Consider the following 106,201-nt stretch of genomic DNA (forward strand, 5'->3'; position numbering starts at 1 on the left):
TCCCAGCAGGGGATGGAACCCGCGCACCCTTTCGGGTGGGCGGGTTCCATCCCCTGACTGCATTCCCGGAACAATCCCCGGGCAGCCTGCAGGTCGCGGGGATTTCACAGTGGCCACGGGGGAATCGGGGCGAGCGAAGGCTGTGCGGAGACTAGACTGGGCGCCATGTCCACCATCTCCCGCGACGAGGTCGCGCGCGTGGCTGCGCTGGCACGGATCGATCTGCGACCGGACGAGGTCGCCCGCCTGGCAGGCGAGCTCGACGTGATCGTCGAGTCCGTCGCTCGCGTGAGCGAGGTCGCTACCGCAGACGTGCCGGCCACGAGCCACCCTCTCCCGCTGACGAACGTGTTCCGTGACGACGTGCCGGAACCCGCCCTGCCGATCCAGGACGTCCTGGACGGCGCCCCGCAGCAGGAGAACGGACGGTTCGCCGTCCCGCAGATCCTCGGCGAAGAGTGATGGGAAGCAGCGACATGACACAGGACATCACCCGGCTCAGCGCGTCCGACCTCGCGTCCGCGCTGGCCCGTAAGGACATCTCCAGCGTCGAGGCCACACAGGCCAACCTGGACCGCATCGCCGCCGTCGACGGAGACCTGCACGCGTTCCTGCACGTCTCGTCGGACGAGGCACTGGCGACCGCTGCCGACGTCGACGCGAAGCGTGCCGCGGGCGAGGAGCTGCACCCGCTCGCGGGCGTTCCCATCGCGGTCAAGGACGTCGTGGTGACGAAGGGCCTGCCCACCACCGCGGGATCGAAGATCCTCGAGGGCTGGATCCCGCCGTACGACGCGACGCTGGTGCAGCGCATCAAGGCCGCGGGCCTGCCGATCCTCGGCAAGACCAACATGGACGAGTTCGCCATGGGGTCCTCGACCGAGCACTCGGCGTTCGGCAACACCAAGAACCCGTGGGACCTGGACCGGATCCCGGGTGGCTCCGGCGGCGGCTCCGCCGCGGCCGTGGCCGGCTTCGAGGCGCCGCTCGCCATCGGCACCGACACGGGCGGCTCGATCCGCCAGCCGGGCGCCGTCACCGGCACGGTCGGTGTGAAGCCCACCTACGGTGGCGTCTCCCGGTACGGGCTGATCGCCATGGCCTCGTCGCTCGACCAGGCCGGCCCCGTGACCCGGTCGGTGCTCGACGCGGCGCTGCTGCACGAGCTGATCGGCGGCCACGACCCGCACGACTCGACGTCGATCAACGAGCCGGTTCCCGGCGTCGTCGCGGCGGCCCAGCAGGGTGCCAAGGGCGACCTGAAGGGCCTGCGCGTCGGTGTGGTCAAGGAGCTGTCGGGCGAGGGCTACCAGGCCGGAGTGTCCGCGCGGTTCGACGAGTCGCTCGAGCAGCTGCGCGCCCTCGGCGCGGAGATCGTCGAGGTCTCCTGCCCGAGCTTCGGCTACGCGCTCGACGCGTACTACCTGATCATGCCCGCCGAGGCCTCCAGCAACCTGGCCAAGTTCGACGGCATGCGGTTCGGCCTGCGCGTCGAGCCTGCCGAGGGGCCGGTCACCGCGGAGCGCGTCATGGGCGCCACCCGCGGCGCGGGCTTCGGCGACGAGGTCAAGCGCCGCGTCATCCTGGGCACGTACGCCCTGTCGGCCGGCTACTACGACGCCTACTACGGCAGCGCGCAGAAGGTGCGCACGCTGATCCAGCGCGACTTCGCCGCGGCGTTCGAGCAGGCCGACGTGCTGGTCTCGCCCACGGCGCCGACCACGGCGTTCAAGTTCGGCGAGAAGCTCGACGACCCGCTCGCGATGTACCTCAACGACATCGCGACGATCCCCGCGAACCTTGCCGGTGTGCCCGGCATGTCCCTGCCGAACGGCCTGTCCGACGACGGCCTGCCGGTCGGCTTCCAGATCCTGGCCCCCGCCAAGGCGGACGACCGGCTGTACCGCGTGGGCGCCGCCCTCGAGGCAGCCCTGGAGTCCCGCTGGGGCGGACCCATCCTGAACAAGGCACCCGAACTCAAGACCACGGAGCTCGCCCGATGACTGCCCAGACATCCGCGACGGCGACGAAGCTTGTCGCCTACGAGGACGCCGTCCGCCGTTACGACCCGGTGCTGGGCATCGAGGTGCACGTCGAGCTCGGCACGCTCACCAAGATGTTCTGCGCGGCCGAGGTCGCCTACGGCGGCGAGCCCAACACCCAGGTGACCCCCGTGAGCCTCGGGCTCCCCGGGGCGCTGCCGGTGGTCAACGGCAAGGCCGTCGAGTACGCGATCCGGATCGGCCTCGCGCTGAACTGCACGATCGCCGAGAGCTGCCGGTTCGCCCGGAAGAACTACTTCTACCCGGACGTGCCGAAGAACTTCCAGACGTCGCAGTACGACGAGCCGATCGCCTTCGACGGCTGGATCGACATCGAGCTCGACGACGGTGAGGTCTTCCGCGTCGAGATCGAGCGCGCGCACATGGAGGAGGACGCCGGCAAGAACACCCACGTGGGTGGCTCGACCGGCCGCATCCAGGGCGCCGAGTACTCGCTCGTCGACTACAACCGCGCGGGCATCCCGCTGGTGGAGATCGTGACGCGGCCCATCGAGGGGGCCGGCGAGCGTGCTCCCGAGGTCGCGCGTGCGTACGTGCAGACGCTGCGCGACATCTTCCGCTCGCTCGACGTCTCCGAGGCCAGGATGGAGCGCGGCAACGTCCGCGCCGACGTGAACCTGTCGCTCCGGCCCACGCCCGAGTCACCGCTGGGTACGCGTACTGAGACCAAGAACGTGAACTCGTTCCGGTCGATCGAGCGCGCCGTGCGCTACGAGGTGTCCCGCCAGGCGGGTGTGCTCGACGCGGGCGCGTCGGTCGTCCAGGAGACGCGACACTTCCACGAGGAGGACGGCACCACGTCGTCGGGCCGTGTGAAGTCGGACGCCGAGGACTACCGCTACTTCCCCGAGCCGGACCTGGTGCCGGTGGCCCCGAGCCGCGAGTGGGTCGAGGAGATCCGGGCGACGCTCCCGGAGATGCCGGTCGCCCGTCGCCGTCGGCTCCAGACGGAGTGGGGCTACGCCGACGCCGAAATGCGTGACGTCGTCAACGCGGGCGCGATCGAGCTCATCGAGGCGACCGTCGCCGCGGGCACGAGCGCCGCGGGCGCGCGCAAGTGGTGGATGGGCGAGCTGGCCCGCCGGGCCAACCAGGACGAGGTGACGCTCGAGGAGCTCGCCGTCACCCCGGCGCAGATCTCGCAGCTGCAGGGGCTCGTCGAGTCGGGCCGGATCAACGACAAGCTCGCCCGCCAGGTGCTCGACGGCGTGCTCGCCGGCGAGGGCGACCCGGAAGCCGTCGTCGTGGCGCGCGGCCTCGAGGTCGTGTCCGACGACGGTCCGCTGCTCGCCGCCATCGACGAGGCTCTGGCGGCCCAGCCCGACATCGTCGAGAAGGTCCGTGGTGGCAACCAGGGACCGGTCGGCGCGATCATCGGTGCGGTCATGAAGGCGACGCGGGGCCAGGCGGACGCCAAGCGGGTCAGGGAGCTGGTGCTGGATCGGATCGCCCAGTGAGGTCGCGTTCGGCGAGGCCGGTCACGTGACCCGCGGGCCGCTCCTGCACGGCGAGATGATGCGGTTGCGCCCCATCGAGGGGCGCGACGCGGCACGCCTGTGGGAGGCGGTGCAGGACCCGGAGGGCACCCGCCTGACCGGGACGACCGCCGTCTTCACCCGCGACCAGATCGACGAGTGGGCCAGCACGGTCAGCGACCGGCCCGGCCGCTACGACTGGGCCATCTGTCCGGCCGCGGAGCGGGACGGCAAACCGGTCAGCGACGAGATGATCGGCGAGATCGTGCTCAACGACCTCGACGAGGACGTCCGCTCGGCCAACCTGCGGCTCCAGCTGCTGCCGAACTACCGCGGCCGCGGGTACGGCAGGGAAGCCATCCAGGAGGTGCTCCGGTTCGCGTTCGACGGTGTCGAGGGCGAGCCGGGGCCCCGGCTCCACCGGGTGAGCCTGGACGTGCTCAGCATCAACCCACGTGCCCAGGCGCTGTACGAGTCGCTCGGCTTCCGCGAGGAGGGCCGGCTGCGGGACATCTACCGCGACGGCGACACGTGGGCGGACGCCGTCGTGATGAGCATTCTCGAGGACGAGTACCGGGCGCTGCAGGACTGAGCCGGCCCGGGCCGGCTAGGGACCGCCCGTGATGTAGGCGGTCAGCTGGTCGCGCTCGGCCTGGACCTCGGCGATCCGGTGCTTGACCACGTCGCCGATGCTCACGATGCCGGTCAGCCGGGCGTCCACGAGCACGGGGACGTGCCGCACCCGGTGCTCGGTCATCACGGGCATCAGCTCGTCGAGGGTGGCCTCCGGTCCGCAGGTGTGCACCGCGGCGGTCATGATCGCCTCCACCGTGCCGTCGAGCACCTCGTCCCCGTCCGAGTGCAGCCGCCGGACGACGTCACGCTCGCTGACGATCCCGTCGACGCTCACGCCGTCGTCCGACACCACGACGGCGCCTATGCCGTGCTGGGCGAGAAGGGCGAGCAGGTCCCGCACGCTCCGGTCCCTTGAGATGGTGACCACCGAGCTGCCCTTGCGCCGCAATGCCTCTGTCACCCGCATTCGAGCACCTCCGTCGCGTGCACGCCGGGGACCGCGTCCTTGCGTGCCCCTGCTACGACCGTACGGCACCAGGCGAGGATCAGGTAGGGGAGGGGGAACACCGGAGGGTCACCCTGTGGACGCCGGCCGTCGTGGAGCGCGTACCGGAGGTAGCGTGCTGCAGGCCGTTCGCCTTGCACACAGCGCGGCCACCCAGCATCGAAGGAGCTGAACTGTCATGAGTCGTCCCCTGCGCTCCCGGACGTCCACCCACGGTCGCAACATGGCCGGAGCCCGCGCGCTGTGGCGCGCCACGGGCATGGGTGCCGATGACTTCGGGAAGCCGATCATCGCGATCGCGAACTCGTACACGCAGTTCGTACCGGGGCACGTCCACCTCAAGGACATGGGCGACCTCGTGGCGTCGGCGGTCCGCGAGGCCGGCGGGGTGGCCAAGGAGTTCAACACGATCGCCGTCGACGACGGCATCGCGATGGGCCACGCGGGAATGCTCTACTCGCTGCCCAGCCGCGACCTCATCGCGGACTCGGTCGAGTACATGGTGCAGGCGCACACGGCGGACGCCCTGGTGTGCATCTCGAACTGCGACAAGATCACGCCCGGCATGCTCAACGCCGCGCTCCGGCTCAACATCCCGGTGATCTTCGTGTCCGGCGGCCCCATGGAGGCGGGCAAGGCGGTCGTGGCCGACGGCGTCGCGAAGACCCCGCTCAACCTGATCAACGCGATCAACTACTCGGCCGACGAGAACGTGGACGACGCCGCGCTCGGCCTGGTCGAGGAGAACGCCTGCCCCACCTGCGGCTCGTGCTCCGGCATGTTCACCGCGAACTCGATGAACTGCCTCACCGAGGCGCTGGGGCTGTCGCTGCCGGGCAACGGCTCGACGCTCGCGACGCACGCCGCCCGCAAGGAGCTGTTCCTCGAGGCCGGCCGCACCATCGTCGACCTGGCCCGCCGGTACTACGACGACGAGGACGACAGCGCGGCGCCGCGGGGGATCGCGACCAAGGCGGCTTTCGCCAACGCGATGACGCTCGACGTCGCCATGGGTGGCTCCACGAACACGGTGCTGCACATCCTCGCCGCGGCCCAGGAGGCGGAGGTCGACTTCACGCTCGCCGACATCGAGGGCATCAGCCGCCGGGTCCCGTGCCTGTCGAAGGTCGCGCCCAACCACCCGGACTACCACATGGAGGACGTCCACCGGGCCGGCGGTATCCCCGCGCTGCTGGGCGAGCTCGACCGGGGCGGCCTGCTCGACCACGACGTCACCTCCGTGCACACGCCGACGCTGCGCGCCTGGCTCGACGACTGGGACATCCGAGGCGGCAAGGCCACCGAGCGAGCCCTCGGCCTGTTCCACGCCGCGCCCGGCGGGGTGCGCACCACCAAGGCCTTCTCCACGAACAACCAGTGGGAGAGCCTGGACACCGACGGCGCGGGCGGCTGCATCCGCGACGTCGAGCACGCGTACACCGTCGAGGGCGGGCTCGCCGTCCTGCGCGGCAACCTCGCCGAGGACGGCGCCGTCTTCAAGACGGCGGGCGTGGACCCGGACGTGTTCCACTTCGTGGGCAAGGCGCTGGTCTGCGAGTCGCAGGACGAGGCGGTCGAGAAGATCCTGACCAAGCAGGTCGAGCCGGGCCACGTGGTCGTGGTGCGCTACGAGGGCCCCGCCGGCGGCCCGGGCATGCAGGAGATGCTGTACCCGACCTCCTACATCAAGGGCCGCGGCCTCGGGAAGGTGGTCGCGCTCATCACGGACGGCCGGTTCTCCGGCGGCTCCAGCGGCATCTCCGTGGGGCACGTCTCCCCGGAGGCGGCCGCGGGCGGCACGATCGGCCTGATCGAGGACGGCGACGAGATCGAGATCGACGTCGACACCCGCATGATCCGGGTCAACGTGGCCGACGATGTACTCGCCGAGCGCCGCGCCAAGATGGAGTCCTCGGAGCGCCCGTGGCAGCCCGTCGCCCGCGACCGGTACGTGTCGCCCGCGCTGCAGGCCTACGCGGCCCTGGCGACGTCGGCCGACCGGGGTGCCGTGCGGGACGTGGCGCGGCTGCGCCGGGGCTGATCGCGCGGCGGCGTTTCGAGTGTCGGAGTCTCGTGCCATGGTGGGGTGATCCGGACACCTGACCCAGGGAGAACGACTCATGAGCGACGCGATCACCGCTGCCGATTTCATGGCGGGCGCGGGCACCGGCGACTGGCGGGTGCAGGGCGGCTCGGCGGTCGTGCGATTCACCACAGGCTCGTTCGCCACGGGGCTGAGGTTGATCACGCGCATCGGCGCGCTCGCCGAGGCCGCCAACCACCATCCGGACGTCGACCTGCGCTATGAGACCGTGACGGTGCGGACCTCGTCACACGACATCAGCGGGCTGTCCCGCCGAGATCTCCTGCTCGCGCAGGAGATCTCGGCGGCGGCTCGTGAGCTCAGCATCGCGGCGGACCCGGGCGATCTCTGACCGCCGAAAAACATGGTGAGCCGCGTCCGGCGGGCGGGTAGAGTCCCGCGTTTGTGCGCCCGCTCCCGTCCCCTGCCCGGAACCCGTACTGGCGGTTCCTGGTAGCGGGCTTCCGCGGGCAGTCCGCCTACCCGCTGGCGATGCTCGCCGGCCTGGTGGCGAACGCGACGTTCGGCCTGCTCAAGGGCGGAATCATGGGCGCAGCGGTCGAGAGCTCGGGCGGCGAGCTGGCCGGCTACTCGGCGGCCACGATGGCAGCGTTCGTGTGGCTCGGGCAGGGGATGCTCGGCTCGGTGAACCTGTGGGGCGGCAACGACCTCCAGGTCCGGATCAAGTCGGGCGACGTCGCCGTCGACTTCCTCCGGCCGGTGAGCGTCCAGGCGGCACACGTGCTGACCGAGATCGGCAAAGGGCTGTTCGCCCTGCTGCCGCGCGGGCTGCCGAGCGTGCTCATCGGCGTGCTGCTCGCCGGCATGGCCCTGCCGCCCTCCGCCGGCGCGTACGCACTGGGCCTGCTCAGCCTCCTGATCGGCATCGCGGTCTCGCACGCGACCATGTACGCCGTGGCGACCTCGGGGTTCTGGCTCGTCGAGAGCCGCGGCATCAGCGTGTTCTACATGGCGATCTCCGGATTCTTCGCCGGCCTGTTCACGCCCATCTACCTTTTCCCGGACTGGCTGCTGACCGTCGCCCTCCTCACGCCGTTCCCGTCGATGATGCAGCTGCCGATCGACGTGCTCTCCGGGCAGGTCACCGGGGCCGGGGCATGGCAGCACGTCGGGGTGCAGACCCTGTGGCTCGCGCTGGTGCTCGGCGCCGGGCACCTCGCCACGCGGGCCGGACGCCGCAGGCTGGAGGTGCAGGGTGGCTGAGGCACGCGGCAGGCTACGGGCCTACCGGGCGGTCATCGCGAGCCGGGCTCGCTCGCAGGCCAGCTATCGCGCCAGCTTTCGCATGGACCTCGTCGGTGCGGTGCTGGTCGGGACCATCGAGTTCACCGAGATCTGGGTGCTGTACTCGGCGACGGACCAGATCGGCGGGTTCACGCTCGCGCAGATCATGCTCGTGTTCGGCCTGTCCGACCTCGCCTTCTCCCTGGCGGACCTGGTGGCGGGACACTGCGACAACCTGCCGGTCTACGTGCGCGCCGGGACGCTCGACGTGTTCTTCCTGCGGCCGCAGCCGCTGCTGGCACAGCTCGTGACGAGCGACCTCAGCCTGCGCCGCATCGGGCGCTGCCTGGTGGGCGCGGCGGCGCTGACCGTAGGGCTCGTGATCAACGACATCGACTGGAACGCCGGCACGGTCGGCCTGCTGGTACTCGCGCTGGTCTGCGGGTTCGTCATCTTCACCGCACAGTTCGTCACCGCCGCCGGGCTGCAGTTCTTCCTGGTCAACGGCGCCGAGATGACCAACGCGTTCGTGTACGGCGGACGGTACGCGGCGACGCAGCCCGCCACCGTGTGGCCCCGGGGCCTGCTGGTCGTCTTCGCCGGCGTCTTCCCCGTGGCCTTCGCGTCGTACCTGCCGGTGTCCACCCTGCTCGGCATGCCCGGCCTGGCCGGGCTGCCGACCTGGCTCGGCTGGTGCGCGCCGGTGGCCGCCCTCTGGGCGGTCGTCGTCGCGGGACTGTGCTGGCGCTGGGGCCTACGTCACTACCGAGGAGCTGGCGGATGAACGTCATCGAGGCAGAGGGCCTGACCCGGGTGTTCACCGGGCGGCCGGACCGCAAGAACCGGCTGCGGCGCAGTCGGCACGTCGCCGTCGACGGCCTGGACCTGACCGTCGAGGCAGGAGAGTCGGTCGGCTACATCGGCGCGAACGGCGCGGGCAAGTCGACCACCATCAAGATGCTCGTCGGCATCCTGGTGCCCACCAGCGGCGCGGTGACCACCGTCGGGCTGCACCCGCTGAAGCAGCGCCGCGCGCTCGCGCGCCGGATCGGCGTGGTCTTCGGGCAGCGCTCACAGCTCTGGTGGGACCTGCCCGTGCGGGAGTCGTTCTCGATCCTCGCCGCGATCCACTCGCTCTCCGCGGCCGACGAGCGCGCCCGCACCGCCGAGCTGGTGGACATGCTCGAGATGGGGGAGTTCCTGTCCACGCCGGTACGGCAGCTGTCCCTGGGGCAGCGCATGCGCGCGGAGGTCGCAGCGGCACTGCTGCACCGGCCGGAGCTGGTCATCCTCGACGAGCCGACGATCGGCCTCGACGTGCTGTCCAAGCAGCGCCTGCGCGAGTTCCTCGTGGCGCAGCGGCGCGAGCACGGCACCACGCTGCTGCTGACCACCCACGACATGGGCGACGTCGAGCGGCTCTGCGACCGCATCCTCGTCGTGGACCACGGACAGCTCGCGTTCGACGGCACGCTCGACGGGCTGAGCCGCACGGTCGGCGCCCGGCGCGAGCTCGTCGTGGACCTCGCCACGGAACGCCCCGACCTGGTGGACCTCGACGGCGCGGAGCACGTCCGCAGCGAGTCGGGCGGCCTGCGGCAACGCCTCGCCTTCGACCCGCAGCACACGACGGCGGCGCGGGTGCTCGCCGCCGTGTCCGAACGGGCCGAGGTCGTGGACCTGTCGATCGCCGAGCCCGACATCGAGGACGTGGTGCGCGAGATCTACCGCGCCACCCGCCGCTGAGCCCTCCGGCGGCGGATCAGCGGCGGGAGACCAGCAGCTCCGACCAGGCCGGGACCAGCACACCCCGGGCCGCACGGCGCCGGACGACGCGCAGCGGCTCACCGGTCGACCACAACGTCCGCAGCAGGGTGTTGATCTCCGCCCTGGCCAGCGCCGCACCCAGACAGAGGTGCCGGCCCGCACCGAACCAGAGCTGCCGCGACTCCCGCACGTACGGCCGATCAGCCCGGAACGGGCCCGCCGCGGCATTCGCCGACCAGACCAGCAGCATGATCCGCTCGCCGGCGCGCAGCCGGGCACCGCCCACCTCGACGTCGGCGGCCACCCCTCGGCCGATCACCGACGCCGGACTCGTCACCCGCAGACCCTCACGCACCACGTTCTCGACCGGGTCGGCCTCCCCGGGGTTCAGGAGGCGGGCCGTCCGCGGCCCACCGGCCTCGGCCGAGGGGACGGGTACACCCGCCGCCGTACCTGCCCGCATCGCCGCGAGCATCCGGTGCTGCTCGCCCGTGTCGATCAGCAGCGCCGTGGTCCGGCCCATGGCGCTCGCGGCGGTCTCCGTCCCCGCGACCATGAGCAGCGAGGCCAGTCCCGAGGTCTCGGTCAGCCCGAGGCCGAGCTCCCTGCACCGGCCGAGCAGGGTGTCCGGAGGGGCGTCGCGCCAGCCGTCGGGGATCCCCGCGGTCAGCTCGGCGACGATGGTTTGCGCGGTCGCCACCTGGTCCGGCGTCAGGATCGTCGACCCCGCGGTACCGAGCGCGACGGTGGCCAGGCGCTCCCCGGTCTCGAAGATCCGCAGCGCCCCCTCGTCGTCGGGCCAGGCGCCGCCGTGCCCCGCCGGGCGGGGGATGCCCAGCAGGTCGATGACCATGCGCCCCACGAGCACCCGGGCGAGGTGCGCGACGTCGAGCGTTCCGCCGGAGCCGAGCACCGCGTCCGCCTCGGCGATCCGCTCGCCCCAGGCGGTCTGGACGAGGTCCCGCGAGACGGCCTCGGTGAAGAGCTCGCGCGTGCGGGTGCGCAGGTCGTGGTGGCCGGGACCGTCGAACAGGTCGAGCACCCAGTCGCCGAGGATCTGGGCCCACAGGTTCCCCACGCCACCCTCGCCGAGGATCGTGAACGACCGGTGGTCCTGCAGCACCGCCCGCGCCACCACCGGATCTGCCGTGACCCACCCGATGCCTGGCACCTTGCGCACCGGGGAGCCCGCGCCGGGCCATCTCCGCGCGGCGGTGCCGGCGAGCAGCAGGCCGGCCATCGCGGGCCGGGCGCGGTACAGCAGCCCCAGCTCGTGCCGGGTGGTCGGAAGCATCTGGTTCACGGCCGTCACCCTATGGGCTCAGCCGTACAGTCCCTGGACGTCCAGCTCGATCGGGAACGGCAGGTCGACCTTGAGGGTGTCGCGGAAGATGCCGATGGGGACGTAGGTCCTGGTCAGGTCGTCGAGCTCGTAGACATGGATCGCGGTCGACGCGTTGCCGTCCTCGTCCTCCACCCGCCAGAAGTGACGGATCCCCGCCTCGGCGTACTTGTGCGGCTTGACCGACCGGTCGCGGTGCCTCGACTCAGGGGAGACCACCTCGACCGCCAGCACGATGTCCTTGGCCTCGTACCAGGTCGCGTCGCCGGCGATGGACGCCGTCGACGCGATCAGGTCGGGCTCGGGACGATTGTGCTTGTCCAGGAGGACGGTCATCTCGCTGTCGACGGAGACTCCTTCCGGAGCCTGGCGCGTCAGGTTGGTCCGCAGGGCAAAGATGACACTGCTGTGCCAGCGGCGTTGTGGGGACATCATGAAGACGAGGGCTCCGTCGATCAGCTCGGTGTGGCGTGGAGCGTTCGGCAGATTGTCCAGGTCCTCGGCGAGCCAGCCTTCCGGGCGCGGCGGGCGCATCCAGTCGGGCAGCTCGGTCATGGCACCACGGTAGCAACGCGCAACTGTCGTGTCAGGACTCGTCGCTGCCGCTGTCGATCGCACACCTAGACGTTAATACGTCTAGCGAAGACCCGCGCGGCATGCGCGTGCCCTACCCTGTGCCGAGTGCTCCCCGAACCGGCCGCTGTGCTGAACCCGGCACCGGCCCGACCTGCCGAACCGTCCGCGTCGCACCCGACGGCGCCGCACCAGCCGCGTCCCCGCCCCGTCGCCCGCATCGTCGACGTCGCCGTGCACCTGCCCGAGCGCACGCGCGACGTCGCCGAGGCGGAGCGTGACCTGCACCGCAGGAACCCGAAGGTCGCGCCGCGGCTCCCGATGGTGTCCCGCCTGACCGGTGTGCGCCGCGTCCACGTGGCCGACGACGACCTGCAGGCCTCCGACCTCGCCGTCGCCGCGTCCCGCACCGTGCTCGGCCGCGCCGGGCTGGGGCCCGCGGACGTCGACCTGCTGATCTTCGCGTCCGCCACCCAGGACATGATCGAGCCCGCCACCAGCCACATCACGGCGGCCAAGCTCGGTGTGCGCGCACCGGTGATGGACGTCAAGAACGCGTGCAACTCGGTGCTCAACGGCATCGAGGTGGCCGAGGCCCTCATCGGCACCGGCCGGTACCGCCGCGTGCTCGTCGCGTGCGGCGAGATGCCCACGCGAGGCGTGCGGTGGGACGTGCCGGACCGCCGTACCTACGCGATGTCCGCGGCCGGGTACACGATGTCCGACGCCGGCGCGGCGGTGCTCCTCGAGGCGACCGGCGAGGCGACCGGCGCCGTCGAGACCTTCGAGGACGACCTGGCCGCCGAGCTCGCCGGGCTGGTCCGCGACGAGGGGCCGGGAGCGCCCGGGCCGCCCGGGGGCCCGCCTTCCGGCATCCTCGCCTCGGCGTTCGCGGCCGAGTCGCAGCACTGGGACGTCGGGATGCTGCCGGGCGGTGGAACCGTCAACCCGCGCGACCCCGAGCGGAGCTACTTCGAGATCGACGGCTCGCGGCTGCGCGAGGCGTTCCTCGCGCTCGGGTCGGGCCCCGTGGGCCAGGCCATGGACCAGGCCGGCGTGACCATGGACGACGTCGCGCTCGTCGCCGTGCACCAGGTGGCCGTCGGCTATCTCGGGGACGTGCACCGGGCGCTCGGCGTGCCGGCCGACCGCACGATCGTCACCGTCGCCGATCACGGCAACATCGCGTCGGCGACCCTGCCGCTGCAGCTCGTCGAGGCGCAGGAGTCGGGACGGCTGCGGCGGGGCGACGTCGTGCTGCTGCTCGGGCTCGCCGGCGGCATCAGCATGGGCGCGATGGTGGTCCGGTGGTGACCCCCGCCGAACGCCCGCGTCTCGCCGTCGTCGTGCCCGCGCTGAACGAGGCGCACGAGCACGGGATCCTGCGTACGCTCGAGGCGCTGCACGAGCAGGAGGACGACGACTTCGACCTGGTGGTCGTGGACAACGGCTCCACGGACGGCACGCCCGACGTGGTGCGCAAGGCGATCGCCGAGTGGGGGCTGCTGCGCTGGCACGTGGTCACGGAGGACCAGAAGGGGACCGGCGCCGCCGCCGACACCGGGATGCGCGCCGCGATCCGGCTGGGCGCCGAGCTGCTGGCCCGGACGGACGCCGACTGCCTGCCCCCACCGGGCTGGACGCGCGCGGTGCGGGAGGCGTTCTCGTCGGGCGACGAGCTCGTCGCCGGGCGGCTGGTGCCGCGCGACGACGACCTGCCGGTGTCGCGGTTCCAGCAGGGCGTGCTGTCGTTCGCGCTGTGGGCCTCGAGCACGTTCGGCAAGGTCCGGCCCGGCAACCAGGACGAGGGGTACCTCGGGCCGTACGTGATGACGCCCGGCTGCAACATGGCGATCACCGCGTCCCTGTACGAGCGGGCCGGCGGGTTCCCGCGCACCCGCATCGAGGACGTGCACGAGGACCGCGCCCTCGTCAACGCGGTACGGCGGCTGACCACCCGGTACGGCGAGCACCGTGCCGTGTGGGTGCGCGCCTCGACCCGCCGCGTGCACGCCTGGGGCCTGGTGCGCACCCTCGGCTGGTACGCCGACCACCGGTACCGGCCCGAGGTCGTGGACATCCGATGAGCGCCGTGCCGGTGATGGCCGACGCCCGGGGCGTCGGCGCGCCGGGCGAGGGCGTCTGGGAGGAGCGCGTGCAGCGCGCGGCGCACCCGCTGGCCTACCCGGCGCTGCGGTCGGCGCGGAGCCGGCCGGTGGTGCGCGTGCCGCGGATCGGGGTGGTGGTGAGCGACGCCGCGCTCGCCCGCGAGGTGCTGCTCGACCTCGACCACTTCTCCAAGGTGGGCCCGGGGGCGCCGTCGGACCTGTGGACGCCGGTGCTCGGCCCGTCCGTGCTGCTCAACATGGAGGGCGCCGAGCACGCCGCGCTACGGCGCGCGCTCGGGCCCCTGTTCTCGCCCCGCGCGGTGCGCGAGCTGGTGCACGCGGACGACGCCGGCGGTCCCGGTACCCTCCCGGAGCTCACGCGCCGGCTCGCCGACGGGCAGACCGTCGACCTGGCGGCGGCGGTCACCACGCAGGCCGGAGCGGTGATCTGCGGGATGGTCGGGCTGCCCCCGACGGACGAGGCCGTGCGCTCGGCCATGACCGCCGCCCAGACGATCACCGGGATGGTGCGGCTGCACCGGCACGGCCTCACCCGCACCCAGGTGGCGCGGGCACGGAGCGTGCTGGACCGGCTGACGGCGCCCGCGCGGGCCGCCTACCGCGCCGGTGACCCGGCGACGGTGCCCGGCCGGATGCGCGACCTCGGGCTCTCGGAGCGTGAGGCGATGGGCGCCGTCGGCGCGTTCGTGCTCACCGGCACCGAGACCATCCAGTCGTTCGTGCCGCGGCTCGTGGCCGTCGCGCACGACACCGGCTGGACCCGGCGCCTGCTGACGGACGACGCGCCGCTGCGGCGGCGCGCCGTCGAGGAAGGCCTCCGGGTCACCGTGCCGACGCCGGCGATGCTCCGCTCCGTGCGCGCCGCCACGACGGTCGGCGGCGTGCCGGTCACCGCGGGGGACCGCGTGGTGATCGCCACCCTGAACTGCTGCCGGGCGCCGGGCGGGTTCGACCCGGACCGCCCCGTCGACCCGGCCGTGCGGCACCTCTGGTTCGGCGCCGGCCCGCACTTCTGCCTCGGCATGCCGCTGGCCATGGCGCAGGTCGACGCGGTGCTCGACGCGCTCGCCGCGGCGTCGGACGACGTCCGGACTCCGGTCGTGGGGCGCCGTCGCGCCGCCCGTGGCGTGCTCGTCCCCGCCTACCGCTCGCTCGAGCTACGCCTGCAGGAGACGGCTGGGGAGTACGCCGCATGACGCACTTCGTGGACGAGCTGCTGACCCGTGCGCAGCGCACACCCGACGTGGTCGCGCTCCGCTGGTTCGGCGGAGGCCCGCCCGGCGCTCGCGACGGCGCCCGCGCGCGGCAGGAGGTGACGTTCGGCGACCTGGCGGACCGGGTCGAGCGGACGGCGGCCGGGCTGCGGGCCGGCGGCATGCGGCCCGGTGACCGGGTCCTGTTCAGCATCCGGCCCCGGCCGGAGGGCGTGATCCTGTGCCTCGCCGTGCTGCGCGCGGGGGGCGCCGTCGTCTTCGTGGACCCCGGTTCGACGCCGGAGCTGTTCGCCGCCCGGATCGCGGCGGCCAGGCCGGCCTGGGCCGCGACCGAGGCGCTGCTGTACGCGGCGTCGTCCGGTCCGCTGCGGGGGATCGCCCGGTCGCGCGGGCTCCTGCTCCCGGACTACGGGCGCCTGCCGGTGCGGCACCTGTACACGGGCCCGTGGCTCCCCGGGGTGCCGCGCGGGGCGCTCCGGGTGGCGCGCCTGGGCAGGACCACGGAACAGACGCCGGAACCGCCCGCGCCGGACGAGGTCGACGCGGAACGGGAGGCGCTCGTCGTCTTCACGTCCGGGACGACGTCGGACCCGAAGGCCGTCGTGCACACCGCCCGCACGCTCGGCGGGATGCTGGGCCTGTTCGCGCAGGTCGGCGGCCTCCGGCCTGGGCAGCGTGCGCACACCGACCAGATGTTCCTCGGGCTGCCCGCGCTGCTGGCGGGCGGCACGTGGGAGATCCCCGCGAGGGCCCCGAAGGACGCGCCCGAGGCGTTCGCGCGTGGCGTGGCCGGCGCCGACTCGTCGTTCCTCGTCCCCGCCGACGTGACGGCGCTGCTCGACGTGCTGGAGGCCCGCGGTCCCGCCGGCCCGGGTGACGGGCCCGCCGTGCTCGCCGTCGGGGCCGCGCCGGTCACCGTCGCGCTGCTCGAACGCGGCCGCCGCGTGCTGCCGGGCACGCGCTGGCTCGCCGTCTACGGGGCGACCGAGATCCTGCCCGCCGCGGTGACGGACGCGGACGAGAAGATCGCCGCCGCCGCGGACGGCGACCTCGTGGGCCGTCCGCTCGACGGCATCGGCGTCCGCATCGACACGACGGCCATGGATCCTGACGAGGCCGAGGACGAGGCCCCGGTGACGTCCCAGGGCGCGCGCCAGGTCGGCGAGCTCGTACTCACCGGGCCGTCCCTCATGGCCGGGTACCTGTCCGACCTCGACGCCGGCGGGCCGCGTGCCACCGAGCACCGCACCGGGGACCTCGCCTACCAGGACGACGCCGGGCGGATCGTGCTGGTCGGCCGCAACCGGGACATGATCATCCGCGGGACGGTGAACATCTACCCGGGCCTGTTCGAGCCCCGGCTGCGGGACCTGCCGGGCGTGGCCGACGCCGTGCTGGTCGGCGTCCCCGTACCCGACGGGGACGAGCGGGTGGTGCTCGTGGTGACCGCCGCCGAGTCCCCGGCGGCCGGTGCGCCGCAGCTCCGGACCGGCACCGCGCTGACCCGGACGGTCGCGGAGCAGGTCACCCGGGTCCTGGACCACGGAGCACTGCCCGACCTGGTGGTCGAGGCGTCGCACCTGCCCGTGGCCGGGCGCTCCCGGAAGCCTGATCGTCGCGCGCTGGTCAACTTGGTGTCACCGCTGGCCGGTACAGTGCGCGCATGAGGGTGGCGGTGACCGGTTCGTCGGGTTTTGTCGGTGGGGCTGTGGTGCGCGATCTCGCGGCGCGCGGACACGAGGTGATCGCGTTCTCGCGGCGCGTGCCGCGGCTGCCGAGCGAGCTCCTGGCCCAGGTGTCCCATCAGTTCTGGGATCTTCGGGACGGGCCGCTGGCCAAGGAGGACCGCGCGGAGGACGTCGACGCCGTCGTGCACTGCGGCGCCGCCGTGGCGGACGGCGGGAGCCACGCCCACGCGTGGGTCGTCAACGTCGAGGGCACGCGCGCGGTCCGTGAGACGTTCCCGGAGGCACGGTTCGTGCACGTGTCCTCGGGCAGCGTGTACGACCCGCGCACGCCGAGCGTCGCCGTGTCCGAGTCGGAGGCGCCGTCGCGCGGCTACGTCAACCCGTACGGCTCCACCAAGGCGGCCGCCGAGCGGTACCTGACCGCCGACGCCGCGCGGGAGGGCCGCGGCCCCGTCATCGTGCTGCGGCCGCACGCGGTCTACGGCCCCGGGGACACGACCCTGCTGCCCCGCCTCGAGTCCGCGGCGGTCGGCGCCTGGCTGCCGATCCCCGGTGGCGGCAAGGTGCGCCAGCACCTCACGCACGTCGACACCCTCACGCAGGCGGTGCGGGCGGCTCTCGTCGCCGACGTCGAGCCGGAGGTCGCGGCCGGCCGGCCGCTCGTGGCCAACGTCGCCGACGCGCGGCCCGTCGACCTGGACGAGACGCTCGAGCTGCTGATGTTCGCCAGGTTCCGGCCGGTGCAGGTGGTCGGCATCCCGATCCGCCTCGCGAACGCCCTGGCCTGGGCGGGGGAGCGCGTGTCCCGGTGGACCGGCCGCGAGCCCCGGCTGTCGCGGTACGCCATCAGCCACCTCGCGATGGAGCGCACCTACGACCTCACGGTGCTGCGCGAGCGCCTGGGCGTGGACCCGGCGCCGACGTCGCTGCACGGCGCGATGAGCTGGTAGCCGGCTCGCCCGGAGGCGCGGAATCCCGGGGCTCGACCCCCTTGCTGTCTCGGATGGTGGGACCTTCGGCCCGCTGGGTGACACCGGCGCAGATTCGGCGTAACGTGCGTCACGTGCAGACGATCATTCTTGTAGTACTTCCTGAGCGCGCGGCCTAAGCCCCAGCACAGGCATCGTCCGCGCGCTCACCCTGGCAGTCCTTGCTCATCAAGGACCCGGGGTTTTTTTGTTGTCACGAACGCTCGCTTTCGCCCCGGACGGGGCGCGACGGCAGGAGATCCGCATGACCGGTACACCGACACCCGCACAGATCGCCGCGCGTGCAGAGGCGCGTGACCAGGTGCGCACCGAGCTTCGGTCCCGTGTGGTTTCGGGCAAGGGTGAGACGGAGGCGGCAGCGCCGCGCGTCGGGCCCGAAGAAGTCACGGGCGCCGAGTCGATCGTCCGGTCGCTCGAGGAGGTGGGCGCAGAGGTCGTCTTCGGCATTCCCGGTGGAACGATCCTGCCGACCTACGACCCCCTGATGGACTCGGCGAAGCTCCGGCACATCCTGGTGCGCCACGAGCAGGGCGGCGGCCACGCGGCGTCGGGCTACGCCCATGCGACCGGCAAGGTCGGCGTGACGATGGCGACGTCGGGCCCCGGTGCGACGAACCTGGTGACGCCGATCGCCGACGCGCACATGGACTCCATCCCGCTCGTCGCGATCACCGGCCAGGTGGGCGCCTCGTCGATCGGTACGGACGCGTTCCAGGAGGCCGACATCGTCGGCATCACGCTGCCGATCACCAAGCACAACTTCCTGGTCACCGACCCCGCCGAGATCCCGCGCACCATCGCGGAGGCGTTCCACATCGCCTCGACCGGCCGGCCAGGCCCGGTGCTGGTCGACATCGCGAAGTCGGCGCAGCAGGCGCGCACCACGTTCTCGTGGCCGCAGGACCTGAACCTGCCGGGCTACCACCCGGTGACCAAGCCGCACTCCAAGCAGATCCGTGAGGCCGCGAAGCTCCTGGCGACGGCCCGGCGGCCGGTGCTCTACGTCGGCGGCGGTGTGATCCGTTCGGGTGCCGCGGAGCTGCTGCGCCAGCTCGTCGACCTGTCCGGCGCGCCCGTCGTGACCACCCTGATGGCCCGGGGCGCCGTCCCGGACAGCCACCCGCAGCACCTCGGCATGCCGGGCATGCACGGCACGGTGCCCGCGGTGGCCGCGCTGCAGAAGGCGGACCTGGTCTTCGCGCTCGGCGCCCGGTTCGACGACCGCGTGACCGGCAAGCTCTCGAGCTTCGCGCCGCTGGCGACGGTCGTGCACGCGGACATCGACCCGGCCGAGATCGGCAAGAACCGCGAGGCGGACGTCCCGATCGTCGGCGACCTCCGCGAGGTCATCGGCGACCTGCTGCCCGAGCTGGCCAGGGAGCACGAGGCGCACGGCAAGCCGGACGTGGAGGGCTGGTGGCGTCAGCTCGACGAGTGGCGCCGCACCTACCCGCGCGGCTACACCGAGCCGGAGGACGGCCATCTCTCGCCGCAGCACGTGCTCCAGCGGATCGGTGACCTGACGGGACCCGAGGGGATCTACGTGGCGGGCGTGGGCCAGCACCAGATGTGGGCGGCGCAGTTCATCAGCTACGAGCGGCCCAACAGCTGGATCAACTCCGGTGGCCTCGGCACGATGGGCTACTCGGTCCCCGCCGCCATGGGCGCGAAGGTCGGCTCGCCCGACCGGACCGTGTGGGCGATCGACGGCGACGGCTGCTTCCAGATGACCAACCAGGAGCTCGCCACCTGCACCATCAACGACATCCCCATCAAGGTGGCGGTGATCAACAACAGCTCGCTGGGCATGGTGCGGCAGTGGCAGACGCTCTTCTACGAGTCGCGCTACTCCAACACCGACCTGCACACGGGTCACGGCACCATGCGCGTGCCCGACTTCGTGAAGCTCGCCGACGCCTACGGCTGCGAGGGCATCCGCGTGGAGCGGGCCTCCGACGTGGACGCCGCCATCAAGCGGGCCAACGAGATCGACGACCGTCCGGTGGTCGTGGACTTCACCGTCTCGCGCGACGCGATGGTGTGGCCCATGGTCGCCGCCGGTGTGAGCAACGATGACATCCAGTACGCACGCGGCATCTCGCCGGCGTGGGAGCGAGAGGACTGACCCCATGTCGAGGCACACCCTGTCGGTGCTCGTGGAAGACAAGCCCGGCGTGCTCACGCGCGTCGCCGGGCTGTTCGCCCGCCGAGCGTTCAACATCCACTCCCTGGCCGTCGGCCCCACGGAGCACGAGGAGATCTCGCGCATCACCGTGGTGGTCGACGTCGAGGAGAACCCTCTGGAACAGGTCACCAAGCAGCTCAACAAGCTGGTCCATGTGATCAAGATCGTCGAGCTCGAACCCGAGTCGTCGGTGCACCGCGAGCTGCTGCTCGTCAAGGTGCGGGCGGACGCCACCACCCGAACCGGGGTGCTGGAGGTCGTCGAGATGTTCCGGGCACGCGTCGTCGACGTCGTGCCGGACTCCGTGGTCATCGAGGCGACGGGTCCCGCGGCGAAGCTCGACTCGCTGCTCGCGGCGCTGGAACCGTACGGCGTCCGTGAGATCGTCAAGTCCGGGACCCTGGCCATCGGCCGGGGAGCCCGGTCCATCACCGACCGTGCCTTCGAGCGCGCGGTCCGGTCCGCGTGACCTACTGACTTACTTTCCCACCCGAGATATCAACTCAAGGAGCAAGAACCGTGGCTGAGCTGTTCTACGACGACGACGCCGATCTGTCGATCATCCAGCAGAAGAAGGTCGCTGTGATCGGATACGGCAGCCAGGGCCACGCGCACGCCCTGAACCTGCGTGACTCCGGTGTGCAGGTGACCGTCGGCCTGCGCGAGGGCTCGTCGTCCCGCACGAAGGCCGAGAACGAGGGCCTCACCATCGCGACCGTGCCGGACGCCGTCCGCGACGCCGACGTGGTCGTCATCCTCGCACCGGACCAGGTGCAGCGGCACCTGTACGCCGAGGACATCGCGCCGAACCTCAAGGAGGGCGCCGCGCTCGTCTTCGGGCACGGCTTCAACATCCGGTACGGCTACATCAAGCCCGAGGCCGGCCACGACGTGCTGATGGTCGCCCCCAAGGGCCCCGGCCACATCGTGCGCCGTGAGTTCGCGGACGGCCGCGGCGTGCCCGTGATCGTCGCCGTCGAGCAGGACGCCTCCGGCACGGCCTGGGACATCGCCCTCTCGTACGCCAAGGGGATCGGCGGCCTGCGCGCCGGCGGTATCAAGACGACGTTCACCGAGGAGACCGAGACCGACCTGTTCGGCGAGCAGGCCGTGCTGTGCGGTGGCGCCTCGCAGCTGGTCCAGTACGGGTTCGAGACGCTGACCGAGGCCGGCTACCAGCCGGAGGTCGCGTACTTCGAGGTGCTGCACGAGCTCAAGCTGATCGTCGACCTGATGGTCGAGGGCGGCATCGCCAAGCAGCGCTGGTCCGTCTCCGACACCGCCGAGTACGGCGACTACGTCTCCGGTCCGCGGGTCATCGACCCGAGCGTGAAGGAGAACATGAAGGCCGTGCTGGCCGACATCCAGAACGGCGCCTTCGCCGAGCGGTTCATCGCCGACCAGGACGCGGGTGCCCCGGAGTTCAAGGAGCTGCGCGCCAAGGGCGAGCAGCACCCGATCGAGTCCACCGGGCGCGAGCTGCGCAAGATGTTCTCGTGGATCAAGCCGTCCGACTCCGACTACGTCGAGGGTCAGGCCGGTCGCTGACCGTAGCGTCCGCAACGCACGGCGCCCCGCTCTCCCGGACGGAGAGCGGGGCGCCGTCGCGTGTCAGGCGGGGCGCCGCCGCTCCGCGAGGAGCGGGACGGCCACGCCGACGAGCGTGAGGGCAGCGCCCACGAAGGTGGCGACCCCTGGTGGCGTGGCGCCCGGCGTCAGCGCGTCGAGCACCAGCGCCGTGACGATCTGCCCGGCGATCATGCCGAGGCTGAGCAGCAGGACGCCGATCCGGTGCACGATGGCCGCCGACAACGCGATGAACGCGATGCCGATGAGCCCGCCCGTGTACAGCAGCGGGTCCGTCGGGAACGCGCCGTCGGGCAGGCCCTCGACCAGCACGGACACGCCCAGCGCGGTGGCCAGCACGACGGTGCCCACCACGAAGTTCACGAACGTGGCGGCGAGCACGTCGCCTGCGGCGGCGCGGACGTGCCCGTTGACCGCCTGCTGCCAGGCCGACCCGATGCCGGCCAGCAGCGGGAGCAGCGCCAGAGCCAGGGCGGACGGCGAACCGAGGCCCCCCGACATCGCGACGACGACGGCGGCGACGGTCAGCACCGGGCCGACGGCGCGTGGGAACGTGATCAGCCGTACGCCGCCCGGACCGAGGCCCCACCGGTCGATGACGACGGACCCGATGGACTGGCCGGTGACGAAGGCGACGATGAAGGTGGCGACCCCCAGCGCTCCGACAGTGAGGCCCTGGGTGGCGACGAAGAACCCGCCCGCGGCGCCGCCGAGGAGCTGCCACGGGCGCAGGCCGCCCGCGCGCACGGCGGCCGAGATCCGGCGCATCCCGGCCCGGCGGCGGCGCGAGACCAGCAGGGCCAGGGTCAGCAGGACCAGCCCGGACCCGAAGGAGACGACGGCCGCGAGGTAGCCGCTGCCGAGATGGTCGGCCAGCGAGCCGTTGATACGGCTCTGGACGGCGACCCCGGCTCCGCCGACGATCGCGAGGACGACGCCCGCCGCGGCGCGTCCGCCGGGACGGTCGGCGGGCAGGGTGGTGTCGGCAGCGGGGGCGGGATCGTCGAGCGAGAGGGTCGGGGGCACCAGACAAGTCTAGGAACGGCGCTTGCCCGGGGCACCGGTGCGGGGCTGTCTGCCGCGTCACACGAACGCGGCGCCCCACCCCCGAAGGGATGAGGCGCCGCGGCAAGCCGACCCGTCGGCCAGAACTGGCCGTCAGCCCTTCAGGGCGTCCACCCAGTCCTGGTTCTCCGCGATCCAGGCCTCGACACCGGCGGCCGGGTCGCCCTCGTTCTTGTTGACGACCTGGTCCTCCAGGGTGCCGTACTGCTCGTCGTCCAGCTTCGCGTTCGCCATCATCTCGGCGACCTCGGGGAACTCCTCGCTGAAGCCGGCGGTCGCGAGCTCGTGGAGGGCCTCGGGCTCACCGAGGGCGCCCTTCGGGTCCTCGAGGTCGCGGACGGGGAACTCGTTGTTCGCCCAGAAGGGACGCCACAGGGTGACGACGATGTCCTCCTCGGCTCCGACGGCCTCCTCGAGGGCGCTGAGCATCGCGGACGTCGAGGAGGTCTGGAGCTCCCAGCCGTCCTCGTCCAGGCCGTACTGCGGGATGACCTGCTCCTGCGTGGCCTTGGTGAGGCCGGCGCCCGCCTCGATGCCGACGATCTTGCCGTCGTAGTCGGCCGACTTGCCGACGAGGTCCTCGATCGACTCGAGCTCCGAGTACTCCGGCACCGCCATGGTCAGCTTGGCGTTGTCGTAGTACGCGCCGAGGTCCTCGATGTCGTCGCCGTACTCGTCCATGTAGGACTTGTGCGTGACCTCGGGCCACGCGGAGGGGTACACGTCGACGTCGCCCTCGGCGAGCCCGGTGTACAGCGGAGCGGCGTCGTTGATCTCCTCGATCTCTACCGTGTAGCCGTCCTCCTCGAGGATGTTCTTCCACAGGTAGGCGGTGCTCAGGCCATCGGTCCACGAGGGGATGATGCCCATCGTGATGGTCTTGTCGCCGCCGCCGTCACCGCCGCCGCTCTCGTCGCCGGAGCCGCAGGCCGTGAGGCCGAGGGTCAGGGTGAGAGCCGCCGTGGCGGCTCCGATCCGCTTGCCGGTCGTGCCGATCATCGGAGTCCTTCCGTTTCGTATACAGGAATCGTTATGTATGGGTACAGGTGGTCTGCGAGCGGTGGAGGTCAGGCCGCGCTGGTGGCCGGCGTGCGGGTGAGCCGGTCGCGCAGCTCGCGGATCCGGCCGCGCCCGGGACGGCGGGAGCCGATCGACGCGGTGAGCCGGTCCAGGAAGATCGCGAGGATCACCACGGAGATGCCGCCGTCGAACCCGAGCGCGAGGTCGAGGGTCGAGAGGCTGGCGATCACCTCGCTGCCGAGCCCGGGTGCTCCGACGAGGCCGCCGATCACGGCCATGGAGAGCGACAGCATGATCACCTGGTTGATGCCGGCCATCACGGTCGGCAGGGCGAGCGGAAGCTGGACGTCCTTGAGGATCTGCCCCGGGCTGGCGCCGAAGGCCTGCCCTGCCTCGACCACCTCGCGGTCGACCTGGCGGATGCCGAGCTCGGTGAGGCGCACCGCCGGCGCCAGCGCGAAGATCACCGTGGCCACCATGGCCCCGGCCACACCGATGCTGAACAGCTTGACCACGGGGACCAGCCAGACGAACCCGGGCATGGTCTGCAAGAAGTCCATGATCGGCTTGAGGATGTTGCTGACCGTCGCGGACCGTGCCGCCCAGATGCCCAGCGGGATACCGATGACCAGGGCGCACAGCGTGGCGACCACCACGATCGCCAGGGTGTCCATGGCGGGCTCCCACATGTCCATCCCGATGATCAGGACCATGCCGACCAGGGTGCCGAGGCCGAACTTCCAGCTCCGGACGAGCCATGCGAGGAGCGCGAAGACGATGGTGAGGACGAGGGGGTCGGGCGCCTGGAGCAGTCCTGCGAGCCCGTCGATCGCGCCGGTGATGAGGTCGCCGAGGACGTCGAAGCCGGCGTCGAAGGTCTCCTTGAACCACTCGAACCCGGTCTCGAACCAGTCGCCGATCGGGATGGGCGGCACGATCGTCAGGGGAACGGTGCTGTCAGCCACGGACGGCCTCCTTCGTCTCGTCGGTGCCTGACACCGGTTCGTCCACCGTCGGCGCAGCGGCCGCCAGCTCGGCGTCGGTCTGCGTGGACAGCGCCGAGAGCAGCGTGACGCGAGGGATGACGCCGCTGAGCCGCCCCGCGTCGTCCACCACCGCGATGGCCGGGGTCTCGGCCGCCGGGCCGAACAGGTCGGCGAGCGAGGTGTCGGGGGAGACGCTCGCGAAGTCCGGCAGGGGCTTCAGGAGGCCGTCGAGGTTCTTCTGGTCGAGGTGCATGCTCACGTCGTCCTCGCGGACGTAGCCCTTCAGCGTCCGGTCGCGCGCGGTGACGAACAGCGCCGAGACCTGGTGCTCGCGCATCAGCTTGTGCGCGGCACGGGGCCCCTGCTCCGCCCCGAGCACGGCGACCGGCGGCTCCATGACGGACGACGCCGTCAGCACGCGGGTGCGGTCGACGTCGGCGACGAACTGGGCGACGTAGTCGTTGGCCGGGTCGGTGAGGATCTCCTCCGCCGTGCCGACCTGGACGATCCGCCCGTTGCGCATCATCGCGATGCGGTCACCGATGCGCATGGCCTCGTTGAGGTCATGGGTGATGAACAGGATCGTCTTGCCGAGCTTCTGCTGCAGCTCGATGAGCTGGTCCTGCATGTCGCGCCGGATCAGCGGGTCGAGGGCGCTGAACGCCTCGTCCATCAGCAGGATGTCGGAGTCGGCGGCGAGCGCGCGGGCCAGGCCGACACGCTGCTGCATGCCGCCGGACAGCTCGCTCGGCAGGTGCTCGTCCCAGCCGGTCAGCCCGCAGAGCTCCAGGGCCTCGTGGGCACGCCTGCGCCGCTCCTCCTTGGCCACACCCTGGGTCTCGAGGCCGTAGGCGGCGTTGTCGATGACCGAGCGGTGCGGGAACAGCGCGAAGTGCTGGAACACCATGCTGATGCGCTCGCGGCGCAGCCGGCGCAGATCCTTGCCGGTGGCAGCGGTGATGTTCTCGCCGTAGAGCTCCACGTGACCGGACGTCGGTGGGTGGAGCCCGTTGATCATGCGGATGAGCGTCGACTTGCCGGACCCGGACAGGCCCATGACGACGAAGATCTCGCCCTCTTCCACGGTGAACGACGCGTCGATGACCGCGGGCGTCAGCCCGGATCTCTTCAGCTCGTCGGTGTCGGCACCGGCCTCGAGGCGCTTGACGCCCTCGCTTGCCTTGCGGCCGAACACCTTGTACAGATGATGTGCCTGGATGGCTGGCACAGAGCCTCCTTGCCTTGGCAGGAAATATGGGAAGGCACGTTTGTGCGACGTGGACCGTCGTTCACCAGACCATGTCTGGTCATGCACATGCAAACTCGGTAAGCGTTCGTTATCGGATCGTTCAGCGTTCGTAACGCTGGCCACGCTCTCGTCCGGCGTGGGCAGGTAGGGCAGGATGTCCTCGTGACCCACGACGTGAACCCGCAGGCCGCGGACGACAACGAGCCGACCGACGCCGAGTCCAGGGCCGAGTCCTTCGACCCCGCGACGTTCCAGCCCGAGGCGGTGTCGGTCGAGGAGGCCGAGCTCGCCGCGGAGGTCCTCGACTTCTGGGCGGCCACCCGCCAGTACGCGGGCATGGCGAGCGCGAGCATCGTGGTGGGCCCGACCGTCGGCGAGACCGTGCCGCCGCAGGCCTGGTCGTTCGGCGACGAGCCGGGGCTTGCCGAGCGGCTGCTCGACGCGGTCCTCGCGGGGGACAAGACGGCGACCTCCTCTGCCCTGTGGGACTACGAGGACGAGGAGGCCCCGCTGCCGGTCGTCGGCGAGCTGTCGATCCTGCTGGACGGCGCGAGCCACCCGCGGGCCCTGATCCGTACCACGAGCGTGGAGACCACGACGTTCGAGGAGGTCGACGAGGACTTCGCGGCGGCGGAGGGCGAGGACGACCGCACGCTCGAGTCGTGGCGCACCGGGCACGAGGCGTACTTCCGCCGCAACCTCCCGGAGGGCCGGGAGTTCGCGACGGACATGCCCGTCGTGTGCGAGCGGTTCGAGCTGCTGTACCCGAGGCGCTGACCCGCCGGGGCTACGCCCCGGTCACATCTCCGCCGCCAGGCGCCGGTCGACTCCCGTCCCGCGCTCCGGGTCGCTCCCGCGCACGTGGATCTCGACGCTCCGGGCGGTCGCCCGGTACAGCCGCAGCTCGGCGTCACCGCTGAGCTCCTCCACGCCGTACGCCCGCACTCCCTTGCGGACGGACGAGAAGGCGGCGGCGACGGCCTCGTGGAGCTCCGCGTCGGGCACCTGGGCCGCGTCGGCGCCGATGTAGACGGCGGCGATGTCCGGGCCGGGGTCGACCTGTGAGTTGAAGATGACCAGCTCGACGCGGGGTTGCGCGGCGACGTTGCGCGAGTGCCGCGCGCGGGGAGACGAGATCCAGTAGAAGTCGCGGTAGCCGGCGTGATTGTAGAAGACCGGCGAGACGCGCGGCGTGCCGTCCGGCTGGGCCGTGCCGAGCACCATGAAGTGGTTGTCGTCGATGACGCGTCGTGCGATGTCCCGAGGTTCCATACCGGGTGGACGGGCGGCGTGAGAGGAACTCATCGGGGACTGTCGGTGTCTCGTCCTACGGTGTGTGCAGCGGCCGTGGCCACGAGCCGCCGGTCAACGACACGAGGTGATGGCGATGACGCTGCGCTGGTACTCGACCGTGGTGGAGTCCACGGACCACAAGAAGCTGGCCCGCTGGTGGGCCGAGGCCCTGGGCTGGGAGGTCCGGTTCGAGCTCGACTCGGAATCCGTGCTGGTGCCGCCGTGGGCGGTCGAGCTCTCGGAGAAGCTGGACTTTCACCAGGTGCCGCCGGGCATGGTGTTCGTGCCGGTGGAGCACGAGAAGGCCGGCAAGAACCGACTGCACTGGGACTTCGCGCCGCACACGAGCGACGACCGGGACGCCGAGATCGCCCGGCTCGTCGGGCTGGGGGCGACGGTGATCGACGTCGGGCAGCCGGAGGACGCGACCTGGACCGTCCTGGCGGATCCGGACGGCAACGAGTTCTGCGTGCTCTCGGCCAGGGAGGTGTAGCCGGGCGGGGGAGCGCGTGGCGTGGCGATGAGTTCGCCGGGCCGTCGTCGTCCACGCTGCATGAAGACGAAGAACCTCGCACAGCTCTATGACCTCGCCCCGCTCGACTGGGCGCCGGTGGCGGCGAGCCTGGACGGGCTCACGCAGGCGCCGGGAACCGGCGGGCCCGACCGGCACTCGCACTGGCTCACCACGATCAACGCCGACGGAAGCCCGCACGTCACGGGGATCGGGGCGATCTGGTTCGACGGTGCGTACTGGGTGGTCTCCGGCCGCTCCGTGCGCAAGGGCCGCAACCTGGAACGGGACCCGCGCTGCTCCGTCGCGGTGGCGACCGGCGACTACGACACGGTGGTGGACGGCTTCGCGGAGCTGGTCACCGACCCGGCCACCGTCGCCAAGGTGGCCGAGGTGCTCCAGGACGGCGGCTGGCCGTGCGCGCCGGACGGCTCCGGCGTGGCGCTCACCGCTCCGTACAGCGCGCCGTCGGCGGGTCCTGCCCCGTGGCACGTGTACCGCGTGACGCCGACCAAGGCCACCGCGCTGCTCGTGAAGGACCCGGGCGGCGCGACGTCGTGGTCGTTCGACTGAATCCACGTCCATTCCGTGAGACCCGCGTCTCATACGGCTGGGCGCGCGCGTAGGCTCCGGACATGGCACAGGTGGGCAGGACAGAGGGTATCGACCTCGCAGTGGTCGCAGGTGACGGCATCGGCACCGAGGTCGTGGAACAGGGGCTCGCCGTGCTCGAGGCGGCACTGGCGCCGTCGGGCACCAAGCTCTCGACCACCGAGTTCGACCTGGGCGCGCGCCGCTGGCACGCCACGGGCGAGACCCTCACCGACGAGGACCTCGAGAAGATCAAGGGTCAGGACGCGATCCTGCTCGGCGCGATCGGCGACCCGTCGGTCCCGAGCGGGGTGCTGGAGCGCGGTCTGCTGCTCAAGCTGCGCTTCGCGCTCGACCACTACGTGAACCTGCGGCCGACCAAGCTCTTCGAGGGCGTGTCCAGCCCGCTCGCGAACCCGGGCGAGATCGACTTCGTCGTGGTCCGTGAGGGCACCGAGGGGCCGTACGTCGGCAACGGCGGTGCGCTCCGCGTCGGCACGCCGCACGAGATCGCCACCGAGGTCAGCGTCAACACCGCGTTCGGCGTCGAGCGCGTGGTCCGGGACGCGTTCGCCCGGGCCGCCGCCCGCCCCCGCAAGCACCTCACGCTGGTGCACAAGCACAACGTGCTGGTGCACGCCGGCCACCTGTGGCGCCGGACGGTCGAGGCCGTGAACGCCGAGTTCCCCGACGTCACGACCGACTACGCGCACGTGGACGCCGCGACCATCTATCTGACGACCGACCCGAGCCGGTTCGACGTGATCGTGACCGACAACCTCTTCGGTGACATCCTCACCGACCAGGCCGCCGCGATCAGCGGCGGTATCGGGCTGGCGGCGTCGGCCAACATCAACCCCGACCGCACCGCGCCGTCGATGTTCGAGCCGGTGCACGGCTCGGCCCCCGACATCGCGGGCCAGGGCAAGGCCGACCCGACGGCGACCATCCTGTCGGTCGCCCTCCTGCTGGACCACCTGGGCTTCACGGACGAGTCCGCGAAGGTCCAGGGCGCCGTCGCGGCGGACCTCGCGGAGCGCGGCGACGCGGTACGCACGACCGACCAGGTAGGCCGCGATATTGCGGCCCGCGTGACCGAGTAAGCCCGCTGTACGACGGCGGACGCCCGGGTCACGCAGACCGAACCCGGACGCCGCCGTCATACGTCGAAGGCCGTCCGGGCAGGCGCCCGGCACGGAATGCTCCTCCTGCCTTGCCGGGCGTGGAAGACTGACAACAGCATTCCGGTGAAAGGCATCGACATGACGACAACGACGGACCCCATCCTCCCCTCCCGGCTCGAAGACCTGGTGGCGCTCTTCGACGTGCGGCCCACCGACGTGCCGACGCCGGACGCCGAGCGCGCCGAGGCGCTCCGGGCGCCCAGGTTCGGGACGGTGTTCACGGACCACATGGCCCGGGTCTCCTGGACGAGCACGGACGGTTGGAAGGACCGGCGGATCGAGAAGTACGGTCCGCTGCAGCTCGACCCCGCGACGGCGGTGCTGCACTACGCGCAGGAGATCTTCGAGGGGCTCAAGGCCTACAAGCACGCCGACGGCTCGATCTGGACGTTCCGTCCCGACCAGAACGCGGCCCGGTTCGCCCGTTCGGCGCACCGCCTGGCGCTGCCCGCGCTCAGCGTGGACGACTTCATCGGGTCGCTGGCCGCCCTGGTCCGGACGGACATCGAGTGGGTGCCCGACGGCGAGGACTCGTCCCTGTACCTGCGGCCCTTCATGTATGCGTCGGAGGTGTTCCTCGGCGTGCGGCCCAGCCTCGAGGCCGAGTACCTGGTGATCGCCTCGCCGGTCGGCCCGTACTTCCCGGGCGGCGTGAAGCCCGTGTCCATCTACGTCTCCGAGCAGTACCACCGGGCGGGCCCGCCCGGGGGCACCGGCGACGCGAAGTTCGGGGGCAACTACGCCGCGAGCCTGCTGCCGCAGCTCGAGGCGCAGAAGCAGGGCTTCGACCAGGTCTGCTTCCTCGACGCGGCCACCAGCACCTACCTCGAGGAGCTCGGCGGCATGAACGTGTTCCTCGTGACGGACGACGGCAAGCTCCACACGCCCGAGCTCGGTTCGATCCTGGAGGGGATCACCCGCGCCTCGGTGCTGCAGCTCGCCGCCGACCGCGGGTACGAGGTGGTCGAGCGGCGCATCCCGCTCGCGGACATCGCGGCGGGGCTCGAGTCCGGCAAGGTCAAGGAGTTCTTCGCGTGCGGCACGGCTGCCGTCGTCACGCCGGTGGGGCGCCTCGCCGGGGCCACGTTCGACCACGAGATCAACGGCGGTGAGCCGGGCGAGCTCACGATGGCGATCCGCCAGGAGCTCACCGACATCCAGTACGGGCGCGCGGAGGACCGGCACGGCTGGATGCGTCGGCTGGCCTGATCAGCCCCAGAGCCGGCCGACCGCGTCGCGGGCGACGAGGAACCCCACGATCCCGACGACCCACGCCGTGGTGCTCGCGGCGTTCTTCGTGAGCCACCTGTCCAGCCGGCCGAGCGGGCGCTCCACGAGCCGTGCCGCGAACACCCGTGCGGCCAGGAGGACGAGCGCCGGCGCGATCATCACCACGCAGTAGCCCACGATCCAGAGTCCCGACATCGGCCAGTCGGGACCCTGGGTCCCGATCAGGCCCAGCGCCGCGAGGTACGGGAGCATGGAGGCCACCTCGACGAGGCCCGCCCCGACGGCCAGCGCCGCGAGCGCCGTCCCGCTGCCGGACTCGCTGCTCAGGACCCGCTCGCGCCACCTGCTCAGGCGTCCTGGGCGGACGGGCTCGCCGGCGGTGGCGGTGTCGCTGGTGCTGCTCATCGTGCCGGGCGTGGGGCTTCCCGGCGCCATGGCCGCGGCCGGCTCGGTGCGCTTGCTGCCCCCGACGGGCTCCAGCTTGAAGCTCCACGCGAACAGCCCCACACCGACCACGAGCTGGGCGATCAGGAACGGGCGGGTGCTGGACAAGGTGGTGAGCGTGTCGCCGAGGGCCCCTGCGCCGAGCAGGATCGCGAGCCCGACGAGCGCGTAGAACCCGGCGATCGACCCGAGGTAGAGAAGCATCCGCCCCACCCGGACGCGGCCGGGAGACATGAGCAGCCACACGGGGATGAGCAGGGTCCCGAAGCTTGTGGAGTCGATGAGCGCGAGCACGGCCAGGGCGCCGATCAGCGCGGCGCCCGTGAGCTCGGCGGAGAGGAAGTCCATGCGGACAGCCTGGTGCAGGCTCCGCACGTGCGCATCGACCGAAGCGCCGAGCCCGCGTACATCGTTCGGATGACCCGCGGTGTGCGCCTCCGTGCTGTGATGAGCACATGCTCCGCCTGACCGCCCTGATCGCTGCCGTCACCAAGGCCTACCTGGCCGAGGACCGGCGCGGCGACGTCCTCACGGCGGCCGTGCTGTTCGCTCTCGCTCTCGCGCTCGACGCGCTCGGCCTGATCCGCACGTCCTGGAGCGGGCTGCCGGACGTGCCGTCCTGGTGGTTCGTCGTGCCGGCGGCCGTCGGCTGTACCGCGCTCGTCTGGCGCAGGGCCTACCCGCTCGCCGTGCTCGGCGTCACCGCGGTCGCGTCCGGCGTGGACGTGGCGCTCGGCGGGAGCGTGGGCCTGATCGTGATCCTGTGGGAGGCCCTGTACGGGGTGCACCTCTACGGTGGCCGCAGGTCGCGTCGGATCAGCGCGGTCGGTGTGGGCGTCGTCTCCCTCGCCGGCATGATCGTGGTCGGCGAGGTCACGGGCGAGGCCAGGTACGTGATCCTCGCGGGGCTCCAGGCGGTCGCCCTCCTCGTCACGCCTATGTGGTGGGGTGCGAACGTGCGCCAGGGCCGAGAGCTCACCGAGGCCGCCCACGCGCGGGGGCGGCTGGAGGTGGAGCGCAGCACGGCGCTGCTCCACCTCGCCGAGGCCGCACGGCACGACGCCGTGCGTGCGGAGCGCACGGCCGTCGCCCGCGATCTGCACGACGTCGTCGCCTCACACCTGTCGGCGATCACCATCACCTCGGGTGCGGCGCTCGCAGGTCCTGCGGAGCCGGAGCGTGACCGGGCGGCGCTGCGCAGCGTCCGCGCCGAGAGTCTTGCCTCTCTGCAGGAGATGCAGGCCATGATCAGGGTGCTGTCCGCCGAGACCGATCCCGACGGGTCGAAGCCGAGTGGGCAGGCGGACCTGCTGGCCGCGCCGCGCGTCGCCCAGCTCGCGCCCGTGCTCGAGCAGGTGCGGCTCGCCGGGGTGGAGCTGACGTCGACCGATCCCGACGACGTGCTGACCGGTGGCACGGTGCTGCCCACCGCGGTGGACCACGCGGTGTACCGGGTGGTGCGGGAGTCGCTCACCAATGTGCTCAAGCACGGCGGCTCCCGCGCGGAGCTCCGTATCGCCGCGGGAGAGAGGCTGGAGCTCGAGGTGCACGACGACGGGGTGCGTCCCGGTGGCGCGCCTGACCCCGCCGACGTCGGGGGCGGCACGGGACTCGGGCTGCTCTCGATGCGGGAGCGCGTTGAGTCCCTCGGCGGCACGTTCTGGGCTGGTGCTGGGCCCGGCGTCGGCTGGCGCGTGCGCGCCGCGCTGCCGCTGCCGGACCACGCCGAAGCGGCGCTCGGGCTGGTGCCAGGCGCTGGGTCAGGGCTCAGCGCATGATCCGCGTGCTGCTCGCCGACGACCACGCGGCGATCCGTGCGGGCCTGCGCATGCTCCTCGCGACGGCCGACGACATCGAGGTGGTCGGCGAGGCCGGCGACGGCGCGGTGGCGGTCGCGAACGCGCGGGCACTGCGCCCCGACGTGGTGCTCATGGACGTCCGGATGCCCGGGACCGACGGCGTGACCGCCACCCGGCAGATCGTCGAGGAAGGGCTGTCGGAGGTCCTGGTCCTGACGACGTTCGACCTGGACGAGTACGTGTTCGGCGCCCTCAGGGCCGGCGCAGCCGGGTTCCTGCTGAAGACCGCGGAGACGACGGCTCTGGTCGATGCGGTGCGCCACGTCGCGGCCGGTGACGGCGTGGTGGCACCCGAGGTGACCCGCCGGCTCATCGCCGAGCTGTCGGCGCCACGGGAACGCAACGGGGGTGGGAGCAGGGACGGTGAGCGGCGTGAGCTGCCCGCCGACCTCACACCGCGGGAGCGCGACGTGCTCGCCGGCCTCGGCTGCGGACTGTCGAACGCGGAGCTGGCCACCGAGCTGACGATCAGCGAGGCCACGGCGAAGACCCACGTGTCGCGGGTGCTCGCCAAGCTGGGCGTGACGTCCCGCGTCCAGGCCGCGATCGCCGCACGCGATGCGGGGCTTGCCTAGAAGGGTGGTTCGTCGAGGTCGGGCTGGCCGGTCGGTGTGGTCGGTGTGGTGCCGGGCTCGGTGGTGGCGTACCGGCGTGGGAGTCGTCGACCGGTCAGAGCATGCAGGGACAGGTCGTGGCTGGTGTCGGGGTCGATCTGGTCGAGCTCGACGTGGGTGTCCAGGACGGTGGGCGGCCGGGTGTGGACGCGGCCGGTGGGAGTGGTCCAGGTCGTGACCGCGGTGACAGGGTCGCGGACGATGCCCCAGCCGGCGTGAGTCTTGAGCAGGTGGTGCTTGCGGCACAGGGCGTGCAGGTTGTCGGCGTTGGTCTGCCCGCGCCGGTCGTCTCCGTTCTCGCTCCTGTTCGTGGTGCCGTGGCTGTTCTTGTGGTTGTCCCCGCTGTCGTGGTCGAAAGGTTGGATGTGGTCGAGATCGCAGCGGCTCGCTGGCAGGTCGCAGCCCCACAGGAAGGTGCAGGCCCCGTCCCTGGCCTCGACCGCGGCCCGCAGCACCTTGCCCGGCTGGTAGGTCGTGGAGGAGTAGTCGGTCAGGATCCCCGTGACCGGGTCGGTCAGCAGGCGTTGCCAGGTGGCATCGGTCGCGATGATGCGGGCGGTCTCGGCAGGGATGGGGCCATAACCGTCCAGATGTCCAGGTGCCTGGTCCAGCCCGAGCAGCGCACTGGCGGGGATGGTGACTCGCACGACCGGACGGGTCGGCGTGATCCGCACCGGCCGCACGACCTGCTGCACCGGCGCGCGGCCACCACACGTGCACACGGGCGGGTTCACACCGTCCGTTCCCTCGCTGCTGCCATTGCTGCTCCCTCTGCTCGTCCCGCTCCCAGGGCCGTCGTTCGAGCCGCGGTCTGCGGGGTTCGCGCGAGTACCCGCGGCGAGCTCGGTCGGGTGGGTAGTCGCTGACTCAGGCGAGGGCACTGTAGACGGCTCTGCAGACGGCTCTGCAGACGGCTCTGCAGACGGCTCTGTGTCGGTCTCTCTGTCGGTCTCGTGGTCGGTGAAGCGGTCGGCGGGCAGGAGGCGGCCGGTGACGATCCCGGTCAGGGAGTCCGCGCGCAGCTGCCCGAGGGTGCGGTCCTCGCCGGTGGCACGTCGTAGCTGGTGGGCCACGTCGTCCACCACGCTCCAGACCGCTGCGGCGTCCGTGGCGGGCAGGTAGGCGGAGAGCCAGCCCATGTCGTTCTCCGCCCGGTCCACCTGCACGCACCGGCGCTGGGCGGCCGCCTTCGCGGTCTGTGCCGCGCCGTGGCGGGCCTTGGCGAACGCGAGCATGCGGGTCTGCAGCCACTTCCACGTGCGTCGCGGCGCCTGGGGAAGATACCGGTCGATCGCCTCAGCCCGCTCGCCCACGGTCAGCTGGGATGCCGAACGCAGCAGGACGTGCGCCTTGCGCACGTCGATCCGCCCCGCGACCAGCGCAGCGATCACGCTCGGGTGCCGGGCACCGGACTCGGCACGCACCACCACCTCGACCGCTTCCGGCTCGGTGACCACCAGCTCACCCGTGACCTGCCCGACGAGCGAGTTGTGCGCCAGGGCGTGCGTCTCCCTCGCGGAGCGTTCGGCCACGACGCGGGCCTGCACACCCGCCATCCAGGACTGCACCCGCCCACAGGCGACCATCAGGTCCCCCAGGGCATCATCGGACAGCTCGGCCAGCCGATCGGGATCCAGCTCAGTCGGCCGGTCCACGGTCTCGGCGACCACGCGAGCCAGCTGCGCGCCCGGCGCCTCGGCCAGCGCACGCCGCAGACTCTCGACCGGCCACAGTGCGATCGGCACCGCGTCCGGCGGCCAGTCCGGCCCGATGGCGGCAGGCAGATCGTCCGGCACCGCACCGTGCGGCGACCGCCATCCGTCGTCCCGGAACGGGTCGTCCAGGAGCGCGGCGGGCACGCCGTCATCGTGCAGTCCCTCAGCCATGCCGACCCACCCCCCCGCACGATCTGTGCATCAATAAGCCCTGCTGTGAGCGTCAATTCAGCGGACGCGTGTTCGATATTCAGCCTACTGCGTACCACTGACACTCGCCCTGCCTTCTGCCTCGCGCCCAGGGCAGGCGGGTGCGGTCGCCTGAGGTGCCCGGCCTGGGCTCTCACGACACCCTCGACCGTCGTGCCTGCTGGCCGACTCATCGCTGCCTCTGCCCCGTCCTCCGACCCGAACGCCGTGGGCGGGCGACGAGTGAGCAGGGCGGCGCCGCCCCTGCTCGGCAGCGACAAATCGGCGGAAAGCGACTGCCCGAATGTCTTGACTTCACCCGGTGCCGCCCCGAGCATGGGAGCGTTCCCACAGGTGCACACGAGAAGGGCCTCGTCATGCAGAGAACTGCGCGCACCCTGGCCGGCATCGTCGCCGGCCTCGCACTCACGCTCGCCTCGGTCGCTCCGGCGGCCGGGGCCGGAACGACCAGCGGTCCTGAACCCGGAGGCATCGCCGCGCTCCAGGACCAGGGCCAGGGCCAGGACCAGAGCCTGAACCAGAGCCACAGCACGGACCACCTCAGCACACACCACCACGGCACAGACCACCGCACCCACCACCACAAGGCGAAGCACCGCCCCACGAAGGTCGCCGACATCGCCGCCGACATGCAGCCGGGCTGGAACCTGGGCAACAGCTTCGACGCGACCGGTGACGACGAGACGTCGTGGGGCAACCCGCGGGTCACCGAGGAGCTCCTGGACCAGGTGCGGGCCCAGGGTTTCAACAGCATCCGCGTGCCCGTCACGTGGGGGCAGCACCAGGGCGGTGCGCCCGACCACACCATCGACCAGGCCTACCTCGACCGGGTCGAGGAGGTGGTGGGCTGGGCGCTCGACGACGGTTTCTACGTGCTGATCAACATCCACCACGACTCCTGGCAGTGGGTGAACACGCTGCCCACCGACCACGACGCGGTGCTCGACCGCTACACGGACACCTGGACGCAGATCGCCGACCGATTCAGGGGCGCCGACGGCAGGCTGCTGTTCGAGAGCGTCAACGAGCCCCAGTTCACGGGTAGCCCGGGCGAGGCGGCTGACCTGGAACACCTGGCCGAGCTCAACCAGGTGTTCCACGACGTCGTGCGCGCCTCCGGAGGCGGGAACGCGACCCGGCCGCTCGTGCTGCCCACGCTGAACACCGGTTCCGAGCCGGCCAAGATCGATGCGCTCGCGGCGCAGATCGCCGCCTTGGACGACCCGAACCTCATCGCGACGGTGCACTATTACGGGTTCTGGCCGTTCAGCGTAAACATCGCCGGGTACACCCGGTTCGACGCAGAGGTCCAGCAGGACGTCACCGACACGTTCGACCGGGTGCACGCCGCGTTCGTGGCGCAGGGAGTGCCGGTGCTCCTGGGGGAGTACGGGCTGCTCGGGTTCGACCGGCACACCGGCACCGTCGAGCAGGGTGAGAAGCTGAAGTTCTTCGAGTACCTCGGGTACACGGCCCGCGAGCGAGGCATCACCACGATGCTCTGGGACAACGGGCAGCACTTCGACCGCACCGCCCACGCCTGGCAGGACACCGCGCTGTTCGACCAGATCTCGTCGAGCTGGACCGAGCGGTCCGGGACGGCGTCGTCCGACCTGGTGTTCGTGCCTGCGTCGGGTGCCGTCGCCGCGCAGGGGCTGACGCTCCATCCGAACGGCACCACGTTCGAGGCCCTGCTGCACGACGGCACGGAGCTGGCCGCAGGGGCGGACTACACGCTCACCGGTGACGAGCTCACGCTGTCCGCCGCGCTGCTGGAGCGGCTGGCGGGCGACCGCACCCCAGGGCCGGCCGACGAGCTGGTGGTCCGGTTCTCCGGCGGTGTGCCGTGGACGCTGCGGGTCGTCAACCAGGAGACACCGGTGCTGCGTGACGCCTCCGGCACGACGGCGTCGTTCGCCGTACCGACGTCGTTCACGGGCGACCTGCTCGCGACCATGGAGGCGCGGTACGCGGACGGGTCCAACGCCGGGCCGCAGGGCTGGACGCCCTACAAGGAGTTCGACGTGGCGTTCGCGCCGGACTACGGCACCGGGACCATCACCCTCACCCCGGAGTTCTTCGCCGAGGTGAACGACGGGGTGGTCGAGCTGACGTTCCACTTCTGGAGCGGTGACACGGTCCGCTACACGCTGACCAAAACGGGAACGACGGTCACGGGCACGCCGTCCTGACCTACCCGGACTGCTGAGTGCTGGGTATTCGTCGGTTTCTGCGCGGCAGGGCGGCGAATATCCAGCACTCAGCGTCAGGGGGTGCGGCGCACCACCGTGCGGCTCAGGGTTCCCGTGAGCAGCGAGTAGACCGCCGAGCCGATGACGATCCAGACGATCGCCGCGAGGATGGCCGGGACCAGCTCGAACTGGCCCGCGAAGGGCACCGCGGCGAGGATCACCGTGGCGAGCGCGACGACCCAGCCGAAGAACGACCGGGGCCGGGGCGTGCTCATCACCAGCAGGTAGAGCACGGCCGCCGCCGCGAGGGCGAAGAGCGCGCCCGCCACGACCCAGGCCAGCAGGTCGGAGCCGGTGCCGAACAGGTCGGCCTGGGCCTGGATCTCGAGGTTCAGCACCTCCTCGAGGATGAAGTCGGCGGCCAGTCCGATCAGGGCGGCCACGAGTGTCGTCGCCAGCGCGCCGGCCCAGAACCGGCCAACCTCGAGGCCCAGGCGAGGGTTCTCGGTGCCGGAGGTGACGGGCTGCACGGTGGAGCCGTCGGGCACGGGCCGCGTCGGGGTGCCGGGGGTCTGGGCCGGTGGCGGGTACGCCGGTGGCGGCTGCTCCCCGTAGTCGGCGTCGTAGGGGCGGTTCGGGTCACTCATCGCGGTACCTCCCGGTTGTGAGCCCTATGTCCACTCCACCACGGATCAGCGAGAACCGCACGGCACATCAGGCCCCCGAGCAGCAGAGGGGCCCGCTTGACTTCCCATGCTTACTCGGTAACTATGGCGAAAGTTCCAATGCTTACCGAGTAACTATCGGAGGTTCGGCGTGTCCGTACGACAAGGCTTTCTCGCACTCCTCAGCGAGCAGTCCATGCACGGTTATCAGCTGCGGCAGGAGTTCGAGCGTCGCACGGGCGGCACCTGGCCGCTCAACATCGGCCAGGCATACTCCACCCTGACGCGACTCGAGCGCGACGGGCTGATCGAACCCGCCCAGGTGCTGCCCGACGACGGCGACGCGCCCCTCGCGTACCGGCTCACCGACCTGGGACGAACCCAGGCAGCAAAGTGGTGGGACACCCCGGTCGACCGTGGCGCGCCCGCCAGAGACGAGCTCGCGATCAAGCTGGCGCTCGCCGTCACCGTCCGGGTCGACGGGCACCCCGTCGATGTCGCCCGGATGGTGCAGCGGCAGCGCACGGCCACCATGTCGGTGCTGCAGGACTACACGCGGCTCAAGCGCGAGGCGAGCGACGACCTCGCCTGGTCCCTCGTGCTGGACAGCCTCGTCTTCGCCACCGAGGCCGAGCTCCGCTGGCTCGACCACGTCGAGGCGAGCGTGCTCAGGGCGGCCGGGCCGCGGACGGTCCGGCAGGAGACCCGTGCAGACGCGGAGAACGCTGGTGCGACCGAGCCGAAGGAGACCGTCCGATGAACCCGGTCCTGCAGTTCAGTGCGGTGTCCCGCGTGCACGGCAGCGGACCCACCGAGGTGCACGCCCTGCGAGCCGTCGACCTCGAGATCCAGGAGGGTGAGATGGTCGCCGTCATGGGCCCGTCCGGCTCGGGCAAGTCCACGCTGCTGCACCTCGCGGGCGGCCTGGACACCCCGACGTCCGGCACGGTGCGGGTCGCTGGGCAGGACATGGGGTCCATGGGCCTGCAGGAACGCTCTGCCCTGCGGCGGCGGCACGTCGGGTACGTGTTCCAGGACTTCAACCTGATCCCGGCACTGACCGCGCTGGAGAACGTGATGCTCCCGCTCGAGCTCGACGGCAGGGCGACCCGCGAGGCCCGCGTCGCCGGCCTGGCCGCGCTCGAGGAGGTCGGCCTCGAGAACCTGGGCGGCCGGTTCCCCGACGACATGTCGGGTGGTCAGGCTCAGCGCGTCGCGATCGCGCGGGCCCTCGTCGGGCCACGTCGGCTGGTGCTGGCGGACGAGCCGACGGGCGCACTCGACTCCGTGACCGGTGAGGCCGTGATGCGGACCCTGCGGGCCCGCGTCGAGTCCGGTGCGGCAGGCCTGCTGGTCACCCACGACGCACGCCACGCCGCATGGGCGGACCGGACGGTGTTCCTGCGCGACGGCGTCGTCGTGGACTCCACGGGCTCCGCTGCCGGGCCCGAGACCCTGCTGGGGGTGCAGGCGTGACCGCACTGGCGCGCTGGCGCGGCCGCTGGCGGATCGCGCTGCGGAGCGGCGCCCGTGAGGCACGACGGAACAAGGCCCGGACGGCGCTCGTCGCGGTGCTGGTCGGGCTCCCGGTACTCGGTGGTGCGGGGCTGCTCACCGGCCTGGAGTCGACGGAGGTCACGGACACGACCATCGCGCGCGACGTGCTCGGCCCGGACCTGCAGGCCCAGCTGCAGCTCTTCCACCCGAGCGGCGCCGAGCAGTCGTCGAACGGGCAGCAGGCGAGCGTCGTCGACCACGGCGCCGACGCCGAGTGGCCCGCGAGCGCCGAGCTGGAGGCCCAGGCGCGGGCCGAGCTGGCCGACGGCGCCACCCTGGTGCCGTACGCGAACGCCGGCCGGGCGTTGCACGGGCCTGAGCTCGAGACGACGGTCGGCGTGCTGACCACCGACCTCTCCGTGCCGCAGGTCGCGGCCGCCGTCGACCTGCGTGCGGGCGACCTGCCCGGGGCGGGCGAGATCGCCGTGTACTGGCGTACCGCACAGGACCTCGGTCTCGAGATCGGTGACACGGTCGGGACGGAGGGCCTCGGTGACCTCACCCTGACCGGACTGCTGACGAAGCACCAGCCCACCAGGGCCGCAGCGGTCGCCCACGTGCCGGACGGCGCCCTGCCCGCCGGGAAGAACGGTCTCGACGAGTCGCTCGCCGACCGCGGCTGGTACGTGGCAGGGGTGCCGGTGACCTGGGGCCAGATCCGTGCCCTGAACGAGCACGGGTTCGTGGTCACCAGCCGGGACGCCCTGGTCGACCCGCCGGACCCGTCCCAGGTCGCGCTCGCCGCGCAGACCGAGGGCGCCGGCGACCGACAGCAGCTCCTGCTCGTGCTCGCCGTGGCAGGGATCGGCCTGTTCGAGGCGGTGCTGCTCATCGGGCCGGCGTTCGCCGTCGGCGCCCGCCGGCAGGAGCGCGCCCTCGGCCTGGTCGCCGCGAACGGCGGCGACGCGCGCGCCCTGCGAGCCATCTCCCTCGGCAGTGCCGCGGTGACCGGCCTCGCGGCCTCCGCCGTCGCGGTCCTGCTCGGGGTCCTCGCCGGCACCGTGGGCGTCTGGTGGTTCGAGATCCGCGGCCTGGTGGTGCCCTGGCCGCAGCTCGGCCTGTGCGTCCTGATCGGGCTGCTGATCACCCTGGTCGCCGCCTGGCAACCCGCCCGGCGGGCGGCACGCCAGGACCCCGTCCTGGCGCTCGCCGGACGGCGCTCCCGTCCCGGACCGGTGGCCTGGCTCACCGTGGCCGGTGTCGCCCTGACCGCGGTCGGCCTCCTCGTCGCGCTCCTGACCGCTCCCACCGGGAGGCCGCTGCTGCTCGCCGGCGGAATCGTGGTCGCGGAGCTGGGGCTGGCGATGCTCGCGGGCCCCATCCTGAGCGGGCTCGGCAGGCTCGCGCCCGTCCTGCCCGTGGCCTGGCGGTTCGCGCTGCGCGACGCCGCACGTCAGCGCGGCAGGTCCGCACCCGCGATCGCCGCGGTGCTCGTCGCGGTGGCGGCCGCCGTCGGCAGCATGGTGTTCGCCGCGTCGAGCCTGGAGCACGACCGGCGCAGCTACACGATGAGCGTCACCGAGGGGACCCTCGCCGTGACCAGCGGTGACACCGCGGACGGCCTGGCACCCTGGACCGCGCCGATCACCGACCAGGTCCGCAGGTTCGTCCCCGACGCCGGGCCGCTCGTCCCCGTCGACACGCTCGCCAGCAGCACGCCCGGAACGACCGCCATGGTCTTCGCCGAACCGCCGGATCCGGAGGCCTTCGGGTACGCCGGTGGTGGTGCGGCGGGCGGCCCGGCGTTCTCCGGCACGCTCGTCGACGACGGGACGCTCGCCGAGTACCTCGCCTACCCCGATCCCGACCGGGCCGCCACGGCACTCGCGGCAGGAAAGGTGGTAGTGCCGCACGGGTACCTCTGGCCCGACGGTACCGCGCACCTGACCGTCAACCAGTACGACTCGGCGACGGGCGACGACGTCGGCGAGCCCCGCACGGTCGTCGTCCCCGCCGTCGCGGCCGGTGACGGCCTCTACGAGAGCCCGCTGCTACCGGTCGTCCCGCCCGCCCTGGTCGACGAGCTCGGCCTCACCACCACGGTCGGCGCCCTCGTCGGCCGCCCCGACACGATGCCCAACCAGGCCCAGATCGACACGCTGGACTCCGCGGTCGGTGCCCTCGGTACCGACGAGGCGGCAGCCCCGTCCCTGACCGCCGACGTCGAACGCGGCTTCCAGGACTTCGGCACCCCGCAGGCCGCCCAGGTGCTCCTGATCGGCCTCGTCGCAGGGTTCGTGGCGCTCGCGGCGGTCTGGATGGCGGCGGCGCTCGCGGCCGCCGAGTCCCGGCCGGACCTGGCCACGCTGTCCGCCGTCGGCGCCTCGCCGGGTACCCGGCGAGGCGTCGCGGGAGCCCAGGCCGGCGTCATCGCGGTGACCGGCACACTGCTCGGCCTGGTCACCGGGCCGGTGCTCGGCATCGCGTTTGTGCTCTACAAGAGGTTCGAGTGGGGCGAGGCGGATCCTGCCTGGCTGGTCGAGGTGCCCTGGCTGGGCATCACGGGCCTGGTCGTCGCGCTCCCGCTGCTCGGCGTGGCGGCCGCCTGGCTGGTCACCCGTTCGCGCGTCGACCTGACCCGCCGCCTGGACGGTTAGCGAACCCCCTGCAGGTCGAGCACCAGGTCCTTGACCGCCGTCGCCGGGACCTGGCCGGCGTCGTCGTCGACCCAGGAGGCGACGGACGACGGCACCTCGGCCGCCGAGCACAGCACGAGCGGCGTGTCCGCCGACGAGTCGGGCAGGCGGCCGTGCGTGCCGCGCACGTACGACGCGTCGAGCGGGGTGGTGCTCATCGCGTACCGCAGGCCCAGCTTCTTGCGCACCAGGTTCATGCCGGCCTTGGCCTTGGCGAGCGGGTCGGCGGGGTTGAAGAACAGCTCGGCGGGGTCGTAGCCCGGCTTGCGGTGGATGTCGACGCCGCGCGCGAACTCGGGCGCGCGGTCGTCGTCGAGCCAGTAGTAGTACGTGAACCACGCGCCGGGCTCGGCCACGACGACCAGTTCGCCGGCCCGTTCGTGGTCCAGGCCGTACTTGGCCTGCGCCTCGCGGTCGAGCACCTCGTCGACGCCGGGTACACCGCGCAGCAGGTCCGCCACCCGGGTCAGGTCGGCCGGGTCGTCGACGTACACGTGCGCCACCTGGTGGTCGGCGACGGCGAAGGCGCGCGACGTCCACGGGTCGAGCTGCTCGCGTCCGTCCTGCGTGTAGACCTCCAGGAAGCCCTCGCGCCGCAGCAGCCGGTTGATGTCCACGGGCTGGTTCGCGGGCCCGATCCCGTACTCGGAGACCGCGACGACGGTGACGCCCGCCGCCTCGGCGTCGTCCAGCAGGGGGGTCAGGGCGGCGTCGAGGTCGGCCGCCGCCCGGTCGGCCTCGGGCGACTCGGGCCCGAAGCGCTGCAGGTCGTAGTCGAGGTGCGGCACGTAGGCCGTCGTGAGCTGGGAGGTCCGCGTGCGCAGCAGGTGGCGGGTCACGTTCACGATCCACTGGGTCGACGCGATCGACGCCGTCGGGCCCCAGTACTGGAACAGCGGGAAGTCCCCGAACCGGCCCACCAGGTCGTCGTGCAGCGCGGCGGGCCGGACGTACCCGTCCGGCGACTTGCGCCCGTCGGCGTGGTAGATCGGGCGGGGGGTGATCGTCAGGTCGGTGGTCATGCCCATCGCGTACCACCAGCACACGTTGTCGGCCTGGTAGGCCGGGTCGTGGCGGCGAGCGGTCTCCCAGACCTTCTCGCCGGCGACGAGCTTGTTGTGCTGGCGCCAGAGGTACACGTCGCCGAGCTCGCGGAAGTACCACCCGTTGCCGACGATCCCGTGCTGTGCCGGCATCAGACCGGTGAGCATCGTCGACTGCACGCTGCAGGTCACGGCGGGCAGCACGGTGGCGAGCTCGGACTGCCAGCCGGACGCCGCGAGCCGGCGCAGGCGCGGCATGTGGGCGAGAGCGCGGGCGGTGAGTCCGACGACGTCGAGCAGGAGGACGGGCTTCATGCTTCGGTTCCTTCCGTGGTGGCTTCGGCCGGGCCGGTCAACAGGTGCTTGCGGGCCCACCGGAGCTCGGCCGCGATCCCGGCGACCAGGCCCGCCTCGCCCGGTGCGCCGCCGTCCACGCCGTCCGGCAGGACCGACCACGTGTACGTCTCGACGTCGAGGTGCGCCTCGGCGCCGTGCGGGGCGGCCCGGACGGCGGCGACGGCGTCGCGCAGCACCTCGGTCGTCGCGGCCAGCGGCGCCGCCGGCTCGTGGTGCAGCGGCACGTGGAAGTGCACGCGCCACGGCCCCTCGCCCGGCAGGCCCGGGCGGCGGTCGGTGTCGCCGAGCGCCACCGGCAGGTCGTCCGACGCGAGGACGTCGCCCGCCGCCGTCAGCTCGCGTACCTGGTGCAGGTAGCGCTGCTCGACGAACCGACCCACGGCGTCCCGTGCGCCCGGCGCGGACAGGTCCGCGACCTCCAGCGCCGCCGAGGCCTGCACCTTCACCACGCGCAGGCCGGCGTCGGTGATGCGGCGGACGGCGCCGGCCGGGTCGGCGAACGAGACGGCCAGGTGACAGGTGTCCAGGCAGACACCGATGTACTCGGGGTCGATCCGGCGGTCGACGGGCCACTCGGGGCCGGTACGTGCGGCGAGCCACGCGACCACGTCGTCCACCGTGTCGAGCACGCAGCCCGGCTCGGGTTCGACGGCGATGCGCACGGTGCGGCCGGTGCGCCGCTCCAGCTCGCGCAGCTCGGCGGACAGCGTGGCGAAGGCCTTGGTCGCCTCGTCGTCGTCCGCGCGGGTCCAGGGGGCGCGCCACGCCAGGGGCAGCGTCGAGATCGACCCGGCGGCGCCCTCCGGCAGCAGGTCGGCGAGCACCCGGGCGCACGCGAGGACGTAGTCGAGGCGGGCCCGCTCGGCCCAGGTGGGGGAGTAGACCGCGAGCTTGACGACCTCGCGGTGGAAGCCGCCGTACGGGAAGGCGTTGAGCGTGTGCACCTGGAGCCGGTGCTCGGCGAGTGCCGCACGCAGCCGCGCACGGTCCTCCGCGGAGGCGTCCAGGCGGTGTGCCACCTCGGCGGGCAGCCACAGGCCGACGCCGAGGGTGTCGAGGCCCGCCGCCTCACGGACCGGTCCGGAGTACCGGGCGAGCTGGTCGATCACGCCGTCGAGGTCCTCGGCGGGGTGCACGTTGGTGCAGTAGGAGAGCAGCATCGTCTGGTCCCCCTCAGGCTCTCGCGCCGCGGAGCACGGACGAGCCCTCGAACTCGACGCCCGGGGCGGGCGGGGCCCCCTCGGTGAACCCCGGTACCGGGTCCAGCACCAGGTTGCCCGACTGCCCGTAGAAGGCGACGGGGTTGCGCCACAGCACCTTGTCGACGTCGTCGTCGCTGAACCCCGCCGCGAGCATCGCGTGGCCCGTCTTGGCGGTCTTGAGCGGGTCGGACCGCCCCCAGTCCGCCGCGGAGTTCACGATCATGCGCTCGGTCCCGTATTCCTTGAGGATGGCGACCATGCGGTCCTCGTCCATCTTGGTGTCGGGGTAGATCGAGAACCCGGCCCACGCACCGGCGTCGAGCACCATGGCCACGTTGGTCTCGTTGAGGTGGTCCACCAGCACCCGCTCGGCCGGCAGCCCGGACTCGGCGACGACGTCGAGGGTGCGGCGCGTCCCCGCGAGCTTGTCGCGGTGCGGGGTGTGCACCAGGACGGGGAGCTCCGCGTCCTGGGCCATCCGCAGCTGGGCGGAGAACACCTCGTCCTCCTCGGGCGTCATCGAGTCGTAGCCCACCTCGCCGACGGCCACCACGCCGTCCTTGAGCAGGTAGCGCGGGATCTCGGCGAGCACCTCGCGGCAGCGCGGGTCGTTCGCCTCCTTGGGGTTGAGCGCGATGGTCGCGTGGTGCCGGATGCCGAACTGCGCCGCCCGGAACCTCTCCCAGCCCAGGAGGGAGTCGAAGTAGTCGGTGAACGAGCCCACACCGGTGCGGGGCTGGCCCAGCCAGAACGCGGGCTCGACGACGACGCGCACCCCCGAGGCGTACATCGCCTCGTAGTCGTCGGTGGTGCGGCTCGTCATGTGGATGTGCGGGTCGAGGATGCGCATCGTCACTCCTTGGTGCGGCTGAGCGGGGTGCTGCTGAGGGGGGTGGTCGTGAGCCGGTCGAGATCGGCGGGCACGGGGCGTCCGGCCGCCTGCCGCTCGGCCGCGAAGTCACGGGCCATGCGGTCGAGCTCGTCGTCGGCGCGGTCCTGGAGCCCGGCCGCCGCGTCCAGGCTCGTGCCCTGGAAGACGAGCTTGAGGATCGCGTGCCGCCACGTGTGCTGGTCCAGGTACCGCGCCCCGAACGGCCCGACGGCGGACGCGACGAGGCTCGGGTCGTTGGTGCGCAGCGCGTCGGCGGCGAGGTCGAGGCCCGCGGCGACGAGCGGACCGGTGCCGGTGTCCGCAGGGCCGAGGGCGTCGCGCCCGGTCAGCGCGTCGAGGCCGCGCAGCACCCCGCGCCGCTCGGCGGCATCGCCCTGCTGGTAGAGGGACACCAGGCGCTCGGCGCAGTCCTGGCCCGTGCCCACGGCGTCCACGAGCGCGACGACCAGCTCGGCGCGGGCGGCGTCGTCGACGGTGCCGTGGACCACGCCGCCCGGGTCGGTGTCGGGCCGCAGCGGCGCGCGGCCCACGCGCCGGGCGGCGAACGCGAACGCCCGGGCGACGCTGTCCGGGTCGCGGGCCACCTCGGCACGGGCCTCGGTGAGCCAGTCCGGGCCGGGCCGGGCGCCCGTGTCCGTCGCGCGGCTGTCGGTGTTCATGACCTACGTCCTTTCGCCGGTCGGCGCGCCGGTGACGGCGGCCCAGGCCCGCAGCAGTGCGGTGCGGCTGTCGAGGGCGAGCCGTGGCGCGTCGTGGGAGTGGCGGGGCAGCTCGACGGCGGCGACCCCCGTGTAACCGATGTCGGCGAGCGTGGCGAGCACCCCCGGCAGGTCGATGCTGCCCTCGCCGAAGGGGCGGTGCTCATGGTGCGTGCGGGGCATGTCGTCGAGCTGCACGTTGCGCAGGTACGGCGCGGCCGCGCGGAGCGCCCCGTCGACCCCCTCGGGCTCCACGACCAGGCAGTGCCCGACGTCCACGGTGATCCCCAGCTCGGGCGGCGTGCCGACGTCGCCCAGCAGGCGCAGGGCGTCGTCGACCGTCTCGACCAGCATGCCCGGCTCAGGCTCTACCGCGAGCCGCACACCGCGTTCCCCCGCGTACTCGACCAGGGCGGGGACGCGGTCGCGCAGCCGGGCCCAGCCGTCCGCCGGGTCGGCGTCGGCAGGCAGGATCCCCGAGAAGAACGAGACGCAGCGCGCGTCGAGGTCCGCGGCGATCTCGATGGCTCGCTCCAGGAAGCGCATGCGCAGCGTGGCGTCCCGGTCGACGAGCGTGGGCCGGTGCTTGTGCAGCGGGTCCAGCAGGTACCGGGTACCGGTCTCGACGACCACCGCCGCGCCCGTACCCCCGCGCATGCGCCCGAGGTGCGCGCGCAGCGCGGTGACGTCGTCGCTCGCGAGCGGTGCGAACGGGTCGAGGTGCGGAAAGCCGAGAGTCAGCGCGACCGCGTCGTACCCGACGTCGTCGAGCACGTCGAGCGCCGTGTGCAGGGGGTGGTCACCGAAACCGTTGGTGCCGTAGCCCAGCAGGAACGGTGGTCTCACGTGATGCTCACCCCCGCGCGGCCGCGAGCGCGGCTCAGCAGCCGCAGCCCGTAACCGGCGGCGGCGACCCCGGCCAGGAGCGCGGTGGTCCCGAGGCCGCCGGAGCGTGCTGCCCACGTGGCCTGGAGCGGCACCATCGCCTGGATGCCGGACCGGGTCGCCGTGCGGGCGTTCGCCGCCGTCGGCCGGGCCGCCGCGCGCACCTGCGCGGGCAGGCAGGCCGCCGCGTAGGCGCCGGCGGCCGCGGCCGTCGTCCACCGGACGACGGCCTGGCGGCCGGTACCCGCTGCTGACGAGCCCGTCGCGGGCGCAGTGGCGGCCGCGGCGATCGCGCCCGCGACCGTCCCCGCGGCGACGCCGCCGGCCACCTGCGTCGTGGTGCCGTGCACCTCGCCGCGGGAGAGCACCGTGACGCCGAGGGTGTGGGCGGCGAGGCCCGCGGCGGCGGGGAGAGCCGACCGCACGTTCCCCGGCGTGGCGCCGAGCAGCACGTCGAGCCCCCGGCACGCCGCCATGACGGCCGGCCCCGTCGGGTGGTCCTTGGCGACCAGGTCGTAGGTCCAGACGCAGGCGGCGAGCGGTACGGCGACGGCGAGCGCGCGCCGTCCGCCGGCGATGCCCGCGGCCGCCACACCCCCGGCGGTCAGGGCCGCTCCGACGGCGAGCGCGCCGCGGGGCGTGATCCGGCCGGACGGGATGGGACGTTCGGGGCGCTCGGTCGCGTCGAGGTGCCGGTCGGCGTAGTCGTTCAGGGCCATGCCGCCCAGGTAGAGGCAGGCCGAGGCGACCGGGAGCAGGGCGTGGCGGCCCTTGAACGGTACGGGTGTGCCGGCCCTCGCGGCGGCGAGGCCCGCCAGGGAGTCGCCGATGACGCTCAGGGCGGCGGGTGCGCGGACCAGCTCGGCGAGGTCTCGCAGACCGGCCCGCCGGCGCCGTTGACCACAGCAGTCGCTGCCGACGCCGGCGGTGCCCCGGCAGCAGGTGCTGTGGTCGACGGCCGTCCGGCCGGCCGGCGACTGCTCGCTCAGCGGTGGGTCGAACCGGGGCCTGAAGCGGCGTTGGCCGGACCGCGAGGTCATGGTTCGACCTGCGCCGAGGCGCCGCGGACCCACTCCTCGAGCGCGCGGGCCTGGTCTGCCGCGTCGTGCACGTCGGAGCCCCACGGGTCCTTGAAGAAGAAGCCCAGCTCCTGGACCGGACCGCTGATGCCGGCGGCGTGCGCGAGCGCGAGCAGGCGGGCCAGGTCGAGGACGAGGGGCGCGGCGAGCATCGAGTCGTGCGCGCTCCAGGTGGTCTGGAGGGTGAGCCGCGAGCCGAGGAAGCCCTCGACGTGCACGTGGTCCCAGGCGACCTTGATGTCGCCGAGGTCCGGCACGTTGTCGATGTGCAGGGGGGTGATGTCGCTGCCGGTCAGCGCTGTCAGTCCCCGCGTCTTGGTGGACAGCTTGCTGCGCACGGCGTCGGGGTCGGCCAGGGTGGCGCCGTCACCGCCGCCCAGCAGGTTGGTCCCCGCCCACGACAGCACCTTGAGGTTGCGCGCGGCGAACGCGGGCGCCAGGACCGTGCGGAGCCAGGTCTGCCCGGTCTTGCCGTCCTGTCCGGCGACGGGGATGCCGTGCTCACGGGCGAGCTCGGTCAGTGCGGGCAGGCTCATGCCGGCCGACGGGGTGAAGGCGGCGTACGCGGCTCCGGCAAGGATCGCCGCGTACGCCGAGACGGAGGACGCCGGGAGCACGGCCCGCGCGGGGTCGGCCAGGGCGACGAGCAGGGCCGCGGGGTCGTCGTGCTCCGGCACGGGGACCACGGGGGCCTCGGTGGAGGAGAGGTCCACCACCACGACGCGGGCCAGCGCGTTCCGCTCACGGAACGACGTGATGTCGGCGGCCAGACGCTCGGCGACGGCCTGCTGGGACTCGTCGTCCGATCCGCCGTGCGGGTCGTAGCCGGGGCGTACCTCGGCGTCGGCGCGCTCGAGGGCGTCGTGCGCGGCGGCGAACAGCCGCGGCGGGACCATCCCGGTCTCGACCAGGCACTCCGCGCGCTTGGTCATGGTGACGGAGGAGATGTCGTGCCCGCCCACCACGAGGTCGGCGAACTCCGGCAGACCCGCCGAGGCGAACGGCTCCTGTGCGGTGACACAGCCCGTCGGTGGTGACTGTCCCTCGGCAATGGCGGCTAGGCCTAGTGCCGCGGTACTGGCCACGGAGCCACGGGCTCCGACGAACCAGATTCCCGTGCGTTCGGCGGCATGGTGGCGTGCAGTGGCGTCGTACATCATCGCTCCCCGGATCGACGTCGTCGTCCCGAGCAACCTATCCCGGACTTATGCCGATAAGCAAACAAAAGTTCAAAGATCATCGGAAGAAGCGAGATCGTCGACAACGGGCGGCCCGCGAGGGCGGGCGACGAGCGACAGGGTAAGCGCCGTCCGCCGCTGAAAGCCAGGGGTGAGCCGCGTCCGCGTCCGCCTGCTGGTCACCGCTTCCGCCGCCCGGCGGGCTGTGGCACGATGGCCCCCATGAGCCCGCGCTGCACCCCGCGACAGGTGATCATCATTTCGTAGCGCGTCCGGAGACACCCCACCGGACGCGCAGACCTTCCACACCCGGAGGGTCTTTTTTTATTGGTCTGAGGGTCCTGCGGCCCGGTCAGCCACATCGTCAGCCACATCGTTGGGAGCATCGATGACCACCGCCTCGTTCCAGGTGTACGACACGACGTTGCGCGACGGCGCGCAGCAGGAGGGCATGAGCCTCTCCGTCTCCGACAAGCTCGCCATCGCGGCTCTCCTCGACGAGCTCGGCGTCGGCTACATCGAGGGCGGCTGGCCGGGTGCGGTCCCCAAGGACACCGACTTCTTCGCGCGCGCCGCCACCGAGCTCACCCTCAAGAACGCGGTGCTCGCCGCGTTCGGGGCCACCCGCCGCGCGGGCGTGCGTGCGGGGGACGACCAGCAGGTGCGAGCCCTGCTCGACGCCGCCACGCCGGTGGTGACGCTCGTGGCCAAGTCGGACGTGCGGCACGTGGAGCGCGCGCTGAAGACCACTCGCGCCGAGAACCTCGCGATGATCGGCGACACCGTCGCGTTCCTCGTCGCCGAGGGCCGCCGCGTGGTGCTCGACGCCGAGCACTTCTTCGACGGCTACCGGCACGACCCCGACTACGCGAGGAGCGCCGTCACCGCTGCGTTCGACGCCGGCGCCGAGGTGGTCACGCTCTGCGACACCAACGGGGGCATGCTGCCGACCTGGATCGGCGAGATCGTGCACGAGCTGCGGTCCACCGTCGCCGTCGGGTCAGGGCAGCTGCTCGGCGTGCACGCGCACAACGACAGCGGCTGCGCCGTCGCGAACTCGCTCGCCGCCGTCGAGGCGGGCGCCACCCACGTGCAGGGCACGATCAACGGGTACGGCGAGCGGACCGGCAATGCCGACCTCGTCACCGTCGTCGCCAACCTGGAGCTGAAGGGCGGCATGTCCCTCCTGGCCGACGGCGGTCTGCGGGAGGCCGCTCGGATCTCGCACGCCATCAGCGAGATCACGAACATCTCGCCGTTCGCGCGCCAGCCGTACGTCGGGGCGAGCGCGTTCGCCCACAAGGGCGGCCTGCATGCCAGCGCCATCCGGGTGGACCCCGACATGTACCAACACACCGACCCCACGCTGGTCGGCAACGACATGCGGATGCTCGTCTCGGACATGGCGGGCCGCGCCTCGGTCGAGCTCAAGGGCCGCGAGCTGGGCTTCGACCTCGCCGGTCAGGGCGAGCTGCTGTCCCGGGTCACCAACCGGGTGAAGGACGACGAGGCGGCCGGCTACACCTACGAGGCGGCCGACGCGTCGTTCGAGCTCCTGCTGCGCTCGGAGCTCGGTCGCCGTCCGGAGTTCTTCGCCGTCGAGTCGTGGCGCACCATCATCGAGACGCTGCCGGCGGGCGCGGCCCCGCCGTCGGTCCACGCGCCCGACGCCGACGCCGTGGCCGAGGCGACCGTCAAGATCCGGGCCGGTGGCGAGCGCATCGTGACGACGGGAGAGGGTAACGGGCCGGTCAACGCGCTCGACCAGGCCCTGCGCACCGCGCTGTCCCAGGTCTACCCGGAGCTCGCGCGGTTCGAGCTCATCGACTTCAAGGTACGCATCCTCGACACGGAGCTCGGCACCGACGCGATCACCCGGGTGCTGATCGACACCAGCGACGGTGAGCACTCCTGGTCCACGGTCGGCGTGGGCCCCAACGTGGTCGAGGCGGCCTGGGAGGCGGTCACCGAGGCCTACGTGTACGGCCTGCTGAAGTCGGGCGTCGAGCCGCGTCCATGAACCTGCCGAGGTAGTCGTCTGGCGAGGTAGTCGGGTGGCGAAGTAGTACTACTTCGCCACCCGACTACCTCGCCAGACGACTACCTCGGCGCGGGTGGGTCAGGCGACCGGTGCGGCCGGGCGGTCCGCCCGGGGGGTGCCCAGGTCGAACCGCTGGTCGCGCACGGCGTCGTACGTCGCCTTGATGGCGATGGACGAGCGGTCGTACGTGCGCTGGGCGACGCGGACGAACAGGTAGTCCACGACGGTGAGCTGAGCGATACGGCTCGACATCGCACCCACCCGGAACTGGGTCTCGCGTGCCGTGGTCGCCAGGACGACGTCGGACACGAGGCCGATCGGTGCGTCCGGGAAGTTCGTGATCGCCGCGGTGAGGGCGCCGCGCTTGCGCGCGTTCTCCAGGGACTGGTTGGTCTCCCGCGTCTGGCCGGAGTGCGAGACGCCGATCGCGACGTTGCCCGGCTCGAGCAGGGCCGACGAGGCGAGCTGCTGGTGCGGGTCGGGGGACGTGAACACGAACACGCCGATGCGCTGCAGCTTCATCGCGAGGTCCGCGGCGGCGAGGTTGGACGAGCCGACACCGTAGACGTCGACGCGCTTCGCCTCCGAGATGGCGGTGGCGACCCGCTCGATCGCGTCGGTGTCGATCATGCGGGCGGTCTCTTCGATGGTGCGGGCCTCGTGGAAGGCGATCTTCGAGACGACGGCTTCGATGTCGTCGGTCTGGTTGATCTCACCCTCGGCGATGCCGGAGCGCTCCATCTCGACCTCGCGCCGGCTGGTCGCCTGGGCCAGGTCGATGCGGAACTCGGGATAGCCCGCGTAGCCGACGGCGCGGCAGAAGCGCACGACGGTGGCCTGTGACGTGTCCGCGTGACCGGCGAGCTCGGTGATGGTCGAGGCGACTACCGTGTTCGGGTCGTCGAGGACCGTCTGCGCCACTCTGGCCTCTGCGGGTCGCAGCGTCGGTAGTGCGCGCCTGAGTCGGACGAGGACGTCACCTGTCATGTCGCATCTCCCGGGATGGGGTGGTGGGGCTAGGGGTCGAGAACATACACCGGTACCGGGGATTCGGGCATGACGCAGCAGTGATGGAACCTGTCAGTGAACGACAGCCGGTCACTGAAGCTCGTCACCGGGCAGCTCGGTCGCCGAGAGCTCCGCGGCCAGAGTGTCCGAGGCGCCCATGTCTTCGGCGGCCTCGTTGAGGGTGTGGTGGCCGTCCACGCGGACCGTGAGCCACGGCCGGAATCCGGCCACGGACTGCGGTGCCTCACGCAGGCGGCGGGCCAGGTTGAGCGCACCGTCGAGCGGCGAGCCGTCGCTCGGGACGAGCGAGACGTCGGGCCGGTCCTCGGAGAGGTGCTTGGTGAGCGACACCGTGAGCGGCGACTCCTCCTGCACCAGACGGCCGGTGGTGGAGGCGAGCGGCGGGATGCCCCGGCCCAGCGCGCTCGACAGCGTGTCCGCCAGGTGCCGGCCCGCCTCGTCGAGGATGCGGATCGACGTGGAGTCGCCCTCCGCCGCCGCGATGATGACCTCAGGGGCCATCGACGCGAGCTGCCGGGCGCGCTCCGCGTTCTTGTAGAACTGGTTGGGCCAGCTCTCGATGAGGCCGAACTTGGTGACCGCGGCGTCCAGCAGGCGCTTCGAGGCCCCGCGGGACGCGCCGTCGTGGTAGCGGCCTGCCGCGCGCAGCGCCTCGCCGCCGACCCAGACACCGGCGCCCAGGTCGCCGAGCAGGTGTCCCCAGCCGTCGGCGCGACGCCAGCGGCTCACGCCGTCGTAGCCGAACGCGACCGCTCCGGTGCCCACGGAGAGCACCGCACCGGCGCGGCCCTTCAGGGCGCCGAGGTGGGCGGTGAGTGCGTCACCGGCGACGGCGGTGCGGTTGGTACGCAGCTCGCGCGCCAGGATGTCGTGCACGTCGGTGGGCTTCTCGACCAGCGAGGTCAGGCCGGTGATGCCGACAGCGGCGGAGGCGACGGGAGCGGTGCTGCCGTCGCTCATCCCGTCGTGGCCCATGCGGGCGGCCCACGCGTTGAAGGACTGGCACAGGGAGGCGACCACCGCGGGAGCGTCGCTGCCGTGGTGGTTCACCTTGACGGCGCGGCCGCTCAGGCTGATGCGCTCGGGGTGGGTGGAACTGCCGAATTCGGCGACAAGGCGCGAGCCGCTGCCGCCTACGTCGAGAGCGACGACCCAGGCGTCGACCGCCGCTTCATCAATCCCCTGTGCGAGTTCGGACACCAGGTCATTCTGACATGAAACCAGGGCAAGGTTGTCTAAAGAGAGGAGGAAATTCTGGTCTGTTCTGCTGCGCCTTCTGGCCAAATATCGGATGTGCCCGACGTCGGACCGCACCTGCCGTACCTCAGGCGCGGCTCCGACGTCGGACACCGCAGGCACCGTCGCCTACTGTGAACACGTGCGAGGAGAGTTCAAGGTTCCACTCGGAAAGCTGGTTCGTGTCGAGACCGACGTGGTCGAGACGGAGGGGTCCGCCGGGCGGCTGGCGGGCACGCGGGTGAGCGGGGACTTCTTCCTCGAACCCGACGAGGCCCTCGAGGCCATGAGCGCCGCCCTGGACGGGATGCCCGCCGACGCCTCGAAGGCGCAGCTCGCGGAGGCGGTGCGCGGGGCGCTCGAGGGTGCCACCGCGGTGGGGTTCGACGCCGACGCCGTGGCGGTGGCCACCCGGCGTGCGCTGGGCCACGCGACCGGCTGGGAGGACCACGAGTTCCAGGTGGTCCGGACCCCTGCCGTGTCGCCCCTGCTCAACGTCGCGCTCGACCAGGTGCTGACCGAACAGCTGGGCGCGGGGCGGCGCGGGCCGACCCTGCGGTTCTGGGAGTGGGACGAGTCCGCGGTGATCATCGGATCGTTCCAGTCCCTGCGCAACGAGGTGGACGTCGACGGCGCCGCACGGCACGGGGCCCGCGTGATCCGGCGGATCTCCGGAGGTGGCGCGATGTTCATGGAGCCGGGCAACACGATCACGTACTCCCTGTACGTGCCGGGCTCACTCGTGGACGGGCTGAGCTTCGAGCGGTCCTACGCGTTCCTCGACGACTGGGTGATCGGCGCCCTGCACGAGCTCGGCATCGACGCCGCGTACGTGCCGCTCAACGACATCGCCTCGCCCGCGGGCAAGATCGCCGGTGCCGCCCAGAAGCGGCTCGCCGGGGGTGCCGTGCTGCACCACGCGACGATGGCCTACGACATGGACGCCGGCAAGATGACCGACGTGCTGCGGATCGGGCGCGAGAAGCTCAGCGACAAGGGCACGCGCAGCGCGAACAAGCGGGTCGACCCGCTGCGTTCCCAGACCGGGCTCGCCCGCGCCGCGGTGATCGACGCGCTCGAGGCGTCGTTCCGTGCGCGCTACCGCACGACGACCGGCGAGATCACCCCGGAGGAGTGGGGGCTGGCCGGGCAGCTGGTGGAGTCGAAGTTCGGTACGCCGAAATGGACGGCGCGCGTTCCGTAGAACGTGCCAAGGGCCGTGCCATAGGACGTGCCTCTGATCGCGTGCCATGATGGGCAATCACGGTTTGGTAACACCCCTAGCAGATAGCCCATGCCGTCAGTAATCTCCACGCAATGCCGCGTATAGGGAATTTCATTTCTCAGGAATGTCACCTGGCTACTCTCGCGGCACCGAGCGGAAGGAAGCCGAACGATGACTCGAGCGATGCGACGGCCCATAGCTGCGGCGACGGGCGCACTGCTTCTCGCCGCCACGACGGCCGCGTGCGGCGGCGGGGGCGGCGGCGATAACGAGGGTGACGGAACCCTCGACGTCTGGATCATGCAGGGCACGAACCCCGACGCCGACGGCTTCTTCGCCGACGTGTCGGCGGCGTTCGAGGAGGAGACCGGGGCGACGCTCAACGTCGAGTTCGTCGAGTGGGCCGACGCCCACGACCGGTTCGTCACCTCGATCGCCGGCGGTACCACCCCGGACGTCGCGGAGACCGGCACCACCTGGACCCCCGAGTTCGCCGACGCCGGCGCGCTCGCCCCCCTCGACGAGCACGTGGAGGGCGCGGGGATCGGCGACGACCTGGTCGAGGGGCTGGTCGAGGCGGGGACCTACGACGAGCAGCTCTACGGCATGCCCTGGTACGCCGGGGTGCGCTCGCTGGTCTACAACACGGAGATGTTCGAGAAGGCCGGCGTCGAGCCGCCCACCACGTGGGCGGAGCTCGAGGAGGCGGCGGCGGGTCTCAAGAAGGAGTTCCCGGACAAGATCGCCGTGGCCGTGCCCGGCGACGCCGAGTTCACGGTCTACCCATGGGTGTGGGGCGCCGGCGGTGAGGTCGCCACGCTCGAGGGAGACACCTGGACCTCGCACCTCGACAGCCCCGAGTCGCAGGAGGGCATCGAGTTCTGGACCGGTCTGGCCACCGAGGGCGGCTACTCGTCCACCGGCGCCACCACCTGGCGCGAGACCGACGTGCTCGACGCCTTCGCGGCCGGCGACGTCGGCATGGCGGTCATGGGCTCCTGGACGCCGGGCGCGATCGTCGACGCGAACAAGGACATGGAGGGCAAGTTCGCCGCCGTGCCGATCCCCGGCAAGGACGGCGGCATCGCCCCGTCGGTCCTGGGCGGCTCGCACCTGAGCATGTTCGAGACGGCCGAGGACAAGGACCTGGCCTTCACGTTCATCGAGATGATGACGACCGGTGAGTTCGCGCAGCAGTGGGGCGAGCAGTCCGGCTACTTCCCCGGCCAGGTCTCGCTGCTGGACGAGACGCTCGAGAGCACCGACCCGCTCGTCGCGCCGTTCGCCCAGCAGTTCGTCGAGGGCGGTGCCTCGGTGCCCGTGGCACCCACCTACGGCGCCGTGCAGGCCAAGCTCACCACGAGCACGATGATGCAGTCCATCCTCTCGGGAGACGCCGACGTCGCCGAGGCGAGCAAGGCCGCCGCCGAGGAGATGACGAGCGTGCTGAACGGGTCTGAGTGACGCAGCAACTGACGGAGACCCGTCTGCGAGGGACGCTGCCGCGGTTCAGCCGGGCCAGGGCCGCCACCGTGCGGCCCTGGCTGCTGCTCGCCCCCGCGCTGGTGGTCCTTGCCGTGCTCCTGCTCTGGCCGCTGGTGCGGGTGTTCCTCTTCTCCCTGCAGGACTACGGCCTGCGGGAGATCACGACCGGCGAGCCCAACTGGATCGGCACCGCGAACTACACCGAGATCCTCACGTCCCCCGAGCTGTGGACGGTGGTGCTGCCCAACACCATCGGGTTCGCCGTGCTGTCCGTCGCGGGCACCGTCGCGTTCGGCACCGGTGTGGCCGTGCTGCTGGCGTCGCTCGGGACCTTCTGGCGCACCGTCACGTCCAGCGCGATCATGGCCGCCTGGGCCATGCCGGCGGTCACCGGCACCTACGTGTGGGTCTGGATCTTCGACGCCGACCGCGGCGTCTTCAACGACGTGCTGATGGGCCTCGGCCTGCTGGACGACCCCACCAACTGGTTCACCGACCGGTGGTCGTTCTACGCGATCGTCGTGCTCAACGTCATCCACCACGGCTTCCCGTTCGTCGCCGTCACCGTGCTCGCCGGCCTGCTCGGCGTGCCCAAGGAGATGCTGGAGGCCGCGGAGATGGACGGCGCGGGGGCGGTCCGCCGGTTCTTCTCGATCATCGTGCCCCAGCTGCGGCAGGTGTTCGCCGTCGTGATCATCCTGTCGACCATCTGGGACTTCAAGGTGTTCGCGCAGGTGTACCTGATGCCGGGCGGCGCGGGATCGAACCGTTCCGTGCTGAACCTGGGAGTGTGGTCGTACGTCGAGTCGTTCGGGCAGAACCGGTACGGCTTCGGCTCGGCGATCGCCGTGCTGCTGACGCTGCTGCTGCTCGGGATCACCGCCGTCTACGTCCGCACCGTGCTGGCGGAGGAGGAACGATGAGCGCCACCCGCCCGGCCCCGGCCCCGGCCCCGGCCCTGCGCCCGCTGCGGCGCACCGCGCGGCGCTCGCCCATGAAACAGCTCGGCAAGGGCGTGCTCGTCGCCCTCCTGCTCGTGTTCACACTGTTCCCCGTCTACTGGATGCTGAACAGCTCGCTCGACGCGCAGGCCGGGAACACCAACAGCTTCTGGCCGGCCGAGCCGACGCTCGACCACTACACGTTCGTGCTCACCGAGGGCGGGTTCGGGACCTTCCTGCGCAACTCCCTGCTGGTCGCGCTCGGCACCGTCCTGGTCTCGTCCGCGCTCGCGCTGCTGGCCTCCGTCGCGGTGGCCCGGTTCCGGTTCCGCATGCGCACCCAGGTACTCATGCTCGTGCTCATCGTGCAGATGGTGCCGCTCGAGGCGCTCGTCATCCCGCTGTTCGTCCAGGTCCGCGACCTGCAGCTGCTCGGCACCCTGATCGGCCTCGTCGTGGTCTACGTGGCGCTCGCGCTGCCGTTCGGCATCTGGATGCTGCGCGGCTTCGTCGCCGCGGTCCCCGTCGAGCTGGAAGAGGCCGCCTACCTCGACGGCGCCAGCTGGGGCCGCATGTTCTGGTCGGTCCTGCTGCCCCTGGTGGCGCCCGGCCTGGTCGCCACGAGCATCTTCAGCTTCATCACCGCGTGGAACGAGTTCATCTTCGCCATGACGATGCTCGGCGGTGCCACGGAGAGCTACACGGTGGCGATCGGCCTCCGCTCGTTCTTCGGCATCCACTCCAACGACTGGGGCGCCATCATGGCGGCCTCCACGATCATCACCGTGCCCGTGATGATCTTCTTCATCCTCGTCCAGCGCCGCCTCGCCTCCGGCCTCACGGCGGGAGCGGTGAAGGCATGACAGGGGAGCACGCCGGACCGGCCCGTACGGAACGGGCCGTCAACGGCGTGCTCCTGCCCGGGCTCGAGGCCGGCGGAGGCAGCGACGGCGGGCCCGTACCGGACTGGCTCGCCGACGCCGCCCGCGCCGGCCTCGCCGGCGTCGTCTACTTCGCGCGGAACACCCCCGACGTCGCCACCACCACCGAGCTGTCCGCCGCCCTCCACGCGATCTCGCCCGACCTGGTCATCGCCGTCGACGAGGAGGGTGGCGACGTCTCACGGCTCGAAGCGGCCACCGGCTCGTCCCTGCCCGGCGCGGCGGCGCTCGGCGCCTACCCCGGCGGCGGCGCGGTGTCCCTCGACGCCGGTCGGGCACTGGGCCGGCTCCTCGCCGCGACCGGCATCGACCTGCTCCTCGGCCCCGTGCTCGACGTCGTCTCCGAACCCGACAACCCCGTGATCGGCGTGCGAGCCTTCGGCACCACGCCCGACACCGTCTCCCGGCACGGCATCGCGTTCGCCCGCGGCGTGCGCAGCGCGGGCGTCGGCGTCTGCGGCAAGCACTTCCCCGGGCACGGCGCCACCACCGTGGACTCGCACGTCGGACTGCCGGTCGTCGACGCGCCCCTCGACGTCGTCCGGGCACGAGACCTCCTGCCCTTCGCGCGCGCCCTGCGGCCGGAGGGCCGGTCCGCCGGCCAGTCCACCCTCGACGCCGTGATGACCGCCCACGTGCTCTTCCCCGCACTCGGCCCGGCACCCGCCTCCGTCGAACCCGCCGCGACCCGTCTGCTGCGCGAGCTCGGCCACGACGGGCCCGTCATCACCGACGCCCTCGACATGGGCGCCCTGCGCCAGCTCACCGGCTCCGTCGGGGAGGCCGCCGTCCGCGCCGTCGAGGCCGGCGCCGACCTGCTCTGCCTCGGCCTCGACCCCGCCCTCTACCGCGAGTCCTACGACGCGCTGCGCCAGGCCGTGGACAACGGACGGCTGACCGTCGAGCGGCTCGAGGAGTCGCGGGCACGCACCCAGGCCCTCGTCACCGCGGTGCGCGACCGGCGGGCAGCCGCCGGAGCGGCGTCCGGCGCCGACGTCGCGCGCGAGGCGCTCGCGGACCTGGCCGACCTCGGGGCGCAGATCGCGGACGCCGTCGTCCACGTGCGGGGCGGGCCCCTGGTGCCGCTCGCCCCCGGTGCGGAGCCCGACGTGGTCGACCTGCGCACGCGGCTGGACCACGCCGCCGGGCGCAAGGCCCGGCACGTGCAGTCCGCGATCGCCGCGACCTGGCCGGGGGCGAGGGTGTTTCCGGCCGACGGAGGCGCCGCGGAGGGACCCGTCGGTGAGGTGCCGGCGGAACTCGGTCTCGATCAACACGGACTTGCGGTGCTAATCGCCCGATTCACCCGGTACGGTGTATCGGCGGATCTCGACAGAACTGGTGCCGAACGTGTTGCAGACTTTCCTGAGGGCCCCCTCCAGGACGCGGCTCGCTCCGAACCACTGGTCGTGATCACCCGTGAACCCGTTCCGGGTTCGGCCGAACGAGCCCGGCTGGAGCAGCTCTGGGCGGTCCGGCCGGACCTCGTCGTGGTGCACACCGGCCTTCCGGGGCCGGTCGAGGAATGGTTCGGGGCGTTGAGCGGTGGTGGGCCCGTGGTCGTGGTGGCGTGCGGGACGGGGCGGGCGAACGCGGCGGCCGCGGTCGAGCGGCTCCGTGGGCCGGTGGGCCGGCAGGACAGCGAAGAGCAGCACAGCAGCGAGCAGTGATGAGCCGAACAGCGATGAGCCGAGCAGTGATGAGCACCGATGAGCAATGAGCAGCACACACGTCAAGACCACACAGCAAGCGATGAGAGAGGGGCTCGCCGATGATCGCGGAGGCGGGATTCGAACGGCACGCGCAGTCGGCGCCGCGCCCGGTCTCACCCACCGAGGAGCGCAACCCGCGCACACGTGACATCGACGTGGTCTCCACGGCCGAGATGGTGCGCATGATCACCGACGAGGACGCCGCCGTCATCGCAGCGGTACGGGCGGCGCACCCGCGCATCGTCGAGGCGATCGACCTGGCCGTCGAGGGCATCCGTGCCGGCGGCCGGGTGCACTACGTGGGCTCGGGGACGTCGGGCCGCATGGGTCTGCTCGACGCCGCGGAGCTGCTGCCCACCTACGGTGTGGGCGAGGAGATGTTCGTGCCGCACCTGGCGGGCGGGCTGAACGCCTTCAAGAGGGCGGCGGAGGGCGCGGAGGACGACATCGAGGCGGGCGGGGCGCTCGTCGCCGACGTCGGCCCGGGCGACATCGTGTTCGGTATCGCGGCCAGCGGCGGCACCCCGTACGTCGGGGGAGCGCTCGACGTCGGCCGCGCGCGGGGCGCCCGGACCGTGCTGCTCGCATCCAACCCCTTCGCGGCCCTGGCGCCGAAGGCCGACGTGCCCATCCTGGTGAACACCGGTCCCGAGGCCATCACCGGGTCCACCCGCATGAAGGCGGGCACCGCCCAGAAGATGGTGCTCAACACGTTCTCGACGGCGGTCATGGTGCGGCTGGGCAAGACGTACTCGAACCTCATGGTCGAGGTGCTCGCCACCAACGCCAAGCTGCGCCAGCGTCTGGTGCGCCTGCTCACGCAGGCCACCGACCTGGAGCCGGACGTGTGCGAGAACGCGCTGGCGGCCACCGACGGCGACCTGCGAGCCGCCCTCGTGATGCTCGTCGCGGGCGTGGACCGGTCCGTCGCGACGCGCGCGCTGGCCGTCGAGCCGGGCCGGATCGGCGGCCCGTCGGTGCGGGACGCCCTGGCTGCCCTGGGCATCGAGCCGGCGTAGCGGTATCTGTTCGACGGTGCTCAGGTTGCGGTTCGGGTGCCGAGCCGCAGGTTGTGTGTGCGGGTGGGTTGGCCGGGGTGTCGAGCCGCAGGCTGTGTGTCCGGGTGGGTTGGCCGGGGTGTCGAGCCGCAGGCTGTGTGTCCGGGTGGGTTGGCCGGGGTGTCGAGCCGCAGGCTGTGTGTCCGGGTGGGTCGCCCGGGGTGTCGAGCCGCAGGCTGTGTGTCCGGGTGGGTCGCCCGGGGTGCCGAGCCGCAAGCTGAGTGTCCGGATGGGCGCCAACTGAAGGTTACGAGTCCATGCGGGGTCTGGTGCACGTGTTTCCTGCGGTTCGGCACCGCCGGTGTGTCGCAACGTGCGGTTCGGCGCGGCAGGGTGGATCACGGGACACAGAGGTTGCGGTTCGGCGCGGCAGGGTGGACCGCAGGACGCGCAGGTTGCGGTTCGGCGCCGTTGCCCGGCGGTAGCAGTGCCCTTCACCCCCGGGCCCGTGCCCCGGGGGTCGTGGCGTCAGACCGCGGCGGTGCTGAGCGCTGCTCGTGCCGCCGTCGTGCCGGTCGCCGTCGTCCCGCCCGCCGTCGTCCCGCCCGCCGTCGTCCCGGTCGTCGTCGCGCGGCTCGTCGCGGCCCGGCTCTTGGCGGCGCGGCCGGCGGCCCCGTACGCGTCGGCTCCGCCGACGTCTGCCGCCAGCTTCGCGACCAGCACGTCCCCGCCCTTGGTGAGCTGCTGTCCGCGCTCCTCGAACCCGAGCCGGCCGTGGAAGCGCATCGAGCCCGGGTTCGGCGGGTTCAGGTTGACCTCGCAGGTGACGACCTCGTGGCCGGCGGTGCGCGCGGCGTCGAACACGGCGTCGTAGAAGAGCTGACCGATGCCGCGGCCGCGTGCGCCCTCGCCGACCACGATGCGGTCGACGTACAGGTGGTCCAGCCCGCGCTCCTCGAACCACGCGTAGTTCTCGCCCGGCCAGTCCTCGCCGCTCTCGAGCGCGACGACGAAGCCGAGCGGGTCCGTGGGGCTGTCCGGGTCGACGGCGACCAGCGCGAGCGACGCGACGTCGAGCAGCTCCGCCATGTCGGCGGCCGGGGTGTCCGGGACCGCGGGGATCGCGGCGTTGTTCAGCGTCACCAGGCGTGAGATGTCGGCGTCAGTGGCGGGGCGCAGCAGGGTGGCCGTGGGCATGGCGCGATCACTCCAGGGGAGTCGGCAGGGGAGACCCGAGGACCCTAGCCGCCGGGTGGGTCCTACGTCTGTGACCTGGGTCAAAGAGTGGTGGCGGTCACGTGCGCGGGCCGAAGACCGCCGTACCCACCCGCACGATCGTCGCGCCCTCGGCGATCGCGAGCTCCAGGTCGCCCGTCATGCCCATGGAGAGCTCGGTCGCGGTCGACGTCCCCTGCGCCCCCGAGGCGAGCACGGCGTCCCGGATCTCGCGCAGCCGGGCGAACCCCGCGCGGACGGCCTGCTCGCCCGACGCGTCCAGGTGCGCGCCGATGGTCATGAACCCGGTCAGCCGCAGCCCGGGCAGCGCCGCCACGGCGGTGGCGAGGGCGCCCGCGTCGTCGGGCTCCACGCCGGACTTGCTCGCCTCGCCCGTGACGTTGACCTGGACCATCACCTCCAGCGCGCGGTCGCCCGTGCGCCCGTCGCGCACGCAGCGGTCCGAGATCGACCGGGCCAGCTCCAGCGAGTCGAGGGTCTCCAGGCCCGTGGCCGTGGCCAGGACCTGGTTGATCTTGTTGCGCTGCAGGTGACCGATCATGTGCACCGCCAGTGCACCCGAGGCGACTCGGTCGGCCACGGCGGGAGCCTTCGCGACGAGCTCCTGCACCCGGTTCTCGCCGATCAGGTCGACCCCCGCCGCCAGCGCCTCGAGCACGGCCTGCGGGGTCTGCGTCTTGGTCGCGACGAGGAGGCGCACCTCGCCCGGGTCACGTCCGGCGGCGCCGGCGGCCGCCGCGATACGGTCGCGGACGACGGCGAGCCGGCCGGCGACGGAGCCGGGGCCTGGCCCGGTCTCGGGGCGCTGGGGGCTTGCGGGCTGGGAAGGCACGGGCCGAGTCTATTTCGGCGGATGTCCCGGCAGGTCCATCCCCGGGTTCGCGCGGTTGCACGGCCGCCCGGCAGCGGTTCAGGGTGGGATCAGGGGGTTCCCGGTTCCGCGGACCCACCGCCCTACGGAAGGATGGCGCCCATGAAGACGCTGCTGAACATCATCTGGGTCATCTTCGCGGGGTTCGGGCTGTGGCTCGGGTACATGCTCGCGGGGATCATCTGCTGCCTGCTCATCGTCACCATCCCGTTCGGCATCGCCTCCTTCCGCATCGCGGGGTACGCCCTGTGGCCGTTCGGGCGCGAGGTCGTCGAGAGCCCGCGCTCCGGCGCGCTCGCCCTGGTCGGCAACGTGATCTGGGTGATCGTCGCGGGCTGGTGGCTCGCGCTCGGGCACATCGTCACCGCGATCCCGCTCGTGATCTCGATCATCGGTATCCCGATGGCCTGGGCCAACCTCAAGCTCATCCCGGTGTCGCTCATGCCGCTGGGCAAGCAGATCGTGCCCAGCGACGCCCTGCTGCCGACCTACCGCAAGACCGTCTCGGCCTGATCAGTCTCGGCCCGATCAGTCACGGGCGATCGGCGCCGTCGAGCCGCCCGTGAGCGTGAGCAGGTCGGCCGGCGCGAGGCCCACGTCGAGCCCGCGCCGGCCCCCGGAGACGTAGACGACGTCGTACGCCTCGGCGGACTCGTCCAGCACCGTGGCGTGCCTCGTCTTCTGGCCCAGCGGCGAGATGCCGCCCACCACGTACCCGGTCGCACGCTCGGCGGCCGCGGGCTCGGCCATCACCGCCCGCTTGCCGCCCGCGGCGCGGGCCAGGGCCTTGAGGTCGAGCTTGCGGTCCACGGGAACGATGCCGACGACGAGCTTCCCGTCCACCTCGGCGAGCAGCGTCTTGAACACCTGCGGGGCGTCGGCGCCGATCGCGACGGCCGCCTCCATACCGAAGCTGAGGTCGCTCGACGGATCGTGCTCGTAGGGGTGCAGGGTGTGCGGTACGCCCGCCTTCTCGAGGGCCACGACGGCCGGGGTCCCGTGGGGCGCTCTTCTCTCCGACTTCTTGGCCACGACGCGATTGTGCCGTCTCCGCCGCAATCCCGCAGAAACTGGTCGGGAACCACTCGGCTACGGTGGGGCCGTGCTCGCGCTGCTGATCCTCGCCATCCTCGTCGGCGGGTCGTTGCAGCGGGTGGCGGGCATGGGCTTCGGGCTGGTCGCGGGTCCCTTCATCGTGCTGCTCATCGGCCCGGTCGAGGGCGTGCTCTTCGTCAACCTCGCCGGCGCGATGATGGCCCTGCTGGTGCTCGGGCGGACCATTCGCGGCGTCGACTGGCACCGCTACCGCTGGCTGGTGGCGGCGTCGATCGTCGTCACGGTGCCAGCGGCCCTGCTCATCCGGGACGCGAGCGCCTCCGTGCTCGAGATCAGCATGGGCGGCGCGGTGGTGGGTGCGATGGTGCTCGCCCAGGTCACCTCGCGCCTGCGCGGGTCGAAGCGCCCCTTCGCCCCGGAGGCGCGCCTGCCCCTCCTGGTCACGGGCGCGGTGGCCGGCTTCGGCAGCGTCGCGGCCGGGATCAGCGGCCCGCCCATCGCTGTCTACGCTGTGCTCGACCGCTGGGAGCCGCGGGCGTTCGCGGCGACGGTCCAGCCGATCTTCCTGACCAACGCGGTGGCGGCGATCGTGGCCAAGCTGCTGGTCGCGGACGCCACGTTCCCCGACCTGGCCGGGTGGGAGTGGGCGACGGTCCTCGTCGCCCTGGTCGCGTCGGTCGGTCTCGGCGAGCTGCTCGCCGGGCGCGTCTCGGCGAGCGCCACGCGCAAGGTGCTCGTGGCGCTCGCCTACGTCGGCGGGTTCGCGACGCTCGGCCGCGGCCTGCTGGGTCTGGCCGGCTGACCGGCTGATCGTGCCGGGTCCGGGTCGGCGCCGGGTCAGCCCTGGTCGAGCGGTCCGAGGACCATCCGCGGCTCGCCCGACGGTGTGAGCCTGGCCGTCCCGAGGTTGCCGACGGTGCAGTTCCCGCTGCGCGGGTCCCCGCCGTTCCAGACCTGGCGCAGGCAGTTGCGCATCGCGAGCTGTCCCCAGTAGCTGGGGTGCAGCGACTCCTGGACGAAGTACGGCGAGTCGCCGATCGTGCTGACCGTGCGGATCTGGTTGACCCACTCGGTCCGGTCGACGGCGCCGGGCGACCGCCAGTCGGGCAGTCCCACCTCCTCGTACATTCCGACGCCCTCCTCGCACAGCCGCTTGCCGTCGAACGCGTGCGTCATGTCGAGGGTGCGCACGTTGGGCAGCCCGACGTCGGACGCGGCACCGAGCAGGGCGCCGTTGATGGTGGGCAGGGCCGTGGCGTTGGCCCAGTCGGCGTCCCGGTTCCAGAGGCCGCACCCGCCGGTGAACTGGCGCGTGTAGCCGGACTCCGAGTACCGGATGTCTGATCCGTCCGGCACGGGCGACGGGTAGGTCTGGACCACGAGTGTCCACTGGTCGGTGCTGTACCCGGCGTCGGCCATGGCGGTGGCGACGTTGCCGAGGGAGTCGGCCACCCGGGACCGGACGTCGGCGACGTTGGCGGCCGTGAAGTTGGCCGCGACCGACCTGTCGTCGTGGCAGTAGTTCTTCCACCAGGTCGGCGAGGTGAGGAAGTTGACCACGCAGGTCTGGACGACGTCCGCGAACTCGAAGTCGTTCCCGCCGATCGAGACCACGACCATGCGGACGTTCCTGGTGGCGGCGGCCTCCTGGAGCATGCGCGCCTGGCCCTGGCCCTCGGCGCCGTCGTAGAAGTCGATCCCCGGCTTGAAGTGCGTACCCGTCGAGGTGGCTGTGGTGGCTCCGCTGCAGGCGAGGTTGAGGCCGTTCACCCCACCGCCGATGTAGGCCTCGGCGGAGGACGCGCGGTGGCAGCGGGCGATCTGCTCGCCGGTGCCGTCGGCGTTCTCGTGGTAGGCGTGCTCGCCGAGCGCGTCGGCCCGCCGGTGGTCGGCGTTGGAAGCGCCCGCCCAGCGGCCGGCCTCCCCGGAGATGTACGAGTCACCGAGGGTCACGACCCATGGTGCTCCCTCGCCGGGGCCGTCGGTGGCCACGGGTGCGGCGTGGGCGGGCAGGGCTGTGCTGGCGAGGGCTGCGGGGACGACGAGCGAGAACAGGGCGGTGAGTGCGGCGGGGCGGAAGCGCATGGGGACACTCCTGTCATCGGGCAGGGCCGGCGGCGTTGCTGACTCTGACTCAAGTAACAGAAGTGTACGAAGTATCCACCAAATGGTAAAGATTGACCCAAAGACGATTTGTGGACTGTCGCGGGCAGGCCTGCCCGCGACCGGTCAGATCTGGCCCACGTGCAGCACGGTGAGGACGACCTCGCCCGCCTCGTCGCTCGCGGCCAGGTCGATCTGCGCGGTGACGGCCCAGTCGCGGTTGGCGTCGGCGTCGTCGAGGACCTGTCGCACCCACCAGGTGCCCGGCTCCACGCGGACCGCGTCGCCACCGGCGCTGCCGGGCAGCTCCGCGCCCGGCTCGAGGATCGTCAGCAGCGCCGCCGACCGTGCCTCCGGGCCGATGCCGACGGCGTCGTCGCCCTGCTCCTCGAACAGCGGGTCGAGCGCGTCGGCCCAGGCGTCGGCGTCCCAGCCGCCGCCCAGCGCGGCCAGTGCCCCGTAGGACTCGCGCGCCGCCAGCTCGACGCGACGGAACATGGCGTTGCGGACCAGCCGGCGGAACGCCCTCGGGTTGCCGGTGACCGGCCGCACGGGCGCCTCGGCGCCGGCGTCGGCCAGCTCGCCGTCGGTCACGAGGTCGGCGTCGTCGTCCACAGGGTTCGCCAAGCGCTCCCACTCGTCGAGCAACGACGAGTCGACGCCGCGCACGAGCTCACCCTGCCACTCGATGATCTCCTGCACCTCCTCGGTGCGGTGCTCCTCGGGGACCACCTGGCGCACCGCGCGGTAGGCGTCGGCGAGGTATCGCAGCACCACGCCCTCCGTGCGCTCCAGCCCGTACACGCTCACGATCTCGGTGAAGGTCATCGCCTTCTCGACCATGTCGCGCACCACCGACTTGGGAGAGAGTTCCGCGTCGGCCACCCACGGGTTGGTACGGCGGTAGGTCTGGAACGCCGGCTCCAGGAGGTCGGCCAGCGGCTTGGGCCACGTGACCTCCTCGAGCAGCTCCATGCGCTCCTCGTACTCGATGCCCTCGGCCTTCATCGCGGCGACGGCCTCCCCGCGGGCCCGGTTCTGCTGGCCCATGAGCACCTGGCGGGGGTCGTCGAGGGTCGCCTCGATGACGGAGACGACGTCGAGCGCGTGCGTGGCGCTCTCGACGTCGAGCAGGTCCATGGCCGCCAGGGCGAACGGGGACAGGGGCTGGTTGAGCGCGAAGTCGCGGGGGAGGTCCACCATGAGGCGCGCGGAGGGGCGGAGCCGGCCCGCGGCATCGGGCACCCGGACCTTCTCGACGACGCCGGCGAGCCGCAGCGAGCGGTAGATCCGGAACGCCTGCCGCACGTGCGCGGCCTGTTGCGTCTCCGTGTCGTGGTTGGCCGTCAGCAGGTGACGCATGGCGTCCACGGGATCGGTGGTTCCCGCCGAGGCGCGGGCCAGCACGTTGAGCACCATCGCGTGGTTCACGCGGAACTGGGAGACGAGCGGCTCGGGGTCGGCGTCACGCAGCCGCTCGAAGGTGGCCTCGGTCCAGTTCACGCTGCCCGACGGGGCCTTCTTGCGGACGATCTTCTTGAGCTTCTTCGGGTCGTCGCCCGCCTTGGCCAGGAGCTTGCGGTTCTCGATGACGTGCTCGGGTGCCATGACGAGCACCTCGCCCACGGTGTCGTACCCGGCGCGGCCCGCACGGCCCGCGATCTGGTGGAACTCGCGGGCGCTGAGGTGGCGCATGCGCTCGCCGTCGTACTTGACCAGGCTCGTCAGCAGCACCGTGCGGATCGGCACGTTGATGCCGACACCCAGGGTGTCCGTGCCGCACACGACCTTGAGCAGGCCCTTCTGCGTGAGGCGCTCCACGAGGCGGCGGTACTTCGGCAGCATGCCCGCGTGGTGCACGCCCACGCCGTGCCGCAGGAACTTGCTGAGGGTCTTGCCGAACCCCGTGCCGAACCGGAAGGCGCCCATCTCCGCGGTGATGGCCTCCTTCTCGGACTTGGTCGAGACGTTCATCGACAGCAGCGACTGGGCGCGGTCGACGGCGTCCTTCTGCGTGAAGTGGACCACGTAGACCGGTGCGCGGTGCGTCTGGACGAGCTCCTGGATGACGTCCGTGAGCGGCTCGACCACGTAGGAGAACGTGAGCGGGACGGGGCGCTCGGCCCCGGCGACCTCGGCCACCGGCCGGCCGGTGCGCTCCTCGATGTCCTCGCGCAGCCGGGTGGTGTCGCCGAGCGTCGCGCTCATGAGGATGAACTGCGTGTCCGTGAGCTCCAGCAGGGGGACCTGCCAGGCCCAGCCGCGCTGTGGGTCGCCGTAGTAGTGGAACTCGTCCATGACGACCTGCGCGATGACCTCGTCGTCGTCATCGTCCGCCTCGCCGTTGCCGCGGCGGAGGGCGACGTTCGCCAGGATCTCGGCCGTGCAGCAGATGATGGGCGCGTCCGGGTTCACGGCGGAGTCGCCGGTCATCATGCCGACGTTCTTCGAGCCGAACGCCGCGACCAGGTCGAAGAACTTCTCGCTGACCAGCGCCTTGAGCGGGGCCGTGTAGTAGGTGCGCCCGCCGCGCCCGGACCGGTGCGCCGCGAGCGCGGCGAACTGCGCGCCCATCGCCACCATCGACTTGCCCGACCCGGTGGGCGTCGCCAGCACGACGTGCGAACCCGTCATGACCTCCAGGAGGGCCTCCTCCTGGTGCGGGTAGAGCGCCCGCCCCCCGGCGGCGGCCCACTCGCTGAAGCTCTCGAACAGCACGTCCGGGTCCGGATCCTTGCCCGTCGGCGCCGGCAGGTACGGGATCAGGGTCCCGGCGGGCTTCGGGGTGCCCGACGCCGAGCCGGGGTCACCGCTGGCGGAGAGGGCTGTCGAGGTGGTCGAGGGTGTCGAGGAGGGCGCCGTCATGGTGCTGCCCATTGTTGCAGGCCCGGCGTGCGGGCCCGGGAGCTCAGGTGCTCAGGCCGTCGACGGCGCGGCTCCTGTCCTTGCGTGTCGAGCGCGTCCGGTTCTCGCCCGCCTGGACCGCGATCACACCGACGAGGATCAGGACGCCGCCGACGAGCTGGATCGCGCGGGGGAGCTGGCCGAGCAGCAGCCAGGCGAAGCCGATGGCGGCGACGACCTCGAACAGGCCCACGAACGAGGACAGGCGGGGGCCGAGGAGGCGGCCCGCCGCGATCCCGGTGACGTAGGCCAGGCCGGCGGTCACGATGCCGAGCCCGATCACGGGGAGCCACCACGGCACCTCCGTGCCCGCGTAGACCGGCGACGCGGTGCTGAACGTCATCGGCATGAGGCCGGTCGCGCCGAGCAGGGCCAGCGCGACGGAGGCGGTGGTCAGCCCGCCGGCGGCGAGGGCGAACGGCGGCAGGCCGGTGTCGACGTTCGCGTTGATGACGAAGTAGGTCGAGACGCCGAGCATGGCGAGCAGGGCCCAGGCGACGCCGACGGGGCTGACCGACGTGGCCCCCGGCACGCCGGAGACGAGGTCCAGCACGAGCACCAGCCCGACGGCGGCGAGCAGCGTGCCGGCGATCGTGGCTCGTGTGGGGCGCTGCCCGTGCCGCAGCCAGAACCAGAGCACAACGGCCGCCGGCGACGTGTACTCGATCAGCAGGGCCGGGCCGATCGGCATGTGCTGCACCGCGGAGAAGTACGCGAACTGGCAGCCCGCCACGGAGACCGCGCCGTAGACGGCGATGAGGCCGAGGTTGCGGCGCACGGGGCGCCAGTCGCCGCGCAGCGACACGATGCCGAGCGGCAGCACCACGACCGCCGCGAGCGCGACCCGCACCAGGACCATGGCGCCGGGGCTCCAGCCCGTGTCGAGCAGCCCGCTGGCGAACACGCCGGACAGGCTGAACGCCGCCGCGGAGGTGCCGGCGAGCACGAGGCCCGAGGTGAGGCGACGGGTGCCCGGCGCTCGGCCGCCACCGAACCTGCTGGGGCTGCCAGTGTGCTCGGTGTCAGGTGTCACGGCGCTCATGAGTCCTGACGTTAGGGGTGGCGAGGTAATGTGTCAACGTGGTTTTCACTCATGACACCGAGGTGGCGCTCCAGGCCGCCGTCGCACTGGTGAACGCGGGCGAGCCGCCGGTCACGATCTCGACGGTCGCGGATCTCGACTCCTTCTTCGTGGAGCAGGCGTACACCGGCCGCCACGACCGCACCCAGGCCGAGCTCCGTGAGGTGCTGGCCCTGCGGCCGCGGCTGCGCGAGCTGCTCACCGCGGGCCGCGACCCTGCCGCGCAGCTGGTGAACGAGATGCTGGCGACGGCGGGGGCGGTCCCTCAGCTCGTCCGGCACGCGCCGGAGGACTGGCACATCCACGCGGTGCCCACCGACGCGCCGTTCGCGACCCGCATCCTGGTGGAGACCGCGATGGCGATGATCGACGTGATCCGGGAGGACGAGATGTCGCGCCTCACCGTCTGCGCCGACAGCGACTGCGCGGGCATCGTCCTGGACCTCTCCCGCAACCGGTCACGGCGCTACTGCTCGACGACGTGCAGCAACCGCAACGCGCAGGCCGCGCACCGGGCCCGGCGCGCGGACCGGGCGGTGACGGCGTAGCGGGTCCGGCCCGTCTCGGCGGTCATCCCAGGTCCCACAGGAGGCGGTAGTAGGCGACCCGGTCCGGGTCCTCGTCGATCCCGTACGCCTCGTAGACCAGGTGGTCGTGGCCGGGCCCGTAGTTCCAGCCCAGGCTGTAGGTCGCGATGGCGAGGTCGGCCCAGCGGTCGGCGATGCCCAGGGCGCCGAGGTCCACGTGCGCGGCCCAGCCGCCGTCGTCGTCGAGCAGGGTGTTGGGCGCGCAGGCGTCGCCGTGGCAGACGACGAGCCGGTCGTGGTCGGGGGCGTCCAGGAGGCGTGCGAGCGCCTCGGCCGACCAGCCGTCGGCGGCGTGGCCACGAGCCGCCCGGGTCTCGGCGGCGGCGATCCGGTCGCTGATGCTCCAGGTCCACGGGCACTCGTCGACCGGCAGCGCGTCGTGGAACGCGCGCAGCCCGGCCCCGATCGCGCGGGCGGCGGTCTCGGGCCGCGCCAGCCAGCGGGGCGCGACGGCGGAGGTCGCCTCGATCGCGGCCGTCACCAGCCACTCGGCGTGCTCGTCGGCTCCGACCTCGAGCACGTGCGGGACCGGCGTGCGCGCGCCCGCCCATCGCAGCCGTGCTGCCTCGTCGGCGAGGTCGACGCCCTCGGCGGCCGCCCGCTCCGTGCGCGGCCCCCACTTCACGTAGATGGCGCCCTGCCCGGTGTCGTCCTGTCCCGCGCCGCCCGGGTCGATGCGGAAGGTGAGGCCCCCGAGCTCGTTGCTCCAGACCGGCGTGACGAGGCCGTCGCCGGCGATCTCCCGCACGACGTCGGGCACGGCGACACTGTCGGTCGGGATCGTCATGTGGTCAGGGTGCCAGAAGCGGCGTCCTCCGAACGATGTACGCGCGGGGTCCGATATCGCCCGTTCGGCGGACGACGGCGCGGGCCGGCCGCGACAGGGTCGTGGCATGCCTGCCACCACACCGCCGGGTGCTTCACCTGCCACGACGCCGTCACCCGCAGCGCCTGACCCCACGGCAGCACGGGCTGGCACGGGGACCCGTGCCGGCACGGGCCGCATCGTCGCGCTCGACGTGCTGCGCGGGGTGGCGATCCTCGGCACGCTCGCCAGCAACGTCTGGATCTTCACCACGCCCGGCGGGCCCGCCGAGTGGATCTCCGGGAACCTCACCAGTGTCGACCCGGTGCAGCGGGTGCTGCAGGCGCTGGTCAACGGCAAGTTCCTCGGGCTGCTCACGCTGCTGTTCGGGGTGGGTCTCGAGCTGCAGTACCGGTCCATGGTCCGGCGCGGCCTGCGCTGGCCGGGCCGGTACGCCCTGCGCGCCGGCATCCTGTTCGTCGAGGGGCTGGTGCACTACGTCCTCGTCTTCGAGTTCGACGTGCTCATGGGGTACGCGATCGCCTCCCTCCTGGCCGCCTACCTGATCGGACGGAGCGACCGGGTGGTCCGCGCCTGGGGCGGCGCGTTGGCCGGCGTCTACGTCGCGGGGATCCTCGCGGTCACCGCGCTGCTCGTGAGCTCCGGCGGCGCGCAGGGGACGGACGAGGCCGGCGGTGCGGCCTCCACGCCCGTCGTGTCGACGGCCGGCTGGCTCGACCAGGTGCTGCTGCGGATCACGCACATGGACGTGTTCCGGATCGAGCTGATCCTGATCGTGCCGTCGGCCACGGTCCTGTTCCTGGTGGGCTCCCGCCTGGTGCGCGCCGGCATGTTCTCGACGACCGAGGCCGGGGCGACGCTCCGCCGTCGGCTCGCGTGGTTCGGGCTGGGCGCCGGCCTGCCGCTCAACGCACTGACGTCCTGGGCGGGGGAGGACTGGTTCCTCGTGGACCGCTACCTGGTCCCGCCCCTGGTGGCCCTCGGCATCCTGGCGCTGGGCACGACGCTCGTCGAGCGCGCGCAGGCGCTCGCGCCGGGGCGCCGCCAGGGGCCGGCCGGCCTGCTGCGGCGCGGGGTCGAGGCCGTGGGGCGGACGGCGCTGTCGTGCTACGTGCTGCAGAACGTGCTGGCCTCGGCGCTCTGCTACGACTGGGGCCTGGGGCTGGCCGGCGGCGGCCCCTGGCAGGCGGTGGCCCTCTGGGCGGGCATCTCGCTGACCCTGATGCTCGTGGCGCCGCTCTGGCTGCGGCGGTGGCCGCGCGGACCCATCGAGCTGCTGATGCACCGCGTCTACGACGCGCGCCGCTGACGCAGGGCCTCCTCGGCGTCCCACAGGGCGCGGTAGTACGTGGTCCGCTCGTGGTCGTGCGCCACGCCGTAGGCGGCGAGCACCAGCGGCTCCAGGCCGGGGCCGTAGCGGCGGGTCACGCTGCGCGTGGTCACCGCGAGGTCGGACCAGCGGTCCGCCACCCCCAGGTCGCCGACGTCGACGTGGGCCGCGAACCGGCCCACCTCGTCGAGCAGCGTGTTCGGTACGGTCGCGTCACCGTGGCACACGACGGCGCGGTCGACCGACGGCGGTGCGCCAACGGCCACCGTCGTCGTGGTGCGGTCCGCCGTGCTCAGCGGAGCCCTCGGGGCGGCGCTGAGCGCAGCGACCCGCGTCCGTACCGTCCGGACGAACGGGCAGGTGTCGGTCGGGAGCGCGTCATGGAACCGGCGCAGGCCCACCCCGACGGCGATCGCGGACCGCGCGGCCTGGGTGCGCCACCGGGGCTCGACGGCCGACGTCGCCACCGCGCCACCGGCCTCGACCGCCGCGGTGAGCAGCCACGAGCCCTCCTGGTCGCGACCGGCGTCCAGCACCCGGGGGACCGGGACGAACGGTGCGGCCCAGACCAGGCGGTCGGCCTCGGCGAGCGGGTCGGGGCACGGGGCGCCGTCGGGGACCCACTTGAGGTACGAGCTGCGGCTCCGGCATCCCGACTCGAGCCGGACGGTGAGACCGCCGTACTCGTTGCGCCACACAGGGACCACCGTCGCACCCGACCGCAGCCGGTTCGCCAGGGCATGGACGACGGGCGGTACCTCGACGGGCGTCGGGCTGATGCCGACGAAGACGCTCGACACGTCACCATCGTCCCATAGAGCGGGTGAAAAAGTGCTCCTGATTCGTGGCGCTCGCGGACGCAGCTTCGTTGAGTGCGGGACATTCGCCCTGTTGGCGGCTCCTCAGGGGCGAACATCCCGCACTCAACGAGGCGCGAGGTGTGGGTGGTACGTCAGACGGCGGTCAGTGCGCCTCGCGCGCCCACGGTGGCCGCCTGCTCCGCCGGCGCGGACTGCGCCGCCGAGCCGCCCACCGTGACGTCGACGCACTGGTAGAAGGCGTTGATCGTGTCGGCGATGTTCCAGCGGGCCAGGATGGTGTGGTCACCCGCCGGCAGGCCGCTCAGCGTGTGCTCGACGGTCGCGCCGGGCTGGGCGCCGCCGTCGTCCACGGTCTTGAAGAGCTGGCCGTCCACGAAGTACTCCCAGGTGGACGTGCGGTGCTGCACGGTGAGCGTCCACCGGAACGTGGCCTCGCTGCCGATGCTGGTGCGCGGCCAGGCGAGCGAGTTGTCGTCGAGCACGCCGAAGCGGCTGCCGCCGGAGCACTGCATCGAACCCTTCGGGGCCTCGACGCTCTGCGGCTCGTACTGCAGGCCGCCGCAGTCGAAGCTGACGTTCCCGGTGGCACAGTGGTCGGCGCGGCTCGGCGGGTTGGTGACCCAGCCGTGGGCCTGAGCCTGCGGCAGGACCGCGCCCGGGGCGGCGACGAGGAAGCCCGCGGCGAGCGCGAAGGCCGCCAGGCCGGAGAACAGAACTCTGGTCTTCGAGGTGACTGAGCGTGCACGGTTCACGGTGATGCCTTCCGTCGAGCGGATAGGGGCGGGCCGGTGCGGCGAGCCGACCTGCGCTCGCCGCACCGGGTGAAATTTGCTGTGCACCGAACCTAGGAAATGTCAGCATTCCTGACAATGAGGGTGAATTCGTACGCGCTTCCTCGTACGTCACCGCGGGGTACGTCAGCGCGGGCCCGGGCGGCCTAACAGACGCCCTGGTCCACCCAGACGTCGCTCGACGACGGGACCTCGCCCCGCGTCCACCACTTGGCGTGGTAGGTGTGGTTCGCATACGTGACCAGATCGCCGCCCAGATAGGTGGCCATCGAGTCCCACGCGGCCGCCGTGCACTCCTCGGCGGGCGGGTCGGTCGGGTCCTCCGGCGAGCCCGTACCGCCCACGTTCACGTCCACGCACGCGTAGAACGCGTTACCGGTGTCGAACACGTTCCACCGGGCGAGGATCTTGTGGTTGCCGCTCGGCAGGCCCGTCAGTGTATGGGTGACGGTCGAGCCGGGCTGCGCCCCGCCGTCGTTCACGGTCTTGAAGAGCTGGCCGTCCACGAAGTACTCCCACGTGGACGTACGGTGCCGGGCCGTGAGCGTCCACTGGAAGGTGTGCGTGCTGCCGATCGTCGTACGAGGCCACGGCAGCGAGTCGTCGTCGAGGGTGGCGAAACGGCTCCCGCCCGAGCACAGCATCGAACCCTTGGGCGCCTCGACGCTGTGCGGCTCGTACTCGACGCCGTCACAGGTCCAGCTCACCGTGCGCTTGGCGCAGTGGTCCTGGCGGCTCGGTGGCGAGACGACCCAGCCGTGGGCCTCCGCCGTCGGGGTCATGGAGCGTGGTGCGGCGACCAGCGCCGTCAAGGTCAGGGCCAGGACGGCAAAGACGCCGAGCAAGGCTCTGGCAGCCGGAGTACGCAGTGCGGTGACTCTCATGGGGCTCACCTCAAGGTGTGAAATTGACCGGATGCGACCCCATCGACGCTAGAAAGCGCCGGGACCCGCGACAAGTAGGGCAACTACCTACTCAGGGCACACACCTCAGCGCACACATCTCAGGGCACACACCCGGAGCGGGCCGCAGCCGAACCAGGGGGAGGGCCAGGGGCCTCCCCGATGCCCCCGGCAGCGGCGCGGCAGAAGACTGGCCGGCATGCGACCTCTCCACGAGTCCCGAGCCGCCGTCGTCGCCGTCGGCTGGGCCTTCGCGCTCGTCACCGCGCTCTGCGTCCCCTTCCTGGTCACCGACCAGGACGTGCCGAACGCCGTCGTCCTCGCCGGCCGCTACCTACCGGCCCTCGCCAGCCTGGTCGCCGTCCTCGTCGTGCTCGGGCGCGGACACCTGGCCCACCAGTGGCGGCTGCGCCCCACCTCGGCACGCGAGCTGTTCGCCTCCTACGGCCTGGCGCTCGCGGTCATGGTGCCCGCGCTCGTCGCCCCTGCCCTGGCGGGTCTCCTGCTCGGTGCGGAGCTCAAGCCCGCCGGCGTGCTGCTCGCCGCGCTGCCGATGATCGTGCTGGGCACTGCGCTGTTCGCCCTGTCGACGTTCGGCGAGGAGGTCCTGTGGCGCGGCCAGCTCCAGCTCGCGCTCCGGCGGCTGGGCTTCTGGCGGTCCTCCGCGCTCGTCGGCGGCATCTGGATGCTCTGGCACCTGCCCCTGCACCTCACGTACCTGTCGGTGGGGGCGCTGACGGGGGCCGAGGTCGCCGCCGCAACGATCGGCATCGCGGCCTGGGCGCCGCTGCTCGCCGCCCTGGTCGAGCGGCGGGGCAGCATCTGGCCCGCCGTGTTCGCCCACGCCGTGCCGCTCTCGTCGCTCCAGCTGCTCACCGAGGCGTCCGTGCAGGGCGCGGCGGTGTTCTGGACGGTGACGGCGCTCGGCTGGGTTGCGCTGCTGGCCGCGGCGGTCGTGGTCCGGCGGCTGCCGGTCCGTGGTCAGGCGCCGAGGGCGCCGCGGAGGGTGTCGCCGAGCACGACGTCGCAGACCTCGATCAGCCGGTAGCGCAGGTCGTTCGAACGCCGCGCGTACTCGCGCTGCCGCCGCACGTACTCGGCCTTGCCGTGCGGGGTCTCGATCTCGACGGCGGGCACGCCGTACTCGGACACGTCGTACGGGGAGGCGGCCATGTCGGTCCACCGGATGTCCCGGGCCAGCTCGAACGCGTCCAGCAACAGGTCGCCGGGCGCGGCGGGGCCGAGCTTGAGGCACCACTTGTACAGGTCCATGTTGGCGTGCAGGCAGCCCGGCTGCTCCATGCCGACCTGCGTGGCACGGGTGGGCCGGAGCTGGTTGTGCCCTGAGGCCTCCGGCGTGAAGAACCGGAACGCGTCGAAGTGCGAGCAGCGCACGGGGTTGGCGTCGACCACGGCGTCCGTGCCCGCGTGCCCGAGCCGCAGCGGCAGCGGGTGCCGCTGGTCGCGGCCGGCCTCCCGGTCGCGGTAGACCATCGCCCACTCGTGGAGCCCGAAGCAGCCGAACGTCCCCGGCCGTGACGCCGTCGCCGACAGCAGCTCGCGGACGTACCGGACCGTGTCGCCGCGGTCGGCGAGGAACGCGTCGCGGTCGAGGGTGACGCCGCGGGACCCGGCAGGCGTGGCCCCGTGCGTGGTGGTCGTGTGCCAGCGCCACGTGGTCCGGTCGTCCGGGTCGGGGACCTGGGGCGTGTCGCTGGTCTCGGCGGCGCGCGGGCCGCCGTCGGGCAGCGTGAGCGTGACGCCCGCGCCGGGGTGCCAGCGGCGCAGGTGCGCCACCCGGGTGGGGTAGTAGGTGAAGAGGAAGTCCTCGATCGCGTGCTTGCGCCCTGCGGCGCGGGCCGCGCGCCAGACGGCGGTGAGCTCGTCCGCACGCCGGGCGTGCGCCGCCGCGAGGGGCAGCCACTCCTCGGGTCGCAGCACCCGTTCGGGAGACGCATCCGCCGGGCGAGCCGCGCTTTCCGGGCGCACGACGGCGCCCCGCGCACCGGGCGCGGTCAGCTCGCCGAGGACTGTGCTCACCGCCCCAGGGTAAGGCCGGAGCTGCGGTCGCCACTCTCTTCGAGGCCTAAGTTACTTCGCTTTCAGGCCACCCAAAGCGAAGTAACTTAGGCCTCGAAGAGAGGAGTCTGCCGCCGGACCCGGCTGCCCGAGCGCGGCCGCCAGTTCGGTCGATGTCCCCGCGGGCCGTCGTAGGGTGCCAGCATGTCCGACCTTCCTCTGCGGCGCCTGGGGCGCACCGGCCTGTCCGTTCCCGTCATCGGCCTGGGGTGCAACAACCTCGGCCGCACCGGTACCGCGTCCGAGACCAGCGAGGGTGCGCGCGCCCTCGTCGACGCAGCCATCGACGCCGGGGTGACCTTCTTCGACACGGCGGACAGCTACGGCGCCCGGCCCGGCCTGTCGGAGGAGCTGCTCGGCGCCGCCCTCCAGGGCCGGCGCGACGACGTGCTGGTCGCCACGAAGTTCGGGCTCGACGTGCGCGGGGCGAACGGCGCCGACTACGGGGCGCGCGGCTCGCGCCGGTACATCGTGCGCGCCGCCGAGGCGTCGCTGCGCCGGCTGGGCACGGACTGGATCGACCTCTACCAGCTGCACGCGCCCGACCCCGCCACCCCGGTCGACGAGACGCTCGCCGCGCTCGACGACCTGGTCCGCTCCGGCAAGGTGCGCTACGTGGGCCACTCGAACCTCAAGGGCTGGCAGGTGGCCGACGCCGAGCACGTCGCCCGGTCGCTGGGCACCGGCACCCGGTTCGTGTCCGCGCAGAACGAGTACTCGCTGCTGTCTCGCGGCGTGGAGCAGGAGGTGCTGCCGGCGGCCGCTGCGTACGGGCTCGGCCTGCTGCCGTACTTCCCGCTCGCGAACGGCCTGCTCACCGGCAAGTACTCGGGCGGCGCGCGGCCGGACGGCTCCCGGCTGGTCATCGCGAAGCGCCACCTGCTGGAGTCCGCCCCGTGGGAGGCGCTCGACCGGTTCGGCGAGTTCTGCCGCGAGCGCGGCGTCACGGAGACGGACGTCGCGTTCTCGTGGCTGCTGTCGCGGCCCGAGGTGTCGTCGGTGATCGCGGGGGCCACGCGGCCCGAGCAGGTGCGCGCCAACGCCCGGGCGTGGGGCTGGACGCCCACCGAGGACGACCTCGCGGAGCTGGACCAGATCTTCCCGGCGTGATCTTCCCTGCGAGACGACCTGTCAGACCACGTGGCGCGGTCGGTAGCGTGGGCGGGATGAGCCTTCCGTTTCGCCAGGTCGACGTCTTCTCACCGGTTCCGACCAGCGGCAACCCAGTCGCCGTCGTGCACGACGCCGACGGCCTCACCGACGACCAGATGGCAGCCTTCGCGCGGTGGACCAATCTCTCGGAGACCACGTTCCTGCTCGCGCCGACCGACGGCGGTCGAGCCGGCGGCGCCGACTATCGCGTGCGGATCTGGACGCCGGGTGGCGAGCTGCCGTTCGCCGGGCACCCGACGCTCGGGACCGCGCACGCGTGGCTCGAGGCTGGTGGCGCGCCCCGCGGGGAGGGCGTGGTCCAGGAGTGCGGGGTCGGACTCGTGCGGCTGCGGCGGGGCGGCGGCTCCGAGGGGCCGCGACAGCGTCTGGCGTTCGCGGCGCCCCCGCTGCTGCGGTCGGGTGCCGTCGACGACGCCCACGTGGCGCAGATCGCGCGGGCGCTGGGCATCGACGTGTCCGACGTCGTCCGCTCGGCGTGGGTCGACAACGGCCCCGGCTGGGTGGCGGTCCAGCTGCGGGACGCCGAGGCCGTGCTGGCCGTGGAGCCCGACCTCGTGGCGCTGGGCGACCTGAGGCTCGGCGTGGTCGGCGAGTACGGCGTGGGCGTGGTCGGGGAGCACAGAGCCGGAAGAGAGGCCGTCGACGAAGGCGCCGACGCGCCCGCCGTCGAGGTGCGCGCGTTCGTGCCGTCGATCGGCGTCGGCGAGGACCCGGTGACGGGAAGCCTCAACGCGGGTATCGCGCAGTGGCTCGGTGGGGACGTGCTGCCGTCGTCCTACGTGGCGTCGCAGGGGACGGTCCTGGGTCGCAGCGGCCGTGTACATGTCGAGAAGCTGCCCGACGGCGAGGTGTGGGTCGGCGGAGACACCGTCACGACGATCGTCGGACAGGTGAGCTTCCGGTAGTGCCGCCGGTGGGCGTGGGGAACGCCGTCCGGGCGACCCGGCCGAACAGCCGTTCCAGCGGTCCGCGGCCGAGCAGGGCCCGCCACGCCGTCGCCGCGGCGAGGGTGATCAGCACCATCCAGCCGAGCGGCTCGTTGGTCGCGGGCTCGAGCAGGTCCCAGTAGGTCCTGGTCCACCACCAGATGGTGGCGATCTGCACCGAGTACACGGTGAGCGCCAGCGCGCCCACGGCCGCCAGCGGCGTCACCACGACCACCAGGGCCCACCGCAGCACGCGCAGCGACCACGTGGCCGGGGCCGTGCCGACGGCAGCACCGACGAGCAGGCACAGCCCGAGCACACCGAGCGCGAACCCGCCGGACCCCACCGCCTCGAACATCGTGTCGTCGTGCGGGCCCTCGAGGTACAGGCCGGCCAGCGGCGGCCACGGGTCCGACCACGTGGGCGGCGGCACCACGTACTCGGCCGAGGCCATGGCGATCTCGGCCTCCACGGCCTCCGTCCCGCCGGCGCCTGCCACCAGCGTCGCCGAGACGAGAGAGCTCACGGCGGCCAGCCCGAACCCGCCCGCGACCAGACCCAGGTGCAGCACCGGCGACCGCAGGTCACAGCGGCCCAGCGCGAGCCCGGCCAGCACGTACGCCATCCAGACCAGCGCAGGGTAATGCCCCGTGAGGAGAAAGTCCGTGGCCGCACCGGACCCGTCGTGCGGCGCGCGCAGACCGGCCCGCGCCAGCACCTCGGGCCCGTAGTACACGAGGACCGGCCCGAGGACCGCGATCAGCACCGCCGTCGCGGCGAGCCGGCCCGGCGGCATCCGCAGGAACGGGAGGGCGAGCACGAAGTACGCGGCGTAGAAGCCGAGAATCAGGAGCACCCGCGTGCCGAACAGGTCCAGCACCGCGACCAGCGCCAGCAGGAGCACGGCCCGGACCAGGATCCGCGACCGCGCGGTGCGCATCGCCGCACCCGTGACCGGCTCCGAGCCGCCGGTGAACAGGGCGAGGGACAGACCGGCGACCGTCGCGAACAGGATCGACGACCGGCCGTGCGCCAGCCCCAGCCAACCCTCCAGCGTGCCCACCTCACCCGAGGTGATGCCCACGTGCGCCGTGAACATGCCGAGCACCGCGACACCCCGGGCCACGTCGGCACCGACGACGCGGCCGCGGCCGCCGAGCAGGTTGCGGCCGAACCGGCCCGCGGCCCGGCGGACTGCCCCGGCAGGGGTGGCGCGACCGGTCGCTGCGGGCCGCTCGGACGGCTGGACAGGCGTGGGCATGCGGGCATCCTTGCGTGTCCGCGAAGCCGACGCGCGCGGGCCACGCCGTCGGCCGCGCACGTCCTGCCGTCCCGGACCTGCCGTCCCGAGGGATGAGAACGCAGATGTGCCGCCCCGCACGGCGCACATACAGTGCGCCCATGACCGGCAGCGCCAACGAGTACGACATGGCCCGCACTGACACGTCCACCGACCTGCCCCGGGAGACCCCCAGGGCCGCCGTCAGGGACAAGGCCCAGCCCGCGGGCACCGACCCGATCGACGCGGTCGACGCCCCGAGCAGCCCGGGTGCGGTGAAGGACCTGACCAAGGAGTCCGAGTCCTACACCCACGGGCACCACGAGTCCGTCCTGCGCTCGCACCGCCGCAGGACGGCGGCCAACTCCGCCGCGTTCCTGCTGCCGCACCTGCTCTCCGACATGACGCTCCTCGACGTCGGCTGCGGCCCCGGCACGGTCACCGTCGACCTCGCCGAGCGGCTCACGCAGGGCAGTGTCGTCGGCGTGGACGCCTCCGACGACGTCCTGGAGTCCGCGCGCGGCCTCGCCGACGCCCACGGCACCACGAACATCAGCTTCGAGCACGCCAACGCGTACGAGCTGCCGTTCGACGACGACTCGTTCGACGTCGTCTTCGCCCACCAGCTCCTCCAGCACCTCTCCGACCCCGTCGCTGCCCTGCGCGAGATGAAGCGCGTCGCCAGGCCCGGCGGGTTCGTCGCCGTGCGCGACGCCGACTACGAGGCCATGACCTGGTTCCCCGAGTCCGCCGAGCTCACCGAGTGGAACATGCTCTACCACGAGGTCACCCACGCCTACGGCTTCGAGCCCGACGCCGGCCGCCGCCTCGCCTCCTGGGTACGCGACGCCGGGTTCGACCCCGCGTCGATCGAACCCGGCGCCAGCGTGTGGTGCTACGCGACGCCCGACGACCGCACCTGGTGGGGCGGCCTGTGGGCCGAACGCTGCACCCAGTCCAACTTCGCGGTCCAGGCCAAGGACTCGGCGCTCGCGGACGACGTGGCCCTCGAACAGCTCGCCCAGGGCTGGCGCGAGTGGGCGGCCGCTCCGGACGGCTGGTTCGCGGTCCTGAACGGCGAGGTCCTGGCCCGCGCCTGACCCACGGCCCACCGGGACGTAGATTGGGCTCGTGCGTATAGCGAGATTCACCACCGGAGACGACCCCCGCTTCGCCCTCGTGCAGCAGGAGGGCGACAAGACCTTCCTGGCTGTCCTGGGCGGCGACCCCCTGTACATGCCGGCGATGCCGACCGGCGAGCGCGTCGAGCTGGGCGACGGCGTCCGGCTGCTCGCCCCCGTGATCCCCCGCTCCAAGGTGGTGTGCGTCGGCAAGAACTACGTCGAGCACGTCAAGGAGATGGGCGGCGGCGAGGTGCCGACCAGCCCGCTGCTGTTCTTCAAGCCGAACACCTCGGTCGTCGGCCCCGACGACCCGGTGGTGCTGCCGGACTTCACGCAGGAGGTCAGCTACGAGGCCGAGCTGGCCGTCGTGATCTCGAAGGTGTGCAAGGACGTCACGCCGCAGAACGCGTCGTCGTACATCCTCGGGTACACGGTCGCGAACGACGTGACGGCCCGGGACGCCCAGCGCACCGACGGGCAGTGGGCGCGCGCCAAGGGGTTCGACACCTCGTGCCCGCTGGGCCCGTGGATCGACACGGACCTCGACCCGGAGGACGTCGGCGTGCGCTCGCGCGTCAACGGCGAGCCGCGTCAGGACGGCCGCACCCGCGACATGGTGTTCGACGTGCCGTTCCTGGTGTCGTACATCTCCGAGGCGATGACCCTGCTGCCGGGCGACGTGATCCTCACGGGCACGCCCGCCGGCGTCGGCAAGATCGACCACGGCGACCGCGTCGAGTGCGAGGTCGAGGGCCTGGGCGTCCTGGCCAACCCGATCGTGCGTCGCTGAGGTGACGCTCGAGGCACCTACCGGGACGACGTCGGAGGGCGGTGTGCTCCACGCCGACGCGCTGGCGGTGCTGCGCGCCTGGACCGGGCCGACGCCGGAGCAGGAGCTGCTCCGGGCACGCTACGTGCGGCACCTGGACCGCCAGGTCTCGCCGGCGCGGCCCGGGTTCGGGGTGCTCCGCGAGAGCGTGCCGGACCACCTGACGGCGTCGACCCTCGTGCTCTCGCACGACGGCAGCCACGTGCTGCTGACCCTCCACCGCAAGGCGCAGCGCTGGTTCCAGCTCGGCGGGCACCTGGAGGCCGGCGACGTCGGCCTCGCGGCCGCCGCCCGGCGGGAGGCCCAGGAGGAGTCGGGGCTCACGCTGTCCGTCGACCCGGTGCCGGTCCACCTGGACGAGCACGTGGTGCCGTTCTGCCGGCCGGGTACCGGCGATCCGGCACGCCCCGTGCACCACCTGGACGTGCGGTTCGTCGCGGTGGCCGACGCCGGCGCGGAGCCGGTCGTCTCGGACGAGTCCCTCGACGTGCGCTGGTGGGCGGCCGACGCGCTGCCCGACCGCGAGCTGGCCGAGCTCGTGGCGGCGGCCCGGGCGCGGGCACTCTCCCGGGGCACTGGCCCTGGGTCGGCGCGGTGCCGCATGATCGACGCATGATCATCAGGTCTTCCACCGCGCTGGTGCGGCCCGGGATGCTGGACGAGTTCCGTGCCTTCATCGAGGCCGGCATCACGCGGTTCGCGTCGCTCGACGGTTTTCTGGGCGACGAGATCGTCGTCGGACCGGACACCCTGACGTACGTGAGCCGGTGGCGTGACGTCGCGGCGCTCGTCGGGTACGCGGGTCCGGGCTGGCGCACGGAGCCCGTGGTGCTGGAGGACGAGGACCGCTTCCTGCTCGCGCCTCTGCGCGTGCGGCACGTCGAGCTCCGGCAGGCCGTGCCCGAGGATGCCCCGGATATCGCCGACGTCTGGCACGCCGCCTGGGTGGACGGGCTCAGCGGGCTGGTGCCGCCGGAGCTGAAGGCCGCCCGGCCTCGTGACTCGTTCGGGCCGCGCGCGGCGGCACTGGTCCCCGGTACCACCGTGGCGGACGCGGGAGCGGCGGACGGCGGTGTGGTCGGGTTCGTCACCGTCCACGGCGACGAGATCGAGAAGGTCTTCGTCTCGGCGACGCACCGTGGCTCCGGTATCGCGGCGCATCTGCTCTGCGCCGGCGAGGGCCGGGTCGCGGCCGCCGGGCATGCCGAGGCCTGGCTCGCCGTCGTGACGGACAACGGGCGGGCACGGCGGTTCTACGAACGCCAGGGCTGGTCGGACGCCGGACCGTTCGACTACCAGGCCGAGACGGCAGCGGGCCCCGTGCCGCTGCCGACGCGCCGGTACGTGAAACGGCTGGTCGACCGGTCATCATGAGTCATGCAGATCGTGCGGCGGTTCCTCGTACTGACACCCGTGGCGTTCGGCGTCACCGCGGTGGTGGGCCTGATCTACCTGGCGAGCGGTGACCTCGGGCTGGACTACGTCGGCACCGCTCTCCTGTTCGCGCTCGCCGTGACGGCCGCCGTGCTGGCCGCAGTCCTCCTCGCCGTCGGCCTGCTCCGGCTGCGGGGTGTCAGCGACGCCTGGGCGGCGCTCGGCGTCGGCGCCGTCCTGTTCGTGGCCGCCGGTGCGGTCTACTTTGTCGCCGAGACACCCTGGCGGGGCGACGAGGAGGAGTGGGGCGTGCTCATGCTCCTCGTGCTCGCCGCCGGCTCGGTCGCCACCTGGCTGGCCTACGTCGTCGGGCTGCTGGTCGGCGACCGCCGCGACCGGGCCGCTCGGGACGGCGCTGTCGGTCCCACCGCATAGGCTGGGTCCGTGACTTCAGCAACCGACACCTCGACCGGCTCGGACGTGGCCGTCCGCGTCCGCTTCGCACCCTCCCCGACCGGAATGTTCCACGTGGGCGGTGCCCGCTCCGCGCTGTTCAACTGGGCGGTGGCGAAGCAGCAGGGCGGCACGTTCGTGCTGCGCATCGAGGACACGGACGCCTCGAGGAACCAGCCCGAGTGGGTGGACGGGATCCTGTCGGCCATGGAGGCGCTGGGCATCCGCAAGGACGACCCGGCGTTCGAGGGGCCGTACTTCCAGTCCGAGAACGCGGGCATCCAGCAGGACGCGGCCCAGCGGCTCTTCGCCGAGGGCAAGGCGTACTACTGCGACTGCACGCGCGACGTCGTCATCGCGCGTACGGGCAGCCAGCAGACCGGCTACGACGGTTACTGCCGCGACCGGGGCCTCGAGTACGCAGAGGGTCGTGCGCTGCGCTTCCGCACGCCCGACGAGGGCGAGACGCAGGTGGTCGACCTGATCCGCGGCAACCCGACGTTCCCGAACAAGAACCTCGAGGACTTCGTCATCGCGCGCGGCAACGGCTCGCCGGTGTTCCTGCTGGCCAACGTCGTGGACGACATCGACGAGAACATCACCCTGGTCATGCGTGCCGAGGAGCACCTGCCCAACACGCCCAAGCAGCAGCTGCTGTGGGAGGCCCTTGGCCACACCCCGCCGCAGTGGGCGCACATGCCCGTGATCGTCAACGAGAAGCGGCAGAAGCTCTCCAAGCGCCGCGACAAGGTGGCGCTGGAGGACTACCTCGCCGAGGGCATACTGCCCGACGCGATGGTCAACTACCTGATGCTGCTCGGCTGGGCGCCGGGCAACGACGAGGAGATCCTCCCGTTCGAGGAGCTGGTGCGCCGGTTCCGCGTCGAGGACATCAACTCGTCATCGGCGTTCTTCGACGTCAAGAAGCTCACCGCGTTCAACGGCGAGTACATCCGGGCGCTGAGCGTCCCGGAGTTCACGGCGGCCTGCGACCCGTGGCTGCACGCCCCGCGCGCGCCGTGGAGCGAGGAGCAGTTCGACGCGGCCGTGTTCGACGCCGTCGCGCCGCTCGCCCACTCCCGGGTGGCCACGTTGTCCGAGATCACGGACAACGTGGACTTCCTGTTCCTCGACGCCCCCGCCATCGACGAGGACTCCTGGAACAAGGCCATGAAGGCCGGCGCCGCCGAGCTGCTGACCGACGTCCGCGCCGCCCTGGTCGACGCGGCCTGGGCCGCCGAGACGCTCAAGGACACGGTGCTGACCGTGGGCGAGGCGCACGGCATGAAGCTGGGCAAGGCGCAGGCTCCCGTCCGCGTGGCCGTGACCGGCCGCCGCATCGGGCTTCCGCTGTTCGAGTCGCTCGAGGTGCTCGGTCGCGAGCGCACGCTCGCGCGGATCGACGCGGCGCTGGCCCGGCTGGCCGAGACGGCCGCCCCGGTGTCGGCGGAGGTGTCGGCCGCCGCGGAGTGACTGTTCGTCCGGTGCACATGGCGTGTGCAGCCCGCGTTCGGGGTGGTGGTCTACCGTGCTGGGGTGACCGACGCCATGACACCTGACGCCGTGCCGCCCCCAGCCGGAGGGACGCCCGCTCTGCGTGAGTATCCGCAGGCCCTCCGCGGGCCGCGGCACCGGTGGTGGCGCCCCCTGCTCGGGCTGGTCGCCGTGGTGGCCTGCGCCGTGCTGCTGGCCGGGGCGATGCTGCTGTACGCCCTCGCGTTCATCGTCGCGCAGGCGGCCGGTCTGCAGCTGCCGGACCCCGGCTCGCTCACCGACGCCTGGTTCGTGTCGCCCACGGGCATGCTCGTGACCAACCTGGGCCTCGCGCTCGGCATCCCCCTGGCCCTGGTGGCGACGTGGGCGCAGGCCCGGCGCGCCGGGCTGGTCTCCTCGGTGCTCGGGAGGGTGCGCTGGCGCCTGCTGCTCGGCGGGATCGGGGTGGCGCTGCTGCTCCTGGTACCGCTCACGCTCGGCAGCGAGCTGCTCCTGACCCAGCTCGGGATGCCGGTCGACGCGGGCACCGGTTCGGCGGGCGGCGCGGCCGAGCCCGGCGCCGACGAGTCCGGCTGGTGGCCGCTCACGCCGGCGTCCGGCTGGCTGGCGCTCTCCGTGGTCATCCTGCTCACGACACCGCTGCAGGCGGCCGGCGAGGAGTACTTCTTCCGCGGCTGGCTGTCGCAGTGGATCGGCAGCCTGCTCCGCTGGCGCTGGCTCGCGATCGCCCTGCCCGCCGTCGTGACGGCGATCCTCTTCGCGATGGCGCACGGCACGCAGAGCCCCTGGCTGTTCGGCGACCGGCTGGTGTTCGGCCTCGTCGCGAGCGTGCTCGTCTGGCGGACCGGCGGGCTGGAGATCGCCGTCGCGCTGCACGCGGCGAACAACCTGCTGGCGTTCGCCCTCGCCATCGCCTACGACGGCCTGGAGGAGTCGCTCCTGATCACCGAGGTGCTGCCCGTCGAGGGCGCCGCCAGCATCATCGTCACGGTGATCACCGCCGCCGTGCTGCTGTGGTGGGCCCGACGCCGGCGGCCGGCCCTGGTGGTGCCTGAGCCCGAGGTGGCTCCGGCGCCGGCTCCGGCTCCGGCTCCGCACGAACCTGCCAAGGGAGAGACGGCATGACGATGGACGGGATCCTGTTCGACGTCGACGACACCCTCGTCGACACCAAGGGCGCCTTCGCGCTGGCGCTGGCGGCCGTGCGGGCCGAGTACCTGCCGCACGTGGAGCCTGAGCGGGAGCCGGAGATCCTGTCGCACTGGCGCACCGACCCGGGCGGGTACTACGCCCGGTACACCCGGGGCGAGATGGACCACGTGACGCAGCGCAGGCTCCGGGCGGTGCTGCTGCACGAGACGTTCGGCGGGGCGCCCGTCACGCCGTCGTCCTTCACGGCCTGGGACGCGCTGTTCTGGGGCACCTTCGAGAAGTCGTGGACGGCGCACACCGACGCCGTGGCCGCCGTCCACGCGGTCGTCGCGGCGGGGATCCGCGTCGGCGTGGTGACGAACGCCGCCGCGGAGCTGCAGGAACGCAAGCTCAAGCTGGCGGGCCTGGGCGACCTGCCCGTGCTGGTCGGCGTCGACACGCTGGGCTTCGGCAAGCCCGACCCCCGGGTGTTCCTCGAGGGCGCGCGCCTGCTGGGCACGGAGCCGGCCCGGACCGCGTACGTGGGCGACGAACCCGCGGTGGACGCGCTGGCGGCCCACCAGGCGGGCCTGACGGGCGTCTGGCTGGACCGGGCGGGCCACCGGAGGGGTCCGGGCTACCACGGCGGTCCCGCGCTGCCTGACGGCGCACTGGGGGACGCGCAGGATCCGGTCGCGCTGCGGGCGGCGGGGGTCGTGGTGATCGAGACGCTGGAGGAGCTTCCGGCGGCGCTGGGCTACTAGGGTCGCTGACGGCCGCTTCGGGCGTCGGATTCGGCGTCATCTAGCGGCTCGATGCGCGTGTCACCAGCAGGATGACCACGGCGTGACGGACGGCACCCCCTTTGCGTTTTGACCACCGTGCGAGGTCAGGTAGTGTTCTCCAGCGGTAAGGCCTCCACGGAAAGCCTGTTGGACACAGGTGTATCCGGACGGTTATTACCCCCATGGGGTATGGTGTAATTGGCAGCACGAGTGATTCTGGTTCACTTAGTCTAGGTTCGAGTCCTGGTACCCCAGCGCAGAGCACAGCGCACCCGTAGCCGATGCGAGTCGGCGGAACGGTGCGCTACGGTTCTCACCGGCAACCGGTCGTCAACCGGTAGTTCAGGCCCCCATCGTCTAGCGGCCTAGGACGCCGCCCTCTCACGGCGGTAACGCGGGTTCAAATCCCGCTGGGGGTACGCAGGTTCATCGGCTTCGGCCGGTGGATCCGTTCAGGCCCCCATCGTCTAGCGGCCTAGGACGTCGCCCTCTCACGGCGGTAACGCGGGTTCAAATCCCACTGGGGGTACAGCAGAAAGGCCCGGTCCACGCGGACCGGGCCTTTCGCCGTCTGGGGCTGCGCTGTTCCGGGGGCTTGCAGTCGTCCGGCTCCATCGACTGCAGACTTGTGCGCGCCGCCGCTGGGCCAGTGCAGAGTTCGTCGCGGTCTGAGGGGTCGTAGCCGCAACTGGGTCTGCACTCGCTGTCGGGTGCCGCGGCTAGGTCTGCAGTCGGCGGATTCTGCCGGGCCCAGGGCACCGGTCCTGCCCTTCGACTGCAGACTTGTGCGCGCCGCCGCTGGGCCAGTGCAGAGTTTGTCGCGGTTGCGACCCTTCAGGCCGCAGCGAAGTCTGCAGTCGCTGTCGCGGGCTGCGACCAAGTCTGCAGTCGGGTGCTCTGGCCGAGTCCGGCAGACGGACCGCGGTCAGCGGATCTTCGGGTCCTTGCCGCCCTCGATGAACGGTTCGGGCCGCACCTCGGTGGCGTTCGGGTCCGCGGTGGGTCCGCCGGGCACGTGCTCGCCACGGGCTCCGTCGCTGGTTCTGCCCGGGGTGTCGCCGGAAGTCCGGCCGGGGGAGCTGCCGGCGGTCCGGCCGGGGGAGCTGCCGGCGGACGCCGCAGCGCCCGCCCCCGTGGACGACCACGTGACACCGGTGGGCTCCGCGCCGAGGGCTGTCGGCGCCTGCGCCGCGCCCTCCTCGGCGGTGCCCGCCGGGTCGCCGCCGCGGCCGATCGGCAGCTCGATGCGCTGCGTCGGCGGGTTGCTGCGCCGTCCGATCCGCGGCATGAGCGAGGGCGGCAGGGCGGAGTCGGACGTCGGGGCGGCCTCCGGCCGGATGTCCGGGTTGGCCTGCGCCGCCGCCTCGGCGTCGGCGGCGTCGGGGTGGAAGAGCGACGCGATGATGAGCCGGTACCGGGAGTCCGGCCGGGGGATCCAGGTGACCCGGTCGAGGGCCTGGTCCTGCCCGGCGGTCTCGAAGATGAACGTGCCGTAGCCGAGCACCTGGCCCATCGGCGTGCGCTCGTACCCGAGGTCGGTCACCTTCTCGGACGGCATCATCGCCACCCGGTGGATCAGGAACCCGTCGAGGAGCAGCAGCCGGCGGTCGGTCATGACGAACCATCGGGCCCGCCACTCCAGCCACTTGTAGAGCAGCCGCCCGCCCAGCACGACGAACGGCAGCCACACCCAGCCCAGGTCGTCCCGGACGTTGGGGTCCACGGCGACGAGCAGGGACACCGCCAGCAGGAACGCCGCCGCCGCCGTGAGGATCGGCTCCCAGAGCATGCCCCAGTGCCGGTGGGTGGCGATGATGATCTTCTCGTTCGCCAGGATGTACCGCTGCAGGGCGCGGTGGGGGACGACAAAGTCCGCTGTGGCGCTCATGCGGTCTCCCCGGGGGGTGCGGTCGGATGCGGTCGAGCCTCGCCGCCGACCTTACGTGGTCAGCGGCCCATGGACCCGGTGAAGAGCTCCTCGAAGAACACACCGATGTTCGCGATGGCGCCCCAGATGACGTCCCAGAGGGCGCGCACGACGTCGGCCGAGCCTTCCGGGTCGTTGACCACCGAGTAGAGCAGGAAGATCACGACCAGCCAGATGACGATGAGCTTCACCTTGGGCGGCATCAGATTCCTCCGGCGTTGGTGCGTGAGCCCCTGAAGTGCACACGTCTCGGACGACACTACTGATATGACCCCGACCTGGGGAATCACCGGGCTCGGCGTGGCGAACCAACGCTCACGGACCGCTCACGGGCCACACACCCGCCGCACACTGGTCGGGCGCCGCGCAGGTTCGCGCCGCCCGACGTCGGTCCGGCGCCTACTCGCCGGACCGGTGCAGCACCTCGGTGAGCTTGTTCGCCGCGGCGACGACGGCAGCCGAGTGCAGCCGGCCGGGCTGCCGGGAGAGGCGCTCCACCGGGCCGGACACGCTGACGGCGGCCACGACCCGGCCCGACGGGCCACGGACCGGCGCCGAGACCGAGGCCACGCCGAGCTCACGCTCCGAGACCGACTGGGCCCAGCCGCGCCGTCGGACACCGGAGAGGATGGTGGCCGTGAAGGTCGCGTCGCGCAGGCCGCGGTGCAGCCGGTCCGGCTCCTCCCACGCGAGCAGCACGTGCGCGGCGGAGCCTGCGCTCATGCTGAGCGTCGCCCCCACGGGGATGGAGTCGCGCAGGCCGACCGGCCGCTCGGCGGCGGCGACGCACACGCGGTGATCGCCCTGCCTACGGTAAAGTTGTGCGCTTTCGCCCGTGTGGTCGCGCAGCGCGATGAGCACCGGGTTCGCAGCCGCCAGCAGGCGGTCCTCACCGGCGGCCGTGGCCAGCTCGTTGAGGCGCGGACCCAGCACAAAACGGCCCTGCATGTCCCGTGCCACCAGGCGGTGGTGCTCGAGTGCCACGGCCAGTCGGTGCGCCGTCGGGCGAGCCAGGCCGGTGGAGGAGACGAGCTGCGCCAGTGTGGCCGGTCCGGCCTCGAGTGCCCCGAGGACGGACGCCGCCTTGTCCAAGACGCCGACTCCGCTAGTATCGTCCATACCGCGATATTGCCGTCTCGGAACGTGAGATTGCAAGTCGAAGCCCGAAAGTAGTTTCTGACGAGGAGGCGAACCGCAATGGCCGGCACGCTGGCGGAGAAGGTCTGGGAGGCGCACCTGGTGCGTCGAGGCGAGGGCGGCTCGCCAGACCTCCTCTACATCGACCTGCACCTGGTGCACGAGGTCACGAGCCCTCAGGCGTTCGAAGGGCTGCGCCTCGCCGGACGTCAGGTGCGGAGACCCGACCTCACGATCGCGACCGAGGACCACAACACTCCCACGCTCGACATCGACCGGCCGATCGCCGATCTGACGAGCCGTACGCAGATCGACACGCTGCGCGCCAACGCCAAGGAGTTCGGCGTCCGGCTGCACAGCCTCGGCGACGCCGACCAGGGCATCGTGCACCAGGTCGGACCGCAGCTCGGCCTGACCATGCCCGGCCTGACCGTGGTGTGCGGTGACTCGCACACGTCCACGCACGGTGCGTTCGGCGCACTCGCGTTCGGCATCGGCACGTCCGAGGTCGAGCACGTGCTCGCCACCCAGACGCTCCCGCTGGCGCCGTTCAAGACCATGGCGATCACGGTGAACGGGACGCTGCCCGCGGGCACGACGTCCAAGGACATCATCCTGGCGATCATCGCCAAGATCGGCACCGGCGGCGGTCAGGGCTACGTGCTCGAGTACCGCGGCGAGGCCATCCGCGCGCTCTCCATGGAAGCCCGGATGACCATCTGCAACATGTCGATCGAGGCCGGCGCCCGCGCGGGCATGATCGCTCCGGACGAGACCACGTTCGAGTACCTCAAGGGGCGCCCCCACGCGCCCGAGGGCGAGGACTGGGACGCCGCCGTCGAGTACTGGAAGACGCTCCGCACGGACGACGACGCGCGGTTCGACGCCGAGGTGGTGCTGGAGGCCGCCGACCTGGAGCCCTTCGTCACCTGGGGCACCAACCCGGGCCAGGGCCTGCCGCTGTCGGCGTCCGTGCCCGTCCCGGCGGAGATCGCCGACGAGGGTGAGCGCGAGACCGCCGCGAAGGCCCTGGAGTACATGGGCCTGACCGCCGGCACGCCGCTGCGCGACATCAGCGTGGACACCGTGTTCATCGGCTCGTGCACCAACGGTCGCATCGAGGACCTGCGGTCGGTCGCCAAGGTGGTCAAGGGCCGCAAGAAGGCCGACTCCCTGCGCGTGCTCGTGGTGCCGTCCTCCGCCCGCGTGCGGCTGCAGGCCGAGGCCGAGGGGCTCGACGTGATCTTCAAGGAGTTCGGCGCCGAGTGGCGCAACGCCGGGTGCTCCATGTGCCTCGGCATGAACCCGGACCAGCTCGCGCCGGGGGAGCGGTCGGCGTCGACGTCGAACCGCAACTTCGAGGGACGGCAGGGCAAGGGCGGGCGTACCCACCTGGTCTCGCCGCTGGTCGCCGCGGCGACGGCGATCCGGGGGAAGCTCTCCAGCGTCTCCGACCTGGACCTGCCCGACGAGATTGACATCACCACGTTCGACGGCTCGCCGCTCGACGGCGTGGGCGCGTCCCCGCTGGGCGAGTCCGTCGTCGTCGACCTGCCGCTGCCCGTCGCGCGCTGAGAGGAGCACAGACCATGGAGAAGATCCACACCCACACCGGTGTCGGCGTGCCGCTGCGGCGGAGCAACGTCGACACGGACCAGATCATCCCCGCCGTGTACCTCAAGCGGGTCACGCGCACCGGGTTCGAGGACGCGCTGTTCGCCGCGTGGCGGGGCGACCCCTCGTTCGTGCTGAACCAGGAGGCGTACTCGGCGGGCTCCGTGCTCGTGGCCGGGCCCGACTTCGGCACCGGCTCCTCGCGTGAGCACGCCGTCTGGGCGCTCAAGGACTACGGCTTCCGGGTCGTGCTGTCCTCCCGGTTCGCGGACATCTTCCGTGGCAACTCGGGCAAGCAGGGCCTCGTCGCGGGCGTCGTCTCGCCCGAGGACCTCGAGATCCTGTGGAAGATCCTCGAGACCAAGCCGGGCACCGAGGTGACCGTCGACCTCGAGGCCAAGACCGCGTCGGCCGACGACGTCACCGTGCCGTTCCAGATCGACGACTACACGCGGTGGCGCCTGATGGAGGGGCTCGACGACATCGGGCTCACCCTGCAGGAGGCCGACAAGATCGCCGCGTTCGAGGAGACCCGCGAGTCGTGGCGTCCCAAGACGCTGCCGGCCCGGCACCTCCCGTCCGTGGAGATCGAGGCGGCGCGCCCGGTCTGATCCCTGGGTGCCCCGAACTGGGCGCCCCGAATGTCGAAGGGCCTGCGCGATCCTGTTGTCCAGGATCGCGCAGGCCCTCGGTGTTTCACGGTTGTTGGTTGGTGACGTCAGTCCGCGGGCAGGTACACCCGCTCGGGGATGTCCTCGTAGCTCTCGGGGTCGAGGCCGTCGATGGAGCCGTCCGCGACGGACTCCACGAGGCCGCCGAGCCCGATCTCGATCTGCTTGCGCAGCATGCCGTTGCGCTTCATCCCGTCGTACTGCGTCTGGCTCGACGTCTCGAAGAGCACCGTGGCGCTGCCGCGCAGGGCGAACGCGCCGAGGGCCGTGCCCGGCAGGTTCGTGTCCTGCGGGTAGAGCGTCAGGTCGCCGAACCCGGCCTCGCCGCGGTCCTGCAGCGCCTCGTAGACGGCCACGTTGGCCCGGCGGGAGTGGTCGTAGTCGAACTTGGGCCAGTCGCCGAACTCGCTCGGGTCGGCGATGAAGCGGGCCGAGATGGACAGCGGCGACATGTTCTCCAGGTCGTCCGTGGCATAGCACGACCACTGGTTGTGCAGGTCCACGAAGTAGTCGACGGTGCCGAACTCGCCCTCGAGCCCGCGGTAGACCTCCCGTAGCGTCTGCGCCTCCGGCGTGATGTACCAGCCGGTGTCCGCGCTGTTGCCCGGGAAGTCCGCCGGGTCGGGCACGTAGTCGAGGTCCGGGTGGTAGTCACGGTTGATGTCGAAGCCCTGGACGTTCGCGTTGTAGTTCCACGACGGCGCGGCACCCTCCAGCTGCGGGAACTCGGCGACGGCGTCGTCCCACGTCATCTCGTTCTGGCGGGTGTCACGCTCACCGCCGTCCACGTTGAGACGGGGCACCGCGACGATCGTCACCTCCTCGCGGATCGCCGCCGCGGCCGGGCTGTGACCGCCCCAGAAGCCCAGCAGATCGAGCAGGGCCTCGGTGCCGTGGTTCTCGTTGCCGTGGATCTGCGACTCGACGAGGACGACCGTGTCACCGTGCCCCACTCGAGCCGTGTAGATCTCACGCCCCTGGTTGCTGTGGCCGGCTACCTCGACGTCCACCTCGCCGCCCGACGTCGACTCGATCCGGTCGAGCGACCGGGTGAGCTGGGCGTGGTTCACGAACCCGTCGTTGTTGTTGCCGGGCTCCGTGCCGCAGTGCGACTCGGGAGGGAGGGCGACCGCCGGCGCCGCGACAAGAGGTACGAGGCAGGTACCCAGGGCGAGCGCGGAGCCGGCGGCGGCTGCCGTCCAGCGACGTGTGGTGCTGAGCTTCTGGTCGGGTCGGGCGTTCCTCGACATGCGGCCTCCACGGGCGTCCGGGTCCCGTGGCTCGGGACCTCGTTGCTCAGGGACACTATGCGCAAGGCAGGCAATAATGGAAGGGGCTTTCCGTAGAATGGAAGGCCGTCGTCAGACCGACGGCGGACCCTGGCGCACCTTCTCCAGGAGGATCTCCGGCGTGACCGTCGCCGGGTCCCACCAGGACTCGATCCACCAGGTGACGCCGGCGTCGGCCATGACGCGGGCCTGCTCGGCCGCCTCGCCCGGGTCGGTCGGGAGCTTGCCCTGGAGGATCACCTCGAACGGCCGCTCGCCGCTGTCGCCCGCCGTACCGCGCCCGCCCGCGACGTCGGACCGGTGGGCGTTCAGCCAGTCGACCAGGCCGGTCACGTGCTCCGACGTCAGGTCGTCCGCCGTGCCGCGCAGCTGCGGGACGATCCCGTCCCAGCGCAGCGTGCGCTGCAGGTTCTTGGTGGGCGGCCGCTCCGCGTCCCACACACCGACCGGCCATACCGGGATGCGGCCGTTGACGGGGCGCTCCGGGAAGCGGAACGGTCCCGTGCTGATCTGCTCGCCACGGAACTCGAACTCCTCCCCGGACCAGGACCGTTCGAGCCAGTCGAGGGTCTCGTCCAGCTGGGCCGCACGCTCCTTCAGGCCCGTGGCCTGCCCCTGGACCGACGTGAACCCGCGATCGTCGGTCACCCCGACGCCGACCGGCAGCACCAGACGCCCGCCGGACAGACGGTCCACGGTCAGGGCGCGCTGCGCGAGCTCCCACGGACGGTGCCGAGGCACGGCGAACACCATGGCGCCCAGGGCGACGCGTTCGGTCACGGTGGCCGCGGCGGCCAGCACCGCGAACGGGTCGTAGACCGGCATGGCCCACTCCCCGTCCAGGCTGATCGCGTCCCACGTGAAGAACCCGTCCCAGCCGTGCGCCTCGCTCTCGCGCGCCAGCGCGACGTGCTGGTCGATCGTTCCGAAGCTGCTGATGAAACCGAACTTCATGCCGTTCCTCCGTGCGTCCAGGGTGCTCGTCCGACGTCTTCGACCACGCTACGCCGAGCCACTGACACGACTAGGGTGAGGCCGTGACCAGCACCGTCGAGAACACCCAGAACGAGAGCGCCAGCACCGTGGAGACCAGCCTCATCGAGACCGACCAGACCGGTCAGGGCACCGTGGAGATGTGGACCGACGGCGCGTGCAAGGGCAACCCCGGCCTCGGCGGGTGGGGGGCGCTGCTGCGCTTCGGCGAGCACGAGAAGGAGCTGTTCGGCGGTGAGAAGGTCACCACGAACAACCGCATGGAGCTCAAGGCCGTGGTCGAGGCGCTGCGGGCGCTCAAGCGGCCCAGCACGGTCATCATCCACGTCGACTCGTCGTACGTGATGAACGGTATGAAGACCTGGATCAAGGGCTGGAAGCGCAACGGCTGGAAGACGGCGTCCAAGCAGCCGGTCAAGAACGTGGACCTGTGGCAGGAGCTCGACGCCGAGGTGGCGGAGCACGAGGTCAGCTGGGTCTGGGTCAAGGGCCACGCGGGCGACCCGGGCAACGAGCGGGCCGACGCCCTGGCGAACCTGGGCGTCGACAGCGTGCGCTGACCGGCATCTTCTGCCGGGTCGCCGGGCACTTTCGGGAGTCGTAGCGGTAACGAGACCGAAGTCACGTCACGGGGATTGGCGCGCACTAATACCCTTGTCCCATGGCTTCCCACTACGACGTCGTACTCCTCGGTGCGGGCCCCGGCGGCTACGTCGCCGCCATCCGCGCTGCCCAGCTCGGTCAGTCCGTTGCGATCATCGAGGAGAAGTATTGGGGTGGTGTCTGCCTCAACGTGGGTTGCATCCCCTCGAAGGCCTTGCTCCGCAACGCTGAGCTGGCCCACATCTTCAACCACCAGAAGGACCTCTTCGGCATGACCGGAGACGTCACGTTCGACTTCGGCAAGGCGTTCGACCGCTCGCGCACCGTCGCGGACGGCCGCGTCAAGGGCGTCCACTTCCTGATGAAGAAGAACAAGATCGCCGAGCTCGACGGCCGCGGCACCTTCCGCGACGCGAACACCATCGAGGTGGCCCTCAACAAGGGCGGCACCGAGACGGTGACGTTCGACAACGCGATCATCGCCACCGGCTCCGAGGTGCGCCTGCTGCCCGGCGTCGAGCTGTCCGACAACGTGGTGACCTACGAGGAGCAGATCCTCACGCGGGAGCTGCCCAAGTCGATCGCCATCGTCGGCGCCGGCGCCATCGGCATGGAGTTCGGCTACGTCCTCAAGAACTACGGCGTGGACGTCACGATCATCGAGTTCCTCGACCGTGCGCTGCCGAACGAGGACGCGGACGTCTCCAAGGAGATCGCCAAGCAGTACAAGAAGCTCGGCATCAACCTGCTGACCTCGACGGCCGTGCAGACGGTCAAGGACGACGGCTCGTCCGTCACCGTCTCGTACAAGGGCGTCAAGGACGACAAGCCGGGCGAGCTCGTGGTCGACAAGGTGCTCATGGCCGTCGGCTTCGCGCCCAACGTGAGCGGGTTCGGCCTCGAGAACACGGGCGTTCAGCTCACCGACCGTGGCGCCATCGCCATCGACGACGTGATGCGCACCAACGTGCCGCACATCTACGCCATCGGCGACGTCACCGCCAAGCTCATGCTGGCGCACGTCGCGGAGGCGCAGGGCGTCGTCGCGGCCGAGACCATCGCCGGCGCCGAGACGCAGACCCTCGGCGACTACCGCATGATGCCGCGTGCCACGTTCTGCTCGCCGCAGGTCGCGTCGTTCGGCCTCACGGAGCAGCAGGCCCGCGACGAGGGCTACGACGTCAAGGTGTCGAACTTCCCGACGATGGCCAACGGCAAGGCGCACGGCCTCGGCGACACCACGGGCTTCGTCAAGCTCGTCGCCGACGCCAAGTACAACGAGCTGCTCGGCGCCCACATGATCGGCCCGGACGTGTCCGAGCTGCTGCCGGAGCTCACGCTCGCGCAGAAGTGGGACCTCACCGCCGACGAGGTGGCACGCAACGTGCACACCCACCCGACGCTGTCGGAGTCGGTGCAGGAGACGGTGCACGGTATTGCCGGGCACATGATCAACTTCTGAGACCAGTCTCCCGGTTTCTCGGGAGTCGAACCTGGTCAGAGGCCCGGATCCGCGGAATTCCGCGGATCCGGGCCTCTTCGCGTGCCGGGGTGTCGTGGACACCTATGGACGTGAACGGTCCGAAATTCCCGCCACTTATGGCACGGGGATGGCACGACGACGGACACGAACCAGGAGGTTGACCGATGGGAAAGACGACGACCGAGACGACGGCCAGGCAGCGCCGCGAGGCGTGGGGGAGCCTGCGGAGGCTGCCCTCGAAGCGCTGGCAGGCCCGCTACACGGGGCCGGATGACAGGACATACTCGGCGCGAACCGAGGACGACAAGCCGCTGACGTTCCTCACCAAGGGTGACGCTCGTGAGTGGCTCAACGGCGTGCACGCGGCGATCAGCCGAGGGGAGTGGCTCCCGCCCGCCGAGGCTGTCCGACGGCGTCGGGCCGCCGCTGAGGCCGCAGCCGCGCGGGACGTGACGTTCCGCGAGTACGCCGAGCGGTGGCTGGAGCGCATCGCCACCGAGCCCGGCAAGGGAGGCAAGCTTCGCCGGCCGGGGACCGTGCTCGCGTACCGAGGGCGGGTGCGCAACTACCTCATGAAGCCGCTCGGGGACGTGAAGGTCCGGGAGATCGACACCGAGCGGGTGCGTGCGCTTGTGCTCAAGCTCGTCGCTATGCCCTCGGTGCTCAAGGAGGACGCCAAGCACAACGGCATCGCGGGCGACGCCGTCGACGTGCTGAAGATGATCCTCCGGGCGGCGGTGCGCGACGGGCTGCTCGGGAAGATGCCGGACGTGCCGACACCGGCCCGTAAGTCCGTGCGGCACGACGACGCCCACACACCCGAGGACGACGTCGCCACGCCGACTCAGGTCGACGCGCTCTACGTGGCGGTGCCGCAGCCCTGGCGGATCGCCGTGCTGTTCGCCGCGTGGTGCCAGCTGCGACGCGGGGAGGTGTTGGGGCTGCAGCGGCACGACATCGTCTGGAACAGCGACCGGACCGCGGCGACATTGTACGTGCGTCGGCAGAAGAACGGGAGCACCGGCAAGCTCACCGATCCCAAGTCGGACAGCGGCGTCCGGTCCATGGCCGTTCCGCCGCTCATGATCGAGCGGCTGCGCGAGCACATCGACCAGCACGTCGGGCGGGGACGGACGGCGCCGGTAGTGCCGGCTGTCGCGCGAGGTAGCCGGTACTTGTCGGCTTCGCGCTGGAACGGCATCTGGGCGGCCGCTCGGGGCGCGGTGGCGGGACTTCCGGACGGCTATCGGTTCCACGACCTGAGGCACACGGGGCTGACTCGGATTGCGCAGGAGGGGGCGACGCTCGCCGAGCTCATGCGACGTGGCGGGCACTCCGACGTGTCGGTGGTGTTGCGGTACCAGAAGGCGACGATGGCCCGGGACATCGAGCTTGCCGCGCGGATGAGTGCGACGGCGCGGGAAGAGATCCGGCTGGAGGAAGCACGAGACAAGAGCGGGGGTCATGACGTCGGCTGACATGACGGGTTACTGATCATGCTTGGCGGATAAAGCGAGGTGCTAAACGCCCGTGTTCGCGACATTGACGTCCACCAGGTAACCGAACAGGTGTTGATCGCCACGGTCGCCTTCGCGGCCGTCGGCTTGCTGCGTCGGCTCGGCAGTCCCGGTCCCTGCTGCGGCAAAGTACGTCCGAGGATCGTTCGCCGATTGCTCGAGTTGTGCACGCACGACTGCGATCGCGGTCACTGTTCCCTGGATCGTCTCGTCGACATCGCTGTGGTGCTCTTCGCTGCCGAAGCACTGGGCTGCCAGTTCCTCGTCGAAGATGTCCTCCAGGACCTCATCGTGACCGCCGTGGGAGATCCCCCACTCGATGTCATCCCCGACAGCGAACGGGGCTCCACAGCACTGCAGCTGCCAGTCGGAGTACCACACCTTGATTTGCACCACGCAATCCTGGGGGTGTCCGAAGAACCTGTCCATCGCACTCCACCGGCGCCGAGGGCGCGAGGGTGGACCTCAGCGGCCGTGCACCTTGTCGGTGCGGAGTCACACCGAGCGGGCCGTTGGCATCGCGACAACGAGGTGCCGCGTCAGCTCGTCGAGATCCACACGGATCAGGCGGCCCAGGCGGTAGCCCGTGATCGTGCCGTCGGCGATGCGGCGGCGCAGCGTCTTGACCGACACGTGGAAATGCTCGGCTGCGTCGGTCAGGGGGACCAAGCGAGCGTCGCGTGTGGGAGTGATGTCGTGGTGCGGCATGGAGTCTCCTTTCGAAGTCGTTCGGCTCTGCCACGTAGGTGTGCCGCGAATGTCAGGGACTTGTTACGGCACGGCGAGCAAGGGCCACGATGGGCGGGCGTCGGAGTGCGCTCTTGACGACATCTGAGTTCCTCGTCCAGTGCTGGGCGCCCAGGACTGTGCCGTACACGACCCGACCGCGTGCCGATTTCACCCGCTCACCCTGTTGATCCGATTTGTACCGTTATGTACCGTCGGCGTTGCCCCGAACAACAAAGTTTGGAGAAGTCATGGCACAACGGAAGCAACGATCTCGTACGGTTGCGGTCACGGTATTGAGCGCGCTCATGACCGCCAGCCTCGGTGTGTTGGTCGCCCAGCCTGCCGCAGGCGCGTCCGGCGATGTTCCGGATCTGCCGCTTACCCAGGTCGACCCGTCATGGGTCAGCTCCTCAGGTGAGGGCTGGCGAGTTTCGAGCGAGCCGACGCCGATCGATGCCAACGGCGCTCGAACCCTCGCTGAAGACGATGAGGAGTGCTCTGCGGTAGCCGATGACGGTACCTGGACCTGTCTGCGCACCCTGGATCAGGACCTCAAGGAACTGCCGTCCCTCGAGAGCGGCGCCGCGGACTTCGACCCATATCCCATCCCGGAGTGGTGCACCGAGCACGGTGCAAGCGGTGTTACCTACGTGACTCGTCACAACGGGTGCGTCATCTCCAGCCACGTCTTTACCGTCTACCAGACTCGTGATGGCGTGACCACGGTTGTCGGCCTGATGAACTTCCTCGTCGCGGACTACATCGTCACTTCGCCCGACACAAACTTCTGGCACCACCAAGTCACGGTCGCACCGAGCATCCTGACTGGTGAGGCGGTCGGAGTCGAAGTGGCTGGTGTGCCCCTGTGCGCAAGCGGGCCGTGCGTGGAGGAGGACGTCGACTTCGTGCCTGAAGCGCTCACCACGGTCGGCGACGAGGTCTCTGGCCTGGCCACGTGGGAATGGCCGGTCGTCGCGGGTGGTCAGGGGACGAGCAACACCGGCTGGTCGCTCAGCTTCCGGGCGCCTACGGCTCAGGAGTGGGTCTCGGGGCAGTTCGGCAACGCGGCTGACATCCGGTGCGACAGCGAACTGATCAACCGCGTCGCCGGATGTGTCATCCCGTTCGCGACTCCGACGATGACCTGGGCCTACTGGGAATTCCCGGAATACGGTGACCACCTGATCGATGCGATCAACAGTGGTCTACCCGGCGCGAATCTAGGTGCCGGCTCGGTACCCCTGCACCGCCTGATGGACGATGCGCTCCAGCAGGCTAACCGCAATCTGGCATGTCCCGACAGCTACCCGCGACCAACTGGCAAGAGCTGCGACGAATACCCCTTCGCATCCACCTACGAAGGAGCCTCAACAGGCGGAGGTACGGGACGCACATTCGACTGGTGCGGTATTTCACAGCTCCCTACCGGCGTGACCGGACCGACTGGGTACAGTTCATGCATGATCGACGAGACGAACAACTCCGGCGCAGGCGGCCAGCTGGAGACCCGCCTGTACGGGCCGGAACGCGTGCTCGACGGTGACGCTTTCTGGGTGAACTTCAGCGGATAGCCGATGATCGTCAGCAACGACGGCGGCAGCCACACGTACGCGGCGCGAGTCAGCGAATCCTGCCTCGCGATACACGGGTGCGCGTGGCTGCCGCCTGGCGATCCCGGTGTGATCGCTCAGCTCATCCTGGACGCCGAGGCTGGGCCCGAGGTCCGTTCAGTCATCCCCGCTCCTGAGGGCCCCGGAGATGTGCATCTGGTACGAGCCCCAGTGATTCGCACAGGAATCTCCATGGGGCCAGTGAGCGTCACGCTCGCCGCGCACAACGCCCCACCACCTGTGGAGCTGGACGCGTCTGTCGACGCCGCCGAGTTCAGTATCTTCGCGGTGAATCAGCCCGCTTTCGTTGGCGGGTTCGGCGATGCCTCAACGCCCAACCGAAGTATCGATCTCTCGGGCCCTGGTTGGTATCGCATCCGAGTGCGTGCCTCGGGGCGGGCAAGAGCGCGAGACCTTGTGGTCAAGGAGCCTGTCGAGAGCTACAGGATCGACGTATGGCGTGCGGACTACGCTCAGCCGCTGGCGCTCACACACTCGGTGACGGAGCCAGCTGCTGTGCGGGCCCGTCGCGTAGCAGATCTGAGGCAGAGGGCGTCGCAGGGGAGCAACCGCCTCGCAGGGTTTCTGAACCGCAGCCAGCACGTCCCGGCACCGCGGCTCAGCGCAGAAGAGCAAGCTGCCGTTGACCGTGGACAGGACCGGCTTCGAGACCTGGCCGCGCGTCAGCGACGTCGCAGGGAGGAATGACTGCTCGGAAGCCAGCCGTCGCTCTAGCGGTTCGTCTGGGGGACTGCCAGTGCGAGTACTGGTGGCTCTCAGTCCCCTGTCCCGGTAATCCGGCAGACCGTACGGCGGGTGCGGGCGCAGAGACGACGAAGCTATAGCCGGGCGGCCGATAGGCCTCAGCGCCCCAGTGCTGCATTGGCCAGCGCCGCCGCGACCGCGCTGATCTGACTCCGTGCTCGACGTCCCGTCGGCGGTTCGGCAATGTTGACGAGGATGTCGTGGACGTTGGCCTCGTACTGATGGAGGACGTGTCCGGCGACTGGCTGGCCGTCGTCGTGCTGGTAGCCGAGGTCGGTCAGGTGGGCCGCGATCTGGTCGAGGGGTAGCTTGCCGTCGGGGGTGACGGCCGCGTACGCGAGAACGAGCAGGTCGGCGTCGACGGCGAACCGCCCACGCTCTTGTGGCGGAGTGATCGATGCGGCGAGATGGTCGAACAGCACCGTGGGACGGTCCCGGGCCGACGCGCCGGCCCGGGTGAGGTGCAGCGCTCCCTTGTACTTGCGCAGCAGCCGGAGGTGTTTGACCAGCGACTTGCGAAACTCTGCTACGGGGTAGGTGAGGTCTTCGCGGTTGCCTTTGCCGATCCAGTTCGCCATCGCGGGGATGAGGGTGGCCGTTTCCTCCACGGCCGCGGGGCGCAGGTAGCCTGCCGCGGTGAGCGGGATGCCACCGTCGCCAGCGTGGTCGAGGAACCACAGGTGGGCACTGAACGCGGTGCGGAGCTCGTCGTCGGACGGCCTAGCCGGTGGGTCAGGGAGGGCGGCGAGGCAGGCTCCGAGCTCGGCGCCGTGGCTGGTGATCGAGAGGATGTTCACCAGTTCCAGCAGGCGTGGGTGCACGCCACGGGCGCGGAGCACGTACCAGGGCCGTTTGAGCAGCTCGTTCACCCCGGCGGGCTCGAACCGGTCCGGGTCCTCGACGAGCGTGGCCAGGCCGTCGTTCATGTACTCGAATCGTGAGTCTTCCGGTGGCGCAGCGCGCCTTCCGTCCACGCACACCGCCGGGGGAGTACCCGGCATGGCGGGCAGGGACGTCTCCAGGCGGAGTTTGAGCTGCCAGTCGTCGCCGTAGTCGTATACGTACCGCAGCCCGTCGCCGGGCTCGTTCAGCACCTGATCGAGGCGAACCTGTTCCTCCGGGGTTCCTTCGTCCTCACCCTCTGCGACGTCGTACGGGCACAGGAAGAGCTGAGCGTCGCGGTCCCAGACGCTGCCGCCGAGCGCGAACCGGTGCAGGTGGGAGTCCGACCACCCGAAGGCGTCCTGGATGACTTGGTGCACGACGTCGAGCGTGAGGTCAGATCGCAGATCGAGTCGACGCCAGATCGGTGGTTGCGCGTCATCGAGATCGATTCGGATCCGTAGAACGGTCGAGAGGTCTCGCGGCATCGCTTCGGAGGGCGGCACGGCGTCGAGGTGATCGCTCACCCGGCTACCGTACCGACCGTATGGCGGGGCGTTGTTTGCGGCCGGCGGGACGGCGCTCCCGGCATGCCGTGGTGATGCGATGGTCCCCCTCGGCGCTACACGCCAGGCATCAGGGCTCGCCGCTGGTATCGCCACGCAGGTTCTCGACAGCCGTGCGGCACCCGGGGTCACTCGTTTCGTCCGACACGGAGTCAGTGGTATCGAAGAGAGTCTGGTCGCTGATGGTGTCGCGCGGCTGGCGCATGGCGTTGCGCGCGGCCTGGGCTCGCCGAGCGAACGCATTGGTCTCCGCGAGTACCTCGCAGAAGATGGTCCAGTCGGTATCGGAGGCGCTCGCGGCGATGACCGTGGGGTCGTAACGGGTGGTCCAGCCTTTGAGGCTGTGCCAGATCGTGACCCACAGTCGCAGGCTGGACGACGAGACACCGCGTCGCGTGCCGTCGGCCTGGCTGTTCTCACGATCCCCGACCCTGTCGTTGCGCAGGGCGTGAGGGAGATTCTCGTTCTTCCTGACCGTGGACAGGAGTTCCTGGACGTCCGCGGCGGTCACAGGTTCGATGGTCTGCTGGTCGGGATCGGTGGCGGCAAGGGCTGCCCGGACAGCCTCGTACTCAGGGTAGACCGGGTGCCCGCCCTCGATCCGTGCCAGGGCCTCGGCGGCGAGGCTGCGAATGTGGTCAGGCCGGGTGGCGTCGCGGGAGAGGTCGACGAGCATGCTGAGGCGTTCGAGGGTGTTCTGCGACTTGCGGCCGGTGACGATCAGCGCCGCCTGCTCCCGTACCTTGCCTTGCCCAGGGTGCTCCTGTGCGATCTTCGTCGGTTCGGCAGGTTGCCCTGGCGGGGTCCGGTGGACTCCACCGTCGGCGTCGACCTGGCTGGTCTTCTTGTTCTCGTTGCGGCGCGCGCCGCCGAACCGAGTCTCGGCCTGTCGGTGCGCAGCGTCTTCGCGGAGTAGTTCCTTGATCTCGCGATAGAGGGCTTCCTTCTCCAACGGGGTGTAGTCCTTGCGTTGAGTGTTCTCGTCGCGTTCGGCCAGCAGAGCTGTGACCGGGTCGGAGATCCCAGAGCGCACCCAGACCTTGATCGACTTCCAACCCAGGCGCTTGACGGCCTCCAGGCGCCGCCACCCGCACACCAGCACCCGGTCCGGCGTAACGGTGATGGGCTGCAGCAGCCCGAGCCGGTCGATCGACGCGGCTAGCGCGTCCAGGTCGCCGGCATCCTTGCGGTGCCGGGCGCCGACCGCGATCGAGTCGACAGTCACCGTGAGGGTCCCGGCTGGGGTGCCGTTCTGGTCAGGCATCGCGCACCCTCCTCGTCGTTATCTGTCCATCTGTTGCAGGGACCGTGGCCCCGCCCCCTGGCGGCGAAGAGCGGACTATCTGGCTCACGAGCCGCTGATCCGTCAGCAGAGTGGAGATAGGTTCACCGGACAGGACACGGCGGAGGAGACCCGCGACATGCCCGAGGCCGTCGTCGGGTCCCAGGATGATGCGGCACAGGGTGGTCCACGAGCGGAGCGGGATGTCCAGGAGAGTGAGCGGTGTCAGGTCACGGCGCAGGTACTCGAACGCTGTGGTCGGGTTGCCAGCCTCGGCGAGGCGGGAGCAGATGTAGTCCAGGCCGTTGGTGGCGACGGTGCGGGGCCAGCCGAGCGCCACGAGCAGCTCGACGACGTTCGCCACGGCCACTGGAACTTCCATGGGAGCAACACCATTGACCGAGCTCGGGCGGGTAGACGACTCGTCGAGCAGTCGACGTCCAACCGCAGTGGTCGTGTCGAGGTGGTCCGTCCAGGAGCGGTCACCGTCGTCACATTCGCCGAACCGGACCGGGACTGATGCGCGGGTAGGTGTCACATGATCTGCGGCGCTGAGGAGCGTTGCAGGGAAGGATGTGCATCATGCCTGCTCCC

The 106,201-nt window shown here is 71.6% G+C and carries 98 protein-coding genes and 3 tRNA genes; 59 read left to right on the top strand and 42 right to left on the bottom strand.

Annotated features, from left to right (window positions below; all coding sequences use genetic code 11):
• The first annotated feature begins 165 nt into the window (after window positions 1-165).
• The 4 genes from gatC to ACYVK7_RS14865 are packed head-to-tail and all read left to right on the top strand — an operon-like array spanning window position 166 to window position 4,130.
• A complete protein-coding gene (gatC, locus tag ACYVK7_RS14850; protein ID WP_460888496.1) occupies window positions 166-462 on the top strand; it encodes an Asp-tRNA(Asn)/Glu-tRNA(Gln) amidotransferase subunit GatC in 297 nt (98 codons plus the stop codon).
• Window positions 463-476: 14 nt separating this feature from the next.
• A complete protein-coding gene (gene gatA / locus ACYVK7_RS14855; RefSeq protein WP_460888497.1) occupies window positions 477-2,003 on the top strand; it encodes an Asp-tRNA(Asn)/Glu-tRNA(Gln) amidotransferase subunit GatA in 1,527 nt (508 codons plus the stop codon).
• On the top strand, window positions 2,000-3,520 hold the full coding sequence (gene gatB / locus ACYVK7_RS14860) for an Asp-tRNA(Asn)/Glu-tRNA(Gln) amidotransferase subunit GatB (RefSeq protein ID WP_460888498.1): 1,521 nt from the start codon (window positions 2,000-2,002) through the stop codon (window positions 3,518-3,520). Before gatA ends, gatB begins: the two co-directional genes overlap by 4 nt.
• Window positions 3,521-3,545: 25 nt before the next feature.
• A complete protein-coding gene (locus ACYVK7_RS14865) occupies window positions 3,546-4,130 on the top strand; it encodes a GNAT family N-acetyltransferase (RefSeq protein ID WP_460888499.1) in 585 nt (194 codons plus the stop codon).
• 15 nt (window positions 4,131-4,145) lie between these two features.
• Here ACYVK7_RS14865 and ACYVK7_RS14870 read toward each other — a convergent pair whose 3' ends face one another.
• Entirely contained in the window at window positions 4,146-4,580 is a 435-nt protein-coding gene (locus tag ACYVK7_RS14870) for a CBS domain-containing protein (RefSeq protein ID WP_460888500.1), read from the bottom strand.
• A gap of 217 nt (window positions 4,581-4,797) precedes the next feature.
• On the opposite strand from ACYVK7_RS14870, the gene ilvD reads away from it, so the two are divergent.
• From ilvD to ACYVK7_RS14895, 5 genes are all read left to right on the top strand, one after another.
• Window positions 4,798-6,660, top strand: coding sequence for a dihydroxy-acid dehydratase (ilvD, locus tag ACYVK7_RS14875; RefSeq protein ID WP_460888501.1), 1,863 nt, complete (start codon window positions 4,798-4,800; stop codon window positions 6,658-6,660).
• Window positions 6,661-6,739: 79 nt separating this feature from the next.
• The gene (locus ACYVK7_RS14880; protein WP_460888502.1) at window positions 6,740-7,054 is read left to right on the top strand and encodes a 4a-hydroxytetrahydrobiopterin dehydratase; all 315 of its coding nucleotides are present in this window, start codon (window positions 6,740-6,742) and stop codon (window positions 7,052-7,054) included.
• 53 nt (window positions 7,055-7,107) lie between these two features.
• Complete coding sequence (locus ACYVK7_RS14885; protein WP_460888503.1) at window positions 7,108-7,926, top strand: ABC transporter permease; 819 nt, start codon at window positions 7,108-7,110, stop codon at window positions 7,924-7,926.
• A complete protein-coding gene (locus tag ACYVK7_RS14890) occupies window positions 7,919-8,731 on the top strand; it encodes an ABC transporter permease (protein ID WP_460888504.1) in 813 nt (270 codons plus the stop codon). Before ACYVK7_RS14885 ends, ACYVK7_RS14890 begins: the two co-directional genes overlap by 8 nt.
• Window positions 8,728-9,693, top strand: a complete 966-nt coding sequence (locus ACYVK7_RS14895) for an ABC transporter ATP-binding protein (protein WP_460888505.1) — start codon at window positions 8,728-8,730, stop codon at window positions 9,691-9,693. Before ACYVK7_RS14890 ends, ACYVK7_RS14895 begins: the two co-directional genes overlap by 4 nt.
• A 16-nt stretch (window positions 9,694-9,709) precedes the next feature.
• Here the strand turns inward: ACYVK7_RS14895 and ACYVK7_RS14900 are convergent, their stop codons facing one another.
• Window positions 9,710-11,008: a cytochrome P450 gene (locus ACYVK7_RS14900; protein WP_460888588.1), complete on the bottom strand. Its 1,299-nt coding sequence runs from the start codon at window positions 11,006-11,008 to the stop codon at window positions 9,710-9,712.
• 27 nt (window positions 11,009-11,035) lie between these two features.
• Window positions 11,036-11,611: a Uma2 family endonuclease gene (locus tag ACYVK7_RS14905; RefSeq protein WP_460888506.1), complete on the bottom strand. Its 576-nt coding sequence runs from the start codon at window positions 11,609-11,611 to the stop codon at window positions 11,036-11,038.
• Window positions 11,612-11,737: 126 nt separating this feature from the next.
• Here ACYVK7_RS14905 and ACYVK7_RS14910 point away from each other — a divergent pair, with 126 nt between their 5' ends.
• From ACYVK7_RS14910 to ilvC, 8 genes are all read left to right on the top strand, one after another.
• A complete protein-coding gene (locus tag ACYVK7_RS14910; protein WP_460888507.1) occupies window positions 11,738-12,943 on the top strand; it encodes a 3-oxoacyl-ACP synthase III family protein in 1,206 nt (401 codons plus the stop codon).
• Entirely contained in the window at window positions 12,940-13,716 is a 777-nt protein-coding gene (locus ACYVK7_RS14915; RefSeq protein ID WP_460888508.1) for a glycosyltransferase family 2 protein, read from the top strand. Before ACYVK7_RS14910 ends, ACYVK7_RS14915 begins: the two co-directional genes overlap by 4 nt.
• The gene (locus tag ACYVK7_RS14920; RefSeq protein ID WP_460888509.1) at window positions 13,713-14,954 is read left to right on the top strand and encodes a cytochrome P450; all 1,242 of its coding nucleotides are present in this window, start codon (window positions 13,713-13,715) and stop codon (window positions 14,952-14,954) included. Before ACYVK7_RS14915 ends, ACYVK7_RS14920 begins: the two co-directional genes overlap by 4 nt.
• Window positions 14,951-16,639: a class I adenylate-forming enzyme family protein gene (locus ACYVK7_RS14925; protein ID WP_460888510.1), complete on the top strand. Its 1,689-nt coding sequence runs from the start codon at window positions 14,951-14,953 to the stop codon at window positions 16,637-16,639. The genes ACYVK7_RS14920 and ACYVK7_RS14925 overlap by 4 nt, the downstream gene beginning before the upstream one ends.
• The gene (locus tag ACYVK7_RS14930) at window positions 16,636-17,610 is read left to right on the top strand and encodes an NAD-dependent epimerase/dehydratase family protein (RefSeq protein WP_460888511.1); all 975 of its coding nucleotides are present in this window, start codon (window positions 16,636-16,638) and stop codon (window positions 17,608-17,610) included. Before ACYVK7_RS14925 ends, ACYVK7_RS14930 begins: the two co-directional genes overlap by 4 nt.
• 283 nt (window positions 17,611-17,893) lie before the next feature.
• Complete coding sequence (locus ACYVK7_RS14935; RefSeq protein WP_460888512.1) at window positions 17,894-19,774, top strand: acetolactate synthase large subunit; 1,881 nt, start codon at window positions 17,894-17,896, stop codon at window positions 19,772-19,774.
• A gap of 4 nt (window positions 19,775-19,778) precedes the next feature.
• On the top strand, window positions 19,779-20,303 hold the full coding sequence (ilvN, locus tag ACYVK7_RS14940; RefSeq protein WP_460888513.1) for an acetolactate synthase small subunit: 525 nt from the start codon (window positions 19,779-19,781) through the stop codon (window positions 20,301-20,303).
• A 50-nt stretch (window positions 20,304-20,353) separates the two neighbouring features.
• Entirely contained in the window at window positions 20,354-21,382 is a 1,029-nt protein-coding gene (gene ilvC, locus ACYVK7_RS14945; RefSeq protein ID WP_460888514.1) for a ketol-acid reductoisomerase, read from the top strand.
• 63 nt (window positions 21,383-21,445) lie between these two features.
• On the opposite strand, the gene ACYVK7_RS14950 is transcribed toward ilvC, so the two are convergent.
• The 4 genes from ACYVK7_RS14950 to ACYVK7_RS14965 form a co-directional block, all read right to left on the bottom strand.
• The gene (locus ACYVK7_RS14950; protein ID WP_460888515.1) at window positions 21,446-22,447 is read right to left on the bottom strand and encodes a DMT family transporter; all 1,002 of its coding nucleotides are present in this window, start codon (window positions 22,445-22,447) and stop codon (window positions 21,446-21,448) included.
• 132 nt (window positions 22,448-22,579) lie between these two features.
• Window positions 22,580-23,485: a glycine betaine ABC transporter substrate-binding protein gene (locus tag ACYVK7_RS14955; RefSeq protein WP_460888516.1), complete on the bottom strand. Its 906-nt coding sequence runs from the start codon at window positions 23,483-23,485 to the stop codon at window positions 22,580-22,582.
• A 68-nt stretch (window positions 23,486-23,553) separates the two neighbouring features.
• Window positions 23,554-24,471, bottom strand: a complete 918-nt coding sequence (locus ACYVK7_RS14960) for an ABC transporter permease (RefSeq protein WP_460888517.1) — start codon at window positions 24,469-24,471, stop codon at window positions 23,554-23,556.
• A complete protein-coding gene (locus ACYVK7_RS14965) occupies window positions 24,464-25,720 on the bottom strand; it encodes a quaternary amine ABC transporter ATP-binding protein (protein ID WP_460888518.1) in 1,257 nt (418 codons plus the stop codon). Before ACYVK7_RS14965 ends, ACYVK7_RS14960 begins: the two co-directional genes overlap by 8 nt.
• A gap of 183 nt (window positions 25,721-25,903) precedes the next feature.
• Between ACYVK7_RS14965 and ACYVK7_RS14970 the strand changes: the two genes are divergently transcribed.
• Window positions 25,904-26,518 carry an ASCH domain-containing protein gene (locus tag ACYVK7_RS14970; protein WP_460888519.1) on the top strand — a complete coding sequence of 205 codons (615 nt, stop codon included), beginning with the start codon at window positions 25,904-25,906 and terminating at the stop codon, window positions 26,516-26,518.
• A gap of 21 nt (window positions 26,519-26,539) precedes the next feature.
• On the opposite strand, the gene ACYVK7_RS14975 is transcribed toward ACYVK7_RS14970, so the two are convergent.
• Entirely contained in the window at window positions 26,540-27,046 is a 507-nt protein-coding gene (locus tag ACYVK7_RS14975) for a pyridoxamine 5'-phosphate oxidase family protein (protein ID WP_460888520.1), read from the bottom strand.
• Between the two features lie 82 nt (window positions 27,047-27,128).
• On the opposite strand from ACYVK7_RS14975, the gene ACYVK7_RS14980 reads away from it, so the two are divergent.
• The 4 genes from ACYVK7_RS14980 to ACYVK7_RS14995 all read left to right on the top strand — a co-directional run bounded on the left by ACYVK7_RS14980 (window position 27,129) and on the right by ACYVK7_RS14995 (window position 30,529).
• Window positions 27,129-27,527, top strand: coding sequence for a VOC family protein (locus tag ACYVK7_RS14980; protein WP_460888521.1), 399 nt, complete (start codon window positions 27,129-27,131; stop codon window positions 27,525-27,527).
• A gap of 60 nt (window positions 27,528-27,587) precedes the next feature.
• Window positions 27,588-28,118: a pyridoxamine 5'-phosphate oxidase family protein gene (locus ACYVK7_RS14985; RefSeq protein ID WP_460888522.1), complete on the top strand. Its 531-nt coding sequence runs from the start codon at window positions 27,588-27,590 to the stop codon at window positions 28,116-28,118.
• 62 nt (window positions 28,119-28,180) lie between these two features.
• On the top strand, window positions 28,181-29,239 hold the full coding sequence (locus ACYVK7_RS14990; protein WP_460888523.1) for a 3-isopropylmalate dehydrogenase: 1,059 nt from the start codon (window positions 28,181-28,183) through the stop codon (window positions 29,237-29,239).
• A 159-nt stretch (window positions 29,240-29,398) separates the two neighbouring features.
• Entirely contained in the window at window positions 29,399-30,529 is a 1,131-nt protein-coding gene (locus tag ACYVK7_RS14995) for a branched-chain amino acid aminotransferase (RefSeq protein WP_460888524.1), read from the top strand.
• Here the strand turns inward: ACYVK7_RS14995 and ACYVK7_RS15000 are convergent, their stop codons facing one another.
• On the bottom strand, window positions 30,530-31,342 hold the full coding sequence (locus ACYVK7_RS15000) for a GAP family protein (RefSeq protein ID WP_460888525.1): 813 nt from the start codon (window positions 31,340-31,342) through the stop codon (window positions 30,530-30,532).
• A gap of 107 nt (window positions 31,343-31,449) precedes the next feature.
• Here ACYVK7_RS15000 and ACYVK7_RS15005 point away from each other — a divergent pair, with 107 nt between their 5' ends.
• A complete protein-coding gene (locus ACYVK7_RS15005) occupies window positions 31,450-32,772 on the top strand; it encodes a sensor histidine kinase (RefSeq protein WP_460888526.1) in 1,323 nt (440 codons plus the stop codon).
• Complete coding sequence (locus ACYVK7_RS15010) at window positions 32,769-33,428, top strand: response regulator (RefSeq protein WP_460888527.1); 660 nt, start codon at window positions 32,769-32,771, stop codon at window positions 33,426-33,428. Before ACYVK7_RS15005 ends, ACYVK7_RS15010 begins: the two co-directional genes overlap by 4 nt.
• Here the strand turns inward: ACYVK7_RS15010 and ACYVK7_RS15015 are convergent.
• The gene (locus ACYVK7_RS15015; protein WP_460888528.1) at window positions 33,425-35,353 is read right to left on the bottom strand and encodes an HNH endonuclease signature motif containing protein; all 1,929 of its coding nucleotides are present in this window, start codon (window positions 35,351-35,353) and stop codon (window positions 33,425-33,427) included. The genes ACYVK7_RS15010 and ACYVK7_RS15015 overlap by 4 nt on opposite strands.
• A gap of 395 nt (window positions 35,354-35,748) precedes the next feature.
• Here ACYVK7_RS15015 and ACYVK7_RS15020 point away from each other — a divergent pair, with 395 nt between their 5' ends.
• Complete coding sequence (locus ACYVK7_RS15020) at window positions 35,749-37,584, top strand: cellulase family glycosylhydrolase (RefSeq protein WP_460888529.1); 1,836 nt, start codon at window positions 35,749-35,751, stop codon at window positions 37,582-37,584.
• 74 nt (window positions 37,585-37,658) lie between these two features.
• Here ACYVK7_RS15020 and ACYVK7_RS15025 read toward each other — a convergent pair whose 3' ends face one another.
• Window positions 37,659-38,231 (bottom strand): hypothetical protein, encoded by a 573-nt coding sequence (locus ACYVK7_RS15025; RefSeq protein WP_460888530.1) that lies wholly within the window; start codon window positions 38,229-38,231, stop codon window positions 37,659-37,661.
• A 169-nt stretch (window positions 38,232-38,400) separates the two neighbouring features.
• Between ACYVK7_RS15025 and ACYVK7_RS15030 the strand changes: the two genes are divergently transcribed.
• From ACYVK7_RS15030 to ACYVK7_RS15040, 3 genes are read left to right on the top strand one after another with little or no spacing between them, the layout of a single operon-like run.
• Window positions 38,401-39,009, top strand: coding sequence for a PadR family transcriptional regulator (locus ACYVK7_RS15030; RefSeq protein WP_460888531.1), 609 nt, complete (start codon window positions 38,401-38,403; stop codon window positions 39,007-39,009).
• Window positions 39,006-39,725, top strand: a complete 720-nt coding sequence (locus ACYVK7_RS15035; protein WP_460888532.1) for an ABC transporter ATP-binding protein — start codon at window positions 39,006-39,008, stop codon at window positions 39,723-39,725. Before ACYVK7_RS15030 ends, ACYVK7_RS15035 begins: the two co-directional genes overlap by 4 nt.
• Complete coding sequence (locus ACYVK7_RS15040) at window positions 39,722-42,403, top strand: FtsX-like permease family protein (RefSeq protein ID WP_460888533.1); 2,682 nt, start codon at window positions 39,722-39,724, stop codon at window positions 42,401-42,403. Before ACYVK7_RS15035 ends, ACYVK7_RS15040 begins: the two co-directional genes overlap by 4 nt.
• Here the strand turns inward: ACYVK7_RS15040 and ACYVK7_RS15045 are convergent.
• From ACYVK7_RS15045 to ACYVK7_RS15075, 7 genes are read right to left on the bottom strand one after another with little or no spacing between them, the layout of a single operon-like run.
• Complete coding sequence (locus ACYVK7_RS15045; RefSeq protein WP_460888534.1) at window positions 42,400-43,800, bottom strand: alkaline phosphatase family protein; 1,401 nt, start codon at window positions 43,798-43,800, stop codon at window positions 42,400-42,402. The genes ACYVK7_RS15040 and ACYVK7_RS15045 overlap by 4 nt on opposite strands.
• Entirely contained in the window at window positions 43,797-45,002 is a 1,206-nt protein-coding gene (gene eboE, locus ACYVK7_RS15050; RefSeq protein WP_460888535.1) for a metabolite traffic protein EboE, read from the bottom strand. Before eboE ends, ACYVK7_RS15045 begins: the two co-directional genes overlap by 4 nt.
• 13 nt (window positions 45,003-45,015) lie before the next feature.
• Entirely contained in the window at window positions 45,016-45,894 is an 879-nt protein-coding gene (locus tag ACYVK7_RS15055; RefSeq protein ID WP_460888536.1) for a TatD family hydrolase, read from the bottom strand.
• Window positions 45,895-45,896: 2 nt separating this feature from the next.
• Window positions 45,897-46,595 (bottom strand): EboA domain-containing protein, encoded by a 699-nt coding sequence (locus tag ACYVK7_RS15060; RefSeq protein WP_460888537.1) that lies wholly within the window; start codon window positions 46,593-46,595, stop codon window positions 45,897-45,899.
• 3 nt (window positions 46,596-46,598) lie between these two features.
• A complete protein-coding gene (locus ACYVK7_RS15065; RefSeq protein WP_460888538.1) occupies window positions 46,599-47,480 on the bottom strand; it encodes a sugar phosphate isomerase/epimerase family protein in 882 nt (293 codons plus the stop codon).
• Window positions 47,477-48,559 carry an SCO3242 family prenyltransferase gene (locus ACYVK7_RS15070; protein ID WP_460888539.1) on the bottom strand — a complete coding sequence of 361 codons (1,083 nt, stop codon included), beginning with the start codon at window positions 48,557-48,559 and terminating at the stop codon, window positions 47,477-47,479. Before ACYVK7_RS15070 ends, ACYVK7_RS15065 begins: the two co-directional genes overlap by 4 nt.
• Complete coding sequence (locus ACYVK7_RS15075) at window positions 48,556-49,755, bottom strand: inositol-3-phosphate synthase (protein WP_460888540.1); 1,200 nt, start codon at window positions 49,753-49,755, stop codon at window positions 48,556-48,558. The genes ACYVK7_RS15070 and ACYVK7_RS15075 overlap by 4 nt, the downstream gene beginning before the upstream one ends.
• Before the next feature lie 409 nt (window positions 49,756-50,164).
• Here ACYVK7_RS15075 and cimA point away from each other — a divergent pair, with 409 nt between their 5' ends.
• The gene (cimA, locus tag ACYVK7_RS15080) at window positions 50,165-51,796 is read left to right on the top strand and encodes a citramalate synthase (protein ID WP_460888541.1); all 1,632 of its coding nucleotides are present in this window, start codon (window positions 50,165-50,167) and stop codon (window positions 51,794-51,796) included.
• 99 nt (window positions 51,797-51,895) lie between these two features.
• Here the strand turns inward: cimA and ACYVK7_RS15085 are convergent, their stop codons facing one another.
• A complete protein-coding gene (locus tag ACYVK7_RS15085; RefSeq protein ID WP_460888542.1) occupies window positions 51,896-52,804 on the bottom strand; it encodes a MurR/RpiR family transcriptional regulator in 909 nt (302 codons plus the stop codon).
• 111 nt (window positions 52,805-52,915) lie between these two features.
• On the bottom strand, window positions 52,916-54,046 hold the full coding sequence (locus tag ACYVK7_RS15090; RefSeq protein ID WP_460888543.1) for an N-acetylglucosamine kinase: 1,131 nt from the start codon (window positions 54,044-54,046) through the stop codon (window positions 52,916-52,918).
• 178 nt (window positions 54,047-54,224) lie between these two features.
• On the opposite strand from ACYVK7_RS15090, the gene ACYVK7_RS15095 reads away from it, so the two are divergent.
• The 6 genes from ACYVK7_RS15095 to murQ all read left to right on the top strand — a co-directional run bounded on the left by ACYVK7_RS15095 (window position 54,225) and on the right by murQ (window position 61,405).
• Window positions 54,225-55,286 (top strand): lipoate--protein ligase family protein, encoded by a 1,062-nt coding sequence (locus ACYVK7_RS15095; protein WP_460888544.1) that lies wholly within the window; start codon window positions 54,225-54,227, stop codon window positions 55,284-55,286.
• Window positions 55,287-55,478: 192 nt separating this feature from the next.
• Window positions 55,479-56,771, top strand: a complete 1,293-nt coding sequence (locus ACYVK7_RS15100; RefSeq protein WP_460888545.1) for a sugar ABC transporter substrate-binding protein — start codon at window positions 55,479-55,481, stop codon at window positions 56,769-56,771.
• Between the two features lie 23 nt (window positions 56,772-56,794).
• Window positions 56,795-57,715, top strand: a complete 921-nt coding sequence (locus ACYVK7_RS15105) for a carbohydrate ABC transporter permease (protein ID WP_460888589.1) — start codon at window positions 56,795-56,797, stop codon at window positions 57,713-57,715.
• Window positions 57,712-58,596 carry a carbohydrate ABC transporter permease gene (locus ACYVK7_RS15110; RefSeq protein WP_460888546.1) on the top strand — a complete coding sequence of 295 codons (885 nt, stop codon included), beginning with the start codon at window positions 57,712-57,714 and terminating at the stop codon, window positions 58,594-58,596. Before ACYVK7_RS15105 ends, ACYVK7_RS15110 begins: the two co-directional genes overlap by 4 nt.
• Window positions 58,593-60,344, top strand: a complete 1,752-nt coding sequence (locus tag ACYVK7_RS15115) for a glycoside hydrolase family 3 N-terminal domain-containing protein (protein WP_460888547.1) — start codon at window positions 58,593-58,595, stop codon at window positions 60,342-60,344. The genes ACYVK7_RS15110 and ACYVK7_RS15115 overlap by 4 nt, the downstream gene beginning before the upstream one ends.
• Before the next feature lie 101 nt (window positions 60,345-60,445).
• Window positions 60,446-61,405, top strand: coding sequence for an N-acetylmuramic acid 6-phosphate etherase (gene murQ, locus ACYVK7_RS15120; RefSeq protein WP_460888548.1), 960 nt, complete (start codon window positions 60,446-60,448; stop codon window positions 61,403-61,405).
• 507 nt (window positions 61,406-61,912) lie between these two features.
• On the opposite strand, the gene ACYVK7_RS15125 is transcribed toward murQ, so the two are convergent.
• Entirely contained in the window at window positions 61,913-62,581 is a 669-nt protein-coding gene (locus ACYVK7_RS15125; protein ID WP_460888549.1) for a GNAT family N-acetyltransferase, read from the bottom strand.
• Window positions 62,582-62,678: 97 nt separating this feature from the next.
• On the bottom strand, window positions 62,679-63,452 hold the full coding sequence (locus tag ACYVK7_RS15130) for a YggS family pyridoxal phosphate-dependent enzyme (RefSeq protein ID WP_460888550.1): 774 nt from the start codon (window positions 63,450-63,452) through the stop codon (window positions 62,679-62,681).
• A gap of 141 nt (window positions 63,453-63,593) precedes the next feature.
• Here ACYVK7_RS15130 and ACYVK7_RS15135 point away from each other — a divergent pair, with 141 nt between their 5' ends.
• Window positions 63,594-64,004 carry a YccF domain-containing protein gene (locus ACYVK7_RS15135; protein WP_377180840.1) on the top strand — a complete coding sequence of 137 codons (411 nt, stop codon included), beginning with the start codon at window positions 63,594-63,596 and terminating at the stop codon, window positions 64,002-64,004.
• Window positions 64,005-64,019: 15 nt separating this feature from the next.
• On the opposite strand, the gene ybaK is transcribed toward ACYVK7_RS15135, so the two are convergent.
• A complete protein-coding gene (ybaK, locus tag ACYVK7_RS15140) occupies window positions 64,020-64,523 on the bottom strand; it encodes a Cys-tRNA(Pro) deacylase (RefSeq protein ID WP_460888551.1) in 504 nt (167 codons plus the stop codon).
• A 70-nt stretch (window positions 64,524-64,593) separates the two neighbouring features.
• On the opposite strand from ybaK, the gene ACYVK7_RS15145 reads away from it, so the two are divergent.
• Window positions 64,594-65,349 (top strand): TSUP family transporter, encoded by a 756-nt coding sequence (locus tag ACYVK7_RS15145; protein WP_460888552.1) that lies wholly within the window; start codon window positions 64,594-64,596, stop codon window positions 65,347-65,349.
• Window positions 65,350-65,384: 35 nt separating this feature from the next.
• On the opposite strand, the gene ACYVK7_RS15150 is transcribed toward ACYVK7_RS15145, so the two are convergent.
• The 3 genes from ACYVK7_RS15150 to ACYVK7_RS15160 form a co-directional block, all read right to left on the bottom strand.
• Window positions 65,385-66,632 (bottom strand): SGNH/GDSL hydrolase family protein, encoded by a 1,248-nt coding sequence (locus ACYVK7_RS15150; protein WP_460888553.1) that lies wholly within the window; start codon window positions 66,630-66,632, stop codon window positions 65,385-65,387.
• Between the two features lie 144 nt (window positions 66,633-66,776).
• Window positions 66,777-69,515, bottom strand: coding sequence for a DEAD/DEAH box helicase (locus ACYVK7_RS15155; RefSeq protein ID WP_460888554.1), 2,739 nt, complete (start codon window positions 69,513-69,515; stop codon window positions 66,777-66,779).
• A gap of 43 nt (window positions 69,516-69,558) precedes the next feature.
• Window positions 69,559-70,596, bottom strand: coding sequence for an EamA family transporter (locus tag ACYVK7_RS15160; RefSeq protein WP_460888555.1), 1,038 nt, complete (start codon window positions 70,594-70,596; stop codon window positions 69,559-69,561).
• A gap of 38 nt (window positions 70,597-70,634) precedes the next feature.
• Between ACYVK7_RS15160 and ACYVK7_RS15165 the strand changes: the two genes are divergently transcribed.
• The gene (locus ACYVK7_RS15165) at window positions 70,635-71,183 is read left to right on the top strand and encodes a CGNR zinc finger domain-containing protein (RefSeq protein WP_460888556.1); all 549 of its coding nucleotides are present in this window, start codon (window positions 70,635-70,637) and stop codon (window positions 71,181-71,183) included.
• Between the two features lie 22 nt (window positions 71,184-71,205).
• On the opposite strand, the gene ACYVK7_RS15170 is transcribed toward ACYVK7_RS15165, so the two are convergent.
• The gene (locus ACYVK7_RS15170; protein ID WP_460888557.1) at window positions 71,206-72,009 is read right to left on the bottom strand and encodes a phosphotransferase; all 804 of its coding nucleotides are present in this window, start codon (window positions 72,007-72,009) and stop codon (window positions 71,206-71,208) included.
• A 106-nt stretch (window positions 72,010-72,115) separates the two neighbouring features.
• Here ACYVK7_RS15170 and ACYVK7_RS15175 point away from each other — a divergent pair, with 106 nt between their 5' ends.
• Window positions 72,116-73,357, top strand: a complete 1,242-nt coding sequence (locus ACYVK7_RS15175) for a DUF418 domain-containing protein (protein WP_460888558.1) — start codon at window positions 72,116-72,118, stop codon at window positions 73,355-73,357.
• Here the strand turns inward: ACYVK7_RS15175 and ACYVK7_RS15180 are convergent.
• From ACYVK7_RS15180 to ACYVK7_RS15190, 3 genes are all read right to left on the bottom strand, one after another.
• Complete coding sequence (locus ACYVK7_RS15180; RefSeq protein WP_460888559.1) at window positions 73,339-74,178, bottom strand: phosphotransferase; 840 nt, start codon at window positions 74,176-74,178, stop codon at window positions 73,339-73,341. The genes ACYVK7_RS15175 and ACYVK7_RS15180 overlap by 19 nt on opposite strands.
• A 152-nt stretch (window positions 74,179-74,330) precedes the next feature.
• Window positions 74,331-74,951 carry a lytic polysaccharide monooxygenase auxiliary activity family 9 protein gene (locus ACYVK7_RS15185; RefSeq protein ID WP_460888560.1) on the bottom strand — a complete coding sequence of 207 codons (621 nt, stop codon included), beginning with the start codon at window positions 74,949-74,951 and terminating at the stop codon, window positions 74,331-74,333.
• A gap of 185 nt (window positions 74,952-75,136) precedes the next feature.
• Complete coding sequence (locus ACYVK7_RS15190) at window positions 75,137-75,874, bottom strand: lytic polysaccharide monooxygenase (RefSeq protein WP_460888561.1); 738 nt, start codon at window positions 75,872-75,874, stop codon at window positions 75,137-75,139.
• Window positions 75,875-76,091: 217 nt separating this feature from the next.
• Here ACYVK7_RS15190 and ACYVK7_RS15195 point away from each other — a divergent pair, with 217 nt between their 5' ends.
• A complete protein-coding gene (locus tag ACYVK7_RS15195) occupies window positions 76,092-76,940 on the top strand; it encodes a CPBP family glutamic-type intramembrane protease (protein ID WP_460888562.1) in 849 nt (282 codons plus the stop codon).
• Here ACYVK7_RS15195 and ACYVK7_RS15200 read toward each other — a convergent pair.
• Window positions 76,874-77,932: a 3-methyladenine DNA glycosylase gene (locus ACYVK7_RS15200; RefSeq protein WP_460888563.1), complete on the bottom strand. Its 1,059-nt coding sequence runs from the start codon at window positions 77,930-77,932 to the stop codon at window positions 76,874-76,876. The two genes, ACYVK7_RS15195 and ACYVK7_RS15200, sit on opposite strands and share 67 nt — an antisense overlap.
• 183 nt (window positions 77,933-78,115) lie before the next feature.
• Here ACYVK7_RS15200 and ACYVK7_RS15205 point away from each other — a divergent pair, with 183 nt between their 5' ends.
• Window positions 78,116-79,081, top strand: a complete 966-nt coding sequence (locus ACYVK7_RS15205; protein WP_460888564.1) for an aldo/keto reductase — start codon at window positions 78,116-78,118, stop codon at window positions 79,079-79,081.
• A 56-nt stretch (window positions 79,082-79,137) separates the two neighbouring features.
• Window positions 79,138-80,049: a PhzF family phenazine biosynthesis protein gene (locus ACYVK7_RS15210; protein ID WP_460888565.1), complete on the top strand. Its 912-nt coding sequence runs from the start codon at window positions 79,138-79,140 to the stop codon at window positions 80,047-80,049.
• On the opposite strand, the gene ACYVK7_RS15215 is transcribed toward ACYVK7_RS15210, so the two are convergent.
• Window positions 80,015-81,331, bottom strand: coding sequence for a heparan-alpha-glucosaminide N-acetyltransferase domain-containing protein (locus ACYVK7_RS15215; protein WP_460888566.1), 1,317 nt, complete (start codon window positions 81,329-81,331; stop codon window positions 80,015-80,017). The genes ACYVK7_RS15210 and ACYVK7_RS15215 overlap by 35 nt on opposite strands.
• Window positions 81,332-81,471: 140 nt before the next feature.
• Here ACYVK7_RS15215 and ACYVK7_RS15220 point away from each other — a divergent pair, with 140 nt between their 5' ends.
• The 11 genes from ACYVK7_RS15220 to ACYVK7_RS15270 all read left to right on the top strand — a co-directional run bounded on the left by ACYVK7_RS15220 (window position 81,472) and on the right by ACYVK7_RS15270 (window position 89,068).
• Complete coding sequence (locus ACYVK7_RS15220) at window positions 81,472-82,449, top strand: class I SAM-dependent methyltransferase (protein WP_460888567.1); 978 nt, start codon at window positions 81,472-81,474, stop codon at window positions 82,447-82,449.
• Window positions 82,450-82,480: 31 nt separating this feature from the next.
• A complete protein-coding gene (locus ACYVK7_RS15225) occupies window positions 82,481-83,263 on the top strand; it encodes a fumarylacetoacetate hydrolase family protein (RefSeq protein WP_460888568.1) in 783 nt (260 codons plus the stop codon).
• 1 nt (window position 83,264) lies between these two features.
• Window positions 83,265-83,918 (top strand): NUDIX domain-containing protein, encoded by a 654-nt coding sequence (locus ACYVK7_RS15230; protein WP_460888569.1) that lies wholly within the window; start codon window positions 83,265-83,267, stop codon window positions 83,916-83,918.
• On the top strand, window positions 83,915-84,676 hold the full coding sequence (locus ACYVK7_RS15235; RefSeq protein WP_460888570.1) for a GNAT family N-acetyltransferase: 762 nt from the start codon (window positions 83,915-83,917) through the stop codon (window positions 84,674-84,676). The genes ACYVK7_RS15230 and ACYVK7_RS15235 overlap by 4 nt, the downstream gene beginning before the upstream one ends.
• Before the next feature lie 3 nt (window positions 84,677-84,679).
• The gene (locus ACYVK7_RS15240; protein ID WP_460888571.1) at window positions 84,680-85,111 is read left to right on the top strand and encodes a hypothetical protein; all 432 of its coding nucleotides are present in this window, start codon (window positions 84,680-84,682) and stop codon (window positions 85,109-85,111) included.
• A gap of 9 nt (window positions 85,112-85,120) precedes the next feature.
• The gene (gene gltX / locus ACYVK7_RS15245; protein ID WP_460888572.1) at window positions 85,121-86,602 is read left to right on the top strand and encodes a glutamate--tRNA ligase; all 1,482 of its coding nucleotides are present in this window, start codon (window positions 85,121-85,123) and stop codon (window positions 86,600-86,602) included.
• 63 nt (window positions 86,603-86,665) lie between these two features.
• The gene (locus ACYVK7_RS15250) at window positions 86,666-87,748 is read left to right on the top strand and encodes a lysostaphin resistance A-like protein (RefSeq protein ID WP_460888573.1); all 1,083 of its coding nucleotides are present in this window, start codon (window positions 86,666-86,668) and stop codon (window positions 87,746-87,748) included.
• Window positions 87,745-88,518, top strand: coding sequence for an HAD family hydrolase (locus ACYVK7_RS15255; protein ID WP_460888574.1), 774 nt, complete (start codon window positions 87,745-87,747; stop codon window positions 88,516-88,518). Before ACYVK7_RS15250 ends, ACYVK7_RS15255 begins: the two co-directional genes overlap by 4 nt.
• Before the next feature lie 204 nt (window positions 88,519-88,722).
• Window positions 88,723-88,794 (top strand) — tRNA-Gln (locus ACYVK7_RS15260).
• Between the two features lie 91 nt (window positions 88,795-88,885).
• Window positions 88,886-88,958 (top strand) — tRNA-Glu (locus tag ACYVK7_RS15265).
• 37 nt (window positions 88,959-88,995) lie between these two features.
• Window positions 88,996-89,068, top strand: a tRNA-Glu gene (locus ACYVK7_RS15270).
• A gap of 396 nt (window positions 89,069-89,464) precedes the next feature.
• Here ACYVK7_RS15270 and ACYVK7_RS15275 read toward each other — a convergent pair.
• The 3 genes from ACYVK7_RS15275 to ACYVK7_RS15285 all read right to left on the bottom strand — a co-directional run bounded on the left by ACYVK7_RS15275 (window position 89,465) and on the right by ACYVK7_RS15285 (window position 91,585).
• Complete coding sequence (locus ACYVK7_RS15275; RefSeq protein ID WP_460888575.1) at window positions 89,465-90,427, bottom strand: PH domain-containing protein; 963 nt, start codon at window positions 90,425-90,427, stop codon at window positions 89,465-89,467.
• Between the two features lie 59 nt (window positions 90,428-90,486).
• The gene (locus tag ACYVK7_RS15280) at window positions 90,487-90,669 is read right to left on the bottom strand and encodes a hypothetical protein (protein WP_460888576.1); all 183 of its coding nucleotides are present in this window, start codon (window positions 90,667-90,669) and stop codon (window positions 90,487-90,489) included.
• Window positions 90,670-90,865: 196 nt separating this feature from the next.
• Entirely contained in the window at window positions 90,866-91,585 is a 720-nt protein-coding gene (locus ACYVK7_RS15285; RefSeq protein WP_026365378.1) for an IclR family transcriptional regulator, read from the bottom strand.
• A 78-nt stretch (window positions 91,586-91,663) separates the two neighbouring features.
• Here ACYVK7_RS15285 and leuC point away from each other — a divergent pair, with 78 nt between their 5' ends.
• Together leuC and leuD are read left to right on the top strand one after the other, a co-directional pair.
• A complete protein-coding gene (gene leuC / locus ACYVK7_RS15290) occupies window positions 91,664-93,178 on the top strand; it encodes a 3-isopropylmalate dehydratase large subunit (RefSeq protein WP_460888577.1) in 1,515 nt (504 codons plus the stop codon).
• Between the two features lie 14 nt (window positions 93,179-93,192).
• The gene (gene leuD, locus ACYVK7_RS15295) at window positions 93,193-93,828 is read left to right on the top strand and encodes a 3-isopropylmalate dehydratase small subunit (protein WP_460888578.1); all 636 of its coding nucleotides are present in this window, start codon (window positions 93,193-93,195) and stop codon (window positions 93,826-93,828) included.
• A 107-nt stretch (window positions 93,829-93,935) separates the two neighbouring features.
• Here the strand turns inward: leuD and ACYVK7_RS15300 are convergent, their stop codons facing one another.
• Entirely contained in the window at window positions 93,936-95,138 is a 1,203-nt protein-coding gene (locus tag ACYVK7_RS15300; RefSeq protein ID WP_460888579.1) for a M14 family zinc carboxypeptidase, read from the bottom strand.
• 111 nt (window positions 95,139-95,249) lie between these two features.
• Window positions 95,250-96,131, bottom strand: a complete 882-nt coding sequence (locus ACYVK7_RS15305; RefSeq protein WP_460888580.1) for an LLM class flavin-dependent oxidoreductase — start codon at window positions 96,129-96,131, stop codon at window positions 95,250-95,252.
• Window positions 96,132-96,310: 179 nt separating this feature from the next.
• Between ACYVK7_RS15305 and rnhA the strand changes: the two genes are divergently transcribed.
• From rnhA to ACYVK7_RS15320, 3 genes are all read left to right on the top strand, one after another.
• Window positions 96,311-96,730, top strand: coding sequence for a ribonuclease HI (rnhA, locus tag ACYVK7_RS15310; protein WP_460888590.1), 420 nt, complete (start codon window positions 96,311-96,313; stop codon window positions 96,728-96,730).
• A gap of 101 nt (window positions 96,731-96,831) precedes the next feature.
• Window positions 96,832-98,235 (top strand): dihydrolipoyl dehydrogenase, encoded by a 1,404-nt coding sequence (gene lpdA, locus ACYVK7_RS15315; protein ID WP_460888581.1) that lies wholly within the window; start codon window positions 96,832-96,834, stop codon window positions 98,233-98,235.
• Window positions 98,236-98,420: 185 nt separating this feature from the next.
• Window positions 98,421-99,734, top strand: coding sequence for a tyrosine-type recombinase/integrase (locus ACYVK7_RS15320; protein WP_460888582.1), 1,314 nt, complete (start codon window positions 98,421-98,423; stop codon window positions 99,732-99,734).
• A gap of 42 nt (window positions 99,735-99,776) precedes the next feature.
• Here ACYVK7_RS15320 and ACYVK7_RS15325 read toward each other — a convergent pair whose 3' ends face one another.
• Window positions 99,777-100,202: a DUF6578 domain-containing protein gene (locus tag ACYVK7_RS15325; RefSeq protein WP_460888583.1), complete on the bottom strand. Its 426-nt coding sequence runs from the start codon at window positions 100,200-100,202 to the stop codon at window positions 99,777-99,779.
• Between the two features lie 66 nt (window positions 100,203-100,268).
• Window positions 100,269-100,481: a helix-turn-helix domain-containing protein gene (locus tag ACYVK7_RS15330; protein ID WP_460888584.1), complete on the bottom strand. Its 213-nt coding sequence runs from the start codon at window positions 100,479-100,481 to the stop codon at window positions 100,269-100,271.
• Between the two features lie 326 nt (window positions 100,482-100,807).
• On the opposite strand from ACYVK7_RS15330, the gene ACYVK7_RS15335 reads away from it, so the two are divergent.
• Entirely contained in the window at window positions 100,808-102,073 is a 1,266-nt protein-coding gene (locus tag ACYVK7_RS15335; RefSeq protein WP_460888585.1) for a NucA/NucB deoxyribonuclease domain-containing protein, read from the top strand.
• 902 nt (window positions 102,074-102,975) lie between these two features.
• On the opposite strand, the gene ACYVK7_RS15340 is transcribed toward ACYVK7_RS15335, so the two are convergent.
• The 3 genes from ACYVK7_RS15340 to ACYVK7_RS15350 form a co-directional block, all read right to left on the bottom strand.
• Window positions 102,976-104,247, bottom strand: a complete 1,272-nt coding sequence (locus ACYVK7_RS15340; RefSeq protein ID WP_460888591.1) for a plasmid pRiA4b ORF-3 family protein — start codon at window positions 104,245-104,247, stop codon at window positions 102,976-102,978.
• A gap of 148 nt (window positions 104,248-104,395) precedes the next feature.
• Window positions 104,396-105,589, bottom strand: coding sequence for a ParB N-terminal domain-containing protein (locus ACYVK7_RS15345; protein WP_460888586.1), 1,194 nt, complete (start codon window positions 105,587-105,589; stop codon window positions 104,396-104,398).
• Window positions 105,582-105,989 carry a hypothetical protein gene (locus ACYVK7_RS15350; RefSeq protein ID WP_460888587.1) on the bottom strand — a complete coding sequence of 136 codons (408 nt, stop codon included), beginning with the start codon at window positions 105,987-105,989 and terminating at the stop codon, window positions 105,582-105,584. The genes ACYVK7_RS15345 and ACYVK7_RS15350 overlap by 8 nt, the downstream gene beginning before the upstream one ends.
• Between the last annotated feature and the right edge of the window lie 212 nt (window positions 105,990-106,201).

The sequence above is a fragment of the Promicromonospora xylanilytica genome (genome assembly GCF_054782895.1).

Coding starts and splice junctions, on each gene's coding strand:
- ACYVK7_RS15055 (WP_460888536.1), bottom strand. CDS start 45,894: ATGCGCATCCTCGACCCGCACATCCACATGACGAGCCGCACCACCGAC.
- ACYVK7_RS15195 (WP_460888562.1), top strand. CDS start 76,092: ATGCGACCTCTCCACGAGTCCCGAGCCGCCGTCGTCGCCGTCGGCTGG.
- ACYVK7_RS15170 (WP_460888557.1), bottom strand. CDS start 72,009: ATGACGATCCCGACCGACAGTGTCGCCGTGCCCGACGTCGTGCGGGAG.
- ACYVK7_RS14980 (WP_460888521.1), top strand. CDS start 27,129: ATGACGCTGCGCTGGTACTCGACCGTGGTGGAGTCCACGGACCACAAG.
- ACYVK7_RS15220 (WP_460888567.1), top strand. CDS start 81,472: ATGACCGGCAGCGCCAACGAGTACGACATGGCCCGCACTGACACGTCC.
- ACYVK7_RS15045 (WP_460888534.1), bottom strand. CDS start 43,800: ATGAAGCCCGTCCTCCTGCTCGACGTCGTCGGACTCACCGCCCGCGCT.
- ACYVK7_RS15125 (WP_460888549.1), bottom strand. CDS start 62,581: ATGCCCACGGCCACCCTGCTGCGCCCCGCCACTGACGCCGACATCTCA.
- ACYVK7_RS15160 (WP_460888555.1), bottom strand. CDS start 70,596: ATGAGCGCCGTGACACCTGACACCGAGCACACTGGCAGCCCCAGCAGG.
- gatA (WP_460888497.1), top strand. CDS start 477: ATGACACAGGACATCACCCGGCTCAGCGCGTCCGACCTCGCGTCCGCG.
- cimA (WP_460888541.1), top strand. CDS start 50,165: ATGACCACCGCCTCGTTCCAGGTGTACGACACGACGTTGCGCGACGGC.
- ACYVK7_RS15025 (WP_460888530.1), bottom strand. CDS start 38,231: ATGAGTGACCCGAACCGCCCCTACGACGCCGACTACGGGGAGCAGCCG.
- ACYVK7_RS15335 (WP_460888585.1), top strand. CDS start 100,808: ATGACCGCCAGCCTCGGTGTGTTGGTCGCCCAGCCTGCCGCAGGCGCG.
- ACYVK7_RS15035 (WP_460888532.1), top strand. CDS start 39,006: ATGAACCCGGTCCTGCAGTTCAGTGCGGTGTCCCGCGTGCACGGCAGC.
- murQ (WP_460888548.1), top strand. CDS start 60,446: ATGATCGCGGAGGCGGGATTCGAACGGCACGCGCAGTCGGCGCCGCGC.
- gatB (WP_460888498.1), top strand. CDS start 2,000: ATGACTGCCCAGACATCCGCGACGGCGACGAAGCTTGTCGCCTACGAG.
- leuC (WP_460888577.1), top strand. CDS start 91,664: ATGGCCGGCACGCTGGCGGAGAAGGTCTGGGAGGCGCACCTGGTGCGT.
- ACYVK7_RS15000 (WP_460888525.1), bottom strand. CDS start 31,342: ATGGACTTCCTCTCCGCCGAGCTCACGGGCGCCGCGCTGATCGGCGCC.
- ACYVK7_RS15210 (WP_460888565.1), top strand. CDS start 79,138: ATGAGCCTTCCGTTTCGCCAGGTCGACGTCTTCTCACCGGTTCCGACC.
- ACYVK7_RS15005 (WP_460888526.1), top strand. CDS start 31,450: ATGCTCCGCCTGACCGCCCTGATCGCTGCCGTCACCAAGGCCTACCTG.
- ACYVK7_RS15010 (WP_460888527.1), top strand. CDS start 32,769: ATGATCCGCGTGCTGCTCGCCGACGACCACGCGGCGATCCGTGCGGGC.
- ACYVK7_RS14955 (WP_460888516.1), bottom strand. CDS start 23,485: ATGATCGGCACGACCGGCAAGCGGATCGGAGCCGCCACGGCGGCTCTC.
- ilvD (WP_460888501.1), top strand. CDS start 4,798: ATGAGTCGTCCCCTGCGCTCCCGGACGTCCACCCACGGTCGCAACATG.
- ACYVK7_RS14900 (WP_460888588.1), bottom strand. CDS start 11,008: ATGCTTCCGACCACCCGGCACGAGCTGGGGCTGCTGTACCGCGCCCGG.
- ACYVK7_RS14935 (WP_460888512.1), top strand. CDS start 17,894: ATGACCGGTACACCGACACCCGCACAGATCGCCGCGCGTGCAGAGGCG.
- ACYVK7_RS15240 (WP_460888571.1), top strand. CDS start 84,680: ATGCAGATCGTGCGGCGGTTCCTCGTACTGACACCCGTGGCGTTCGGC.
- rnhA (WP_460888590.1), top strand. CDS start 96,311: ATGTGGACCGACGGCGCGTGCAAGGGCAACCCCGGCCTCGGCGGGTGG.
- ACYVK7_RS15280 (WP_460888576.1), bottom strand. CDS start 90,669: ATGCCGCCCAAGGTGAAGCTCATCGTCATCTGGCTGGTCGTGATCTTC.
- ACYVK7_RS14880 (WP_460888502.1), top strand. CDS start 6,740: ATGAGCGACGCGATCACCGCTGCCGATTTCATGGCGGGCGCGGGCACC.
- ACYVK7_RS15345 (WP_460888586.1), bottom strand. CDS start 105,589: ATGCCTGACCAGAACGGCACCCCAGCCGGGACCCTCACGGTGACTGTC.
- ACYVK7_RS15115 (WP_460888547.1), top strand. CDS start 58,593: ATGACAGGGGAGCACGCCGGACCGGCCCGTACGGAACGGGCCGTCAAC.
- ACYVK7_RS14985 (WP_460888522.1), top strand. CDS start 27,588: ATGAAGACGAAGAACCTCGCACAGCTCTATGACCTCGCCCCGCTCGAC.
- ACYVK7_RS14870 (WP_460888500.1), bottom strand. CDS start 4,580: ATGCGGGTGACAGAGGCATTGCGGCGCAAGGGCAGCTCGGTGGTCACC.
- ACYVK7_RS15020 (WP_460888529.1), top strand. CDS start 35,749: ATGCAGAGAACTGCGCGCACCCTGGCCGGCATCGTCGCCGGCCTCGCA.
- ACYVK7_RS15205 (WP_460888564.1), top strand. CDS start 78,116: ATGTCCGACCTTCCTCTGCGGCGCCTGGGGCGCACCGGCCTGTCCGTT.
- ACYVK7_RS15340 (WP_460888591.1), bottom strand. CDS start 104,247: ATGCCGCGAGACCTCTCGACCGTTCTACGGATCCGAATCGATCTCGAT.
- ACYVK7_RS14895 (WP_460888505.1), top strand. CDS start 8,728: ATGAACGTCATCGAGGCAGAGGGCCTGACCCGGGTGTTCACCGGGCGG.
- ACYVK7_RS15075 (WP_460888540.1), bottom strand. CDS start 49,755: ATGTACGACGCCACTGCACGCCACCATGCCGCCGAACGCACGGGAATC.
- ACYVK7_RS15100 (WP_460888545.1), top strand. CDS start 55,479: ATGACTCGAGCGATGCGACGGCCCATAGCTGCGGCGACGGGCGCACTG.
- ACYVK7_RS14920 (WP_460888509.1), top strand. CDS start 13,713: ATGAGCGCCGTGCCGGTGATGGCCGACGCCCGGGGCGTCGGCGCGCCG.
- ACYVK7_RS15070 (WP_460888539.1), bottom strand. CDS start 48,559: ATGACCTCGCGGTCCGGCCAACGCCGCTTCAGGCCCCGGTTCGACCCA.
- gatC (WP_460888496.1), top strand. CDS start 166: ATGTCCACCATCTCCCGCGACGAGGTCGCGCGCGTGGCTGCGCTGGCA.
- ACYVK7_RS15155 (WP_460888554.1), bottom strand. CDS start 69,515: ATGACGGCGCCCTCCTCGACACCCTCGACCACCTCGACAGCCCTCTCC.
- ACYVK7_RS15320 (WP_460888582.1), top strand. CDS start 98,421: ATGGGAAAGACGACGACCGAGACGACGGCCAGGCAGCGCCGCGAGGCG.
- ACYVK7_RS15350 (WP_460888587.1), bottom strand. CDS start 105,989: ATGGAAGTTCCAGTGGCCGTGGCGAACGTCGTCGAGCTGCTCGTGGCG.
- lpdA (WP_460888581.1), top strand. CDS start 96,832: ATGGCTTCCCACTACGACGTCGTACTCCTCGGTGCGGGCCCCGGCGGC.
- ACYVK7_RS14930 (WP_460888511.1), top strand. CDS start 16,636: ATGAGGGTGGCGGTGACCGGTTCGTCGGGTTTTGTCGGTGGGGCTGTG.
- ACYVK7_RS15235 (WP_460888570.1), top strand. CDS start 83,915: ATGATCATCAGGTCTTCCACCGCGCTGGTGCGGCCCGGGATGCTGGAC.
- ACYVK7_RS15330 (WP_460888584.1), bottom strand. CDS start 100,481: ATGCCGCACCACGACATCACTCCCACACGCGACGCTCGCTTGGTCCCC.
- ACYVK7_RS14990 (WP_460888523.1), top strand. CDS start 28,181: ATGGCACAGGTGGGCAGGACAGAGGGTATCGACCTCGCAGTGGTCGCA.
- ACYVK7_RS15110 (WP_460888546.1), top strand. CDS start 57,712: ATGAGCGCCACCCGCCCGGCCCCGGCCCCGGCCCCGGCCCTGCGCCCG.
- ACYVK7_RS14975 (WP_460888520.1), bottom strand. CDS start 27,046: ATGAGTTCCTCTCACGCCGCCCGTCCACCCGGTATGGAACCTCGGGAC.
- ACYVK7_RS15305 (WP_460888580.1), bottom strand. CDS start 96,131: ATGAAGTTCGGTTTCATCAGCAGCTTCGGAACGATCGACCAGCACGTC.
- ACYVK7_RS15190 (WP_460888561.1), bottom strand. CDS start 75,874: ATGAGAGTCACCGCACTGCGTACTCCGGCTGCCAGAGCCTTGCTCGGC.
- leuD (WP_460888578.1), top strand. CDS start 93,193: ATGGAGAAGATCCACACCCACACCGGTGTCGGCGTGCCGCTGCGGCGG.
- ACYVK7_RS15060 (WP_460888537.1), bottom strand. CDS start 46,595: ATGAACACCGACAGCCGCGCGACGGACACGGGCGCCCGGCCCGGCCCG.
- ACYVK7_RS14925 (WP_460888510.1), top strand. CDS start 14,951: ATGACGCACTTCGTGGACGAGCTGCTGACCCGTGCGCAGCGCACACCC.
- ACYVK7_RS15285 (WP_026365378.1), bottom strand. CDS start 91,585: ATGGACGATACTAGCGGAGTCGGCGTCTTGGACAAGGCGGCGTCCGTC.
- ACYVK7_RS15255 (WP_460888574.1), top strand. CDS start 87,745: ATGACGATGGACGGGATCCTGTTCGACGTCGACGACACCCTCGTCGAC.
- ACYVK7_RS15175 (WP_460888558.1), top strand. CDS start 72,116: ATGCCTGCCACCACACCGCCGGGTGCTTCACCTGCCACGACGCCGTCA.
- ACYVK7_RS15015 (WP_460888528.1), bottom strand. CDS start 35,353: ATGGCTGAGGGACTGCACGATGACGGCGTGCCCGCCGCGCTCCTGGAC.
- ACYVK7_RS14905 (WP_460888506.1), bottom strand. CDS start 11,611: ATGACCGAGCTGCCCGACTGGATGCGCCCGCCGCGCCCGGAAGGCTGG.
- ACYVK7_RS15325 (WP_460888583.1), bottom strand. CDS start 100,202: ATGGACAGGTTCTTCGGACACCCCCAGGATTGCGTGGTGCAAATCAAG.
- ACYVK7_RS15135 (WP_377180840.1), top strand. CDS start 63,594: ATGAAGACGCTGCTGAACATCATCTGGGTCATCTTCGCGGGGTTCGGG.
- ACYVK7_RS15215 (WP_460888566.1), bottom strand. CDS start 81,331: ATGCCCACGCCTGTCCAGCCGTCCGAGCGGCCCGCAGCGACCGGTCGC.
- ACYVK7_RS14995 (WP_460888524.1), top strand. CDS start 29,399: ATGACGACAACGACGGACCCCATCCTCCCCTCCCGGCTCGAAGACCTG.
- ACYVK7_RS15300 (WP_460888579.1), bottom strand. CDS start 95,138: ATGTCGAGGAACGCCCGACCCGACCAGAAGCTCAGCACCACACGTCGC.
- ACYVK7_RS15085 (WP_460888542.1), bottom strand. CDS start 52,804: ATGACAGGTGACGTCCTCGTCCGACTCAGGCGCGCACTACCGACGCTG.
- ACYVK7_RS15275 (WP_460888575.1), bottom strand. CDS start 90,427: ATGAGCGCCACAGCGGACTTTGTCGTCCCCCACCGCGCCCTGCAGCGG.
- eboE (WP_460888535.1), bottom strand. CDS start 45,002: ATGCTGCTCTCCTACTGCACCAACGTGCACCCCGCCGAGGACCTCGAC.
- ACYVK7_RS15150 (WP_460888553.1), bottom strand. CDS start 66,632: ATGCGCTTCCGCCCCGCCGCACTCACCGCCCTGTTCTCGCTCGTCGTC.
- ilvN (WP_460888513.1), top strand. CDS start 19,779: ATGTCGAGGCACACCCTGTCGGTGCTCGTGGAAGACAAGCCCGGCGTG.